Genomic DNA, 115,343 nt, shown 5'->3' with positions numbered 1-115,343 from the left:
GCGGCCGCCGGGCACTGAACGGCGTGATCGTCGCGCTTTCGATCGACGTGCTTTCAGAGGGCGACGAAGCCATCAAGGCGCATGGCCGCAAGATCCGTCGTCGCCTGGCAGAACTCAACGACCGGCTGGAAATCCGCCTTCCGGTCTATCTGATGCTGACCAAGGCCGATCTGATCAAGGGTTTCGAGGCTTTCTTCGGCGGCCTGTCGACGGCCTCGCGCGAGCAGGTGTGGGGCACGACTTTCGCGCTGGATGCGCGTGTCGACGCAAAGACCATAGAACGGGAAATCGCCACCCTTGCGACGCAACTCGAGCGGCGGCTGGTGCCGCGCCTGGAGGACGAGGACAAACTCGCCGCCCGCGCCGAGATCTTCAGGTTTCCCGCCCAGCTCACGAGCCTGTCCGAGCCGATCCAGGTGCTGGTCGAGGCGATGTTCGGCGAAAGCCGCTACGAGGAAGCCGCCTGGCTGCGCGGCCTCTATCTGACGTCGGCGACCCAGGAAGGGGCGCCCATCGACCGGCTGACCGCGGCGCTGTCGTCATCCTTCGGTCTTCCGCCGCGGCGGGCGATGCCGGCGCCGCGTGTTGAAAAACGCAGCTTTTTCCTGAAGAACCTGCTGACCGAGGTCATTTTTAGGGAAGCAGGCCTGGGGACGTTCGATCCGCTGGCGCAGCGCCGCCGCGCCTGGATCTGGCGTGGCGCCGCGGCCGCCTGTGCCGCCGCCGCCCTGTTGGCCGGTGCGATGTTCACCTGGTCCTACTATGACAACCGCAATGCGATCGCAGCGCAGGCGGGCCAGTTCGAAGCGCTGCAGGCGCCGCTGACCGCTGCAGCCGCGAGCCCGGCATCGGTGGAGCAGCCCGCCATCGACAGCGCGCTCTATGCGATGGCCGAGGTCGCAAACGCCCGTACCGCACCGCCGAGCAGCGCCCAGGACCTGCTCGGGCCGTCGGCGTCGGCAGAGCTGCTGCGGGCGCAGGCCGACACTTACGAGCACGCTTTGCGCAACGTCCTCGAGCCGCACATGGTCGCCCTGCTCGAGGCGACCATGTGGCGGCAGATCCGCGATCCGGATTTCATGCTGGGGGCGCTAAAAACCTATCGCATGATGACCGGCCTGTCGCAGATGGACGCCGACTACGTCCAGAGCTGGTGGGTCAACGACTTGCCGGAATTCGCACCGGCGGCGCCGTTTCCGACCGCCGACGCGGAAGAGCACCAGCTTGCCGCGATCCGTCGCATGACGGTCGACGACAGCTACATATCAGCGGATCAGGCGTTGGTCGCCGAGGCGCTGAAGACGGTTTGCACGATTTCGCTGCCGGCGCGTGCCTACAGGCAGTTGCTGGCCGACCCGGCGGTGGCCGGCCTAAAGGAATGGATCCCGGCGAATTTCGCCGGCCCCAACGGCGCCAAGGTTTTTGCACGGCGTTCCGACAAGACGCTGCGCGTCGGCATATCGGGCGCGTTCACCTATGCCGGCTTCCACGATGCCATTCTCGACCGGGTCGAGGACGTCGCCGCCCAGGCCGCACTCGATCGGGCGGTGTTTGCCGGAGGCTGCTCGGAAAATTCCGAAACCTCGGTCTCGGCGCTGTCCGAGGATATCCTGAAACTCTATTACGAAGACTACATCGCGCAATGGGACAGCATCCTGCGCGATATCAGGCTGGCGCCATTGGCCGATCTGAATATCGCCAGCGAGAACCTAAAAGACCTTTCGAGCGCCGATTCCGCGCTGAAGCGCCTGCTTACGGCGGTGGTTCAGGAGACCGAGCTGACCCGGTCCGATGAAGCGCCGGCCGACAACAAGGCGGCAGCCAAGGGCACCTCGAAACTGCTCGGCAAGCTGGGGAAGCTTGGAAAGATCGTGAAGACAGGTGCAAAACTGCTGCCACGCGCGGGTTCCGCCGACGAGGTGGATCTTACCGGCACTCTGGTGGCCGAACATTTCAAGCCGCTCAAGGGGGCGATCGCCGAGGTCGACGGCCAGCCTCCGGCACTCGACGCCGCGGTGGTGGCGCTGACCGCACTTTCGAACGTGCTGCAGACGGTCACGGCCAATCCCGACCCGCAGGACGCCATCAAGAAGCAGGGTGGGCTGGCCGAACTGACGGGAGCGGTCGCCAGGCAAGCCCAGATCCTGCCCGATCCGGTCGACGATTGGCTCGGCGGCATTGCCGGCGACACCAGCGGCCTGACACAGAAGGCGGTCACCTCGGAGCTCAACGCCATCTGGCGCGCCGACATCCTGCCGTTCTGCCAGGCGGCGCTGAACGACCGCTATCCGTTCAGCCCCGAAAGCGCGGTCGACGTCAATGTCCGCGATTTCGCCCGCCTGTTCGGGCCGGCCGGGATGATCGACACCTTCATCAACGACCATTTGATCAGCTATGTCGACACCGCCAGCCAGCCATGGAAATGGCGCGCCGATTTCGGCCTCGACGCGGCGGCCCTGGCGGCGTTCGAACAGGCCAGGCGGATCCGCGACGATCTGTTTCCAGGCGGTACCGGGCCGGTGATGAGTTTTACGCTGCAACCGAAGGACCTGTCGCCCAACGTCACGCGCGTGACACTCAATCTCGATGGCCAGAACCTCGTCTATTACAACAACGCGACGCGGCCGCAGCCGATGACCTGGCCCGGCAAGGACGGCACCGGCGTCATCTCGCTCGCCTTCCAGCCGATCGACGGCTCGCCCGAAGTCATGTTGAACGAAACCGGCAGCTGGGCCTGGCTGAGGCTGCTGCGCAGCGGCCGCTTCACCGGCACCTCGCTGTCCGACGTCTACAGCCTGCGACTGGGCACGCAAGGCATGTACGCCGATTTCGAGCTCAAGGCGGCAAGCGTCGAGAATCCCTACAATTTGCAAATGTTCAAGAAATTCTCATGTCCGCCGCAGATATGATCCTGCCCGGCTTTTACGGCAAAATGCCCGCCACCGGCGATTTCGTCACGCGGCGGCTGCCGGGAGATTTTGCGCGCATCTGGGACCGGTGGCTGGCGCAGCACATCGTCCCGCTGATCGGCTCGGAAACCTGGCCGCGCACCACCGCGCTGCGCTTTCTGGCCGGCTCGGCTTTTTTCGGCGCATCGGCAGGCATTATTCTGCAGAGCGCCGACAGGGTCGGCCGGCAGTTCCCCTTGAGCGTGGTCGCGCAGCTTCCTGACGCTTCCATTCAACTGGCTCGCGCCGATGCGTGGTTTGCCGGGATTGAAGAGGCTGCCTTTGCCGCCCAGCGCGGCGAGTTGACGCCCGACGAACTGGGTACCGCTTTGGCCGCACTGCCGGTGCCGCCTGTCGAGCCGGCCGAAGAGGTCATCAGCGATATGGTGATGTGGACGGCGCACTCCGACATTTTCGATATTGATCCGCAAGCTCCGCAACCGACGCTGGAGCAGATCTTTGCGGCAAGCTGGGAGACCAGTTGATGCAGATCTGGAACCAGATGGGGTATCCTCACCAATTCACCATGGGCATGGACAAAGCCGGCCATGAGTGGCTCGTCGTGGTGGTGAAAGGCACGTTCGACTTCCCGGACAACCCCGGCGGACTGGTGCGCAAATCTGCCGAGCATGTGCCACTCGTCTTTGCCGACACCCAGACGGGCGAGCCCGGCTATTCGGCAACGCTTTGGGAAACCGATTTCGCCTTCCGCAAGCCACGCTGCGACGTTATCGCCAATGGCTGTGCTTACGCACCAAACGGCAGACCAGCCGAGCGCGTGCCGGTCGGTATCAAGGTGGGCAATTGGTCGAAACTGTTCGAGGTCGTCGGCCACCGCGAGTGGCGCGCCATCGGGCCGGTGTTCACTTCCACCCCGCCGCAGCCCTTCCTGAAACTGCCCATCTCCTATGATGTTGCCTGGGGTGGTGTCGACAGGCTGGACCCGGAGGACAAGCTCCCCGCCAGCTATAAATACAATCCAGTTGGAACCGGCTGGTCGCGAACCAGGAACCAGCGCCTCATTCCCGGCCTGCGTCTACCGAACACGCAAGCTGTCGGCGAGGATATCCGCACCCCGTTTGGCGATTACAAACCGATGAGTTTCGGCCCGATGGGCCGCGGCTGGCCGGGCCGCATCGAATATGGCGGCACCTATGATCAGAACTGGATCGATAACGTGTTCCCGTTCCTGCCGTCGGATTTCGACGAGCGCTACTTCCAGATGGCGCCCCCGGACCAGCAGATCGACATGCCGAAAGGTGGCGAGGAGGTGCAGCTGGTGAACCTGACGCCGCAGGGCCGGGAGAGTTTCCGGCTACCATCAACGGCGTTGCCGATCACGCTGTTCAAGGGCAGGCAGAAGGCCTTCGAGGCTGACATCTATCCCGACACCGTTCTCCTCGACTCCGAGAAGCGCCGCTTCTCGCTGGTCTGGCGTGTCTCGCGGCCGATTCGCCGCACTGTCCTCGACTTTGCTGAATGCTGGATTGGCCCCCCAACGCCCGGCATGTTGCACGCAAGGAAGACTGGGAAGCGTTACATACGCAAGTTTGATTTGCCGCCGACCGATTACAATGAGGAAGCCGCGTGAGCGCGACTCTCGACGTTATCTCTGTAGGTATGGTGACGGCCGTCGGTCTCGATGCACCTTCCAGCTGTGCAGCTATGCGAGCGAAGCTCGACGGCTTTCAGGAGACCAAATTTCATCGAGTCGGTGACGAGTTCGTTATGGGTGCGCCAGTGCCGTTGCCGCGGGAGTGGATTGGGGAGAAGAGGATGGCGCACCTCGCTGCTGCCGCCCTGACGGAGGCTATAGGAGATCACAAATGGCTTCCCGATAAGACCGCCGTTCTGCTTTGCATTGCGGAGGAAAATCGTCCCGGCAGGCCAATCCGGGATGTGCCCTCGTTCCTCTCTCAGGTTTCTAGAATAACCGGGCATGACATTAGTCGGGGCTGTATAGTAGTTGCTCATGGCCGACCTTCCGGACATGTTGCCTTCGACAAGGCACGGAAAATATTTAAAGAAGGGAATGCGTCGAACATCCTTATAATAGGAGTCGATAGTTACCTCACACCGGCAACAATCACCCATTACATCGCCAAGTGGAGGATTTTAACCTCGGACAATCCGAACGGATTCATCCCTGGTGAGGCCGCCGCGGCAATATTGTGCAGCAACGTGGAGCGAGGGCAATTGCAATTGGCAGGGGTTGGATTGGCCCGTGAGCGGGCCTCCATCTACAACAACGACGATATTCCGCTTCGCGGCGACGGAATGACCTCGGCATACAACATTGCCCTGACGGAAGCTGGCATCCAAATGAATGATATCGGGTACCGGATTTCCGACCTGATCGGGGAAAAATACTGGTTCAAACAGACCGCTCTTGCAAATCTGAGACTCTCGAGGGGCCCGCGTGACTTCATCGACCTGTGGTCGCCTGGCGAATTCTTGGGTAATATCGGTGCGGCCGCGGTGCCAGCCATGATTGCGATGGCGCGGACGGCGGCCTGCAAAGGCTACGGCTATGGCAAATCCGTTCTGGTGGAAGCTTCAAACGATGCCGGCGCATGCGGTGCCGCAGTCTTGACGTCGCGTGTTTCATAAATGGCCAATGTTTTTGCCAACAGTTTGGAAATTTCCGGCAAGGCGACCGATGGTAAGACCATCGCTGCGTTTCCAGACGTTTGTTTCACGCCGCCGGAAAATCCCGCAACCCCGCCTGGTGTGCCAATACCGTATCCGAGCTTCGGATTCGCAAGTGATACCGAGAATGGGACAGGTACTGTAAAAATCTCCGGAAAAACCGTTAACATTAAGAACCAGTCCGATCTGTCTAAGACAAGCGGTACTGAAGCAGGCTGCGCGGCTAAAAAAGGAGTTATAACTTCCAAGAATACAGGAAAGGAGTACTATAGATCGTGGTCAAATAACGTCAAATTTGATGGCGAGCCTGTTATCCGCTTTACGGATATGGCGACGAATAACCACGCATCCGACGTGGCCAACACGCCCCCTTGGATACACGTTCTTTCGCCAGCTCCTCCTGGGCTGAATTGCGCGAAGGTCTTGGCCGAATGCGGTCTTCAGCTTCACGCACACAAGGACAGCCCCTGTGTGTCCCCGGATCAGTCGGAACACATGATGCAGAACGCGTTATTTCAAAACACGCGAGGCGGATCGGCCGGTTCAATTGCGGAGTTTCCGAAGTATTCCGCCAATGAAGCACCGTGTATTTGTATGAAGGGGCCCGGTAATATAAACGCAGCCTCGCCTCACGGCGCCAAGACGACTGCACAGCACTCATTCGCGAGGGGCTGCGGCACGGCGCGGCCAACAGTCGAGGCCGCCATCAAAAACGAGTTGAAGAGCATCAAAGAGCACCATCCCAAGATCAATGCCAACGCCACGCACAAAAGCCCCCAGGACCAGCCGATAGCAGACGAAGAAACGCGCAAACTCGCGCTTGAATGTCTAGAGGCGGTCATTCGAGCCTATCTCGAACATTGTTCCGGAAAGAAGGGGGACGACCTTAATCAGACGAAGTGCCGCGTGCCTTGGGGCGACAAGGTGCCCGGCGCAAGTGTTTCGCCGCCTTCAAGCCTATAGGAGGTGTAGATGGACAGGAAGTTTATTCGTGAATGCATAACGGTCATAGCCCATGAAGGTAGTGCCGCCAGCGTTCTGGTTGTGTCGACCGATGAGGATCGTCAGAGCTTCAACAGCGAAGTGTTTCGTTTTTCCGATATAGAAGTTCCGCCCACTCAGATCTTTCAGGTCGATGACTGGATATCATCTATGTGGGCATCGTCGGTTGGCACATATTTTCTCGCAGGCGTCCTCGGTGACTGCTTCACCAATCTATCCGGGAGCTTCGCGCGACAGCAGGCCACGACCAATCGCCTTTTTCGAATCTGGGGGCTGCACGACCATGCGGTCTATGCCGTTGGTGCCGACGGTACATGCGTTCGCTTTGACGGTGCCAGGTGGCTTCCGATGAGTGAAGGCCTTTCAGGCCACCTCTATGCGATATCGGGTAGGCAGGAGGATAATTTGGTATGTGCCGGAGACGGGGGCTTTGTCGCGAGATACGACGGAGCACGATGGCAGCCCATAGAGCTGCCAACCAACGCCGCCTTCCGTGCCGTTCATGTGATTAACCGAGAAGACTTGTATCTTTGCGGGCTCGACGGTGCTTGTTATCTCCTTCGTGGAGGTGAACTCACTTCCATCGATGCCGGAGGTCACGATTTGTATGCAATTGAGGATTTTCAAGGTGAGACCTACTTCGCGTCGGCCGCATCGGGCGTGTTCAAGATTAAGGGTGATCACCTCGTCTTGGTAAAGGACAAGGCAAGAGGTTATAGTTTATCTGCGACGGATAGGTTCCTTTGGTCATGCGGCTTGGAACAAACCGCAAGATTCGACGGAGAAAACTGGAGGAAAGTAGATTTTAACTGATTATTATTATGCTGTATGGAAGTATAATTTTGTCATAGCTTCCCGGCGGGCCCGATTGTCGATCGCGCTCGTGCCAATGTGTCGAGCAAATATGCTCGCGTCCTCACTGGATCGAGTTCATGTAGATTGGGTGGATTGTCGGTCGACAGCATCCGCACGACGAAGAGTTCGCCGCTTTCGGGAAACTCCTGGTATCGCTCCAAAGCGATCCGCTTGCCGTCTTCCTCGGCTACCCGAAGCCCATCCAGGTGCGCCTCCAGCCTAGCGAGCAGCCGCGCCACACGGAGTTCGTCCATGTCCGGGTTTTCGTCCGGATACAGCAGATGACGGTCATAAACCGTCCACAGGAAGGCTGCCATCTCGGCGTGCTGACGCACGATCTCCGGCAGGATGGGCGCGCGAGACATCAGTTCAGATTCACCGAGCCGCCGCGGATGCGATTGGTTGCGCTGGCGTGGCTGGTGACATAGGTGCCGCGGATGGTGATGTGTCCGTCCTTCTCCATGATGATCGATGCCTTACCGCAGCGAAGCTCGATCCGCTCGTCACCGGTGATCCGCACCCGCTCCCCATCGCGGACGACTTGCGCCCGGCGTGTCGGCTCGATGATTCGCCCGACGATAAGTGGCCGGCTAGGATCGCCATCCTGAAACAGCAGCGCCACTTCGGCGCCTATCATGTCCGAAGTGAGTTCAGCAAGGCTTCGGGCTGAGACAGCAGTTTCCTGCGGATTGCCTGGAAAGACCACAAGGGGTGAATTCTCTCCGAAGCCCAAGAAAATGCCTATAACAACTCCTTCAATCCGCTCTCTTGTGGTCGTCATCACACGCCCCTCAGTTCTGCTTGATCTGCGAACCCTTCATGGTGATTTCGCTCGATGCCTTCACGTTGATCTTGCCCGAGCCGTTGACGGCGATGTCCTTGCCCTCGATGTTAATGGTGCCGTCCTTCTTCATTGAGATTGCCGCCGAGCCGCATTTAATCACGATTGAGTCACCTGCCTCGATGATTAAATCCTTGCCGATCTTGATCAGTCCGTCCTCGCCTACCTCGACCGCGCTGCCCTTGGCTATCTTGAGCGCCCGGGAGCCTCCGACATCTGTCGCGTCATCCTTGGCAATCTTGGTAGAGCGCCCAGCCCCGATATCAGTCCCTTGATCCTTTGCAATCTTGAACGTCTGGCCGCCGCCGATCTGCACGCTCTGGTCGGAAGCGATCTGCCAGCTGTCCTTTGCGCCGATGCTGTGGCTCTGCCCTGCACCAACTGTCACCGAGCGCGAGGCGCCGATGGTGTTGGTCTGCACCGCACCCACGGTCCTGGTTTCGGCGGCGCCAACGCTATCGACGCGCGCGGCGCCAACCGTGATCGTCTGCACCAGCGCCACCGTTTGCGTGTGATTGGCGCCAATCGTCTCCGTCGAGTTCGCCCCAATGCCGATCGTCTCGTTCGAGCCCACGGTCAGCGAGCGATTGACCCCCACCGTCTCGGTGTCGTTGTTGCCGATATCCGTGGTCTGGTCGACGCCGACCTTGACCGTCTTGTTGTTGCCGACGTCCTCGTCGAGGTTGTGGCCGACGGAGTGCTTGGCGTCATGGTCGATGCGGTCGGATTGGTCGTGTTGCACCAGCTTGGTGCGGTCGTTCTTGATCAGAAGGTTGTGGTCCTTCTGTGCCTGGAAATTGACCAGTTCGGAGCCGGCCTTGTCCTCGAACATCAGCTCGTTGTAACCGCCGCCGCCTTTCGAGGAGTCGGATTTCCAGCCGGATTGCGTGGCGCTGCCCGGCAGCCCGTAGGGCGGCATCTGCGAGGCGTTGTAGACCCTGCCGGTGATGATCGGCAGATCCGGATCGCCTTCGATGAAATCGACGATCACCTCCTGGCCGATGCGCGGGATCTGGATGAAACCCCAGCCGCTGCCGGCCCAGGTCTGCGACACGCGCACGAAGCAGGAACTGTTCTGGTCCTTCTTGCCGAGACGGTCCCAGTGGAACTGCACCTTCACCCGGGCATATTTGTCGGTAAAAATTTCCTCGCCGGACGGGCCGACCACCGTCGCCGTCTGCGGGCCGCGCATGATCGGCCGAGTCGTGACCCGCGGCGGGCGATAGGCCAGGGCGGTCGGCGCCACGCCGAGGATCACCTTGAAGTTCTCGCTTTCGACGTCGGCAAGGGCTCTGTAGCCCGGATCGAACAGCCTGTATTCGGCGCTGACCACCAGATATTCCTGGTTCTGGTCTTCTCTTGGGAAGCCATCCAGCTTGAACGTGCAGCCCGAATACAGGCCGCGCACGGTTCCGACCGCGGCGATGCGCTGGTGCACCGCCTGGATTTCCTCGCGCCGTATCGCGGCAAGGCTGTCGCCGCGGCCGACGTCGAGATGCGCGCCGGGCTGGCGGTAATTCTCGCCCGCCGCCAGCTTGTGACTGAACGGCTGGGCCGATTTGGCCATCAGGTCGGCGCCCGGCTTCTCGAAATCATAGTCGGTATGGACATAGGCGCCCGGCCGCACCGAGCTGCCCGGAATCCATTCGGTGATGTATTCGACATCGCGCCGGGAGCCCTGCCCTTCAAAGTGATAGGGCACCTTCTCATAGCCCGGCGCCGGCTTGAGCTTGCTCATGGCATCGGCGAGCACAAGCGTGTGCTTGCCCTCATCGTGCTCGAAGAAATACAGGATGCCTTCGTGCTCGAGCAGCCGCTGCACGAAATCGAGGTCGCTCTCGTCGTACTGGACGCAGTACTCTCGCGGCGGATAAGACCCTTGCAGGCGCTTCTCGAACTTTGCCGTGCTGTATTTCGAGAAAACCTCCTCGACGATTTCGATGACGCTCATGTTCTGGAAAATGCGGCAGTCGGTGGTATTGCCGAGAAACCAGAGCCATGGCCTGACGACGGCTTCGTAGTAAGCCAGACGGTCCTCGATCCGGGTCAGCCGAAACTCGGAGACAAGGCCGCTGAACCAGCGTTTGGGATCGGATTCACCTTCGACCGAAACCGCGCCGCCCAGCATCTTCAGCGGATCGATTTCGGGGCTGCTGCTTACGAACCCGACCGTATAGGCCAGACAGCGACTGATCTCATCGCGCCCGACAAGATGCGTGAAGGTCAACAGGTCAGCGCCAACCGGTGTCTGCACAACCGTGGCACGTTCGTTCGGCATGGGTCGTGCCCCCTCCCGCCGCTCGTTTCTGCCTGAGCCTAGCACATGTCTTGCACCGACCAAAGGGGACCCTTGGTGACTGCAGCCTGGTCGCCTTGTGGAATCATCGACTTGGACGCTTCTGTGCCGCAGTGTTCAGAAATTGCTGGTATAATGGGGTGTCCTGGGTGAGTTTCCCGACAGGATCGACGGCGATTTTGAATGTACATCAGTCTGCAGATCAACAATGTCGTCTCGCTGCCAGCCGGTATGTCGACCGGCTACTCCGCTCGTGATCGCAGCTTTGAAATCGGCCGCGAGGCCTGCGACTGGACCTTGCCCGATCCCGACAAGTTCATCTCAGCCCGACACTGCGAAGTGCGTTACCAGGCAGGCGCGTTCTGGCTGCACGACATCTCGCGCAACGGCACGTTCATCAACGGATCGACCCAGCGCATGGCCGGCCCTCACCGGCTCGGTCAAGGCGACCGGTTGCTGATCGGCCGCTATGTCGTCCTGGTTTCGATTGATGACGAGCGACCCGCGACAGGGCATCCTCAAAGCAGCCACGGTTCGACGCAGCGACAAATGCCTGTCGCAACCGGCCGGCCGCAGGATTTCGGAGACCAGCCTTTCTTCGAGCCGGTGGAGCAACGGCCCGGGCAGAGAGCACCGGTGTCGACGTCGACGCCGCCCGCGGCTCCCCCTTCGACGAAAGACGAGGTGCTGCGGGACATCGCGATAGCAGCCGGCATCGCGCCGGAATTGCTTCAATCACGTGACCCGCATGAAGTGGCCGCCGAAATCGGCGCAGTGCTGCGGACGGTTGTCGAGGAACTGGCCCTGCTGCTGAAGGCACGTGCGGCTGCGAAAATACTGGCCAAGAGCACACATCGGACGATGATCAGCGCTGCCGACAACAATCCCCTAAAGTTCGTCCCGGGAACCGACGACATCCTCGAAATCATGTTTGCGCGGCGCAGATCCGGCTACCTTGATGCCAGGCACAGTGTCGAAGACGCGTTCCGCGATCTCAAGACGCACGAATTTGCCACCTATGCAGCCATGCAAGCTGCGCTCTCCCGGCTGCTTGACGATTTGTCGCCTGAGGCGATCAGCAAAAAACTCCCACCCACGTCGTTCACATCGAAGAAGGGCCTGGCCTGGGACGCCTTCGTCGCCAAATGGCGAACCATGGAGGAAGCACACGAAAACGGAATGCTGGACATATTCCTGGCCTATTTCAGCGAAGCCTATGCCAAGGCCGACAAGCAAAAGTAGACCAGGAGAACTGAACCTGGCAGGTGCCCCGAAAATCGGATCGGTTGCTGCGCTTAGCTTCGGCTGCGGAGCGGATCACGCACCAGGTGGAATGTATCCTCGGCGAGTCCAAAGATACGGCGCTGTCGTTGGCGAAGAAAAATCCTTTCGCAGCGCTGCATCTGGTTCCAATCGACCGCTTCTAAGCTTACGATCATTTTCGACAGTTCGCCAGCGGGTAAGGCTGATTGACCTGGGGGTCTGCGGCACATGTCATGTTACGGCGGGTTAGAAAGATATAGCCGACCTTCCTCCAGACACTGCCCTCGTCAGCAGCGCCGGCAGTTCCTGCGTCTGCAGTCCCTGCGCCCGGCCGGGGACCGTCTTGCCCTGATGTGGCGCACACGCGGCACCCCCGCGTGGACGGACGTTTGGTGATGAGCTCGAAGGGCGATCCTTTCGGCCCAGCGGGCAAGACCGTTTTTCGCGCACCGCGCCGCGCTGAGAAATCAGCGCCCGATCCCCAGGAGCCCGTTCCCGACGGCGGGCGCCCCGGTCCCTCGCCGGTCAAGGATTCAACGGTTTTCGATCCCGGTCAGCATGCACCGCCGGGCTGGACATCCGGAACCGTGATTTATCAGGCTGCAGAGCCCGGCGCAGCGGCGGCAACCGGCTCCTTTGTGGCGGCGCCGGGCATTCAGCAGGACATCCTGCTGCATGCCACGGACAGCGTCAGATATTCCGCAGCCAATCAGATCCTCGCCGCGGCCGCTCCTTTGCTGATGCTGTTTGGCCAGCTCAGGCTCATGGCTGTCGAAAGACAGGCGGAGCAGCTGGCGGAACATGTCGCCGAGGCGATCGAAAAATTCGACCGGACAATGGGTAAAGCCGGTGTTCCCGAAGAAGATGCACGGATCGCAAAATTTGCTCTCTGCGAGACCGCTGACGACCTCATCGGCAATCTGCCCTGGCCCAGGACAGACGCCTGGGCGCAGCACAGCATGCTGTCACAGTTCTTTCACGTCGTGCCCACCGGCTCGGGCTTCTACCAAGCGCTAAACAAGATACTGGCCGCGCCTGAGGCACACTACGATTTGCTTGAACTGATGCATGCCTGCCTGTCGCTGGGGTTCGAAGGCCAGTATCGAGGCCTTGCGCGCGAGGACAACAATCTCGAACGCGTTCGCCGCGACGTCTACGAGACGCTTCGTTACTTCAGGGCGCGCGCCGACGACGACATCTCGCCGCGCTGGCAAAGCCTGGCGGTGTCCAGCCCACAGTCGTCGGCCCGGTTGCCGCTCTGGGTGATTGCGGCGGCTGCCTCGGCGCTGCTGACGGCGGCATTCTTCGCATTGCGGGTCTTCATTACCGACGAGGGCGATGCCCTTGCCGGCAGGTTGCTGGCGCTCGAGCCGTCGACGCCGATCGCCATCGAACGCGCCAGTGTGGCGCCATCGGCTGCACCGGTGAAAGTCGCTCCGCCTGTCGCCGCCCCTACCCGTTCCCAGATCGATCGCATCCATGCGGCACTGGCCAAGACTATCGCGCGCGGCGGGCTGACCGTCGGCACGCAGGGCAGCTTCATCATCGTGGAGATCAACAATGTCCTGCTGTTCCCGTCCGGCAGGGCCGAGATAAAACCGGAGTTTGGACCAATCGCCGCGGACATCGCCGCCGCGCTGGAACCGGAGCCTGGACCGATCATGATCGTCGGCCACACAGACAATGTGAAGCCGCGGAAATCGAGCGAGTTCAAATCCAACTTCGACCTTTCCATCGCCCGGGCGAAGGCCGTCGCAGCTGTCATGGCGCCACGGTTCAGCAAGCCTTCCCGGGTCACCGTCGACGGCAAGGGTGAAGACGAACCGATCGCCGACAATGCGACGCCGGAAGGCCGCGCCCAGAATCGCCGTGTCGACTTGATGATCCCCAAGGAGGAAACACTGTGAGCACGGCCATTTGGAAGCGCCCATGACGCGCTGGCTGCTGCGGATATTCAGCGCGATCGCGTTGGCCGGTTTCGCGGCAGCCGTCTGGTTTGCCGGACCATTGATCCGCTTTGCCGACACGCGTCCGCTGGCGCCCGTCTGGCTGCGCGTGACGATCATCGGCGTGATCGTTGCGATCGCGACGCTGTTTTATGGAGTGCGTTTCTGGCAAAAGCGAAAGGCGCAAAAGGCGCTCGAGACGATAGTCGCCCGCAACGACGACAGGGACGACGACTCGCAGGTGCTCGAGACTCGGATGAACGAAGCCATCGCTGCGCTCAAGCGGTCGAGCGGCAAGCGCAATTTCCTCTACGAGGTTCCCTGGTACGTCGTCATCGGCCCGCCTGGTGTGGGCAAGACAACGGCATTGGTCAATTCCGGCCTGAATTTTCCGCTTGCCGGTTCGGGACATGCCCAGCCAGTGGCCGGCGTTGGCGGCACACGGTCCTGCGACTGGTGGTTCACCGATCAGGCGGTGCTGATCGACACCGCCGGGCGCTACACCACGCAGGATTCCAATGCGCAGAGCGACAAGAAGAGCTGGCTCGCCTTCTTGTCGCTGCTCAAGCGATACCGCACAAGGCAACCGATAAACGGGGTTATCCTGGCCATCAGCCTTGCCGATCTCATCAGCCTCGATGATCGGCAGCTTGACGTCCATGTCGTCGAAATACGCAGCCGTCTGCGCGAAATTCACGAAACACTGAAAATCCAGTTCCCGGTGTACCTGCTCTTCACCAAGGCCGACCTTGTCTCCGGTTTCATGGATTATTTTGGCGGTTTCGACGAGCAGCGCCGCCGCAAAGTGTGGGGCGCGACATTCCAGACCGCCGATCGCAGCAAGAACATGGCCGGTGAGGCACCTGCCGAGTTCGACGCATTGGCAAAGCGCCTGGCGGAGGAGATGGCCGACCGCCTGCAGGAAGAGGCCGATCCGGTCGCGCGCATAGCCATCTTTGGCTTTCCAGCTCAATTTGACGCGCTAAAAAGCCGTATTGCCGGTTTCGTCGCCAGCATATTCGATCCGGCCCGCAGCCAGGTGAATGTCAGCCTGCGTGGTTTCTATTTTTCGTCAGGCACGCAGGAGGGCACGCCGATCGACCAGGTGCTGGGCGCAATCGGTCGCAGTTTCGGCAGCGCTTCTCGCGCCCATCTTTCCGGCACCGGCAAAAGCTTCTTCTTGCATGATCTTCTGACCGGCGTCATTTTCGCGGAATCCGGCTGGGTCTCATACGACAAATCGGCTGAAAGGCGTGCAGCGATCGCCAGGTATGGCGGCCTTGGCGCAATAGCATTGATGGCTGCCGCGGCTCTGGGCACCCTGGCCCTGAGCTTTTCAGCCAACAGGTCGCTGATCGCTTCTACCACCCAAGCTGCAAGCCAGTATCGCGAGACGGCAGACCCGCTCCTCAAAAGCACTGAAGTCACCGATGTCGACCTTGAAAACGTCATCGGCCCGCTCGACCAATTGCGCGAGCTGCCGGCCGGCTTCGACACCGGTGACTTGCCGACCCCGATCCAGGAGACGTTCGGCCTCAGTCAGCGGGAAAGACTTCTTTCGGCATCAAAGACAGCTTACCGGCAGGCGCTGGAGCGCATGTTCCGCTCGCGCCTGCTGCTTCAGGCCGAACGGACGATCCAGGCCAGGATGGCTGATCCCACCGCGCTCTACCAACCGCTGAAGATCTACATGATGCTTGGCGGCAAGGCGCCCAAGGTCGACGACGAGTTGATCGTGTCGTGGATGAGGCAGGACTGGGAGCAGAACCGGTATCCGGGTGAAAACAACCGCGAGGGACGGGCGCAACTCGAAAAGCATCTGCGGGCCATGCTGGCGTTGGACGACGCCTATGATCCGGTTTTCGAACTCAACCAGCCACTTGTCGAAGCCGCTCAACGCTCGCTCGGACGCATGAGCCTTGCCGATCGTGCCTCTGCCCTGGTGAAGTCGGCGGTATACGCCGCAGCGCTGGACGATTTTTCCGTCTCCGTCAAAGGCGGCCCGGAAGCGCAGCTGTTGTTCGAGCGTGTCGATGGTGGCGATCTGTCGGGCCTGCGCGTTCCCGGTATCTACACCTATAGCGGCTTCAACACCTTCTATCTCGCACAACTCTCGCGCATTGCGCAGATGCTTGTCGATGACCAGTGGGTTCTCGGCGGCGGCGCCGAGCAAGGCGGCATCGACCAGGAATTGCCAAAACTCGGTCCCGAACTTGTCGAGCGCTATGGCAGGGAGTTCGCCGCTGCGTGGAACGGCGTTCTCGAAAAGCTGAAGTTCAAGCCAATGCTGGAGGACAAGCCGGACTATATCGCGCTCTCCGCCGCCGCGTCACCAAGCTCGCCAATCGACCAGCTTTTTACGGCAATAGCCGACGAAACAGCGCTGACGCGAGACGCTGGTTCCAGTGAAGAGTCAGGCTCCGGGGCCGAAGCCGGCATGCTTCAAAACCAGCCGCAAAACGCTGCAGATATCGCCAGCGGATTGGCCCGCATCGGCATTCAAATCGCGGGCGGCAAATCGCAAAGCCGGGCCGGCACGGGGTCCGCTCGCGCGCAAAACCAGAACCCCGGGGCGAACATCGAAGCGCAATTCAGATCATTTCAGGCTTTGGTGAACGGTCCCACTGGGCGCCGCCCGATCGATGCACTGACCCAGAATTTCCGCGACATCCATCAAAGCCTGCAATTGGCGGCCGATGTCCCTTCGCAAACCGAACGCGCCAACATGAATCTGCAGCTGCAGATATCCACGCTTCGCGCCAATGTCTCGCGGCTGCCCAAGCAACTCGCCCGAATGGTTACTGCGACCGCCGACGAGCTTGACGGCAACGTCGCAGAAACCTCGCTGACGAATTTGAACCAGATGCTGGACCAGACGGTGACGCGCGCCTGCGAGGAGATGGTCGAGGGCCGTTATCCCTTCGCCAGCGATGGCCCGGAGGATATTGCGATGGCGGATTTCGCGAAACTGTTCGCTCCAGGCGGACTGATGGACCGGTTCTTCGCACAGAATCTGGCATCGCTGATCGACATGACCGGCCAGGACTGGAACTGGAAGCAGGATGCGCGTTTCGGGCGCGACCTGTCGAAGTCGACCTTGAGAAACTTCCAGCTGGCGGCGGAAATCCGCAACGCCTTCTTTCCTTCAGGTGGTTCGGTGCCGTCGGTCAGTGTCACCTTTACGCCGTTTTCACTGCATGGCGATGCCGATACGGCGATACTCGACGTCGATGGCCAGATCGTCCAAAGCAACCAGGCCGGCAACGCGCCAAGCACGGTGACCTGGCCGAGCGGTATGGCCTCCGCGTCGGCGAGCCTGAGCCTTATGCCGGAGATGCCGGGCCGTGAGTCCGCGATCAAGTTCGACGGCCCGTGGGCACTGAAGCGCCTGCTGGACAAGGCCGATATCACCGGCACCGGCGGCAACACGCAAGCCCGCTTCGTGATCGGCGGACGCGATGTCGCCTATACGGTCCAGGCCAGTTCGGACCAAATCCCTCTCTTGCTTCCTGCGCTTTCCGGGTTCAGCTGTCCAAAGGCGTTTTGAGATGACCTTTGAATTTTCCAATACGGTGCGGCTGTCCATCGGCAACAGATGGGCGGACGTTGATTTCGATACTCTAACGTTCGAGCCTGTGGCAAACTGGCGCGAGCGGGCGCCTGACGGTGCGCCGCAGAGGACGCTTGAGAAGCGCTTGGTGGCAAAGTGAACAATGTCGCCCTTCCCTTTGAAAGCTTCGGCGTCAGCCACAGAGGCTGTGTCCGTGAGCTCAACGAAGACAGCTATCTGGTCGAGCCGGACACCGGCCTGTGGGTGGTGGCCGATGGAATGGGTGGACATGATGCCGGGGAAGTCGCTTCGGCCAGCATTGTCGATCATCTGGCGACGATCGGCATTGCAAGCTCTGCACCGGATCTTCGCGCGCGCTTCGAGGACCGGCTGAGCCGGGCCAATGCCGAAATCCGCAGGATATCGCAATCCCGCGGAGTAACCATTGGCTCCACTGTCGCCGCCCTGCTGGCGATGGATGGGCGGTTTGCCTGCCTGTGGGCAGGCGACAGTCGCGTCTACCTGATCCGCAACGGCTCGATCTCGCAGATTTCGAAGGACCATACCGAAGTCCAGGAACTTCTCGACAAGGGCATGATCAGCGCAGCCGAAGCGCTCGCCTGGCCGCGCCGCAACGTCATCACGCATGCGGTCGGTGTCAGCGACGAGATCGTCATCGATTTCCAGCAAGGCGAAATCATGCCGGGCGACATATTCGTGCTGAGCACCGACGGGCTGACAGCGCATGTCACAGACGCCGAGATCGAGGCGGCGGCGGTGTCGGCGACGCCTCAGGCGGCATGCGAAAACCTGCTGCAGATGGTGCTGGCGCGCGGGGGAACGGACAATGTCACGATCGTGCTCGTCAAGATCGGAGACGGGCGCAATGGGGCCTATCCCGGTCCTTCCAGAGCGGAAGGCTGAGGCTGATGAGCGCCGACGACAAGACGCGGATATCGCCTGACGTGGCCAGCACAGCCGTAGGCACGCAACTCAGCGGCATCTATGAACTGGACGAGCGGATCGCATTCGGTGGCATGGGCGAAGTCTACCGTGGCCACAACATCCAGACCGGCGACCATGTCGCCATCAAGATCGTATTGCCCGAGTTCGCCCGTGACCAGACGATCCTGTCGCTGTTCCGCAAGGAAGCGTCGATCCTCAATCATTTGTCGCACGACGCGGTCGTGCGATATCACGTCTTCACGATCGACCCCGGTATCGGTCGCCCCTACCTTGCCATGGAGTTCGTCGACGGCCAGTCGCTGTTCGATATCATGCGACGTGGCCCGATGCCGACGGAAGACGTGCGCAAGCTCTGCCATCGTCTGGCTTCCGGCTTGAGCGCCGTGCACCAGGCGGGAGCGATACACCGCGACCTCTCCCCGGATAACATCATCCTGCCAGGAGGCCGGGTCGATCGCGCAAAGATCATCGATTTTGGCATCGCGCGATCGGCGACCGTCGGCGGCGAGACGCTGATCGGCGGAAAGTTCGCGGGAAAGTACAACTACGTTTCTCCAGAGCAGCTCGGGCTGTACAGCGGCGATGTCAGCGAGCAATCCGACATCTACAGCCTGGGCCTGGTGCTGGCCGCTGCTCTGCGCGGGAAACCGATCGACATGAGCGGCTCCCAGTTCGAGATCGTGGAAAAACGCCGAACCGTTCCGGACCTGTCCGACATCGACGCCGATTTTCGTGGAATTGTTGAGGCCATGCTGCAGCCGGATCCACAAGACCGGCCGATCAGCATGGCGGATATCGCCAGGGCGACACGTGACGACACGGACGAGGAGACAAGGCCGCCAACGTCGATCACACCGCGCGACCGGACGCCGCGAACGGGGGGAACCGCCGCGCCTGGCCCCAAGCTTCCCGGCCCCAGGCTTCCCGGCCCCAAGATGGCAAGTCAGCCTCCGGCGGCTGCCGGTGAGCAGCGCTTCGTTCCGCATGTCCGGCCGGCGCTTCTGTCCGAGCCAAGGCCTTCGCCAGTTGCCGGTCCTGCTCGGGCGGTTTTGCCAAAGGTCCCGGCAAAGTCCACCAAGACCCGATCGATCGCAATCGCTGCCTTGGCGATATTGGCTGTCGCGTCGGGTGCAGGCGTTTACCTGGGCGGCGTGATGACGCCTTCCACGCCGACCGCCGGCGATACATCGTTTTTGTCGCCAAAAGCATCCAAACCGGCCCCGACGGACAGCGCTGCAAATTCGCCGGGCGATGAGCCGGCAAAGGCAGTTCCACCCGATCAGTCACAAACAGAAGCCAGTGCGCCGCCAGCCGAAAGTCAGGCAGGCGCCGCGGCGGATCAAAAGCTGGAGCCGGCACGGCCCGCCGAAGTCCTCTCACCATCCGAGGACACCTCGGAGCCGGCGGCAGCCGAAGCGCAGCCGCCAGCTGAAAATCGGCCAGATGCCGCGGCGGATCAAAGGCTGGAGCCGACGCGGCCCGCCGAAGTCCTCTCGCCAACCGAGGAAACCCCGGAGCCGGCGGCATCCGAGGACATTTCAGAGCCGGCGGCAGCCGAGGCGCCATCGCCAGCTGAAAATCGGGCAGATGCCGCGGCGGATCAAAGCTTGGAGCCGACACGGCCCGCCGAAGTCCTTTCGCCAACCGAGGAAGCCCCGGTTCCGCCGCCCATCCAGGTCGCGCCAATGCCCCCGGCCGACAGGGCCTCGCCGCCCGCAGCGATCCAGCCCGAAATGATGGAGAGCCGGAAGCCCGATCAGCCGGCCAGCCAGCACGCGCGGGCCGAAAACCAGACGGATGATGCGAACGCAAAACGGCAGCAGGACGAGCCGGCGGCAGGCAAGCAGCCGGGCGAAGCCACCGTTGCCTTGAACGTGCCGAAACCGGACCTAAAACTGCCGCCGAAAAATGCCCTCGACTCCGCTGCGCAACGGGTCTCCTGGGTGCGGGACTTCAACGGCGGCGACTGTTTCTATGCGACGTTGACGTCGGCAACCGAGGCCGCCGTCGCCATCGAAGGATTGGGCACGGAGATCCAGCCGTTCGAACGAATGCTGTCCGATTTCCAGGCAAGATTCCGTGTCGAACCGGACATCAGCGTCCGCCTCATTGAGCCGGCTCAATGCGAAGTCACCAACTTTCTGCGCTTTCTGGACCAGATGCCGGCTGACAAGCCGCAGCTTGTTCTCGATCGAACGACGGTGCCGAGCGGCTCGCCGATCGGCGGCTCGCTGGTGACGCATCGCGGCCTTATTTCCAGCGTGCTGCTGATCGACCACAGGGGCATGGCATTCAGCCTCGACGATCTTATCCTGGCGCAGGCGGACAAGGCGACCTTCAACATTCCGATCGATCTTGGCGCCGCCGACAAGGCGGCCGGCAAGGTCGTGCCGCAGATCATAATGGTGATCACGGGTCCACAGGATATTCACGCTGCGGCGTTCTCCGAGCCGACACCAGCCGCGCTGCTGTTGCCCAGGATTCTCGACGAGATCGACGCCAACCGAGCTGAGTTCTCCGCCACGGCAAAGTACTTCCGGCTCGGCGGGTAGCATGGACGCCGATGGACCTCCGCAGCTCGCGTTTTTCCTTCCTGACCGCTGTCCCGCCCAACAATCAGCGTGACTGGCTTCGCGGCCTGCTTGCCCTGACAGGCCGTGTCAGACTTACGGTGATATTGGGCGCGACATTGCTGGCTCTCCTGTCGTCCCACGAAGCGCGCGCCGAATTCACCGTCTGCAATCAGACGCTCGACGTCGTCAATCTCGCTGTCGGCCAAAAGGTCGACAATGCGGACCAGACCGATGGCTGGTGGACCATCGGCGCAAATCAGTGCGTGAACGTCATCCGCGAGGAACTCACCAACCGCTACATCTACATCTATGCGACCGACGTTTTTGGCCATGCGACCCTGACCGGGTCGACCGAAATGTGCATCGACCGGCGGCGTTTCTCGATACGCGGCATCGATGAATGCTGGCAGCGCGGCCATATCGCCGCACGATTTCTCGAAGTCGATACGCTTGAACAGGTGCGGTGGACCTTTTTTCTGACCGGAAGCAATCCGTGACGCACAGTATCGACACAAGCTTCAGGTTGAAAAAGCAGGCGCGCGCCGCCCTGCGCAGACGCAGGCTCTGGCGCAGGCTGCTTGCCGGTTTCGCCGTGGCTGTCCTGTTGTCGATCGCTGCCGGCTTCTATCTCACCGCGGATTATTGGTCGTTTGGCGACGAAGATGAGGAGTTGCACGCCGTCGAGGGAACCGACGATGTGCCGGCCGACGCATCTGTCTATGTGCCTGCCATCATCGATCTCGCAGGCGACCCGATGTGGATCACCCTTGCGCCCGACACCGGCGGCGCAACGAAAAGCCAAGTGATCCCGCGGCCGGCAGAACTCGACCAGGTCGGCGTTTCTCCGCAGATCGAAATTCTGTCCGACGTGATGCTTAGCGCCAGCGAAAAGTTCATGACAACGATACCGTCGACGCAAGAAGATTTCGCGTTCTTCCAGGCGCAGCGACAGACCGCGCCGGCGCCATCCAACGAGCTGCAAAACGACGTTCAGCCACCGCCCGTTGTAAACAAGGCTCCGGTTGCTTCGGACACGCAGGGGGATACCGATGATGCCGAAGCAGGTTGGGGCGAAACAATCGATTCAGGCGAGGCAGCCCTTCCCGCGTTCCAGAAAACCCAGATCGAAAACAACACAAGCGTTGCAAATGTCATCAGTGAACATCAACGATACGAGGCTACCGAGGACATTTTCGTAAAGATCCTCAACGACCGCAGCCTGGACAGTGTTGCCCTGGATGCGCATTTCTCCGCCGAGGATGCCAGGCTGGCAGGCGAAGCGCTGAAGGCGCTTTTCAATCGGGAGAGCCTTGAGCCAGGTCATGTCGTCGCCATGCGCGGTTTCAGACCGACGCGCGAGACGACAACCATGTCCCTCATGCAGGTCTCGATCTACGCCAGGAACGTATTTGTCGGCACGCTGACGCGCAATGCCGCCGGTGTGTTTGTGTCTGGTGTCGACCCGTGGGTCCGCGAAGATTTATTCAACTACTCGGGCGCACAGGCGCAAGGCACGCACAAAAGGCAATACCGGCTGCTCGACGCGATCTACTCGACAGCAGCACGCAACAAAGTTCCGACCGGGGTGATCGGAGAAGCGATCATGTATCTTTCGCGAGGACAGGATCTGGATGCCTTCGCCAGCGAAGACCAGCGTCTGATCCTGATCTATTCGCAAAGGCCGCGTGGCAAGGAAGAGACCGCCGGACGGGTGCTGTATGTTGGCGTCCAGGGTAGCGAAAAAAGCCTCGACTGTTTCGTGTTCCAGCAGACCGACGGCCAGTTTGCATGCGTCAGCGGCGACGATCAGGTTCGCTCGCTGACAGTGGCCAACGGCATGGTCACCCCGGTCAACGGGGTCATGACCTCGACTTTCGGCCCACGCAAGCACCCAATCCTCGGAACCGTTCGTATCCACAAGGGCGTCGATTGGGCGGCGCCGCTGGGCACGCCGATAGCCGCCGCCTTCGACGGCGAAATCGTCTTTCAGGGCGATGGAAGTGGTTACGGCAATCTGGTGAAGATTTCGCACGGGGACGGCAGCGAGACGCGCTATGCGCATATGCAAAAATTCGCTGATAAGGCCGGTGTCGGCGCGAAGGTGAAGGCAGGCGATATCATTGGCTATATCGGCACCACCGGTCTTTCGACCGGGCCGCACCTGCATTTCGAACTCTATCGCAATGGGCAGGCGATCGATCCGCTGGGCACGGTTACGGCAGTCGCGACGGATGCTTCCGCTGTCGAAACGCTGACCGAGCGTATCGTTCAAGTCGAAAGTGGCGGCAAGGCCCGCGCCAAGAACCCACTTTCTTCGGCGACCGGCGCCGGTCAGTTCATAACCAAGACGTGGATCAGGATGATGAACACCTACCGCCCGGAACTGGCGCGGACACTGTCAACCGCCGACCTGCTCGCTCTGCGTTTTGACGCCACCATCTCGCGCGAGATGGTCAGCAATCTGGCGCGCGAAGGCGAAGCCTATCTTCGGGCACGCGGCCACCAGATCACAGCCGGCCGGCTTTATCTGTGTCATTTCCTGGGAATGGAAGGCGCCCATCAAGTGTTGTCGTCGCCGGGCTCGGCGCAATTGAGCGCCGTGCTCGGATCGGCCGTCATTCAGGCCAACCCGTTTCTCACCGGCAAGTCCGCCAGCTATGTCGTGAGCTGGGCCGAAAGGAAAATGGGGCGGAAGCTGAGCCCGGCGATGGTTGAAGTGAGCCAACAGACAACGACAACGACGGAAGTCCGGCAGACATCGCCCGAGTTCGAAAAATACAAGCAGGCGATCACGGCTCTCATAGGCTCGATGCAGAATACCCTTTGAACCTGCTTCTCGAGGCGTGCGAGTTTGCCGTTAGTCCATTGGTGTTCCTGCTGCCAAGTGCTACTATAGCCAACTTTTTTGGGCCTTTGTGAACCAAAACTGTTGTCGAGATCACATACGCCCAGGAGCCATTTTGGCATGCGCAGACATCGATAGTGCGCCCCGGCGGGGCGGAGGGCTGGACCATGAAAGCATTTGCCGTCTTTCTGAGCGGGTTTGTCCTGTTTGTCATCACGTCGCTTGGAGCCGAGGCTGCCGCGCCTGATGCCAAACGCGTGGCACTGGTCATCGGCAACAGTAAATATGTCCATGCCGTTGCCTTGCCCAATCCCGCCAACGATGCGCACCTCATCGCATCCACGCTACGCAATGCCGGCTTCCAGGTGATCGAGGGGCTCGATCAAGACAATGCAGGCATGCACAGCCTCATCAGTCGGTTTACCGAGCAATCCTACGATGCCGAGCTCGCCGTCATTTTCTATGCCGGCCACGGCATGCAGGTCGACGGCAAGAATTTCTTGATTCCGATAGACGCCGAACTGACATCGCCCGCTCATCTCAAGACCCGCACCGTTCAGATCGACGACTTCATGGCGGCGTTACCAGCCGAGCCGGCGATCGGCGTCATCATCCTCGATGCCTGCCGCGACAATCCATTGGCCAGGACGCTGGCCGCCTCGATGCCGAAGAGCCGTTCCGCCTCGTTTGGCTCCGGACTGGCGCCGATTGAAGCAAGATCGGACGGCGTTGGAACCGGCGGAGTCTTGATTGCGTATGCAACCGACCCCGGCGCCATCGCTTTCGACGGCAACGGCGTAAACAGTCCCTACTCCGCGGCGCTCGCCAGACACCTGACTGAACCTGGCGTTGAAATCCAGAGCGCGCTGACGCGTGTGCGCGGCCAGGTGACCGAAACGACACAAGGTCGCCAAAGACCTTGGCACAACGCATCACTGGGACGCGAGGTCTTCCTGGGACAGTCCAAAGCGGAAGCGGCGCCTGCCACAAAACCGATCGCTGGAGCGTTCGGCGCGATGACACCGGCGCCTGCCCCGGTGACCAACGAGCCTCCTTCCTGGGAGGTTGAGCAGCGTCTGTGGGACGAAGCTTCCAAGCGCAATTCCATTCCGTTCTACGAAGCCTATCTTGAACAGTTTCCGAGCGGCCGCTTCGCCACGGTGGCACGGCTGAACATCGACCAGTTGAACGAACCGAAGGCCGAAGATCGGCAGGTCGCGGCAGTCGATGAGGACCAGGCCAACGCAATTTCCGGCTCAGCCGTTCGCACCTCGGTTGGAGTTTCGGACGAGGTGAAGCAGGCCCCGGGCACCGAGTTGACGGAAAGCGCGATCGGTCTCGATCGCCAGGGCCGTATCGATCTGCAGTTGCGCATCGAAGCCTTGGGCAACGAGCTTGGCCGTATCGACGGAAACATAGGCCCAAAAACCCGCCAGGCGATCGGCATCTGGCAAGCGAAAAACGGCCTGCCGCAGACGACCTTTTTGACACGCGAGCAACTGACGTTCCTGGAGATCCAGACGGATCCAATGATGGAATCGGTGCGCGCCAGCTACGCTGCCGATCTGGCTCGAGCACAGCCGAAGAAACAGGTGCAGCAGGCCCGCACAAAGAAGCCGGTGGCACAGAAGGCCCGCACACAAAAGCCGGTGGTGGCACAGAAGCCCCGCAGGCAGCAGGTCGTGGTTCGACGGGATGTTCCGCCGCCGGACAACAACGACTTCCTGACCAAGGCGCTGATTTTCGGCACCGGTGTGGCCGTGGGTGGCGTGCTCAACAACAACTGACGAGCCAGTTTCAGGCGTGTCGACGCGGGCCGTGCCTCGGTGGTCGGAGCGGCCCTACTCGGTCCTTATCCGCATTTCCACCCGGCGGTTTACCGGATCGAATGGATTGGGGTTGCGCGGGCTCGCTTCGCCCAGGCCTGTCGCTTTGATGCGGGCAGGATCGATGCCGTTGGAGGTGAGGAAGGTTGTTACCGATCTGGCCCTGCGTTCCGACAGCCCCTCGTTGTAGCGCTCCGAGCCGGTTGCATCTGTGTGACCCTCGACAACGAAGTTCAAAGTGCTCAGTCGGCTGTCCTTCAGTGCCTTGGCGAACTCGTCCAGTTCAGCGCGCGCAGTCGCATCGAGCTCCGCAGAATCAAGGCCGAAATTGATCAGCATGTCGAGGCTGGTTTTTTCGGCAGGCGCTGCCTTGTTCTTGCTGTTGCACTCTTCCTCGGTGCCGACGCAAATTCCACGCGGCGGGCCGAGCTCGCTCGCCGCGTCAAAAAACTTCACGATGTCTTCTGATTTCTGAAGTGGATCAGCAAAAGCGTGGGTCGAATAAAACGCGACCGTAAACACGAAGGCTAAACTGCCCAACCGCATAACGGTTACTCCTGTCTTGAGCATCGATTTCATCGACTGCGGACAATACCAAATTGCGAAGCGGTTGTCTGTCAATAAACGTCAAGCATACGAGTGATGGAGGGCAGTCGCATCTTGCCAGGGACTGGAGACTTGACCCGCCCCGCCCAGGGCTTCAGTGTCGATTGTTCCCTGGGGAAAGCGTGGCGCCATGGCCAATGAGCTTCGATTCAAAACGGCACGGGACCTTTTCATGGCCTGCCCCGCTGTTTCCAGGGACATGGTGGCACTTCCGACCGAACAGCCTTCAATCGAATTTTGCCGCGCCCTGCTGGCCGGGCGGGTGCCCGAGGAGGCGATTACGTTCTGTGCCTATCTGCTTCCCGAGCGGGCTGCGGTGTGGTGGGCCCATGAATGCCTGAGCCACCTCACCGTTCTGCTCGACAGCAGGGATCAGGAATTGCTCGCGGTTGTTCGTGACTGGGTCAGCGAACCGGATAGCCCTCACCATCGCCCGGAAGTGAGCGAGGCTGCGGCAATGCCGCCGACAACGCCAGCCGCCTGGATTGCCCTGGCTGCAGGACGGCATGGCAACGGTTCAGCTATGGAGGCGCCAGCGCTATCGGCCTTGCCGCCAGCCGCCCGCGCTGTGAGTGCGGGCGTACTGGCCGGACTGGCACGCGTTGCACTGGAAGACCGCTTTTCAGTTCTTTCCGCGTTTGTCGAAATGGGCATCCAGATGGCAGAGATCGAGGCGCTGCGCCAGTCAGCGGATGCGAATTAGACCGTCGCCCGGATCCGCGAGCGGGATACGTTCAAATTGAACGACAATCCGGCTCTATCTGCTTGATTCAGCCGCATTTCTGCGACGCCAAGTGATGCCACTTGGCTGCAGAATGCTCTAGTTGTTTGGCTTACTTGCAGCAGCCATTCAACGCTATCCTCCCCAGCCACCTCCTCCTCCTCCTCCTCCTCCTCCGCTGTTCCCCCCACTTCCGCCACTCCCGCCACCTCCCGAAGAAGGAATGATTATGGGAGGTGCGGCAGCAGGCTCGTCCGCGACCGGATTAACCACTCTCCTGGCGGCCACCGGTTTGGGAGCGGGGTTGACGACCTTCCGCGGCGCCGCGGCTCTGCGAACGACCTTCGGCGCCGGTGCCGGCGTCGCCACCAGCGGCGTCGGTTGCAGGGGTGGCCAGGATGTGCAGCCCGTGACCCCCGCCAAGGCTATGGACAGAGTTATCCCGATTGTTGCCTGCTTCAGATTTCTGCCCACCATTGCCTCCTTGTTGATCAGAACAAATCCCGACGCGGATTGGCTTGTTCCCAGACCGCCCTCGCCACTTTGACCAGTTGCTTGTCGACAGAACCGCTCAACGGAATCTTCGACTTGAGTTCCCCACGCAGTTGCTTCAACGCCGCCGCTTTCGGCTTGGCCCCGAATTTCGCCAACGTCGCCCGGGCGTCAGGCAACTCATTGCGGAGATCTAGCGCAACCGTGAATGCCAGGAAACGCACGGCGACGGCCTGGTCGGCGTTGTCGCCCTTTTGCATCTCGAGAGCCGCGCGATCATAGGCGCCGGACTGGTCGCCGCGCGAGGTTGCCAGTTCAAACAGACGTTGGGCTTCATCAAGGTTCTGCTCCACGCCAACGCCATCACGGTACATGCGCGCAAGACTGGCCGGCGCATAGGGCTGGCCGAGGTCGATGGCCTTCTGAAAAAGCGCCAGCGCAGCCTTCGGATCCTTCTCGACGCCCTGGCCGCTGAGGTAATTGCGACCGAGCAAGTTCATCGAATACATGTCCTGGCGCTCGACGCCGGCCTTCAGGAAGGCAACGGCACGGGCCTGATCGGCGGGCACGCCGTTGCGGCCTTCGGTGAAGATCGCCGCGAGATCGTTCATGGCATAGGTATGCCCCATCGATGCCGCCTTGAGCAGCAGATCCAATCCTTTGCCGGTGTCGCGCTCGACGCCGTAGCCATGGAACAAGGCACGGCCCCACGATGTCATGCCGTAGGGATCGCCCTTGTCGGCCGCAGCGGCGTAGAAGGTGTTGGCCTGCTTGCGGTCGACAGCCAGGCCCGTTCCCGTCGCGTAGAGGTAGCCGAGCTCGAACACTGCGCGCACATGCCCCCTGTCGGCGGCCTGTTGTATGGCTTTCCTGGCCTGGTCGACCTTGCCGGCTGCAAGCAGCGCGCGGCCCAGTTCATAACGGAAGCGGGCGACATCGGGATACGCCTTCACCGCAGCCTCGCACAGCTTGACCGCGTCGGCGCCGATTTCATTCGGCAGCAGGCCGGGGACCATGCCTTGAAGGTCGAGAGGTTCGCCAGCAGCCAGGTCGCACGGATCGACGCTCGGCGACAGTTTCATCTTGGCGGGTTTGGCTGCTCCGCTGTCCGCCCGAATTTCGAAGGCGATCTCGACCGGTGCGCTGGCGCCGATCTGGGGTTCATAGCGCAGCCCCTCGACTTCGCCGACCGTCAAGCTCGATTCGGGCGACAGGGTCCGATCCGGCAGGGAGAGTGTCCCCGTTGCCGGATAGTTTGTGACTTTCAGGCTGACCGCCGCATCATCTGTCGGGACATCCAGGTTCAGAGCAACGGCGCCGACGCCGACCGGAACGTCGACGTCCCGGTTCTCGATCGCCTCGGCCGCACCGGTGACATGAATGCCGCGCTGCAGCACCTGCTGCTTCTGCTCGGCTTCGAGCGCGGCCATCACCTGTTCGCCCTCGGCTCCTTCGCCGCTCTTGACCCGGAACACCAGCATGCCCCTGGCTTCGCCGCCCCAACTGTCGCGTGCGGCGTAGGCCAGCATATCCATCTCTTCCGGCTGGCCGGTTCCCTTGGGGACATCCAACTGCAAACGCGGCAGGTCCTTGCCCTGGATCAGTTCTCCGGCCTCGACGACCTTGCCGTCCAGCATCAGGCGTCCCAAGGCGGGCGGTCTTTCGATGCTGACGGTTATCGTCCCGCCGTCGACCTGGACCGGTTCCGGAAGGTCCAGATCGACGGGGCCGGCCCCTGACAGCACGACCTTCTCCAATACCGGCGGCAGCGATGGGCGGCTGATGCGGCGCATCAGAACGACTTCGTCGATCAGCGACGAGTTCTCCCAGGGAACCTGCAAGCCCTTGGTCGCCTCAACCACATCCCGGCGGACGGCCGACATGACCGTGCGGATCTCCTGGTTCGGGGCGAGCGCGCGACGAGAAAACGCCGATGAGAAAGGACTGAGGTCGCCGGCGCCGTCATAGGCGACCGCGCCGGGTTCGGTGGCGAAAGCAATCAGTGTGTTCAGTGAGCTTCTTACTTGCGCAAGGCCGGTGCCGCTGGCGGTAAGAAGCTGGTCCCTGAGCCAATAGTCCTTGCGAGGGAATGGATTGTTGCGGCAGGCATCGAGGATGATCACCTGGATCTTCGATTTCGAACGCATCTGCTGCAGCACATCGTTCAGCTTGATTGCCTGGACCTCGACGTCCGCCGCATCTTTCAACGAGGCATCGACAGGGATCAGGAAATTTTCGCCGCCGATCTGAAAGCCGTGGCCGGAATAGTAGACGACAGCGACATCGGCGCCGTCCACGGCGGCAAGATAGTTGCGGAACTGATCTTCAAATTGCAGCTTTGTAAGATTGCTGGCGACGAAAACATCAAAACCAGCCGCTCGAAACGTGTTGGACACGTCCACCACATCCTTGGCCGGGTTCTTGAGGGCCGAGATTTCCTGGTAATCGGAGTTGCCGATTACAAAGGCGACCCTTCGTTCGACTGCAGAAGCGTCGAAAGTCGCGACGCTTGCGAGCATCAAGGCCGCAACGAATCCGCAACGTCGGAGCATGGCAAATCCCTTAACCGTCGTTACCTGGCGACCACAAGAACACAGCTTGCAGTGCCAAAAGTCCGTTAGAGAGCATGCTATCTGCCGAGACAGAAAAGAGAGAAAAGCCGTCGCGACAGCGAAATATTCCTCACTTGATCGATCCCTAAATTACATCAGAGGCCGAGTGTCCGCAATGATCGTCAATCGGATTCTCGACCTGGCTATTTTCCGTGGTCGATACGGTCCCCTCGGGCCGCGCGCGGCCGGCATAGCCTTGACTTGCGCATGCATCACGCGTCAGGGCGCCTGAGGTTTTCCACTGCTAATGTCGGCCTGCCCCTGATTTTTCCTAGCCACCATTTCCGCGACTCAATTAGCGTCTGCTTATGGAGCATCGGCACGCCATTCGACGGAACAAGGAAGGGCTTTGGGAGGTCTACGATATAGACGACGATAGGGTGGTCTTCGCAGAAGGGGTGGCTCTGACAGATTTGCTGGATGAGGAGGCGCTCGACGCCCTGGAGTTGCTAAAAGGTGGATTCCTGGTCCCGAGCAGCGCTCCCAAGGCCAGTTGACAGTTCCCCAAGGGATACGCCGAGGCCCTGCGGGCACTGAAGGCGGATCGCCGACACGCAAAGGCGCCGCTGCCTGGCGGGCTCCTGGATGCGATCGCTCGTCGAGATCTGCCACCTATTTTCGGCAGTCTCGCAGCCGCGATGCAGACGGTGTGGATCAATTCGCAATGCTCAGCGCGCCGCAGCGTGTCAAAACGAAAAATTCTCCTTCGTTTGGTTGATGCCGGAACAGTGCTTCGTCCGTAAGTTCGTGCTATAGATTAGCAGGAGCTGTTATGAGGTTTTTGCCCGTTCAGGAACCGACCAACACATGGGCCGTGTTCGATACGACCGTGGATGTGCCGGCGTACTTCGCTGGTATTTGCCTTATCGGCTTGCCGCGGGAGCGGGCGGAGTGGCTCGCAGCAAGGGCCAACCAAGATGCGTTGGCAAGAAGCAGCAGGATCGGCCGGCTCTCGTCTCCGGAGACTGAGCACGCCGTGCTGCCGATACGCAAATGCCAGAAATCGCTTACATCAGCAGGAGGGGTTTCAACGACGGGGGAAGAGGCCGCGGCGTTGGCAGCCGGGTACCAGCAGCCACCGTAAGTCCGATATCACCAGCGATACAGCCATTGGTTCTGGGCAAGACCATCCAGCTTGCCCGGTTCCTGCCCGAAAGATCGCGGTTATTGCTGATCCGGCATCTCGGTATTCTCTTGGGGGTTCTTTTCGATGCCCGCGGCAGGCGAGGTGTCGGCCGGGGCCTTCCCACCCTGGTTTTGCTCCTGGGCTCTTTCGAGTGGCGAGGTGCGCCAGCCCATATCGGCATACAAAAAGCCGATGAGAAAGCCGACGATGATGATCGCTGCTATCACCAGCGAAAGTATGGCGTTACGTCGCTCCATGTCCGGCTCCTTCCTGCGAGCCGAACAGCCAGTATCGAAAATGGTTCCCATCCAGCGGCAGGTCGTGGAACTTCGCACCGTGCCGGCGGTTGACACGCAGGGCTGCGAGCGGTGAACGAAGCCTCCGTTGTTTCCGTCGCAGCAGGAAGGAGACACCATGGCCAACAATGAAACCACATCGAAACCGGCAATCCGGCAGGCAAATGCCGCTGGCTTGCGACGTCCAAGGCGGGATGCTGACGATACGGATGCCGGAGCCAGGCCACCGACGCCGAAAAGCGCGAGAGCCTCGAAGCCCTCGACCGCTCCGCTGGACAATCCGGTGGCCAACCGCAATGCCGGCCGGCCGCGCCAGCAAGGCGCCACGCCGCGGCCGACCGAAAAGCCGCTGGACTGAAGGGCAAACGAGCTAGGACGTCGGGACCAATTCCGCCAAGGCTCTGAGAATGGCCGCCTGATCTGCCGGCTTGCGAACAAATCTAGCGTTGGCGAACGTGGATGGAACATCGCGCGGCCCAAAGCCGGTCAGGCACGCGAACGGAATATGGCGGGTTTTTAGTTCTTCTGCTATCGCCAGGCTCGTTTCGCCATGCAGTTGAACATCCAGCAGCGCCACGTCGACAGGATTTTCGCCGATAAGACGAAGGGCCGCCGCCACCGAAGGGGCGGGGCCGATCACCTGATGTCCCGAATCGCGCAGACAAGCAGCGATGTCCTCGGCGATGAGCCATTCATCCTCGACCACCAGAACGCGCAGCGGGTCGGTCACGGCGTCTCCTTGCGCAGCATCGGGAATGTGATCTGGACCTCAAGACCGTCACGGTTGAAGGTGGTCTCGACGTTTCCGCCAAGCCGGTAGCCGATCTCACCCTGCAGCAGGGAAAGTCCGAAGCCGCTAACTTCAGGTTTTCTGACCGGCGGCCCGTGTCTCTCGCGCCAGGCGAGCGTGAAAATATCGCCCTCGCCAGACCATTTCAGCACGACCCTGCCCTCGGGCTTCGACAGCGCGCCATATTTGGCGGCGTTGGTCGCCAGTTCATGAATGGCCATGCTGAGGGAAAGACCCTGTTGCGGGCTAAGCTTCACTTCAGCGCCGTCAAGTTCGAACCGGTCAATGCTGAAAGCTTCGAGTTCCTGATGCAGCAGTTCGTTGATCGAAGCTTCTTTCCAGCGTTCCTTCGACAGCAGACCGTAGGCCCGCGACATGGCGTGCAGGCGACCGATCAGCGCTTCGGCGAACTCTTCCTTCGATTCCGAACTTTCCCGGGTGCGGTTGGCAATGCTGGCGACCACCGCCAGCATGTTCTTGACGCGGTGGTTCAGCTCCGAAATGAGCACCTGTTGATGCTCTTCCGCCTCGGCCAGGGTGGTGACGTCGATCAGTGTGACCACGACGCCCTGGATCCTGTTGTCCTTGTCGCGATACGGATTGATGCGGACCATGTGAAACCGGCCCCGATTGTCGCGTGCCAGATGATGGTTCAGGGTCTCTCCGGTTTCGAAGACAGCATCGATGTGCTGTTTCAGCTCGGGATAGTCGAGCTGGCTCGAAAGCTCGGTCAGCGGCCGGCCGACGTCGGAGGGACGCAGGCTGAAGAAGGACGAGGCCGGCGGAGTAAAGGTCCGCACCACCAGATTGCGATCGAGGAAAATGGTTGCGATCTTCGTGCTCTCGAACAGATTCCGCAAATCGCTGTTGGCGCGGTCGAGCTCCTCTATCTTGTTGGTCAGTTCCGAATTGATGGTGTTGAGCTCCTCGTTGAGCGACTGCATCTCCTCCTTCGAGGCCTCAAGCTCCTCATTGGTCGACTGCGCCTCCTCGTTGACGGAGACCAGTTCCTCGTTCGAGGATTTCGCTTCTTCCAGTGCGGTTTCGTACTCCTCGATCGTCGATTGCAGTCGCTCCCGGGTTTCGCGCAGCTCCCGCTCGAGATCGGCAGTGCCTTCGCTGCTACGGTTTTCGGGCCCAACATCGGACCGCGCCTGCACCGGCCCCGTCGGTTCGAACAGGACGAGATAAAGCCGTTCGCCCTTGCCGCGTTCCGCCAGGGGCTCGACAGTGAGTTTGATCGACAGGGCCTGTTCGTCGTCCTCGTCAACGACGACATTTTCCCGCACGACGGTGCGGCGCGTCGTGGCGGCTTCCCGCAATGCCGCGCGCAGGTCGAGCCTTAGCCCGGAGCGGGCCAAAGTCAGCACCTGCCGGCTCGGAATGCCTTGCGGCGCTTCGAGATATCGGCCGGTCCGCGCCGAATAGTAGACGACGTCACCGTCGCCATTCACCACGACATGCGGCGGCGCGAAACGCTCCAGCACTTGTGCCTCGACCGCCTGTCGAAGCGGATAGCTGGCGGTTCGCTTGTTCGGCCCCGTTCCTTCAGGCAGGAAGGCGCCTGAACGGCCATCGCCGATCAGCATCGGCAGCCTAATGTGTGGCGAGGCATGTTCCCGCGCCTGAAAAATGCGCTGCTTCTTGTCGACGGCGGCGAAGAGGTTGTCGTGCTGGCCGACGCTTTCGGACGTGCCGAGGAAAAGATAACCGCCCGGCTTCAGCGCGTAGTGGAAGATCGGAATCACCCGGTTCTGGATGTCCGAGCCGAAATAGATCAGCAGGTTGCGGCATGAAACCATGTCCATGCGTGAAAACGGCGGGTCGCGGACGACGCTGTGAGGGGAAAAGACGCACAGCTCCCGGACCTCGTTGGCAAGCACGTGGCTCTCGCCGTCGCTGCTGAAAAAACGCTGCCTGCGCTCGGGCGAGACGCCCTGCAGCAATGCCGCCGGGTAACGCGCCGCGCGCGCCACCGCAAGCGCGGGCTCATCGATGTCGGTCGCAAATATCTGGACGCGTGGCACAACCGAAAGCGTCTCCTTGTGTTCGCGCAACAGCATGCCGATCGAGAACACCTCCTCGCCGGTGGCGCAGCCAGGCACCCAGATCCTGACGGCGTCGCTGGCGGTCTTGCCCTCGAACAGTTGCGGTACGACCTTCTCCTCGAGCAGCTTGAACGCGTCGGGATCACGGAAAAAATCGGTGACGTTGATCAAAAGGTCACGAAAAAGGTTCGCCACCTCGCGAGGGTCCTTCTTCAGCCATTCAACATACTCTTCAATGGAATCAAGCTGTCCGATTTGCATGCGCCGCTTGATGCGCCGCAGGAATGTCTTGGTCTTATAGCCTGAGAAATCGTGGCCGGATTGGCCCTGCAGAATGCCGTAGATCTCGTCGCGGAGCCGACCCAGTTCTGCCGTCTCGTGCTCGCCGCCTCCGGCAACCCCGTTCAGCATGTCGAAGCTGCGGGCGAACCCCTCGAGCTTCGCGCCGATCTCCTCCGCCGGCGCCGCAATGTCGATCAGCCCGCTGGAGATCGCACTTTTCGGCATGTCCGGGTTGCGCGGACCGTAGCCGTCGGGAGCCTGGGCGACCGTCAGTCCGCCACGCTCCTTGATCGCCTTGGCGCCAAGCGTGCCATCGGAATCGCCGCCCGACAAAATGACGCCAACCGCATATTCGCCCTGATCCTCCGCCAACGCGCTAAAAAAGATATCGATCGGCTTGCGCTCGCGGCTGAGCACGTTGGATGGCCGCAGGTGCAGCACTCCCCGCTCGATCGTGAGAACGACGTTTTGCGGCATCACATAGACGTGGTCGGACAGGACAGTGGTGCCGTCCTCGACGACAACAACCGGGAGTTGCGTGTAACGTCCGACGACCTCATGAAGCAGGCTTTCGCGCTCGGGGCTGAGATGGGTGACGATGACGAACGCCATGCCGGGCTGGCCGGTGATGCCTTTGAACAGGCCCTCCATTGCAGGAATGCCGCCGGCCGACGCGCCGACGCCCACAATTGGAAATCTCTTCACCTGAGATGTCACCGCAAGCCCTCGGTTGAACAGCCTAGACGACAAGGCCGCCAAATCGACCCAAAGCCCACGACCGGGCTGAACGCAACGCCCAGCATATAACGTGCGCGAGGGCCGGAACAAGTCCGTGCAGAGGGCGTTAAAGTCGGGATTATTGTGGAACTCCAATGTCAAAGCGCACACCTGAGCTGAAGCTGACGAGACGAGCGTCGTTGCGCTTCGAGGATCTGCTGAGTTTGCCGGGAAACGAATCCATTCCGCCGCGCATGCTTGTTTTGGCGAAGCGATTGCAGGCAGCCTTGCAGGAACATTCCGAACAGGCCCGTGCGGACACTTGCAAATCCCGCTCGAAGAAAGGGCGATGAGGTGCGCGATCTCCGAGGAGTGCGCATCCTGATTGTCGAAGACGATTGGGTATTGGCCGGCGATCTTGCACGATATTTCGGCAATATGGGCGCGGTCGTCCTTGGCCCTGCGGCGACGGTCGAACACGCCTCCATGCATACCGAGGTGGCTGAGGCCGCGATCCTCGACGTCAATCTCAACGGTCGGCGGGTGTTTCCGATCGCCGACGAACTGATGCGCCGCGGCGTTCCCTTCGTCTTTTTCAGCGGTGACGAGGACATCGTCATTCCCGAACGTCTCCGCCACGCCAGCAAACTTCGAAAATCGTCGGACAGCTACGCCATCTTCGACGCCTTGTTCCCTCCGGAAAAATCCGCCCTTGCCGGTCGCCCTGCCGTGAACTTGTCGGACAATGTGTTTTCACTTCTGCCGAAGCTCAGGCTCGCGGCGCGTCTGCTTCTGGGCGACGTCGGTGCTTCCGATCGGCTGGTCGAACGAACGCTGGAGCGCGCCATCGGCGAGATCGACGGGAGGCGGGCCGGCGTGTCGACCGAAGACTGGCTGAACGGCATCATGCGAAACATTGCCAGATCGGGCGGAACGAGCCTGTTGCACTGAGGCTTGCTTTTCAACAGTCCGAAAAGTATGCAAAAACAGCGTTCTATAGTGACATTCTCTGTCAGAACGCGAGGTGCGCCTTAGAACTCCCCCCGACAGCGCTGACACGGCAACTCCTCAGCCGTTCTTGCGGTCGATGAATTTGTTGAACCGGCTGTTTTTGCCGCCGCCGGTTTCGTCCTGGTAAAGGAATCTCAGATCGTTGTCGTCGAAAATCCGGAAGAACTCATCCCATTCAATGGGTTCGAGCTCCTCCTCGGGCTCGCCAAAATCGATCCGCAGGATGCCGCCCTCGCCCTTGGTTCGTACAACCGCAGGCCGGCCACCACGATCTTCGGCCCATTGACGGATCTCGTCATGATTGGTGGTTGTTTTCGATTCAGACATTGAAATCTCCCTTTGATCCAAGCTTGAGCGTGTGAGCCTCGCGCCCACGGACCGAATGAGCGCCCTAACCCCAAAGAAGCTGCAATGTTCCAGCGCATGGCCCAAGGCTCGTTCGCTGTGCGTTCACCTCAGGTTGCAGCCTCGCCAAAACCATCTTTGTTGAAGCAGAGGGAACAAACCTTTTGCCAAACAGTTCGGGGCGCCAAGGCCAACTGCGTAAGGAGTTGTCGTGAAACGCATACTGGTTACAGGAGGGTGCGGTTTCATCGGCCGCAACGTCGTCCAGGAACTCGTTGAACATGGTTATGCCGTCTGCATTCTCGATGCGCTGCTGGAACAGGTGCACGGCAGCGAGGCGATCAGCCTGCCGGCAGGAGCCGAACTGATCAAAGGCGACGTTCGCGATGGCGCCGCCGTCGCCGAGGCGCTGCAGGGCATCGACGCCACCGTCCATCTCGCCGCCGAGGTCGGCGTCGGCCAGTCCATGTACGAGATCGCCCGCTATGTCGGCGCCAACGACCTCGGCACAGCCACCCTGCTCGAGGCACTGATCAAGCATCCGGTCGAGAGGATCGTCGTCGCTTCGTCGATGAGCGTCTACGGCGAGGGTCTCTATGCCACGCCAGGCGGCCGGCGCGTCGACAATGCACGGCGGCAGGCCAGCGACGTCAAGAGCGGCCAATGGAATCCGCTGTCGGCGGCGGATGAAAGCCTGTCGCCGCTGCCGACAGACGAGGAAAAGCCGGTCGACCTCGCCTCGATCTATGCGCTGACGAAATATGCCCAGGAGCGCGCCGTGCTGATCTTCGGCGATGCCTATGGCGTCGATGCGGTGGCGCTGCGCCTGTTCAACGTGTTCGGCGCCGGACAGGCGCTGTCAAATCCTTACACCGGCGTTCTGGCGAATTTCGCTTCACGCCTCGCCAACGGCCAGCGGCCGATGATTTTCGAAGATGGCGAGCAGAAACGCGATTTCGTGCATGTGCGCGACGTCGCCCGCGCGTTCCGCCTGGCGCTGGAACAACGCCAGGCGCGCGGCCACGTCATCAACATCGGCAGCGGACGGGCCTATGCGATCAGCGAGGTCGCCCGGCTGCTCGCCGACGCCATGGGTGTGCCGGACCATCGGCCTGAAATTCTCGGCAAGGCGCGCGCCGGCGATATCCGCAATTGCTTCGCCGACATCTCGAAGGCGCGCGAACTGCTCGGTTTCGAGCCGCAGCACCGGCTGGAGGATTCACTCGACGAGTTCGTCGCATGGGTGCGCAACACGGTCGCCATCGACCGCGGCGCCGACATGAAACGGGAACTCGAAGAGCGGGGACTGGTATCATGAGGCCGGACGGTTTTCGTGAAGCGCCGGTTGCCATCCTCGGCGGCAGCGGCTTCATCGGCTCGAACCTCGCCGACAGCCTGTTGTCGGATGGGGTGCCGGTGCTGGTCATCGACAATCTCAGCCGCCCGGGCGTCGACCAGAACCTGGCTTGGCTGGCGCAGAAGCACGGCAATCAACTTGCCGTGGAAACCGCTGATGTCCGGGACGAAGACGTGCTGGCGCCGCTTTTGGCGCATGCCAGGGCGATATTCCATCTCGCCGCGCAAACAGCCGTCACCACGAGCCTGGCCCAGCCAAGCGAAGATTTCGACATCAATCTGCGCGGAACCTTCAACGTCCTGGAAGCGGCTCGCCTTAGCGGCAGACGCATTCCCGTGATCTTCGCCAGCACCAACAAGGTCTATGGCGGCCTGCCCGACGTCACCGTGCGCGAAGAGGACGATCGGTGCGTGCCCTGCGATGCCGGCATCCGCGCCAACGGCATAGACGAGGCCTGCGGCCTGGATTTCTGCACCCCCTATGGCTGCTCCAAAGGCGCGGCCGACCAATATGTGCTCGATTATGCCAAGTCGTACAATCTGCCGACCGCGGTCCTGCGCATGAGCTGCATCTACGGGCCGCGCCAGTTCGGCACGGAGGACCAGGGCTGGGTCGCCCATTTTCTGCTCAGCGCGCTTTCCGGCCGGCCGATCACGATCTACGGCAACGGAAAGCAGGTGCGCGATATCCTTCATGTCAGCGACGCCGTTGCGGCCTATCGCGGGGTACTTGCCCGGATCGACGACATCAAGGGCCAGGCATTCAATCTCGGTGGCGGACCGGGCAACGCCGTCAGCCTGCGCATGCTGATCGAGGAGATCGGCAAGTTGACCGCGCGGAACCTCGCGATCCGCTACGACCGGGAACGCACCGGCGACCAACCTTTCTTTGTCGCCGATACCCGCAAGTTAGAAGCAACGCTCGACTGGAAAGCGCATGTCTCCTGGCGCGACGGCGTCCGCGATCTCGCCGACTGGCTCCGGCGTCATCGCCTCGAGCCTGAACCAGCGAGGTACGTGGCATGAAAGTCGCCCTGGTCAATCCGTTCTGGACCTACGAGGACAGCATCTATTTCGGCTGCCGCCAGCCACATCTGCCGCTGGAATTGGGCTACTCGAAAGCCTCGCTGGAGGCCGACGGCCATCAGGTGCTGATGCTGGACGGGCAAATCCAGAAGCTCGACAACGCGGCACTTGCCGATCGCGTCGCCGCTTTCGCACCGGCCATGACCGTCGTCAGCACGGCGCCGACCTATTTGTTTTGGCGCTGCGCGCCGCCCGAGCTGCGCGTACCAGCCGACTTCCTCAACCGCCTCGCCCGGCGGGGCGGCCGCACAGTGGCTGTCGGGCCGCACGGCTCGGCGACGCCGGCGCCGACGCTGCGCAAGCTGGGCGTCGATGTCGTCGTGCGCGGCGAATGCGAAGAGGTCGTCGCAGAACTCGCCCGCCGTCACGATTGGAGCGCCGTGCCACACACCGCCCACCTCGACGAGGGAAAACTTGTCGGCAATGGCGGCGTCCACACCAGTTCGTTTGTCGATCATCCGCCGCTCAGCTGGCCGTCCGATTGGATAGCCGCGCATTCGCACCATCACCACCGATTCGATGACAATCAGCTGGGTTTCGGCGCGGAGGTCGAGGCATCTCGCGGCTGCCCCTACAATTGCAGCTTCTGCGCCAAGATGGATTTCCGCGACGCCTACCGCCGCAGGAGCCACGATGCGATCATCGCTGAAATCGATCGGCTGATCTGGCAAGGCGTCGGCTACATCTATTTTATCGACGAGATATTCCTGCCGCAGAAGGCGCTGCTGGAGGCACTGGTCGATCGCGACGTCAAATTCGGCGTGCAGACCCGCATCGATCTTTGGAAGCCGGAGCTCCTGGAATTGCTTGGTGCGGCCGGCTGCGTTTCCATCGAAGCCGGCCTTGAAAGCCTGACGGTGGAAGGCCGGGCCATGCTGGCAAAGCGTTGCCGGCTGGGCACCGAGGAACTGGCCGCTTTGCTGGTCGATGCACGACGTCACGTTCCGTTCGTCCAAGCCAATCTGATCGGCGTCGTCGAGGACGATCCGGCTCTGGTCGACCACTGGCGCAAGCACCTCATTGACCGCGGCGTGTGGGCCAACGAGCCGGTGCCGCTCTATCCCTATCCCAGTTCGCCCAGCTATCGCGAGCTTTGGGGCGAGCCCGACGATCTCGCCTGGGAGCGCGCCCACGAGCATTATCTGGCCTCGTTCCGGACGTTCAGCGATATCCAGGAGAAGCGCCCCCGCGCGCTGGCCGAGTTGGAGGCGACATGTTGCAGTCACTGATCCGCCGCCCGCGGCGAATCCTGATGACCGTCGATGCCGTCGGCGGCGTCTGGCGCTACGCGCTTGATCTGGCGCGGGAGTTGGCTCATGGCGGCGACAGCATCGTGCTCGCCGGGCTGGGCCCGGAACCGTCGGAGGAGCAGGCGAAGGAGGCACAGGCTTTCGCCGGCCTGGCGTGGCTCAAGACACCGCCGGACTGGATGACCCGCAATGAGGACGATCTGGAAATGTTGCCGCAGGAACTGCGCGCGCTCGTTGGCGATTACGCGATCGACCTCGTCCATCTCAACGCGCCGACGCAGGCCGTGGGACTTGATCTGCCCTGCCCGGTCGTGGCGGTCTCGCACTCATGCGTCGTGACCTGGCTCCACGCCGTCAGGGGGCGGGCTGCGGACGGCGAATGGGCCTGGCAGAAGGACCGCAACAGACGCGGCTTCGATTGGGCCAATGCGGTAGTCGCACCCAGCCGCAGCCATGCCGACATGCTCGAGGCCTGCTACGGGCCGATCGCCCGCCTGAGCGTTGTCAGCAACGGCACACGGCCGGGTCCAAAGCCAGAGCGACGCGAACCGGTGGTTCTCGCCGCCGCGCGCTGGTGGGACGAAGGAAAGAACGCAGCTACGCTGGACCAGGCAGCAGCGCTGACGAAATGGCCAGTCTTCGCTGCCGGGCCGATCGAGGGCGGCGATGGCCAACGCGTCAGTTTCAGCAATGTCGTTGCTCTGGGCTCGGTCTGCCACGACGAGGTGCGTCGCTTGATGGCGCGGGCCGGCATCTTCGTATCGCCCTCCATTTATGAACCATTTGGCCTTGCCGCACTGGAGGCAGCGACGTCGGCGACACCTTTGGTGCTTGCCGACATCCCGAACTATCGCGAATTGTGGAATGGCGCGGCTTTGTTCTACGACGTCCACGATCCAGGCGATCTCGCCAGGTGCGTCGATTGTCTCTCTGACGATGCCCAACACAGGCGCCGGCTCGGCGAAGCCGCCGCACGCCGAGCCCGCAGGTTTTCACCAGCAAGGCAGGCGGCGGCCATGCACGACATCTACGATCGGGCCGCCCTGGCCGTTGCGGAACGCTGACAATGCGGTTCCTGTTCTATACCCATTCGGTCGTTTCCGACTGGAACCACGGCAACGCACATTTCCTGCGCGGCATCATGCGGGAGCTTGTTGCACGCGGGCACCAGGCGATCGCGCTGGAGCCAGCAGACGGCTGGAGCCGTTCGAACCTGCTGGCAGAGAAAGGGCCCTACGCGGTCGAGCGCTTCAGAAAGGATTTTCCGGAGCTGATGTCGGTGACCTACGATGCCTCCTTCGACCATGAAGGCTGGATTGCCGGCGCCGATGTGGTGATCGTCCACGAATGGACTGACCCGGAGGTTGTCGAGCGCATCGGCGGGGCCAAGGCGAATGGAGGCGGTTTCACGCTTCTGTTCCATGACACCCACCATCGCGCCGTGTCGGCGACGCAGGCGATCTCGGCCCTGCGGCTGGAGCATTATGACGGCGTGCTCGCCTTCGGCGAGGCGTTGCGGGAAAGCTATCTTCGCGCCGGCTGGGGCAAACGTGCCTTCACCTGGCACGAGGCGGCGGATGAGCGCCTGTTCAAGCCTCACCCGGAGATCGACCCGACTGCCGATCTGATCTGGATCGGCAACTGGGGCGATGACGAGCGCAGTGCCGAAATCAAGGAATTCCTGATCGATCCGGTGGAAGAACTTCGCCTGCGTGGCACTGTTCATGGCGTGCGCTATCCACGCGAAGCGCTCGCCGATCTTGCTGCCGCCGGCCTGGAATACGAAGGCTGGATTGCCAATGCCGACGTGCCCAAGGCATTCGCGGCCCACCGCGTTACCGTCCACATCCCGCGGCGCCCGTATCGGGAGAACCTGCCCGGCATCCCGACGATCCGCATGTTCGAGGCGCTCGCCTGTGGCATCCCGCTCGTGTCGGCGCCTTGGGCCGATGTCGAACAACTCTTCAGGCCAGGTATCGACTTTCTTTTCGCGCGCGACGGTTCCGAGATGTGCCGCCATCTTCGCGACGTGCTGGACGATGCTGACCTGGCCGCCTCTCTGGTGAGATCCGGCCTCGAAACCATCGGGAGGCGACACACTTGCCGCCACCGGGCGGACGAGCTGTTCGACGTGCTCGCCGAATGCGGCAACCGCCAGGCCATCGATCGCATCGCCAAAGAGGAGACAGTCGCATGAAGATTGCATTTTATGGATCGAGCCTGCTGTCGTCCTATTGGAACGGCGCGGCGACTTATTACCGTGGATTGCTGAAGGCTCTTTCTCAACTTGGCTACGAGATCACGTTCTATGAACCGGACGTCTACGACCGGCAGAAGAACCGCGATATCGAGGCACCGGACTGGTGCAACGTCGTCATCTACGAGGCGACCCCGCATGCGCTGATGCAGGTGGCAGCAAGCGCAGGCGAAGCTGATATCGTCGTCAAGGCCAGCGGAGTCGGCTTCGAAGACGAGGCGCTGCTGCGCGCAGTACTCGACCACGCCCGGACGGATGCGCTGACAGTGTTCTGGGATGTCGACGCACCGGCCACTCTGGGCCAATTGCGCGACGAGCCGGATCACCCCCTGCACCGCGCGTTGCGGGAGATCGACCTTGTCCTCACCTATGGCGGCGGCGATCCGGTCGTCTGGGCCTATCGTGCGCTGGGGGCTGCCGAATGCGTGCCGATCTACAACGCGCTCGATCCCGAAACGCACCATCCGGTCGCGAAGGACAAGCGTTTCGCCTGCGACCTCGCCTTTCTCGGCAACCGCCTGCCGGACCGTGAAGCACGCGTCGAAGCCTTCTTCCTCGATCCGGCCAACCGTTCGGGCGATCAGCGTTTCCTGCTCGGCGGATCTGGTTGGGGTGACAAGCAGCTGCCGGCAAATGTCGCATGGCTCGGCCACGTCGGGACGCGGGACCACAATGCGTTCAACGTCACCCCCAAGGCGGTGCTGAACATCAGCCGCGACAGCATGGCCGCCAACGGCTTTTCGCCTGCCACGCGCGTCTTCGAGGCTGCCGGTGCCGGCGCATGCCTCATCACCGATGCCTGGCTCGGCGTCGAATTGTTCCTGGCCCCCGGGGAAGAGATCCTGGTGGCGCGCGATGGCAATGATGTCACTGAGATCTTGCGCACCCTCACCCCCCAGCGGGCAAGGGCGATCGGCGCATCTGCGCTTCGGCGTGTTCTCGCCGAGCATACCTATGCGTTAAGGGCCGCTGTCGCCGACGCTGTCTTCAGGCGTCAGTTCGAGCGCCCCACCGTGGAGGCAGCGGAATGACCCAGCGGCTCGACATCGTCTTTCTTGGCCTGTCGTTGTCCTCTTCATGGGGAAACGGCCATGCCACGACCTTTAGGGGGTTGCTGAAGGGCCTGCACGAACTCGGCCATCGCGTCACTTTCCTGGAGCGCGACGTGCCGTGGTATGCGAACCATCGCGATCTGCGCGACCCGGATTTCTGCACGTTGCGCTACTACGAAACGACGAACGATCTTCGTCGGACCTATGCCGGCTGTCTGCAACAGGCCGATGTCGTAGTGGTCGGGTCGTTCGTTCCGGAGGGGCGAGCCGTCATCGACATCGTCGCGTCCCTGTACACGGGCCAGTTCTGCTTCTACGACATCGACACGCCGGTCACGCTGGCCAAGTTCGCCGCGGATGATTGCGACTACCTATGCCGGCGGCAGATCCCGTATTTCGACGTCTATTTCTCGTTCACCGGCGGGCCAACACTCGCCCGATTGGCGGCGGACTTCGGTGCACGGTGCGCCGAGCCGCTCTACTGCTCCGTCGACCCGGAGCGGCATCGCCGAACGGCCGACCCGATCTGCTGGGACCTTGGCTATCTCGGCACTTACAGCTCGGACCGGCAGGCGACGCTGGATGCTCTCCTGCTCGAACCGGCAAGACGCATGCCGGACCGTCGCTTCGTCGTGGCCGGCTCGCAATTCCCGTCCGAGACCGTCTGGCCAAGCAATGTCGATCGCATCGAGCACCTGCCGCCGGCGGACCACGCCTCGTTCTACAGCCGCCAGCGCTATACGTTGAACGTCACGCGCAGCTCCATGATAGCGGCTGGGTGGTCTCCCAGCGTACGCCTCTTCGAGGCGGCTGCCTGTGGCACAGCGATCATCAGCGATCGCTGGACCGGTCTGGACAGCTTCTTTCCGACAGCCACGATCAACACGGCGGGCCAAGCCGAAGACGTGATCGATATCCTGTCCAGCCAATCCGACCGCGTCAGGCTTGCTTTGGCCAAGCGAGCGCGTGCAACGATCCTGGCGGCACATACAAGCGCCGCGAGAGCCCGCGAATTCGTTTCGTTGCTGGCGCGGCCAAGATCGGCACGTCCAGCGCTCGATCTGAACATCGAAAGTGCAGCATGACTGGCAGACAGGAGAAAATAGAGATGCGGCAATCAAGAAGGACACAACGGACCAGAACGGCGCTTGTCGCCGGCGGCGCGGGTTTCCTCGGTTCGCATCTTTGCGAGACACTGCTTCAGGCCGGGTGCAGTGTGATCTGTGTCGACAATTTTCTTACCGGTCGGATGGAAAACATCGTCTCGATGCTGGACAGTCCTCGTTTCCGGCTGATCGAGCAGGATATTTGCCGACCATTGGACCTTGCTGAGCCGGTCGACCGCATTTTCAACCTGGCGTGCGCCGCATCGCCGCCGCGCTACCAGGCTGACCCGATTCACACCACGCGGACCTGCGTGATCGGAACCCTCAATCTACTTGAGCTTGCCGCCCGAAACAATGCGCGCCTCCTGCAGGCATCGACAAGCGAAGTGTATGGCGATCCGGAACAGCACCCGCAAACGGAAGACTATGTGGGTCACGTGAACTGCACCGGTCCTCGTGCCTGCTATGACGAGGGCAAGCGAACCGCCGAAACCTTGTGCTTCGACTATTTGAGAACCGAAACGGCCGACATCCGGGTCGCGCGCATCTTCAACACCTATGGTCCGCGGATGGATCCTGCCGACGGCCGGATCGTCTCGAACCTGGTGATGCAGGCGCTCGAGAAGAGACCGCTGACGATTTTCGGCGACGGGCTGCAGACCAGGTCGTTCTGCTACGTCTCCGATCTGGTCGAGGGTCTGGTCCGCCTCATGGATGTCGATCCCAATCCGAGCCAACCGGTCAATTTGGGCAATCCCGGGGAATTCACCGTTCTTCAACTGGCCGGATTGGTGAGAGATATGACCCACAGCAACTCGGCCTTCAAATTCCTGCCACTACCGCAAGACGATCCTCGCCGGAGGCAACCGGACATTTCCCGTGCAAAAGCCCTTCTCGACTGGTCGCCAAAGGTGCCACTCAAGCAAGGCCTGATGCAGACGATCAGCTATTTCATGGAGCTCGAGGCCAGCCGTAACGAGGATCGAATCTCCCCAATTGCGACAAGCGTGAGGTCCGTTTCAGGCCGACTGCAAAACCTGCCGGCCTGAAGTTCGGGGAGAGCTATGCCCTCGGGCATGGTGAGACTCCCGACAGGCGTCTTCACTTTTTCTCGTTGTGGGAACATCCGGTCTAGCTCGCCGTTGGGCGAATATCGGCAGGGAGAACGGACCCGTGCATCGAAAACGATCCACCAGGGACATCGAGCAAATGGCAGAACGGGAAGCGGCTGCCTTTCTGAGACGCGCCTCGATCACCTACCTCGAATGCTGTGTGAGCCTGATGATGACGCATCTTGAGCGCGAGGAAGTGGCCACCATCCTGGAAAAAGAAGCGGATATGCTGCGAACGCTCGATTGAGGCTCGCGTCGCTCAGGCTTCGATCGGCCCAGGCAACGCAAAATACAGGGCGCAGCTTTGATCCGAATAGAGGTTGGTGATTTTTCCAGGTCGCAAGGAACATTCCTGGCAGCTGACAGTTCGGCGCGAGGAACTTACCTTCAACAGCGATGGCGGCGGTTTCGTGGGATCGAAAAAGGTACGGATTGGAATAGCCGGCGTCGGCAATTGCGCGTCTTCCCTTGTCCAGGGCCTCTCATACTATCGGGACGCCAGCGGCAATGAGCCGATACCGGGCCTGATGCATGCTGATCTCGGTGGCTATCATGTCGGTGACATCGAGGTGGTTTGTGCTTTCGACGTCGCCAAGGGCAAAGTCGGGCGCGATGTGGCGGAAGCCATTTACAATGCGCCCAACAATACCTTCCGCTTTGCCGATGTTGCGGCAACCGGCGTTCGCGTCGAGCGCGGACCGACACTTGACGGCATCGGCAAATATCTGCGCGATGAGATCGAGGAGGCAGAAGAACCGGTCGCGAATGTCAGCGCGCTGCTTCGGGAAAGCGGCGCCGACGTACTGGTCTCATATCTGCCGGTCGGCTCGGAAGAAGCCACGCGTTTTTATGCAGAGTGCGCGCTCGAGGCCGGCTGCGCCTTCGTCAACTGCATACCGGTCTTTATCGCATCGCGGCCGGAATGGCGCCGGCGCTTTGAGCAGCGCGGTCTGCCGCTGGTCGGCGACGATATCAAAAGCCAGGTCGGCGCGACGATCGTGCACCGGTTGCTCGCCAATCTGTTCCGCGAGCGCGGCGTCCGCATCGACCGCACCTACCAGCTGAATTTCGGCGGCAACACCGATTTCCTCAACATGCTGGAACGCGAGCGGCTGGAATCGAAGAAAATCTCCAAGACACAATCCGTAGCCAGCCAGTTCGACGTCCCTCTGGAGGCCGGCAACATCCATGTCGGCCCCAGCGACCATGTGCCCTGGCTCACCGATCGAAAATGGGCCTACATCCGCGTTGAAGGCACGACGTTCGGCGGCGTGCCGCTGAATGCAGAGCTCAAACTGGAAGTATGGGATTCGCCCAACTCGGCCGGAGTCGTTATCGACGCTGTCCGCTGCGCCAAACTGGCGCTAGACCGCGGCATCGCGGGGGCGCTGACCGGCCCTTGCAGCTATTTCATGAAGTCGCCGCCCGAGCAGTTCACCGATGCCGAGGCACGCCTGCGCACGCTGTCTTTCATCGCCGGGAGGGACGAGCCGATGCTTGATGCCGCGGAATGACGACGACGTTCTTCTTGATCCGCCATGCGGCGCACGACAATGTCGGCGACTATCTTGCCGGACGCATGGCTGGAGTTTGCCTCGGCGAAACCGGCAGGGCACAAGCCTCGCGCCTTGCCAGCCACATGGCGCCGCGGCCGCTGGCGGCCATCTGTTGCAGCCCGCGCGAACGAACACTGGAAACCGCAAAACCGATCGCAATCGCCTGCAATCGCGAGAAGATTACAATCCGCCAGGAACTCGATGAGATCGACTTCGGCGCGTGGTCGGGCAAGACCTTCGAAGAGTTGAGCCAGGACGCCGACTGGCTGACGTGGAACAGTCAACGCCAGCAGGCGAGGACGCCCGGCGGCGAGACAATGCTGGACGTCCAACAACGTGTCGTCTCGCTGATGCAGCAGCTTCGCAAACGCTACCCGAACCAGTCCGTGGCACTGGTCAGCCATGCCGACGTGATCAAAGCCGCCGTCTGCAAGGTGCTCGGCTTGCCGCTGGGAGACTGTTTTCGCTTCGATATCGACCCAGCTTCGATCACCACGGTCGTGTCCGGTGACTGGGGCTCCAAGCTGATCCGACTGAACGAAGCCGCCTGACGAGGACTGCCGGATGCGTATGGTCATTTTCGGTCTCACCGTCACCTCCTCGTGGGGAAACGGACACGCGACGCTGTGGCGCGGGCTGATCCGTGCGCTCGGTCGCCTGGGCTGGTCGGTCAGCTTTTTCGAACGCAATACCCCGTACTATGCCGGCGCACGCGATCTTGACCATCTCGATGGCGGCAATGTCGTTCTCTATCCGGAGTGGGAGGACATTCGCCATGTCGCGGAACAGGCTATCGGGGAATCCGACGTCGTCATCGTCACGTCCTATTGCCCCGACGCCGTGGAGGCATCGCGCCTGGCGCAGCAGGCCTGTCGCGGGCTGAAGGTTTTCTACGATCTCGACACCCCCGTCACGCTCGCCCGGATAGAACAAGGTCTACGACCGGCCTATTACGGGCCCGATGGCCTTCACGATTTCGACCTCGCCCTCAGTTATACGGGGGGAACCGCAATCGATGCGCTGAAAACGCTGCTGGGCGCCCGCCGAGTCTTGCCTCTCTACGGCCATGTCGATCCCGACCGACACCGGCCGGCCCAGCCCCGGGCTGAATTCGCCGGGGATTTGTCCTATCTCGGAACGTATGCGGCCGATCGCCAGGCCGGCGTCGAAAAGCTGCTGGTCCGCACGGCAGCGCGTCTGCCGGACCGCCGTTTCGTCATCGGCGGCGCCCAATATCCGCATGAATTTCCGTGGGGCGAAAACATCTTCTTTGTCAGGCACCTTCCGCCTGCGGATCATCCGGCCTTCTTCTGCTCATCGCGCCTGACGCTGAACGTGACGCGCGAGGCGATGGCCAAGAGGGGCTGGTGTCCTTCGGGCAGGCTGTTCGAGGCGGCAGCCTGCGGCGCGGCGATCGTGAGCGACACCTGGCCCGGGCTGAGCAGTTTTTTCCAGCCCGGCAGCGAGATCATCCTGGCCGACAGCACCGACGACGTGGTCGCGGCAGTCGGCTTGCCTGACAGCGAAGTCGACGCCATCCGGCGCCGGGCGCGCGAGCGGGTGTTGGACGAACACACCTCTGCGCAGCGCGCCAGGGAACTGGACCGCCTCCTGTCCGATTCATTGCCGGGCTTGGGACAGGGCTTGGCGGCGGGCGAGCCGTTGAAGGAAGCAATCTGATGTTGGGCATCGTGCCCGCCGCCGGCCGCGGCAGCCGCATTCAACCGCTCGGCTTCTCAAAGGAGCTCCTGCCGGTCGGCAGCCGCATCGACGGCCAGACCGAACGTCCTTGCGCGGTGAGCGAGTATCTGGTGCGTCGCATGGTGCGCAACGGCGTCGACAAGATCTGCTTCGTCATCGGATCGGGAAAATCAGACATTCTCGAATACTACGCCGCCGGCTACGGCGACGCCGCCGCATTGTTTGTCGTGCAGCCCGACCCCGTCGGTCTTTGCGACGCGATCTTCCGCGCCGCGCCGCTGGTCGCGCCGGACGAGACGGTTCTGGTCGGCCTGCCCGACACGATCTGGTTTCCGGAAGATGGCTTTTGCCGCCTGCCGGACGACCGGCTGTCGTTTTTGCTCTTCCCGGTGGATCACCCGGAACTCTTCGATGCCGTCGTTCTCGACGGGGATGACCGGGTGAAGGAGATCCAGGTCAAGCAACAAGGCGCTGCATCGAACTGGATCTGGGGGGCGTTCAAGATGCCGGGCCGCATACTTCACCAGCTTGCCGCGCTTTGGCGCGAGCGGGATCAAAGCGACGAATATGTCGGCACCCTTATCAACGCCTATCTGGCGGCCGGCGGTGAGGCTTGCGGCGTCAAGGCAGGCACCGCCTATGTCGACGTCGGCACGTTCAACGGCTACCGCACCGCACTTCGGCTGCTCGAGAACAACGACACTACGTTGCAGGACACGAAAAACCTCATGTTCGTGCTGCCGGGGCAAGCGCAGATACCAAGCCATCCAGGCGAAGGAGGCTAGCCATGCTGCATTCGAACGCCGAAATCCGCCGCCGCATCGATGCCCTTGGCCCGTGGTTCCACAACATGGAGCTGGCGGGCGTCGAAACTGCTCCCGACCATTTCCTCGGCAACTACCCGCTGATCAAATGGCGCAAGTTCGCCGACGCCATTCCTGCCGATCTGTCCGGCAAGGCCGTGCTCGACATAGGCTGCAACGCCGGCTTCTACTCGATCGAAATGAAGCGACGCGGCGCCGGCCGCGTCCTCGGCATCGACTTCGATGAAGCCTATCTGGCGCAGGCGCGCTTCGCCGCCGAAATCGCTGACTGCGACATCGAATTCCAGCAGCTTTCGGTCTACGACGTTGGCGCCCTGCGGGAGAAATTCGACATCGTCCTGTTCATGGGCGTGCTTTATCACCTGCGCCACCCGCTACTCGCTCTCGATCTGATCCGGGAGCACGTTGCCGGCGACCTGATGATCTTCCAGTCCATGCAGCGCGGCAGCATCGAACTGCCTGCACTCGATGAGAATTATCCTTTCTGGACCCACGATCTGTTCGACCGGCCGGAGTTTCCGAAGCTGCATTTCGTCGAGCATCGCTATGCCGACGACCCGACCAACTGGTGGATTCCCAATCGCGCCTGCACAGAGGCGATGCTGCGCAGCGCCGGCTTCGAGATCGTGCTGCACCCGGAGCAAGAGGTTTATTTCTGCCGCGCCGCCGGTGAGCCGGCCGGCGGCGGCGCCGTCTACCCGTCGAAAGGACAACTTCATGATTGAAGCCGCGATGATCTGGAACGAGCCGAACAACAAATCCCATTGGGATCCCGAACTCGACCCCGACTGGAGCCGCTTCGCCAACATGGCAATACTGGCCGCCGATGCGATCGCATCGGCAAACCCGGCCGTGACCAGGATACTGGGGGGCATTTCGCCGATCGATGCCGATTTCATGGCGCTCATGAAGCAATACGGGGTGCTCGATCATGTCGATGCCGTCGGTGTGCATGGCTTCCCACTCGACTGGAATCTCTGGCAGATTCAGGAATGGCCCCAGAAGATCGGCGAGATTTCGACCGTCACCGATCTTCCCGTGTGGGTCAGCGAAGTTGGTGTGTCGAGCTTCGGGGCGGAGGAGGTCCAGCTCTGGGGTTTGCGTCGGAGCGCCGAACTCCTGCTCGGCAATGCCTCGCGCGTGCAATGGTACAGTCTGTACGACCTTCCGCGCGAATGGGGGGCAACGACGCGTCATCGCGAGGCCGAAGGCTCGTCTTACTATCGCCACTTCTACATGGGCCTGCTCCGCGAAGATGGCACGCCCAAACCCGCGCTCGAGGAATTCCTGCGTTACGCACCCGGGATGGGGCTGGTGCAATGGTTCCACTTTGAAGATCCCCGGCTGGACGACGCCGTCGCCTGGATGAAACGGCTGGGCGTCACCAATCTGCGCACCGGGCTTTCGTGGGCCGACAGTTTCAGGCCGAATGCGCTGGATTGGTACGACCGGCAGATGGAAGCACTTGCCGAGTTCGACGTGACCATCACCTTCTGCTTCACGCCAGAGCACCGCGGAGTGATGCCTCATCACACCAGTCCGCCGCTGGTACCGGAGGAATTTGCGGAGTTTTGCGCGACGATGACCCGCCGCTACGCTCCCGCCATGGCTGCCTCGCCGGTCAGAGCGGTGCGGGCTACGGCAGCATGAGTGTGTCATGCAACACGCAGCTGACAGGTCCGGACCGCTTGCCGAATTCGCGGCCTTGTTGCTAGGTGCTGCTCCGCGCGGCTCTGACGGTGCTGAAATCATGATCGTTGTCGCGCATCCGGACGACGAGACCATCGGCATCGGCGGGCATCTTGCCGGCTTGCGCGGATCTCACATCGTTCATGTCACCGATGGCGCGCCGCGAGACCTTGAAGATGCGCGAGCATACGGCTTCGAGACGTGGCAGGACTATGCCGGGGCCCGCCATCGGGAGTTGGAGGCGGCGCTGGCGGCAGCGGGATTGCCGTCGACGGCCCTGATCAGCCTCGGTTATCCCGACAAGCAGGCCGCCGGAAATCTTGGCTCGCTCGCACGGGAACTGACCGGCCTTTTGGCCGAGCGCGATGTCAGCTTCGTCTGCACGCATCCTTATGAAGGTGGTCACCCCGATCATGACGCGACCGCCTTTGCCGTCCATGCGGCCTGCCATTTGCTGCGCCGCGACGGACGCCAGGCACCGGCCATCGTCGAAATGGCGTTCTATTCGGCCGGGCCTGAGGGTGCGGTCCTTCAGGATTTCAACAGTCATTCCGGCAGTGAGCGCATCGAATTGCACCTTACGGAAGCGGCTTTCGAACGGAAGCAGTGCATGCTGGCCTGCCACCGGACACAGCAACGGACGCTGGCGCCGTTCACGGCGCGCATCGAACGTTTCCGGGTGGCGCCTGCCTATGATTTCCTGGCGCTGCCGAACAGCGGCAGGCTTTATTACGAGGCGCTGCCGCTCGGCTTCGAGCCGGCGGTTTGGCTTCACGCCGCGGCCGCTGCGCATGAGGAGCTTGGGCTCGACCGGCCATGACCCTCACCGTCCTGAACGTCGCCTACCCTCTCGCGCCAGTCGGCCCGGATGCGGTTGGCGGTGCCGAGCAGGTGCTGTCGATGCTCGACCAGGCACTTGTGCGCGCGGGACACGCTTCCATCGTGATCGGTTGCCAGGGCTCGAAAGCGGCGGGCGTGCTCATCGAGACGCCTGCTGAACCAGGTGTGCTCGACGATGCGGCGAAGAAACGGGCACAGCGCTCTCACCGCACCGCGATAGAAGTCGCACGCGCCCGTTGGCCGATTGACGTGGTTCATCTGCACGGCATCGATTTTGATGCCTATCTGCCTGATGATGGCCCGACCCTGGTAAGCCTGCACCTGCCGCTCGACTGGTATGCCGCCGATGCCTTGCGCACGGTCCGCGACGATCTATGGCTTCACGCCGTCTCAATGGCCCAACAGAGGACCGCGCCGCCGGGTGCCAGGCTGCTGGCACCCATTCCAAACGGCGTGGATATCGATGCGCTGAGCGGTCGGCAGTTCAAGCGCAACTTCGCGCTGGTGCTCAGCCGCATTTGCCCGGAAAAGGGCATCCACCTGGCACTGGACGCGGCCAAACAGGCTGGCGTGCGGCTGATCATCGGCGGCAAGGTCTACCCTTACGAAACGCACACGCTGTACTTTCGTGACGAAGTCCAGCCGCGCCTCGACCAGCGCCGCCGCTTCCTCGGTCCGCTCGGCTTCGTCGCGAAGCGGCACTTTCTCAACGCCGCCCGCTGCCTGGTCATTCCCAGCCTTGCCGCGGAAACCAGCTCGCTTGTCGCGATGGAGGCTCTCGCCTGCGGCACGCCGGTCGTCGCCTTTCCAAACGGTGCGCTGCCGGATGTGGTCGAACACGGCAAGACGGGCTTTCTGGTCAACGACATCCATGAGATGGCGGAGGCCATCGTCGCAGCCTCCGGCCTGAATGCCGAGACATGCCGGGCCGAGGCGCGGCGGCGCTTTTCGCTCGACCAAATGATTTCGTCTTACATGGACGCCTACCAGGCGCTGGCAGGGCTTGGTGCCGGCCGCAGGCGCCTGGCGACGGTGCAGTGAGCGGCTTTCATGCTCCGCTCCGAGATCATCGACGATCCGGCCGCCTTTGAGGCGCTGGCGCCGCGCTGGCGGGAGCTGTGGGCGCACAGCCGGACAGCGACGCCGTTCCAAAGTCCCGCCTGGCTGGTGCCGTGGTGGCGCGCATTCGCGCCCGGAGAGCTGGCGACGATCGCCGTCTGGCGAGGCGACGATCTGGTGGGATTGGCACCGCTTTACCTGGAACACGCAACTTGTGGGTCGAGACTGCTTCCGGTTGGGATTTCGTTGAGCGACTACCTGGATGTCCTGTGTTGCCCCGGCATCGAAGCGGCTGTCGCCGCCGTCATCGCCGACCGGGTTCTGGCGATCAATTGGTCGCAATGGATCTTACCGGACCTGCCGGCCGGTGCTGCCGGTCTCACTATCGCGCACCCTGCGCTGGAGGCGGATCAACCCGTCGACCACGCCGCTTGTCCCGTGCTGCCGATCGCTGGCGACGATGCGCTCGCGGTCTGCATTCCGGCGCGGCGAAGACGCCAGTTGCGCCGCGCGCACAATGCCGCACGCCGGCGCGGCTGCGTCTCCATCATACCGGCGCAGGCCGATCTCAAAGCGTTTTTCGATCACCTGATCCGCCTTCACGGCGCGCGTTGGGCCGGGCGCGGCGACGGCGTCCTGGCCGATCCGGCTGCAGAAGAATTCCATCGGCAGGCGCTTCCCATGCTTGCCGCACAGGGTCTTGTCAGATGCTGGCTTGTTGCCATCGACCATGCGGTCGTCGGCGCCTATTACGGATTTCATCATCGCCACCGCGCCTATGCCTACCTTGGCGGTTTTGATCCGGCCTATGCCGAGGAAAGTCCCGGCGCAATCCTGATCGGTCACGCGATTGCCGAAGCGGCTCGTGAAGGGGCGCGGGAGTTCGATTTTCTGCGCGGCCAGGAGAGCTACAAGTATGGCTGGGGGGCCGTCGACCAATGGACAATGCGAAAGGTCTGGACGCGGAGCATGGCTCGATGAGCGCCACCGGACGAAAGCCATCGCCCCAGGCGGCATCGACCGCAAAAATGCTGATCGAGGAGTGCATGGCCGACGGCGCCTGCGTCGACGCCATCATTGCCAGACTGGCGCTGCGCTTCGAGACCGGGGTCGATGCCGCAGAATTGGCCGATGTGGCGCTGGAGATGCGTTCAGCCGACCTGCGAAAACGCGACAGACTGGAGCGGATCGCCGATCTGCTTCGTCACAGGCCTGACATCTTCACCACGCTGCGCCAAACAGGTGCCGCCGTCCGCCACGAACGCGATGAGTGGGAAACTGACGCCGCGGTCGTCAGGCGGCTGGCCGCCGGCTTTGATGCGGCGGCGACGATTTCCCAGGCGGCGAGCGTTCAACTGTCTTCGCTGGGAGACGAGGAGAAACTCACCGCCGCCACCGACGAGATCGTCGCATGGTTGCAGCGGCAAGGCTTCACCGGCCCCGACCAGGACATACTGGACATTGGTTGTGGCATCGGCCGCTTCGAAAGCGCGCTCTCGGATGCCGCGCACCGGATCGTCGGCATCGACATATCCCTGGAGATGATTTCGGTCGCTCGTCGGCGATGTGCCGGGCTGCGCAATGTGGATCTGCGGCCGACCTTTGGTCTCGATCTCGCCGATTTTACCAACGCAAGCTTTGATTGCGTGCTGGCTGTCGACAGCTTCCCCTACCTGGTGCTGGCTGGCCTGGCGGAGCGGTATTTCGAGGAAATTGCGCGTGTTCTGAAACCGTCAGGCGTGGCAGCACTTCTGAATTACTCCTATCGCGGATCGACGGCGCTGGATCGTGCCGATGTTCACCGCCTCGCCGAGGCCCATGGCATGCAGGTCGTGGCTGACGGCGCGAAGCCGTTCCGGCTGTGGGACGGCAATGCCTTTCTTCTTGTGGCATCCGAGGGAACATTACGGCGCAATGATTGTTCGGGCGTCAAAGAGACGAGGGCGTCAAAGAGACAGGCGCACCAAACAGACAGGGCACCTGTGAGTGCCGACAATCCGAAGGAGGACTAGAAGGCATCCGGCGGCAAGATAGACATCACCTCTGCCGTCAAGATAAAGGCTCCGGCGGCCGGCGCGATGACCGATTTGGCCAGGACAAGGTCAAGGAAACGCGGCTTTGCTTTGTCCAGCAGAGCCTGGGAAGCAGCACACCGAGCAACGCCGGCTCGATGGCAATCGGATCAACTCCGATCAGCATCGCGCCGCAGATCGTCTCTCCCAAGACTGACTGCTGCAACCGCAAACGCCAATCATGACCAGTGGCCAGTCGAGGTCACGAGAGTCGAAATGTCGAGCGCACCCGGCAACAGCGCCGGGAGGACCCGAGGGGGAAAGCATAGGCTTCCCCGACGAGACCAGCAGCTTCGATACACAATGCTTTGCAAGGGACGGGCTGTGCAAGGGACGGCGCTGACTGTGAGGCCGCGCGAATCCTTGCAAACTCTGATTGCCGTCACCACACTGGTGAAGGGACTGATTCGTTAAGAGAACACTATGTCTCGCTCGAGCGACGATAGCATCAGCCCGAAACTCCGGCTGGCAATAGACCGGAAGATTGCATCTCTGCTGACTGCTATCGAGCAGGAAAAGGTCCCCGACCAACTGACCGACCTTGCGGTTCAATTGCAGAATGCGCTTGTCGAGAAGCGTCGATGCAAAGCAAAGAAACAGGACTAGCTATCGGCGCCTGTCGACTGCGAAGTTTCCCTGTGCTGCTGACAGGTGATTGCGTCGTTCCACCAATGTCTGCAAGGAACTTTCGCCGAGGTATTCCAGCACGCTGGCACGCGCTCGGTTAAGGCGGCTTTTTACCGTTCCAACCGCGCAACCGCATATTTCGGCAGTTTCTTCATAGCTGACGCCAAGGACCCCGATCAGCATCAGGACCTCGCGCTGATGCTCCGGCAACCTCTGGACCGCGTTGGAGACTTCCTTGCTCTGAACGGACCACTCCTGCGTCGCTTCCGTAATCGGGATTGCGGAGGCGCAGTCAAGCAGGCCCGGCTTTTCCCTGTCGGCGGCCTTGATCCGCGTATAATAGGTATTGCGCATGATGGTGAAGAGCCATGACTTCATACGCGTTCCAGGCTCAAATTTGTCGATGTTGGCGAGCCCTTTGGTCAATGTCTCCTGGACCAGGTCGTCGGCATCGTCGGGAACCCGGCAGAAGGTGCGGGCGAAGGCTCGCAAGGCAGGTATCAGGTCAACGATGGAAACGTCATCCGTTTCCTGGTTGGCCAAGGGGTAGCCCCTGGAGGACAATGGTCCAGCTCCCAGCAAAGAAAGAGTTGATGAACGCAGACCTAGCTAAATGCATGAAGGTTTGGATCGTTCCTGATATCGAAGCAAGGTACTGGAATATCCCGGATGGGGCGACCACCCTGCTTGCGCAGCTGAGCTCCTGTTGCGGCGACTATGACCGGTCGTTGTTCTTGGCCGCCTCTTCCCGCTGCTTTTTCAGGACTTCGTCAGTCCCGACCAGCTTTTTCGCCCCGCCGGATATCGCTGTCGACACCACCGCCGGCGGGTCGCTCGCGGGAAAAGAATCCTCAAGCCCGGCCTGCAACTGGTCTTCCAGGGTCTTCGGCTCTTCCGACCGACCAGGCGTCCTTCGGGCTTCTGCTCCCTCCAGCGGCTGTTTCATGTCAGGCGAACTACTGACCTCGCGAACGCAGGCGTAAAGCTGTTCGATGGCAAATTCCTTCATTGTCTCGAAATCGGCCCTCTCATCGCGCATTGCCTCGATCTGATCGACCATAGTCTTCTCGAACCGGTCAAGGCTATCGCGTCCGCAAGCCTGGCAAAGACGCAACAATGCTTCGCGGAGCACTTTCGGACCAAAATAAGCAGACGCCTCGAGCTTGAGCCGCTGCAGATGCTCTGGAGTCACCGCCTGAAGTTTTGACATATGCAGCCCCTTTCGCCTGCCGAGCATATCAACGGCGTTGGTCGGCAGATGTTCCAATCACCCGCGACCGGGCTCGCTAAACGGGTCGCTCCGCCACTCACCGCCATGCCGAACGCCAACGCCAACGATAGCGGGCTCTCTCACCTGACATCTGCGCAATGTCTTTGAACCCATTGGTCTTCTTGAAGATTCCGGTTCAAGCTAATTCAAGCCTCGCAATGGCCAGTCGGCCACGCCGGTTCAAGAATCCCGGACGGCAAGGCACTAGCTGCATCTTGCGAGCGGAGCCTGGCGATCTTTGCCTGGGCTCCGCAAGCCTGTTACAACCAGGAATCAGGCGGCGGCTTGGAGGGCACGTTGGTTGACACCACCCTCGCCCAACCCGGTCAGCGCTTCGTCTGTCGCGACCTCTTCCTTGAGCGTTGCCTTGAGAAGGGCGGCGACATCGGCCTTTCCCATCTGTTCCGCCCAGGCGACGAGAGTGCCGTACCGGGCGATCTCGTAATGTTCGACGGCTTGCGCCGCTGCGACCAGTCCGGCATCGAGCGCAGGAGCACCGTCATAGTCTTCGAGGATCTCGGAGCCTTCTTCAATGATGCCGTCGATCGCCGGGCAGGTCTTGCCGCGTGCCGCCTTGCCAAGTTTCTCGAACACCTCCTCGAGCCGGTCGACGTGAACTTCCGTCTCCATGCGATGTTTTTCGAAGGCAGCAGTCACTTTTTCCGACTCCGCGCTTTTGGCCATTTTCGGCAGCGCCCTCAGTATTTTCTTTTCGGCGTAGTAGAGATCTTTCAGCCCGTCGAGGAACAGGTCCTCAAGGCCCTTGGTTGTCGCTTTCGCAGCTTTCTTCGCAGTTGCCATGGTCGTCTCCCGCTGAGGTTTGGAGCTAGCCTCCCTAACTGGGAAGGCGACCGATAACCCCACCGGCCGGCAACAAGTTCCCTGATGATTCGAGCCGCTGGAAATTTTTCGCCTCAGGCCGCGCAGGTGCTGCAAGGCTTACGCTGGCGAGACGGCGGTGCGAGCAAATGGCTTCGCCAGCAATCGGCTCAATCGATCCGCTTGATACGGCCCTTGTCCAGACGGAACACTCCGTCCTGGCCGCCCTGCCTCTCAAAATCGGTAAGCAGATCGTCCCAGGTCCCGAGGAATTCGCCACAGTCGTCGCAAAAGATCCGGTCGGCAGGACCGGCGTCGGCCGGAATCCTCAGCCTTATCGTCAAGCAATAAGGGCATTCCAACTGGTGGTTAAGATACTGTGTGGTCATCGACGACAGCAAGAATGCACTGGAAACGTGGCCCCTGCAACCTGCTCGCGCCGGGGCAAGACGCTTGCATTCATTATATGCCGTCTTTGGTCGGAGGCCAGCCAGACTGGGCAGTCGGCGGAATGTTGTCGGAAGTCACCTCACCCCGCTTGAGTTTTCGAATGGCCTCATTGGCTTCGAGTTCATCGAGGCCGGAAAGCGGCATGCCGTCAACCACGACGGCTTCCTCGCTCTCGTTGTCATAGACTTCCCACAGGCCGTCCGAATTCTGTCGTTTGTTGTAGATGGTTGGCATGGCCGCTCCCCCATCGATACCGCTATTGAACGCGTGCTACCCACTCCAGAGCCTGGGTCTTTTCGTCCGCCGGGAACACCCGCGCCTCGATCTGCGGGAACAGTGCGCCCGTCATTTCGGTAGCTGCCTTGATCCACTGTTTTTCGGACACCACTGCGGCACGCTGGAAGCGGTGGAGTTCGCCAAGTTTGCTCAAGCCGTACTGCAGATCGCGGCGCAACGCGTCGCCCGTCATGTCCTCCAGATCGGTAAGGTCGGCCAGGATGCCGATCTCTTCATGTTCGCTCAGTTTCTCTTCGATGGTCGGGATGATTTTGTCGTAGTCCTCCGCGGTCACGGTACCGGCAACGCGAAATGCGGCGACATTCTCAGGAGCAGAAATAACCTCGATCACTTTTTCCTCCTTCGGATTGGTTTTCGGGATCATGCCGAACAACTCAAGCCGCCGACGGATGTTCCCTGGTCCTAAGCGTTTTTAGACACTAACCCACCGCTTTCCTTGGCGGCTCCCGGGTCGCATGCGTGACGACGGTATAGCGCGTGATCGGACCCTCATCGGGGTCTTCTCCCTGAAAGTGAACGTCGGCGTTGTCAGGCAACCGGCTGGTATTGCCGAACGTCTTGACCGCGGACGCACGCACCAGTTGGATGTCCGGGTCCTGCTTCATGATCTTTATTGCCGCAAGCTCGGCCGTGCTGCTGCCGCCAATGCGCCAGCTGGCCTCGAGCACACCGGATCGCCAGATACCCGACGAATCGACACCCTGGCCGATATCGTAGTTGCGCCGCGAGGCGAAAAATCCAGGATACTCAGCCATCGCCGCGTCATAGGCTCTCGCCTGCGCAATTGCCGAAGCCAGTGCGCGGGAAAGCCTTAGGTCTTTGAGAGCTTCCCATCCGCCGCGCACGACAATGAGGTCCGACCCGCCATAAACGGATTGTCCCGCATTATCGGTCGTCGTCGTTTGAGTGCCGTAGTAGGCGACCATGATTTCGTCGATCTCGGTTCTGCCAACACTCACAGTGACGACGTCACGAAGGTCGGCTTCGAGCACCAGACCGTACTCGTCCAAGTCGGGGGAGCGGTATCGCTCGAGCAGTCTCTCGACGTCAGCGACCGTGCGAACGATGTGCTGGTCCTGGCCTCGCGAGGCAAGCGGTGGCTTGAGCCGGGCCAGCCCATGCCTCAGCAGGCGTTGCGCTGCTCGCAGCGCATCGTGCCGCGAAAACACGGTGTAGCCAGGCAATACTGCGGCGGCGACAGTTCTGCCGAAGCCGGTTGACCATTCCTTCGGTCGCTCGGCCAGGTCGTCGACCAGTTCGTGGGTTATCGCCTTGGTGGTCGCGAATCGCCAAGGCACCACGCCGCCGAAGAGGTCTTGCGGCCCGTTGATACCCAGCCGTGCCGCATCGCTGGCAAGCAAGCTGTCGTCCGGCACGAAGTACAAGCGCCCGCCATTGCCGCTGCTGCGGCCTAGACCCTGCCGGAAGGCAAACCCCTTGAGGGTGGCAATGGTGCGGGCGACGGCAGCTATGGCTTCCCGCTCGTGAGCGTAGAGAGGCTCGCAGCCCGGCGCGGAGAATGCGATCACGGTGCCTTTTGGCTGGCTCGGCTGAGTGCCTCTGTGCTCGGTCATCTCGCTCGTTCCGGTGCTTCCTCGTTATGGCCATTGGGCGCCGATGTTGCGGTCGCTACGCGCCCTGCCCCGGGAGAACGCATCAGATGGCAGAAACGTTCAGCCCGGCTTGGCAGGCTCGCCGCCTGCTGCGTCTTTTCGAACGCGCTGCTGCGGTGCAGAACTTTGATCGCCGAGGGACAGAGGGGGGCGCGAAGGATCGCTACGGAGCGCTTTTATTCTGAGCCGCTGCATTCTTGGGCTGACGTCACGGAATGGATCCCAGGGGCTGCGCGCGGCGCTTCGCTCCTTGCTCCGCCTAGGATGACGAAGTGGAGGGGTGCCGGCGTCGGCTTGCAAGGATGGCGGAAAGGGTGACCGGGCGAAAATCACAGCTGTCGACGCCGGCGTCGTACTGGCGCGTGACCGGGCTCAGCCTGCCGTGGGAATGGCCATGCAGATTGATCGATTTCTTGCCGATCTGATTCCAGGTGCGGAAAGGATAGTGGCAAAGGATCAGCAACCTGCCGTCTATCGTCAGTTCCTTGTAATGCTGTGTGCTGGCCCAACCCGCAGCCTCTATGGTCGCCGCGCCATCGTTGTTGCCGATAATCAGATGCTTCTCGCCATGAAGAGACGACAGCAGCGATGCAACGAATTCGGTCGATCCCCTGGCAAAGTCGCCGAGATGCCAGAGCTCGTCATCAGGGCCGACGGTTTCGTTCCAGAGCGAAATCAGCGCTCGATCGTGTTCGGCCAGCGAGCCGAACGGGCGGCGATCGATGCGCAGAATGCGGGGATCGCTGAAATGTGTGTCGGCCGTGAAATAGATCATGGTCGTTCACAGCCTTTGCGGACGTTGTCCGAACCTCGCCTTCCCGCAATTAACATTTGAGGTGGCCAACAAGATCAGACGCGGCTAACATACTCCTCGCTTTGGAGAGTGTCGTGCGCACGAGACGTTTCAGAAAGCCAATTGTCGTTCAACCCGGTCGGATCGATCGTGACAGGGTTGTCTTGTCTGTCTCCGATGCGGCTGAAGTTCTGCTGAAGGACTGGCCGACGCCAGCGTCCAAGACGCGACTGGCTGCAATCGCAGCCTGCCTTGCTGTTATCCGCGGCGAAAAGCCGCCAAGGGTCGCACGCCAGGCGTTCATCGTCGCGGCCAAGGACGCGAGGATCCTGCTCGGCGAACAAATCTGATTCGTCAAGACCCTGCGAACCCTTCCGTTACCTCAGAGCGTCACGACGATGCAGAACGTTTGACGGCAGAGCGAGGCGCCCCCCTCTGTCCTGCCGGACATCTCCCCCACTTGGGGGGAGATCGGCTGTCATCTTTGATTTCGCCAATCGCCAACCTCGAAAAAGAGGCGCTGTCGGCGGAACTGCCAATCTCCCCCCTTGTGGGGGAGATGTCCGGCAGGACAGAGGGGGGCGCGAAGGATCACTGCGTATCAGTACTATCCGGAGCCGCCGCGAGTTGCTTAGACAATCGCTCGATCCCAACCGCCATAGTGCTGGTCGCTGCGCGTGCCGCGCGGCAGGCTGAGCACGATCAGCGCCAGACCGATCGCAACGTCCGCCACCATCGCCGGGGTTTCACCGCCGGCAAGCACGAAGGGGGACACCGCGATCCATGCGCCAAGCACGACATTGAGGAAGCGCAGCGGCCGGACCACTTCGGCCATGGCCGTGACTGCGACCATGATAATGAGACAGCCGACGACGTGATCGCTGAAGTAAAGCGGTGGCTGCGTGCCGAAGATCAATGGCGTGGTCATCAGCAAGGCGCCAAGCAGCGTGCTTGCTGCCAGCGTCCACGGGAAGCTGACGCCGCCGGTGACAAAGTCCTTCAGCACCTCGAAAACCGGACGGTCGAGATCGGCGCCAGGCGTCTGATTCTCCGACAGCGCCGGTCCGCCCATCCAGAAGGTACGCCAGAACGGCTCGCCTGCCCTCGTCGCGCCCCAGAGATACTGGATGGTCGCCAGCACCTCGTCGATGGAGTAAGGGATCAGCACCACCGTGACGGCGGCCTGGAGAATGCAGAGCGTGCACAGCGCGCCAATCAGCGGTGGCTGGATGATGATGAAGGACACACTGACCACGCCAAGCGGAACGATCAGCAAGCCGAAGAGGAGCACCATCCACGGCATGGTGCGCCAGCGCCGTCGGTCGCCGATCGCGCCGGCGAGGATATCGAGGCAATAGGCGAAGGCGCCGAGCCCGGCATCGGCGATTGGAAAGCCCTTCGAGACCCATGACGTCACCACCGCCTCGCTGCCGTTGCGCACCGGCGCGCCGCCGGGGCCGAAGAACGGATCCCACAGCCCATCCGCGTGGCCCATCTGGAAGGCGGCGAGATAGCGCGAGACGAACAGGCCGACGAAGGCCAGCGCCACGATCGGAATCCGCTGCGTGAAGGTCGATGGCGAATAGGTCCAGCCCAGCGGAATGTCGTCGTCGGCCGCCAGCGCGCGGCGGCTGATGCCAGGGGTCGGCGGGATCATCACCGCAAAGGCGACGATCAGCATGCCGACGAGCGTGTCGATGGCATAGGCGGCGGCGCTGGTCGTCCAGAACAGCAACGGCGCCAGCATCACCCAAACTCCGAGCGACGCCGTGATCCACTGCACCCAGCGCCAGCGCCGGGACATGCCCATCAACGCAAAGGCCGTCACCAGCAGGCCGGAAACGATCTCGCTGACGCCGAGGCCTGCGTTGCGCAATTGCGGCTCCGCGACAGCGTGCCCCAGAGCGGGCGGCATTGCGGCTGTGACGGGATCGAACAGGCCAGTTGTCATTGGCGAGGTGACCAGCCACAGCCCAAGCGCAGCGTTGGTCATCGGCGCCCAGAGCGTCCTCGACCGATGCCGTTCTATCGCCGCTTCGACGTCTTCCTTGCTTCGCTCGAGCGGTCCCTTGAGGCGCCTTTCGGCCTGCTCGATCTCGGGGTCCGAAGCCGCGACAACGGGCGGATCGAGCTTGTTGACCGCGTACCAGTCCGTGGGGTCCTGCTTCAGCCGGCGGATCATCTCCGGCAGAGTGTCCAGCAGATTGTGTCTGGGCGCCCAGCCCAGCAGGGTTTTGGCCCGCGAAATGTCGATCTCGTAATGATCGTCCGAGTTCTCGATCATCCACGGTTTGATGTCGGTGTCCTGGTCGAGCACCTCCGTCTGCACCCACGCGCCGAGCTTCGTCAGTTGCTTCGGCAGCGCCAGGGTACGCCAGTCCTCGCCATGGATGAGCCGGCCGATGCGCTTCTGCATCTCCTCGTATGACGGTGTGTCTTCTTCGCCGATCAGAAGCACGGTCTCGGCCGGAAGTTCGGCGCGCCGGTCGACGGTGCGCACCACCGCATCGACGAGATCGTCCTTGTGAAGATAGGGCTGGCCGGCGGTGATATCGCCGGCGAACAGATAAGCGGTCGGCAAGCGCTCGAAGATGCGGGCGATCTGCTGGGCAATAAAGGCCGCCCGGCAGTCTTCGTCATAGACGCCGGCGAGCCGCAGGATCACCGTCTTGATCTGGCCGCGCTCCCGCGAAATCAGCGCCTCGGTTTCGGCTTTCGATCTTGGGTAGGCCCAGGCCGGGTCAAGCGGCGAGTCCTCATTGATTTTCGCGCCCTTCTCCGGGCTTGGCGCATGGACGAGAAGCGTGCTGGAGAACACGAACTGTTCGCTCTCGACCGCCGTCAGCGCCTTCAGGAGCCGGCGCGTGCCCTGCACGGTGACGGCGTCATATCTGGGGTTGTCCTCGCCGGTCGTGTCATAATAGGCGGCAAGATGGACGACCGAAGCGATGCGGCCGCCGCTGCGCTCCCGTGCCGCCTGCACAGCCCTGCTCACGCCCTCATCGGAGGTGAGATCGATCTCGATCGTCTCCATGCCGGCGGGGGCATGCTTCGGTTTTGCGACATCGAGGCCGATGACGCGATAGCGATCGATCAAGCCTCGCGCGATCGCCTGCCCCAGGAAGCCGCTGCTGCCGGTGACAAGAACCGTCGGAAGAGTGGTGCCGTGATTTGCCATGGTCAGGCCCGACCCCGTTGGAAGAGCGGCCCGATGGCGCGATGCGCTTTGGCCTTGCTCGGCTCGCCCGGCAACTTGGAACTGGATTCATTTCGTTTTGACCTGCCCAGGATCATTGCCTCGGCCTTTGCGGGGGCGCGAGATGATCGAGGAACCATCGCGTGGCGTGCCTGACCACTTCGTCCAATGTGCCCGGCTCCTCGAAGAGGTGGCCGGCACCGTCGATAATGATCAGCTGTTTCTCGCCCTTCAGCGCGGCAAGGGCACGCTGGTTCATCCCGATCACCGGCCCGTCCAGGCTGCCGACCAGAAGCAGTGTCGGGGCACGCACGGCCGGCAGCGCATCCATCGCCAGATCGGGCCGGCCGCCGCGCGAGACGACAGCCGCGATAGCTGCATCCGGGCGTGCCGCGGCCACCAGCGCGGCTGCGGCGCCAGTGCTTGCCCCGAAATAGAGCGGAACAAGCCTTCTGGTACGGGCTTCGGCAGCCGCCCAATGCGTGGCCAGCGCGAGCCGCGATGCGAGCAGGTCAATGTCGAAGACGTTTCGCCTGTCGCCTTCCTCGATCGACGTCAACAGGTCGACGAGAAGGGTCGCCAGTCCGGCCTGCCGAAGTGCAGCGGCCACGTGATTGTTGCGCGGACTGAGCCGTCCACTTCCGCTGCCATGAGCGAAGATGACGATGCCTTGCGCACCGTGCGGCACGCCCAGCAGCCCGACGAGCCCGCCGGGCTCGATCCTGACCTCCTCGACCTCTGTCATGGCGGTTGCCGGCATCGTTACACTCCAAAGGGAGGATCGCCGCAGAGGAACTGCGCCTCGCACCCACTCAGTGCGTTAAACACTGGCATGGCGGAAATGTTTCCGGGGAAGGTCAGAAAAAATATGGCCTCCATCCGGAGCGACGCGGCGCAGACCCTGGGATGCATGCCGTTACCTCAGCCGAGGAATGCAGCTGACCAGAAGAAAAGCGCTCTGTAGCGATCCTTCGCGCCCCCCTCTGTCCTGCCCTCTTTGCCCAAGACTCGGCATCTCCCCCACGAGGGGGGAGATCGGCAGCTTCGCGGGCAGCGTCCTTTTTGCAAGGTTGGTGGTTGGCGAAATCATTGATGAAGGACGATCTCCCCCCAAGTGGGGGAGATGTCCGGCAGGACAGAGGGGGGCGCCTCGCTCTGCCATCAAAGGTTCTGCACCGTCGTGACGCTCCGAGGTACTTCGCTCTTGCTTCGCCCTGGGATGACGAAGGCATGGTGGCCCGGTGCCGCAGGCCGGGCGGCAGCCCCCGTCAGGAACTGGCGCCGCTGGTGGATGGCTTGTCGGCATTCCATTCCGCCTTGCGTGCCCGCGCTTCCTCGAAGATCAGCTTGAACTCCCGCATCATCGCGCTCTCAATGGCGAATGCACGGCTTGGCACGGCGCCGGGGTCTTCCTGATTGTTCTGGAATTGAAAGCGGGCTTCCAGTTCGGCCCATATTCGCTCTGACTTGTCGGGGCCGGCAAGCAGCGCGACGACCAGCGCCAGAGTCTCTCGCTGGGCATTGAGCCGACCCTCGATCTCTTCATTCGTCAACTCGGACATGTGGGATAGCTTCCGGTTTCAGGCGAAACGGCAAAATCGCATCCTTGTTCCGGAATTCAGCTCGTCGGCTCTCAGAGAGAGCCTACTGCTCCCTGAAAGCTCGCTGGATCTGATCCGCCAAAGGTTTCACGAGATAGGACAGCATGGTGCGGTTGCCGGTCGAAAAGAACACCTCGACAGGCATGCCTGGCGCCAGGGCCACGCCCTTGAGCCGGCTAAGCTCTGTGCGCGGTAAAGCAACATGCACGGTGTAAAAGCCGGTGCCTGTTTTCTCATCGACATTGAGGTCGGCGGAAATCTTGCTGACCGCACCATTCAGTTCCGGCGTCGTTTGCTGATTGAATGCCGACAGCCGCAGGGTCGCGCCTTGCCCTGGCGTCAACTGATCGATGTCTTGCGGAGCCACGCGCGCCTCGACGGTCAGGTCGTCCGTCACCGGGACAATCAGCATGATGAGCTCGCCTGGAGATATAACGCCACCGACCGTGTGCACGCCGAGCTGATGAACGACACCGTTCTGCGGACTGCGTATGTCGATGCGTTTGAGCTGATCTTCGGCCGAAACCTTGCGCTCGACGGACTCGGAGATCTTTGCCTGGACGTCTCGCAGTTCGCTTGCCACTTCGCTGCGCAAATCCTGGTCGATCTGGATGATCTGCAAACGGATTTCGGAGGTACGACCCTTCGATTGCGCTATGGCCGCAGTCAGTTGCCCGTGCTCGCCTTTGAGCCGCACGGCATCGCGTTCAAGCGCAGTTATGCGATCGATCGAAACCAGCTTGCGTTGCCAAAGTCTGCGCATGCCTTCGAGCTCAAAGCCGATCAACTTGATTTCCTGGCTCTTGGCATCTCTTTGCTCGGTCAGGCCGGAAACCTCTTCGGCAAGCTGCGCAATGCGCTCCTGCAACTGAGCCTTCTGACCGGCGCGTGCCTGTCGGCGAAATTCGAACAGAGATTGCTCGCCGGCCATCGCCCGACCAATCTCGGGGACATCCTGGCGTGACACAAGCGAAGCTGGAAAGACGATGCTTGCCTTGCCGTCGCGCTCGGCCTCAAGGCGAGCCAGCCGCGCCTCGAATTCATCCAGGCTCTTCGAGACGATCGCCAAATTGGCCCGGGTAATGGTCTCATCGAGGCGGATCAAGACCTTGCCCGATTGCACGGCATCGCCTTCCCGGACGAAGATTTGACCGACAACGCCACCCGTCGGATGCTGCACCTTCTTGACGCTGGAATCGACAACCAGCTTTCCCGAAGCGATGACGGCCCCGGAAATCTCGGTGACGGCAGCCAAACTCCCCGCCCCGCCAACCAGCAGGATGCAGGTTGCGACACCGCCAAGCAGATAGCGTCGAATGGTGCGATCGGCCGCGAATATCATGCGTTGCGCCATCAGGATGCCGTCTCTTCTAGTCCGGAAACGACTTTCAAGGGGACGCCCGCTGGGCGGGTTATCTTGTTCAAGATCTCATTTTTTGGACCAAAGGCCTGAATACGGCCGTTCGCCATCACAAGAACCTGATCCAGGCTGGCAAGCGCGCTCGGACGATGTGCGACCACGACGGCTATACCGCCTCGCGCGCGAACAGCTTGGATCGCCACCGTCAACGCCGCCTCGCCTTCCGCATCGAGGTTGGAGTTAGGCTCGTCGAGAATAACCAGAAACGGGTCACCGTAGAGAGCCCGGGCAAGCGCCACCCGCTGCCTCTGGCCAGCCGAAAGCGCCGAACCGGCCTCGCCGATGCGCGTCTCGTAGCCTTCCGGCAGGTGGATGACGAGATCATGAACGCCGGCCGCGCGCGCAGCCGCCAGTATCTTGTCCGAGGGCGCTTGCGGTTCGAAGCGCGCGATGTTCTCGGCAATGGTGCCGTCGAACAGTTGCACATCCTGAGGCAGATAGCCGACATGCTTGCCCAGTTCTTCCGGCGACCACTGGTCGAGCGTTGCGCCGTCCAGCCTGACGGTGCCGCGGATTGGCAGCCATATGCCGGCAATTGCCCGAACGAGCGATGACTTGCCCGAAGCGCTTGGCCCGACGATGCCGAGGCCGACGCCCTGTTCCAATGCAAAGGTGGCGTCCTGCACGACCATCCGGCGCTCACCCGGCGGTGTGACACTGATACTTTCGACCGAAAGAGCAGATCTCGGAGCAGGCAGCGAGACACTTGTCGCAGTTTCGGGAAGCAGGACCAAAAGCTGGGTCAGCCGAGCCCAGGCTTGGCGGGCGGTGACGAAGCCCTTCCAGTGGGCGATAGCCAGTTCGATCGGTGCGAGCGCCCGGCTCATCATGATCGAACTGGCGATCATGATGCCGCCGGTCGCTTCCTGATGGATGACCAGATAGGCGCCGATTGCCAGGATGCCCGATTGCAGCATCATGCGCAGGATCTTCGCGATCGTTGCGAGCGTCCCGGCAAGGTCGCTGGCCGTTGCATTGGTGTCGAGATAGCCGGCATTGATCCCTGACCAGCGCTCGGCGATGCGCGAGCCAAAGCCCATGGCCTGCAGAACCTCGGCATTGCGACGTGTCGCTTCGGCAAGTGTATTGCGCGCTGCCGCTTGACTGTTTGCCTTTCTGGCGGGCTCTCGCGTGCGTATTTCGGCAAGCAATGCCAGGCTGAACAGAATGACCACGCCGGCCAGCGCCGTCATGCCGATCCAGAAATGGAACAGGAAGCAGATCAAGAGGTAGAGCGGCATCCACGGCAGGTCGAAAAGCGCGGTCGGACCGGCGCTCGACATGAACGATCGCACCTGGTCAAGATCGCGCAAGGATTGAAGGCCGTCGCCTGCGAGCTTGGTTCGCAGCGGCAGACGCATGAGGGCGGCATAGACCTGTCCGCTCAAGCGCGCGTCCAGCGCCATCCCGATGCGCACCAGCAAACGCGACCGGATGAGTTCGAGAACGCCCTGAAAAACGAAAAGTGTGCCGGCAAACACGGCGAGCCCGACGAGCGTCGGCACGCTGCGGCCGGGTATGACACGATCATAGACCTGCAGCATGAAGAATGAGCCGGTCAGCGCCAGGACATTGACGACGCCGCTCATCAACGCAATTCCGGCCAACGCTCGCCGGAAGGAAGCCAAAACCGCCGCGAGTGTCGTTCGCGGCGGCTCGGGTGGAATGGGATGCGACGTCGGCTTCACGTCAGTTCCAGTTCGGTTTCAGGCGGCAATGGCTGCGCCCGAAATCAGGCCTGATGACGAACGTGTCGGTGCCGAGCCCATCTGTCAAATGTTAGATAACCCAGTCTTGCAACGCATAGGCATGGATGTAGTCGATCTGCATTTCCGCAGGCGTCGCAAGCTCGTCGGCGGGCTCTCCTGCTTGGCCACCAATCCCCATATTCACCAGCATATACATCGGGTCGTGCATGTCGGCAGGCGTTGCGGCACGAGCGACTTCGACGTCGTCGAAATACCAGACGAGTTCGTCTTCTGTCCAAAGCACGCCATATGTGTGGAACCCTTCGGTATCCGCGGCATAGGCCGTCGTGCCTACTGTTGTATGAGTTCCCGTCGCGTTCGAGTGGCCTGTCAGGATGAGCTTGTTTGGATCTTTACCGAACATCTCGATGACGTCCAGTTCCGGTGGCCAGGAGCCGTCCGCCGGGAGAAGCCAGAAGGCCGGCCATGCCCCTTGTGTTTCGGGCATGTCGGCGCGAATTTCAAAATAGCCGTAGGTCTGCGCGAAGGATTCGTAGGTCGTCAGCAACCCTGACGTGTATTCGTAGTTATTTATGTAGGGACGAATCGCCTCAGGAGCCCGGGCGGCGGTAATGGTGAGAACACCGTCCTCAATGCTGAACGGATTGACGGAGCGGGTCGGGGCGTAGTCGGTATCGATGTACCATTGAAGATCATTGTTGCTCGTGAGCGTGCTGCCGTTCGCGGCCCCCCACCAGTAATTCGAATCCCAGGTGCCGCTCGAGCCGTTCCACAGGTCCAACGTATCGAACTCGTCCGAAAAGGTGAGTTCCAGGGCCGACCTGTCCACGGCCAGCTTGAACTGGCTTTCAGTGAAATCGCCGATGGTCTTGTTGTTGAAGACGAGAAACTCGCCGTCGGACAGATTTAGCCGGACGTTGGCTCCCGACTGCACCATGTTGGCGCGCACCTCTTCGAAGGAGGTGAAGCCGTAGCTCCCGACGCGAACCGTATCCGTCGCGCCAAGGTCCAGGATTAGGTCACTGCCGTTGCCGGGGTTGACGACGAAAATGTCCGCCCCGGATCCGCCCTTGAGCACGTCATCGCCCTGCAAGCCGTCGAGCGTCTGTTGGCCGGAGCCGCCGGTAACGATGTTGTTCAGCTCGTTTCCGAAAGCATAGCGCTTGTCGCCGGTGACCGTCAGGTTCTCGAAATTCGCCGGGAGCTTGTAGCTCATCCAGGTCGAGATGGTGTCCACCCCTTCGCCGGACAGCTCGACCGCCTTGTTTTTCGCGGCATACAGATAATAGATGTCGTCGCCTTTGCCGCCACGCATTGTGACGGTGACGGCAGCGTCGCCATACATCGAGTCGTTGTATGTGCTGCCATAAAGGGTCGGGCCGGAATTCGTCGCCGAATACCACCTTGCGGAGGAGCCGCTGTAGGCAAGTGGAACGCCCTTGGCGTTCAGAACCGTGGCCATCCCGGTGTTTTCTCCTTTGTCTCGCTCGATAGCAGCCCTAACATCTATCGACGGCAAAAGTAGCCAGTACTTTTTCACTTTCCAGTTCGGAAGGTTACCAAATGGTTATCACGTAGTGGGAGCACTTGCCGGGGAGCTTCACTGCCTCGAGTGCATAAGGTTGGGCCACTGCAACATGATCGAAGATGTGGTGAGGCAGATCGAGACCGACTCTCACCGCATTTTGCATCTCGAATAGCATTAACGCTGACCGGTGATGAAGAACTGCTAGTAGACCTTGAAAGCGCCCGCATCGGCTCGTGCATCGACATCGGTGATCAGCATGTGCCCCGGCGATACCGTGATCGAGGTCGCCAGCTCGGCACGAGCAAGCGCATCCTGTGCGGTGATGCTGCTGGCCCAGAATACAGCGACCTCCCCGTCCATGATTTTAACCGCATCGCCCCAGTCGGGAGCCATCAAGTCGGCTATTCCGATGACCGTGGGATCTCCGACATGGATGGGAGAGCCGTGGGCATGCGGGAAGCGTGCGGTGACGGCGCGAACCCTGTCGACATCGCAACGGCTTATCGGACGCATCGAGACGACCATTTCGCCACCAAACGGTCCGACGCGGCACGTCTGAATCCTGGTTCGAAACTTGGGCGAGGCCTTGCCGCAGCCGATGCGGCTCAGTTTCTTTTCGGCAAGTGCAGCTTCGACGGTCAGCGAACTGCCGAGCGCGAAAGCGGCAAAATCATCCTGCCACAGGTCGATGATGTCCGTCCTCCGACGGGTCAGCTCGCCGAAATGATAGATGTTGTACTGGGGGGCATCGGTGCGGATGTCGATGTCGCCCAGCGCTGGGATCAATGGGCTGCCGGAGCGATTGACGCCGACCAATGGACAGGGTTTCGGGTTGCGGATGCAGAACTGGTGGAAATCGCTGGCAAAGCTGCGCGGCACAATCACAACATTGGCCTGGAGCTTGCCATGCGCCAGCCCCCCTGTATGCCCCTCATAGGCGCCCATTCTGACAAGCCTGCGTAGCCTGTCCGCATCGACCAGTCGCAGGTCCTCGAAGATCGGTGAAGTGGTCAGGCGAGCCATGGCTTCCGGTTCAGAGACAAGTCGGGAGGGCGTAAGATCGTTGGCGGCTCGGCTGCTTGTCAAATTGTCAGAATCTTTCCTCAACGATAAATTGTATTTATTGGCCGGCCAACGATTGCTTCATCTTACGACGGACGCTTGCGCAAACCTTCCTGGTGTCGCAAACTTTCCTGTTCTCGCAAATCTTCCTGCTGTCATTGACAGCTGCGGCAGCCGATCGCTTCTATCTGTCGGCCTGCCTCGCGCAGGAAGCCAAGGTCCCGCTCCATGTAGAAGAGCAGGAAAGCAGAATAGAGGACAAAGACGAGGCTAAACACCAGCGTCTTCACGATCAGCGAAAGCGCAAAAACGTTGAGGTGCGGCGAGGCGCGCGCCAAAAAGGCCAGCACAAGGTCGGACAACAGCATGCTGATGATGAGCGGGAAAACCAGGGTCAATGCCATCATCAGAATGCGGTTCAAGAGATCGAGGAAGATGCCGGCTGCATCCTTGCTGAACACCGGCAGAAGCTGGTCGATCGGCCACAGGCCATAGCTGTCGTAGAGGCTGGTCAGGGAAAGTTCGAGGCCGCCGGCGGCCAGGTAGACCGTGACCATGATGACGGCGAGCAAGGTGCCGGTGGCGCTCGTCTCATGGGTCATCATCGGATCGATCAGCGTGCCCATCGTCGAGCCGCGCTGCAGGTCCAGGATATCGCCGGCAGCCTCGGCCGCCCAGAACGGAATGCCCATCGCCAGCCCGAGCGTTACCCCGACGACGACCTCCTTGAGCATGTAGGCGACGATCATCGTCGTCGCGATGTCGGTGTTTGTCAGTCTGTCGACGATCATCGGAAAGACCGGAACCGCCAGCGCCAGGGCAACGCCGTTGCGCAGAAGGCCCGACAGCGGCACGCGCGAAAAGAGCGGCATCAGCAGCATGAACCCGGTCATGCGGGCGAGCGCGAAAGCTCCCGCCAAAAGAAACAACTGTAGCTCCTTGACCGACGCGAAGAAGGGTTCGACCGGCATCCGCGCGCCTCAACGCGTGACGACGGGGAATTCGTCCAGCGCCGTCGAGGCCTGCTCGGCGATCTGCTGGCCAAGCAGCGGGCCGAAGACGATGATGACCAGCAGGATCACGACAAGCTTGATCGTCTGCGGCAGCGACTGGTCCTGAATTTGCGTCAGCGCCTGAGCCAGCCCGACCAGGATGCCGACCGCCAGCGCCGCGACGATCGCCGGACCTGACGCGAACAGCACCGTCAGGAGCGCGCCCTGGACCTTCGCCAGGATGAAGTCATTGCTCATGCAAACCTCCCAGCGGCGTCAGACGTAACTCAGGATCAGGCCGTGCATCAGCCGCGACCAGCCATCTATGGCGACGAAAAGGAACAGCTTTAGCGGCACCGAAATGAGGACCGGCGAGACCATGATCATGCCGAGCGTCATCAGGATGTTGGCAACGACGATGTCGATGATGAGGAACGGAAGATAAAGCAGAAAGCCGATTTCAAACGCCCGCGTAAGCTCGGACGCGACAAAGGCAGGAACGAGTATCGAAAGATCGTCGTCCTTCAGATCTTGTCGTGCCTGTTCCGGCCACAGGCGGTTCGTTCCGTCGAGAAAGAACTGCCGCTCTTCCGGCTGGGTGAACTTGATCAGGTGCTGCTGCAATGGTTCCCTCACCAACTGCGTCGCCCTGGCGAGGTCGTCGGTCGTCTGGAACTGAACCTGCCCTTCCTGAAGCCGTCCCGACATCTCGCTCAGCAACGGCGTCGTGACATAGACCGTGAGCACGAGCGCTATGCCGTAGAGCACCAGATTGGGCGGCATCTGCTGGACGCCGAGCGCGTTGCGGATGAGGAACAGCACGACCGAGATTTTCAGGAATCCGGTCATGGTGACGACTGCCAGCGGCAGCAGACCGACAAAGCCGACGGCAATCAGGATCCCAAGCAGGTTGGGCGAATTATCAAGCATTGTCGAACATGCGGGCGATCCGCACGCCCAGGCTCTCCCCAATCCGGACGATCTCGCCACGGCCGACGCGTTTGCCGTTGGCGATGATGTCGACCGTCTCCTTCGTCACATTGGCGAGCGGAACGATGGCGCCGGGCGCAAGCTGCCTTACCTCGCCGAGAGGCATCGCCGTGCGGCCGAGTTCGAAGGCAAGCGCAACCGGCAGCTCGTCCAGAGTTGCCTCCTCCAATGCCTGATCGGCGCGCGGCGGCGTGTCTTGGTTCATGGTCCACTCCCATTTCGATCCAGCGATTGCAGTCGGCGCGGCAAGCAGTTGCGGCCCGCTGGCAGTCAGCACCGCCGGGGCATAAAGCCGCTCGGCAATGACCAATGCCGCGTCTTCCTCTTCGTCATCGAAGAGCACCACATCACCAGGTTGCAGGCTTTCAAGATCACCGTGACTGATTGTAAGCGCGTTGCGCCAGAGGCAGACCGGCAACGGGAATTCGGCAGGAACCGGAGGTCTTGCTTTGCCGATCGCGTCGAGAAAGCCCCCGGCCCTCTCCGCCAGACCGACGCTGTCGGTGCGCAAGGCGCAACCGATGGTTTCGTCCTTGCCGGTCAGGACGAAAGCCAACGCGGTTTGGTCCAGAACGCTGTCTTCTTGTTCGATCGACGTAATAGCGATCGTCTCGCCCAGCTTGCTCTCGATCCATTCGAGATCCTTTTCGAATTCGGACTCCAGCAGCAGTGCGGCGTGAGCGGGCGCCAGCCGTTTCACGTCGATCAGCTCGTCAGCCTTGGCAAGACCTCGTTCGACAACAGATAACGGCAGGCGCAACTTGCCCGCCATGTCTCCGAGAGTGAACGCAATCGTGCATATTGGCTGGTCCACAGGGTTTGGCGCCGGCCAGACGGCGGCGATCGCCATGGTTTTCCCGGCAATCGTGATCTGCGCGGCAGCACGGCGGCGGTAGAAGGCGTTCAATGCCTCAACCTCCCCAGCCGCAACAGATTCCAATGCCAGCGGCTCGCCAACGCTCGAGCGTGTGCGTCTCGCCGGCTCTGCGCGCGTTTTCTTTTTTGCCGACGCCAAGGCCTGAGGCATCACACTTCCATATTCACGATCACGGATTGGACTATCGTTCTGCGGGCAAGCGCAGTGGACCGCGCTCGTCTTCCTCGGAAAGCTCGGCAAGCGCCAAGCTGCGGCGCGCAGTGCGTTTGGTCAGATGCTGCAACAGCCCGTCCAGCTTCGTCACCGCCTTCATGCTGGCGCGATGATCGTTGCGGGCGGCCGATAACTCGGTTTTGCGTCGTTGCTCGGTGACGCCGGCCATTTTCTCGTTTTCCCGAAGTTTTTCGGTTTGCCTGGCGGCGTTCTCGAACTGTCCCTGAAGCCGGTAAAGGCTGGCGGCCTTCACCGGTTGCCCGACAAGCGAAGCGAATGCTGCATCCTCAGCCTCGGCTGTGTGCTGCAGGTGTTCGCTGACCGCGGCGGCCGCCTCCCGAACCGCCCCGGCGGCCCGCTGCGCAGCGGCGTATCGCCTTATGACCAATTCGTTTGCGCGCTGTTCACCGTGGCGCCTGAGGTCGCGCAATCGTGCGATCGTGTCACGATCTTTCATTGACGATCCCCCGCATGCGTTCGCGTGTCTGCTCGATTGTCTCGTGGGTGGCGGACGGCTGTCGCAGGAAGGCGTTGATGGCGTCGATCTTCGCCACCGCCTCGTCCGCCAGCGCATCGCTGCCCTTTTCGTATTCGCCGACGCGCAGCAGCAATTCGACGTCGGCGTAGCGGGCGAGCAGCTCCCGCAAGCGGCCGGCGTCCGACCGATGCTCGGCCGGCACCACCGTGTCCATGAGGCGACTGCGGCTGCGCAGCACGTCGATGGCCGGGAAATGATTGCGCTGTGCAAGTTCGTTCGACAGAAAGACGTGACCATCGAGAAGCGCCTGGATTTCTTCGGCAACCGGATCCAGCGTGCCATCGCCCTCCAGAAGAACGCTGTAGAGGCTTGTAATCGAGCCGACGCGGCCAGGCCCTGAGCGCTCGAGCAATCGGGGCAGAACTGCAAAAAGCGAAGACGGAAAACCGCGACGCGTCGGCGGCTCGCCTGAAGCGAGGCCAATCTCGCGCTGCGCACGGGCAAACCGCGTGATGTTGTCCATTGCCAGCAGCACATGCTTGCCTTGGTCGCGAAAATATTCGGCAATGCTGGTTGCCACATAAGCGGCCTTGACGCGCTCGATCGCCGGCCGGTCGGACGTCGCGACGACGATGACCGCCCGCGCCAGCCCTTCCGGCCCAAGCTGATGCTCGATGAATTCGCGCACTTCACGTCCGCGTTCGCCGACAAGCGCAACCACGGCAACATCTGCGTCGGTGCCGCTGACGATATCCGAAAGCAGGATCGACTTGCCGACGCCAGGCTCGCCGAAGATGCCGACGCGCTGCCCACGCGCGCAGGTGAGAAGCCCATCGAGGGCGCGGATTCCGAGCTGGATAGGCTCGGAAATCAAACTGCGCTCCAGCGGCGACGGCGGATAGGCGTTGACCGGATAGCTGCCGGTAATGCCATCCGGCGCAAGCGGCTTGCCATCCAATGGCTCGCCGAACGCGCTGATCACCCGACCAAGCAGGCCGGGCCCGACAGGCACCGTCTGGGTCTTTCCGGTCGCAATGACCTCGGTGAGGCTTGAAAGGCCGGTGAGATCGCCAAGCGGCACAAGGATCGCCATCTCGTCCATGAGCCCGACGACTTCCGCCTTGGTCGCCGTGCCGGTCCTGGGATCGACGAGTTCGCAGATCTCGCCGATCCGAACCTCCTCCACCGTCGCGTGAATGACCGTGCCGGTGACCCGCCGTACACGCCCTTTCCTGGGCCGGCTGGCATCTTCACGCAGGCCGGAACGCAGGTTCGGAACGATCGATGCGAGGCGGCTCTCGAGCTTGGTGGCGGGACTTGTCATGCCGCCGCCTCGGCCTTTGATGAAATCGCAGCGGCAATGGCGTCGAGCTGTGCCTCGATGCTGGCGTCGATGACGGCAATGTCGGTCGAGAGGATGCAGGCGCCCGTCGCCAGCGTATCGTCGGCGTCGATCTCGACCGTCATGCCCAGGTCACTCTCGCGCAGGACTGCGTTCAGTTCGTCGCGAACCCTGTTAACGGAAGCAGGATGAAGTCGGACTTTTAGATATTTGGCGCGGCGAATGTCAGTGACTGCCTGCGCGGCCGCCTTGGCGACCAGCATGCTCGCGTCGAATTCTCCCAGCACGCGCCTGACCACATCGAGGGCCAGATTGATGATTTCGGCTTCCAGCCCACCGAGATAGCGATCGACCTTGACCGCGGTCTCGCTGACCAGACGCGCGGCATCCGCGTCGCCTCGCGCCTTGCCATCTTCATAACCCTGCGCATATTCGGCCGCATAGGCTCGCCGCGCGGCGTCACGCAACTGCTGCGCATCACGCCTGGCTTCGTCGAGAAAAGCGTGCCCATCCTGCCAGGCGCATGCCTCGGCAGCGCGCAGGATGCGGGCGACGGGGCGCCTCGGCACGGCAGTGGTCACTTTGTCCGGTTCGACCATATCGCCTAACCCATCGCCCGTCGAACGATCGCCGGACCAGCTTCGGCAAATGGTTCGGCTGTCGGCTGGTCAACAAGCGCATGCGGCATCAGCTTGAGACGGACCCGCATGCTCGTTTCGCCCGGCATCGCCTGACACCAGGCGCCAAGGCAACGCAGGCCGTCGGCATGGACACGACCATAAATGTCTTCCAGGGGCTCCAACGGCTGCATTGGACCGGCCAGATCGCGGTTGGCGACTGCGAAAGCGCAGATTTCCGCGCCGAGCGCTGCCTGCAACGCGGCAGCCTGGCGTCCATCAATGACGGCGGCCAGACTGCCGGCCCAGTAGATCGCGCCGGCGCGAAGCGCAAGTTCCTCCAACTCCTCACCCGACGACAAGGCAATCGCCAGGTCTGTCTCATCGGCTGGTTGGTTGGAGACGGCGCCGCTGAGGCCGTAACGGTCGAGCAGAAGCACTGACAATCGCTGATGCAGGCGCTGCGACCGCAACATACGCTCGCAGGCAGCCTCGCCGATCGTGCCGTCAAAGCATTGCGCCAGCCGGGCCGCATCCGCATAGCCTGCAGGATTGGACATGAATGTCTGCCATTCCGGGCTGGCAGTTTGCTTCGAGCCGGCCTGGATCATGTCTTCTTCACCGGCATTGCCGAAGCGTCGAGCGCATAAACGCCGGGTCGTCGATACCACTGGACGTAAGCCAGGCGGGCAGCCAGCGCCGCTATAGCCGCCGTCATGCCGTAAAACAGCCACATCGCGGCGGCGACGCTGTCGCGATGCAGCCAGAGGCCGAGGAACGTTGTGAAACCTGGCTCGCCGGTTGCGTGCTCGGCAACTGCCGCAGTCACCGGAATGAGCGTGACCGATACGTTGTCATAAGTCAGCCCGGCGATGCCTTTGGCCACCAGCATCTTGACCTGCGGGATCAGCTCATTCATCGGAACGGATGCGCGATGCCGGATGAAAACGGAGGCGGACGATGGCACCAGCCGCTGTCTCAGCGGATCGTTTTCGGGCAGGACGAGATGAACGCGCGCGGAAAGCACGCCGTCGATGTCCGAAATCGTCTGCGACAGTTCCTGGCTCAGGCCATAAATCATCGTCGCACGCTCTTCGACCGGCGAGGATACAAGCCCGTCTCGCTTGAACACGTCGCCGAGCGTCTGGAATTCCTGTTTGGGCAACCCGCTTTCGTCGAGAATAGCCATGGCTTCGGCGAAACGGTCCTTCTGTACGGAAACCGTCATTTTGCCGTCCTTGTCCGCCTCGCGCTGGGCCGGGATGCCGTGACGCATCAGCGTGGCCACGATCTCGTTGGCCTGCCGCTGGTTGAGGTCGGAATACAGCTCGACCGAGCACGCCTGGAGCACAAGCATGCTCACCACGACGAGCGCGACGCGGCACCGAACGCCGCATCGATTCAATAGTGTCGACCGCCGCGGCAAGGTTATCGTGTGCACGAACACTCCGTAGGCTTACTGTTGCTTGATCAGCGTGCTGGTGGACGACGTAACGGCCGTTACGCTGCTCGTGACCACTTCGAGATTGGCGGCTGCCCACATCACCGAAATGGATCGTTCGAGCAATTGCTCGGCATTTTTTGCGGTGGCGTTTTCGTCTTCCTTGCCTGACGGGGTCTTGCCTGACGGGGCGGTCTTGCCAGCGCCATCCTGCATGGTGGCCGTTTCAGCATTTGCCTGGGGGGCATTTACCTGGCCAAGGGCCTTCTGGACCTGCTGCATGGTCCCTTCCAGCGACTGAACCGCAGAACCGAACAATGCAGACGGATCCGTGAGCGCCCCGCCCCCAGCCTTCTCCACCTCGGCCAGATAGTCGAACAGCTTGTGTTCGGCGATCGGCTCGGTCTTTTCCAGTTTGGACGATTGTCCGGCCATCGCCGGATTGGCTCCCGAAGACGCCTGCGCCACCTGCTGGCCTGCCCGCGCGGCGACGTCGCCGCGTTCAGGCATACTGACCTTCGCGGCATCATGTTTTTCCTGATTGGCACCCACCATCCGGTTACCCGGCTGCGCTGTCGTGCCGGCGGTGATCTGCTGCTGCGAAGCCATGCTGGTGGTCAAGTTTGCCAGTGTGGCTTCCAGGGCTCCAATCGGCGCGATTTGCATGAACCTGCCCTCCTGCTTGCCTAGTTCGGTTTGCCGGAGGGAACATTCTGCGCCTCCGCCTGCCTGCCGCGGAAAACGCGGACCGGAACGACTTTGCCAGCCTCCTGCTTCGCGCTCGGCGCCGCAGGAACTCCCAGTGTTTTCCTGACAAGTTCGACATAGGACGGCGGCCCCGATACCGAGACAACATCGTCCTGCCTGGACACCTTGATCGGAAACTTCGGGTCGACGACCCCCAGCCGCGAAAGCCGATCTTCCGCGCCGGCAGCCGTGTTGGCATCAAGCGCGATCATTTCCGTCCGGACCTCGGCTTCGGTCGCGACGTTCATGACGATGCCATCGAAATGCCAGACCAAGCCGTATCGATCGCAGATCTCCTGCAGGAACTCGCGGGCCGTTCCAACCGGCATGCCGGCGCTTAAACGTCCCTTTACGAGTTTGCTGACACGCATCGGCACCCGCATGTTGCGGCCCAGCTCGACCAGCGCATCGGCCACTGACTGATCGACGGTGATGTATTTGTACGGGCCGGCAGGCCAGCGCGGTTCGGCAGCGTTGGCCGGCGACGAGGCAAGGCCGAACGCCAGGATCATCGCTAGGCCGCAGGCGGCGAAAGCAGCCTTGGCTCCCAACCGATCCGCATGGCAGGTGTCGCGTCCCGTCAACATTGGTCCTATCGCAAAGGGACGCACGAGCGATGGCCCGCGTCGCTGGTTGAATGGTTTACCCGCCGATTCACTCTATCGTGCACATTGCTGAATTGGAAGTCCAATTGGAATGCGCACGAGCATTTGGTGCCAAACGTTGCGAACCGCTTGCAAAGCGATATGGTGCGCGCTGGAATCAGGTGATCGCCAGCTGGACGCCTGGATGCAGAAGAGAGATCGGTCTTGGCGGCAATCATGATTCTGCTTGCGAACTTGCCTGTTCCCGTCAAGGTTGCGGGACGCAAAGTCCGAGTCACCCGGCGCCTTAACCAGAGATTGCGTGCATTTCTGATCGCTGTCCTATCGATTGCCGCGATGGCGCCGGCGCAGGCCCAATCGAATGGCGGTTATGACCCACGCAGCTGGACTTACGATCCGGCAAGAAATGTGCTGGTCTCCCCTTCCGCTCCCGACCAGCCTTCCGATGCAGAAACCCGGCGCGAGTGGTCGACAATCCCGAGGGAGATCGTGCATTTCAGCGAGGCTCAACCGAAGGGATCGATCGTTATCGACACCACGCAGCGGCGGCTTTACTACATTTTGGGCAACGGCAGGGCGCTGCGATACGCGGTGGGCGTTGGAAAGGAGGGATTGGAATGGTCCGGCCGCGACACGATTCCGGCCAAGAAGACCTGGCCGGATTGGCGGCCGCCGGCCGAAATGCGATCCAGGGAAGCGTCAAATGGCCGCTTCCTGCCCGTGCATGTCGAGGGAGGACCGAACAATCCACTGGGCGCGCGCGCATTGTATATCGGCAACACGCTTTATCGCGTCCACGGCACCAACCAGCCATGGACCGTCGGGCAGGCCAACTCCTCCGGTTGCATTCGCATGACCAATGACGACGTCATCGATCTTCATGACCGCGTGAAGATCGGCAGCCAGATCATTGTGCGGCATTGATGGCCGTTCCCGAAAGCCGCAAATGAGTGATTCCCAGTCGTGATACCTTTCAACATCAAGCAGCTCGAAACCTTTCTCCTGGTGGCGACCTTCGGAAGCTTTCGCAGGGCGGCGGAACGCCTGAATACCACACAGCCGGCGGTGTCCACCCGAATTGCCGGGCTGGAGGAAGCGCTTGGCGCCAAGCTGTTCGAGCGTCAGAGCAGCACGGTCAGGCTGACCGCCGAGGGACAACGGCTGCTGCCGCCTGCCCAACGGGTCCTGCGCGTCGCCGAGCGGCTGCAACTGATGGCCAGTTCTCTGTCAGAGACTTCAGAGACGACCAGGGTGCTGAGGCTTGGGGTCGCCGAAACGATCGTGCACACCTGGCTGCCGGATTTCCTCACGGCACTGAAGGCAAACTTTCCGCTTGTCGATACCGACATCGTCGTCGATGCGACGACGACCCTTCGCAACGAACTCATGTCACACCGGCTCGATCTTGCGGTGCTGATGGGCCCTGTCCTGGAGTACAGCATCGAGAATATCGAGATGCCGTCCTTCCCGCTTGTCTGGGTCTGCTCGCCGCAATTGGAATTGCCCAACCGGCGCAAGGTGACGCTGAACGACCTGATGCAGTTTCCGATCATCAGCTACGCCCGCACCACGCGACCCTACAGCGAACTCTACCGCAAGCTCACCGGCGAATTCGAAGAGACGCCGCGCATCTTTCCGGCCAATTCGCTGGCCGCTTCCATCACGATGACACTCAACGGGATCGGCATAGCCTCGCTGCCCGAGGGCGTCGTCCAGGACTATCTCGCAAGCGGAAAACTGCGCATCGTCGAATGCGAATGGCACCCGTCAGACCTGCAGTTTACCGCCTCCTACTCTTCCGAACCCTCCAATCCGATTGCGGAGCGGGCGGCAAAGCTGGCCGGCTGCGTCGCGCATGCCTACGCTGCGAGAACCGACAAGCTTAGGCCCGCGGTTTCTCAGCCGACCAAGGTGGCCGGCAGGTAGATGCGGTCGCCCGAGAAGATCACATCCGGGCTCAGTATATGATCCATGTTGAGCACCACCGTCTCGGCCACATCAGCGGAATGGGTCCTGGCGATCAGGCGAATGCTGTCGCCGTTCTTGACCTCGACCCACTGGTAGCCGTCTTGCTCCAGCGTTGGATTGGTGCGGCCCGCAGGATTGCTGCTGCCGTCGGCATGCGCCTCGACATGGTCGCCGGAAACCCAGCCGCTATGCATTTCGCCGTCCGGCCCGAAACCTTCGACCGGTATCCAGGCCTCGCCTGACTGATCGGTCGAAGGCTTCGCGGTCTGCTCGACGAATGTCCCGGGTTGCAGAACCGTCACCACAGTCGACTCCTCGTCAGGCTGGGTCCGCAAGTTCAGGCCGTCATCGGCCAGCACGACAAGTTGTGGGAAATCTTCCGGTGGGATCTGCGGCGCGTCTGGCACATCCGAAGGATCATCGGGTTGCTGGGACGAGGCATCGCCATCCGGTTTTTTCGGATCGGCTGGAGGGGTCGGCTTCGCGGCCTCCCAAGGCTCCGCGAGCAGGGCGTCAAGCGAGAAGAGAAGCATTCCAACGCCGAAGGTGACGCCCAGAGTCCACCGATCCCATGCAGCCCATTTTTTGTCGGACTTTTCCGCCGCTGCGATATCAGCATCGGTTCGCGGCACTGAACGGCTATTGATCCGGTCCGTCCTTCTGGCCGACGCGTAGAATTCCGCGCAGCCGAACGTGAACATGGTGCCGGCGACAGTGGCGATCGGCGCCGGCCAGGACTGCACCGTATAGAAGGCGCAGCCAAGCACATAGCCGGGTCCAGCCAGATATTCGGCCAGGTTTCGGATCACCGGCCTGCCGGTGAACGTCTGCAGCATCGACTTCGTGCCATAGACGATGTTGCCGACCGTGAACGTGCTGTTGACGACAAGATCCTTACCCTGGATCATCCCGGTCGCGGCGCCTGGCGCTGCGGCAATGAATGTGGCTCCGCCGAGCGCGTTGAGGAACCGCCCAAACGGCTTGTGACTTGCGGTTGCGTTGGGGAAGAGCGCCTGCGCACCGAAAACGACGCCTCGCACGCCAAATGCCACCGCTCCGGCGGTGGCGGTCCAGGTTGGCGGCAGCGAGCTCCACAGCATGTAGGACGTGCCCGCCATGGTGCCGAAGGTGTCCAGCGCAGCCTGATATTCATTGGTCCGCGAATAAACCAGCGCGCCTTCCACAAGCGTCCGCTGATCCGGCGTCATCGAGTTTTTGTGGGTCGCCCGAAATATCGTCAGCTGCAGCACCGAGAGCGCATTGGTCTGGTCCACGCTCATCCACTCGAACTGCTCAAGCGTGAACTTGCGGAACTGGCCGGGGCTCATTTCCCCGTACTGTTTTGGTGTCACCGCTTCGATCTGCGGCTGGGTCAGGGCTTCGGTGTGGTGGATCGTGAAGGCACCCCATTGATCGCGGGTCAGCACCGGAATCTGCTTCTCGGTCAGCCACGGCACCTGCTTGGGATCGAGCTTGGCCACGTCCACGGAATCGATCACGGTTTCGGAGATCGCCGGAACCTGGCGCTCTGTGAGGGTCTTCAGCAATCCGGCCTCGCCCAGATCCTTGAATTGCTGTGACGTGAACTTCGCGACCTGGCTGGGCTTGAACCATGGACCCTGACGCGCTTCCAACTTCGACATGTTGACCAGCTCGACCATGTCTCCTTTTATCGCCTGCAACTGTGGTTTCGTCAGGTGAGGCGTCAAACCGGTCTTGCCGAAATCCCGGAACTGCTGGTCCGTCACATTCCGGATGTGGCCCTCGGTCAGCCAAGGAATCTGTTTCCCGTCGAGGCCAGCAATATTGACCTGGCCTATCTTTGCCTTCGGGATACCGCGCAATTGGCTTTTGGTCAGATAGGGCAGCAAGCCGGCCTGATCCATGTCGCGGAACTGCTGTTCCGTCAGCTCGGCCACCTGCTCGCGCTTGAGCCATGGAATCTGGGTCGGCTGGAAATCGCCCATGGCGAGATCTGGCACCTGGTCAAGCGGGGTCGCTCTGACGCCGTTACGGGTGAGCGGTCCATTGTTCGGAGCGGGTTGGCCCTTGTTTGCTGGTGCGGCAGCGCGCGGTTCACCCACGACGTGCGATGCGTTGGATGCAACATCGCCTTCGTGGCCCGGCGCGACATTCGCTGCCTGATATGCCGCGTCCGCGAAATGTCCGTAGTAGTCTGCGTAAGTGCCGCCGTCCGCAATGCTCGGCTCCATACTCCCGTAGAGCGCCGCCATCTCGTGGACAGCCTGGGTGCGGTCGATCTCGCCGGCGGTGAAGCGGTCATAGATATCGGCCTGCGCCTGGTCGGCTCGCAGCGCGAGATTCGGCTTGCCGCCGTTCGCAGCAAGCTCATCGGCTACGATGTATTGAACCAGCGCCGCTTCGCCCTCCGACTTCAAGCGGGCGTCTACGTTTGCGTCCCGATGGGCTTGGCGGTTTGCGAAATCCTGGGGCAGCACGTCCATCGGGGCGTCGGTCACATGCGACAGTTCATGGCTAAGCGCATCGACGAATCCGGCAACGACCGCGTCCTTGCCCGCGGCCGGCGTGCGGAACATATCGGCATCCACGGAAATCACGTCGAGCGCTCGGTCCAACCCTGATCCGGTTGCAGTCAGATCCTGTTGCAAGCTCGGATCGAAAATCCGCAGATCGCGCCGCGCCGGGTTGACGATGCGCACGCCTTTCGCGTGGGCATTCCGCAAGAGTTCCATCATCTCGGGCGACCGGCTGACCTGATCGGCAAGATCGGCTCTCATATCGGTCATCTCGGGCATGCCAAGATCCTGCTGGATCATATCGTCCAGCATGCTCGATGCTTCCTGGCGGTTGGCCGCAATCTCAGCTTGTGTCAGCGGTTTTGCCGTCGACGATCCCCACGACCCTTCAGCCGCCGGGCCCTGTTCCCGTCGCGGCGCCGGACTCCTGGGCACAATCGGGCCGTCGCCCGCCGGGGCCGGTGCGATGTCCGGGGGCGGCGAATTGTGCCGCACATCCTGCTCGAGCAGCCGGTTGAGGTAATGCGCCTGCGTGGGCGTCAGTTCGCTCCGGGCCTGCTGGTCCAGCTGTTGCCGCAACGCTTTCCATGCTGGCCGGCTCATGCCGTCTGGCCGTCCGCCGGCGAGTTGGTCCGGATATGGCGCCGCGCCCAGTTCCGGGAACACATCCAACGCGCGCTGACCAGCGAACTTTAAATCGCCGTGCGGCGATGCCGCAACCTCGGCGAGATAGGCGTCGAGATGCTGCAGAACGTCCGGCGTCAGTCGCCCCCCCGAAGTGTCCAACGCGGAGAAGACCTTTTGCGCGCCTTCGGAGGATCCGGGATGCGCGCGGGCGGTACGGGCATGCGGGACGACATCCTTCCTCACCGAGCCGAGTTCCACCGTCGTTAGCGGCAATGGCCCATAGTTCACGGCGAGACCGGCGCCGTGGTCCGTGCGGTCCAGGCGGTTGAGCGGCCCGGCGCCCGTCTCGCGCGGAACGCCCTCGAAGGCGGGGCTGCCGCGCCAGGGTTCCTTGCCGCCTCCCAAGGGCGCAATGAGGTTGTAGTTGCGGAAGAGCAGACGATCCTCGAAACCAGGCACCTTGCCTTCGGAGCTATAGTGGCTGGCGCCACCTCTCGCCGCCTCCTCCCAGAAAGAGGCTGCTCGTTGGCTGAGCGGGCCAGGCTCCCTCTGGGTATATCCCGGCCGGCCGCCTTCGCCGCCGAGATAGCGCAGCGTGCGATTGACGTAGGTCCCACTCACAGAGAAGCCAGCGATGGATAGTGAAATGCCAGTGGCTTTTTCGCTCTGGAACGTGTTCTTCGACAGCATCGGCGCCGATGCGACCCACTGGGCGGAGGGAGCCGCCGCCTCGTCATAAGCGAAATTCGGCCGGTATCCATTGGCGAAAAGTTTCTGGCCGTTCGCGTCGTTGGGGTGGACCGGGAGCAGGAAACCGGTGCCGTCCGGGCCATTGTTCTTCAGGCTGAGCTCGCCATAGACCTGCCGGCTGGGCAGCGGCACTTTGAGGCCGATGCCGAGTATCGATCCGCCGAGAGTGATCGTGCGGCCGTCGGGGCCGAGGATCCACCCGGCAGCCAGGAGGGCGCCGTTGGTCGCCACGTCATTCAGCACGGGGCCGCCCAGGACATTGGCTTCGTGTTCCTGCAGGAACCAGGAAACAGTGGCGCGGTCGGACCGCCAGACCCCTTGCGCATCGGTGAAGAATGTCGGGGCACGCCACGAACTCGCCTTGTCGGCGTCCAGCAACCGTTCCAGCAGGACGGGCACCTCGCTGTTGATCTCGGTCCCGGCCTTGGGCTTGCTTACGGGCAGCGCGTTCTCCAGTGCGCTCGCGAGCGACTGCACCGCGGGGTCCGCGGATTTCTGCTGGTTGGCGGCGTAGCCGCGCATCTCTCGCCAAAGATATGGCGTCCAGGTGTCGTGGCCGGACAGAACCTTTTTATTGTAGCCGCCCTCCGGCGAAAGGTCGCCGGCGGGTTTGAACGAAGAGCCCGGCTGGAGCTTCGGACCGTAGACCCACGTGCTGCCACTGTCGGCTTGCAGAACCTGCATGAGCGCATCCTGCTGCGCGGCGGTCACCGCCTTGCCGGGCTTGGTGGCGCGCCCCTTGAAAAACGGCGAGGCGGCATTTGCCGCGGCGGCAAGGTTCGGATCGGTGGAGCGTGACGCCGCCTTGAGGTAATCGCCGACGATGCCACGGCCGGCATCGGTCCAGCCGGCTTCTCCCGGCAGCGCCCCGGCGGTAAGGAACTGCTCGCCGCCGGGCAGCCTGGCGTCGGACGACAGGCCGAGTTGGTCGATCACTTCTCCCGGCGACAGATGCGGCAGCTTGCCCTGCGCGCTGAACACCTGGAGGGTCGTCAGGCCGTTCTTCGAAAGCTGGCCGACCGGCTTGGAGCCGGTGAACAGGCTGTTGCGGTCGGCGTTGAGCATTTCGCCAAGCGCATGATGCTGAGCCGGCGTCATCTCCGTGCCGGACTGAGGCAGGCTCCTGCCGCCGAGTTGCACCCTGGTCATGGTCACCGCATCGCGGACGACAGGATCGCTGGAACGTTCGAGGGAATTGAGGTAGTCGCCGACGAGCTCCAGCTGCTCGGGCGTCCATGTCGGCGCGGGCGTCGCCGCATCGTCGGGAAGCGCCGGCAAGGTCGTGGCCAGGGTTTCGCCGAGCGCCGAGCGACGGCTGACTTCCGGATTGTCGGCAGGTTTGAACGTATGGACTTCCCGTGCCGGGGTGTTGACCCTGAGCTGGCCGTTCGGCGTGGTTATCGAACCGCGCTTGGCGCGCTCGACGGTCTTGCCGGAACCCAAATAGCCGGCCTCCGTGGCATGCTCGCCCAATGGGACGATTTCGGGGACGATGTCGCGGGTCATGCTCGCCTGCGGGCCGGCGACGACGACCTTGGCCGGCAGGTATTTGCCGCCGGCCTCGACATAAATGTCCTGTCCGGCGGTGACGCCGTCCTGCGCAACCGGCCGGTGATAGATGCTGTCGACCAGTTCGCCGAGCTTCGGATAGTCATAGCGGGGTTCGGTATTCAGGTAACGCGTGCCGATGCGCCGCAGGCCGGCTTTGACTGCGGCGATCGTCTGGCCGAAGCTGTAGGGGTTTGACGAGCGATTGTTGATGACCGGCGTCCCGTCGGGGCGAACCGGGCTGGGATGACCGGTGTCCGTCACGGCCGGTGGCTCGGTGCGGGAGTTCGGATCGGCTGTCCAGCGGCCATCGGCGCCGAGATAAAGCACCGGCAAGGAAGGGTCGAGCTCGACTGGAGCCGGCACCGGCTCCGGCGCGGCCGTGATCGCCTTGGGTTCGGGTATGGCGACAACCCGCTGCCCTTCCGGCAGGTTGAAATCGACGAGCATCTCGCCGGTATGGCGGTTGCCGACAGTGTAGCGCATCAACGGCCGGGTGCCTTCGGCACCACCTTCCGACGGCTTCGCTCCGGAAGGGCTCGGCGTGCCGGTGAACGTCTTGGTCGCCGGGTCCCAGACGAGCCGCATGCCGGTGTCGGCCGGGCGCGTCGTTGCGTCGCCGCGGGCCGGCGGAACCACAATCGGATCGCCGTCGGCGGGGACATTCTGCTCACGCGCTGCCTGGGCGTCTCGGTTGCCGGGATTCTGGGGATCGCCGCGCTCGCCCGGGGCACTCGGCGCTTCGTCGTGGACGTTGACAACCGTCCCCTCGATAACGGGATGGCTGGGATCGTGGAAGACCAGCTTGTCGGTCGGGCGATGGACGCCGTCGGCGCCTTGCTCATGCACGACCATCGGCCGCGACGATTGTCCGTCGCCTGATGGATCACCCTTGCCGCCCGCAGGTGGCGGCGGGTTCGGCCCGTCGGACTCACCGGCCGGCAGCGCCCGCGGACCGGTTGGCCGGTTAGCTCCGTGCGTGCTGTCAAAACCGTCCCGGGCGCCGAAACCGGCTCCCTGCTGGCCGGATGTTTCGCCGGCCACATCGCCGTCTATGATGATCTCGTTCGGATCCGGCATGACCTGCTCGCCGGTGGGCGTGTAGACACCGTCAGGGCCCATTTCGTAGACGGCCCGCGGTTGCGGCCCCGATTCCGGTCCGCCAGGAAAACTGGCCGACGCATGAGGTCCACCGCGAGTTCCGCCTGCTCCTCCTGGCATGTTGTACAACAGCGAGCGGCCGCCCAGGCCTGTGCCGACAGTGCCGACGCCTATGCCCACGATTGCGTTGGCGAGCTCGAGCACATTCATATCGCCCTCATGCACCAGCGCCGCCAGATCTTGCAGCGATTTGCCGAGCAGCGGAACACCGGTAGCCACGGCGGCGGCATCGAGGTCCCATGCTGCGGCGGGCAGCTTGCTGCCGCTTTGCATGAACGCCGAGACCTCATCGGCATACTTGGCCTTGTCTACCTTCACCTGGAATTTGCCGATGCCCCAGCTGACCTCCTTCATGTGGGTCATCCCGAAGCCGCCCGCGAAAGCCTGGCGCCCGGACAGGCCGGTCTTTGCCAGGCCGTACGTGCGCAGGGCGCCGGCGCCCACGGGCAGGAATGCGGTTACGCCGGTCGCGACATTCCAGGCCGACTGGCTGTCGAAGTCGCCGCCCTGCAGGAGGTGATCACCCTCTTTGATCAGAGCCTTGCCGCCAAGGATTGAACCGGCGCCGACGGCGATGGGAATGGCCCATTGGCCGCCCGGCACGAACGAGACAATGGTTGCGGCGCCCGCCAGAAGGCCCAAGCCTATGTCGCTGGCCTTGTCCCAGAAATCCACTTTGCGTGCGTCGGCCACTTCGAGTTCGTCGAGCGAAAAGCCATCCTTGCCGAGCGACATGTCGCCGCCCTTGGCCATGACCAGGTTGCCTTTGTCGCTGAACAGGCGATTCTCGTGCTGGAATTCGTCGAAGCTGCTGTAGTATTTACCAGCACTGTCGACATAGCCGGCCTCGTTGCCTCCGCTCTTGATCGCGAACAGGGCAGTCGATGATTCCACCCCGCCATCAAGCGAGAAGATCGGCACGATCTTGACCTCGGCGTCGTCGCCGGCGCGGTCGGCGATTTCGTCGACGACCTTCTCGACTCCCTCGCTCGATGGATCGAGGCCAAGGGTCTGCGCAACCGTACCGCTGAGTTCGCCGGGCGCATAGGGCTTGTATTCACCGGTGAGTCCGGATTCATAAAGGTTCTCGAACCGCACCCGATAGCCAGCCATCGCCTGATCCTGGCGTTCTTCAAAATACTGGTTTTTGAGTTTCGCCTCGTGCTCCTCCGAACCATATTCGAGAAGCTTGGGTTGGCTTGCCGAGAAAGCGTACCAGTCGCGCCCCGCCACCATCGCCGGCCGCACGTTTTGTTCCCAGTCCTCCAATCGGTCCTTTTGGGTTTCCGCCTGATCGCGATTGATTTCCGCGGCGGCGACTTCGGGGGACACCCACAGCTTCTGGCCGTCCATCTCGATCTGGATCGACTTGCCGCTTTCGCCGATAGCGCCCGGCCCCTGCGCTTCGTAGTCCGCGGCAACCTCCGGCGCGACCCACATGTCGCGGCCGCCCACCGTGACCTTCACCGCCGTCTCGCCCGGCTTTAGCGTGCCAGCGGGCGCCTCGACGGTCCCCGGCCCGTGGTCGGTGATCGCCTGGTCGCGCGCCGCCGCCGCGTCGACGAGCGCCGTCCTCGCGTCTTTCAGTGCGGCATCAAAATTGTTGACCTGGACGTCGACAATCTTCGACCTGGCCGCGTCCAGCGCCGATTGCGATCCGTTTGCATTGGGTGTGCATACCGGCGCCGACGACGTGTCCGTCGAGGCCAGCATCTCCTGCCACTGCTTGTTGAGCGGATCGTCGCGGAAATCCTGCCTGATGCCGTCGTCGTTGAGGTCGTATGTCAGGGCGGATTTATGGACGTTCGTGTCGTCGCCATTCTCGTCGGTGAACGTGGCGTTCTCATAGACGGTCACGACAAAGAGCTGGCCGTTGTCCTCGACAATGTCCTGCGACAGGATCTTGCCGGTAAACTCGCCACGGCCATTGGTAAAGCCTTTCCAGTCGAAATGGTGCGGGTTTCGTTCCCGCGCCTGCGCAAGCAGTTGCTGCTTGAGAGGCTCCATGGTCACGGCAAGATCCGCCGCCGCTTTCTGCGCAATCCCATACTGCTGATATGCCTCGGCCAAGGTCACCTGATTGGCCGCGCCCCCCTGGAGCGCCTGCAGACCTGCAAGCCGCTCTTCGATGGCCGTGTATTCGGCGGTTCCGGGCTTGGCATCGGTCAGCTTCAGCTCGAGCTCGGTCGAGGCGACCAGCTGGTCGACGGTGGCCTTGTTGCCATTGGCGGTGTGCAGCGCCGAATCGATAAGCAGCTGGGCGACCCCGGCATGCTCGGCCCTGGCGTCCTGGTTTGCTTCCTCCGGGCTGGGACTACCCGGGCTACTGACGGAATCCTGGTTGGGATCGCTGATCGCCGGCAGGTCGACCTGTTCGTCGATGGCGTCGAGAAGGCTCTGCTGACCCGCCGCGTACTCGTCTGTGGCCGTGGCGGCAGCTTCGAGCGCGCTGTTGGCGAGGCTCAGCCGTTCCTGCGCTTCGGCCAGCGTACCCTTGGGTTCGGTCGGCTTCAACTCCAGTCCATAAGGCGCCAATGTGTCGTCGAGCGTCGCTTCGGCGGCTTCCATGGCCTCCTTGTAGGCGGGGTCCAGGGCGTAGACGTCGAGCTGCGCCTGGCTTTGCACGGAATTTGCCTGCGCCTCGCCGTGGCGCGACACAGCGACGTTCTCGGCCGCAATCGCCTTGGCCACCTCCGGATCGAACCACTGCCAGGTGCCGTCCACTATCAGCGGCACCCAATTGCCGCCTGAAGGCGCGGTTGCTGACGGCGGTTCGCCGAACGGGCCGACCGAGATCGGCGTGCCCTCGAGCTGCGGCGTGGCGGGGACCGGCTTGCCATAGGCTTCCATCGCAGCGACCACGGCCTGCTGTTTTTCAAGCGCGTCTGTGGTCAGCTCCGGCGTCGCCCCGCCGAACATGCCATCCAGCGCCGTCTTGACTATCTGGTCTTCCTTGGCCTGCTGCGGGTCACTGCTGTTCGGGTTGATGTCCAGCAGCAGCTCGGCCAGCGCCTGTTGCGCGGTGCCGGCGGCGATATCGGTGACGGCGCCGGTCGCAGCGTTGGTCAGCGTGATCTTGCCGTCCGGCGACGTGGTCATCGTGTAGCCGTTAAACGTCACATTGACGGTGGTCCTTGTGGCGCCGTCGATCACCACCGTCTCGCCTGGACGAATAAGGTCGGGGTCGCGCGGCGTGGTGAACAGTTCCGGATTGCTTTTGGCGAGATCGTCCAGCGTCACGCCGTTGGCCTCGGCGATGTCGCTCAGATTGTCGCCCGGCTTGACGTCGTAGTCGATCGGCTCGGCGTCGTTCAGCGTCTCGACGACGGTCTCGGTGCGTCGGCCATCCTTGTCCACGACGATCGTCGTCTCAGTGTTTTTGCCGGGGTCGACGATGGTGGTGGTCTCCTCGCCGGTTTCGGTGTTGCGCTCGGTCTGGGTAGTCACGCCGTTGCCGTCGACCATGTTGGTCGTCTTGGTGCTTCCCTCGGTGGTCGTCGCCGAGCGCGAACCATGGTGGTAGTCGTTGTTGTAGGTGGCGGTCCTTCCGGTATTCGGATCCGTGACGACGATCTGCAGGGTCTCGCCAGGGTCACCGCCCTGCGTCACCTCGAGGCCGGCGGCGTTCATTTCGGCGATCACCTGCTCCGGCGTGAGATTGCTCGCCTCGGCGATCTCGTCAATGCTTTTGCCGGCGGCAAGCTGTTCCTCGATCGCCGGCACGCCCGAGCCGTCCGCCGTCTGCGATTGCGCCAGGGTGGTCACCTCGCCGTCCGGAGCCGTAACCGTGGTTACCGGCAATGCGGGGCCGCCGGCGGGCGTCACCGTCTGCACGGTCGACCCATTCGGCAGGTTGCTGGTGACGGTGACGGCGCCGTCACCACTGGTTTCGGTGGTTGTGGTTTCACGGGTCTGGGGATTGGTCGTGCGTTCGGTGACCGCGCCGTTGCCGAGATCGTCCACCAGCGTGGTCGTGATCGCGCCGGTCTGCGCGTCGACGCTGGTGGTTTCCTTGCGGCCGAGATCGTCACGAATCGGCGATGACGTCGCCTGCATGTCGGGGCCGGTCTCCTGGGTGTAGTAGCCGCCGTGCTGATAATCCTGGTTTTCGGTGATCGTGCGGTCTCCGGCGGTGATCACCACCGTGCGGGTGTCGCCGTTGGCATGCTCGGTCGCTACCGCTGTCATGCCGCCGGCATTCAGAGCCGCCACCACATCCTCGGGAGCCACGCCCTGCTCGGCGGCGATGTTGTCGATGCTTTTGCCACCATCGATCGCCTTGAGGATGTCGTTTGCCTTGACTTCTGACGCCTTGACGTCCGGCGCGTTGACTTCCAGCGCCTTGACTTCCGGCGGAGCGACGTTGCCGCCGAGATCCTGCACGCTGAAAAGCGCCGGCGCGGCTGTGATGCCGCCATTGCCGGTGACCGCGGCAGGCAGCTCCGGGGGAGTCGGCTGCGGCGCCGGAGCAGCCGGCTGCGCCGTCGTCAGCTCCGCATTGACCTGCGTCAGTCGCTGGCGGGCGCCCGCGGCCGCGTCGACCTCGCCCATCCTGTTGGCGAGCCGGATTTCATTTTGCAATTTCGTGGCTTCCGCCCGCAGCCGCGTAGTCTGCTCGGCCTGGGCCTTTGGATCGACCCTGGGCGGCGGTGGCGGCTTGACGGTGTTAATCGGGCGGATCATCAAACAACCTCCGGAGCCGGTCCAGTCCTGGTTCAGGCAGTCTGCCTGCCGTCAACGCCCCCGCGCCCGACATTGGAAGGCCCGGAAGCTTACCGGGGCGGCTTCCAATAGATGCCGAAAGCAGCGAGTTGCTCTTCCGACTGTCTTACTCGTTCTGCAGCATTCACTTCAGACTGCGCAGCCGTCAGCGCCGCCAGTAACTCGACGGCGGCGAACGCCGGCGCCATGCTGCGAAAGAACGACTGCGAGTTTGCCGTAACGATGATGGTCTCGCGCGCGATGCGGGCCAGCGGCGACACGCTGCTATCGGTGATTGCCACCACGCCGACACCCTGCCTGGCCGACTGGCGCGCCACGTCGATCGTCATGCGTTCATAAGGCGACATGCCCACAGCAAGGAGCACATCGCCGCGTCCGGCGCCCTGCAAGGCATCCAGACCATGTCCGCCGATCTCGCCGACAAGCGTCACCTTGCGGTCGCCGCCAGCCAGAAACGACATGATGTGAACGAAGTGGCTGGCGACCGGATAACCGGAGCCCGAGCCGAGACCAAACAGATTGCGTGACCGTGCAAGGAGGTCGGCGACGGCAATGAATTGCGAGGCATTGCCGTACTCACCCAGACTTGAGACCTGCGCCGCGAGCGTGTCGGCGACGACCCCTGCAGTCGAATATCCGGGAACGCCACCCTGGTCGGCACCGTGTCGCGCCGGCTCACCGGCGCCTGTCTCACGCAGCGCGCGCGCATAAAGGCTGCGCATATCCTCGTAGCCTTCAAGGCCAAGCCATCGCGCCAACCGCATCATCGTGCTGTGCGAAACGCCGGCCTGGTGCGCCTGCTCGCGCATCGACATCAGTGCGACATCCTTAGGATGATCCAGCACGAAACGCGCCGCGACCCGCAGTTGCGGCGGCATATTCTCGAAGCGTTCGACCAACAGCTCCGCCAAAGGACCTTGTTCCATTCTGCCATACCCCATTTCCCCCGATGGAAGGTTACTCCTCCTATGGTGGCAATGCAACAGTTGGAACTGAACTGGTTCATATATTCCAAGTGGACTTTCAATTTCGATCATGCTGCCTTAAGCTGGTTTTGCAACCTGCCGGCGTCGACGTGATTCCGGAGTTTGAAACTTGAATGATCCCTCAAGGAGACAATTGATGGCTGCTACCCCTCCCATTACGTCCGGCTCTGCCGGGTCACCGGAACAGAACCTGGACAAGATGATCAAGCATCAGGAGCGCATGTTTGGCCTCGAGATCACAAAAGAGATCGCGAAGTCCCAACATGACATGCTGATGAGCACCGCCAAGACGCTCGGCCAGTCGGCCGAAAAGGCCTAAGGCGGGATTCTCGAACCATGCGCCGCCGCAAGCATCCGGCGGCGCACGTGCACGGCACGAACGTTTCGATGCCGTTGTCAGGCTGCGTCTGAATTGTCATCAGCGGGAGATGAAGTGGCATGACCGCTCATTCTAGCGGCAAAGATTGGGCTAACGGCAAAGATTGGGCTAACGGCCGCACCCCGGCATCGCGTCATTCCGTTGCGCTCAGCGTAACGCAGGGATTTCACGCGGGCGCCCAACTCAGCCTGGTCGAGCCTCTGTATACGGTCGGCTCAAGCACGGAGTCAGAAATAGTCCTCAGGGACGCCGGCATCGCGCCGGTCCACGCAAGGTTGCGGCGCAAGGGCAGTCAGATTGAAATCGAAGCCGTCGGCGGCGATGTCACGCTCGCCACCGGCGAGACCATCCGTGAAGGCCAGGGCCGCCGCTGCAAGCTGCCGCTGTCGATAAGCATCGGCGATGCCCATATCCGGCTGGTCAACCCGGAACGCCCGCCGAATCGCTGGTCTGTCTCCAATCGCCCCCTGCTGGTTGCGGGCAGCGTTCTCTTTGCTGTCTTCGCTGTTTCCGTCGCCGCCAATGGGTTCTCCTTCGCCGAGCCGGACATTGGCAAAAAGCCATCCGCTCAGGTCGATAAACCGATCACAGTGGCATTCGCTGGCGAGGCCGGGCAGAGTGTTCTGGACGATTCATCGCCGACACCCAGCGCCGCCGACGCGGAACGCCAGCTCAAGCTGCGCCTCGAGCAATCTGGCATCAGCACATTGACCGTTCAGCAATCACCTGGACGGCTCGTGGTCTCGGGCATGATCGCCAATGACAAGAATGCTGCCTGGACGGAAACGCAATCCTGGTTCGACCAGGCGTTCGGCGCGCACATCACCCTCGCCTCCAATGTCATGGTCGGCAACGCCGAGCAGGCTCCGCGCCTGAGGCTGCAGGCGATCTGGTATGGCGAGCGGCCCTATGTCATCGCCACCGACGGCGCACGCTATCATGAAGGCGCATTCACCAATGACGGCTGGACCGTCAAGCGCATTGGCGAGACGGAACTTCTCCTGACGAAGGGCGGCGCCACGGTCGCGCTGAAATATCCGTGAACCGCCGGCTTGAAGGGCCGCGATTCGATACGGCAAGGATGGACACAACCGGCCGCGAGGTGCGGCAGGCGGAAGGCGTGCGCGGTCAGGCAATCAACCGTCGGCGGATGAATGGCGTCGACAAGGCCGCGAGCCGGGCCCCGGGGACGACATCGGCCGCTGGCACGGAAAAGCCGGGAACCGCGGAATTCCAGTCCTCTCGGGGTACGGCGGGCGAATCGCTCGACGAGGCGCTCATCAATTTCGTCATGCCGAATATTCCCGAGCCTGCAATCCTGCGTCGCTCGGTACCCATTCTCCAGCATTTTGTAACGCATCTGGTTGCCGGCCTTGAGGGAGGCGAGCCACTCAAGACACTTGCCAGAACGCTGATGGAGGATGAAATCGAGCGTCATCGCGATCTGCTTGGCCGGATACAGGAAGGAATCGAAACCTGACTGATCCGGATGACACAGTGCATCTGCTGCATGTCCTGGGCTATCTCTACGGGTGTCACGGGCAGGCAAAGCGGGGCGCGGCATATCTGCTTATCGCGGCGCAGCTGTCTCCGGGAAATGCCGGCGTTCTGCGCACGCTGGCGCATCTGCTCATACTCGATGGCGAAGCGGACAAGGCGCTTGCCACCATTGCCAGGCTGGAGACGCTGGAGGGAATGGACCACCCGACGCTGGCCTTGCTGAAGAGCCGCGCGTTGCTCGTGGCCGGCCGCAAGGCCGAGGCGCACAATGCCTTGCGGAGCTTTCTGTCGCATCGAGCCGCCGAATGACGGTATCGGAGCGCCTTCTGCACTTCCTTGCCAAGCTGTCACGCCGCAGCGATCTGGTCATTGCCATCCTGATGCTCGTTGCAGTGGTGATGATGCTCATTCCATTGCCGACCTTCCTCGTCGACATTCTCATCACCGCCAATATCGCCGTCAGCGTGCTTATCCTGCTGGCTTCGTTTTACGTTTCTCATCCGCTCCAGTTCTCGTCGCTGCCATCGGTCATCCTCATCGCCACCTTGTTCCGGCTGGCGATCACGATCACGACCACGCGACTGATCCTGCTCCAGGCCGACGCAGGCGAGATCGTTTCCGCCTTCGGTAGCTTCGTCGTCGGCGGCAGTATTGCCGTGGGCCTGGTGATCTTTCTGATCATCACCGTTGCGCAGTTCATCGTGGTTGCGCGGGGTGCGGAACGCGTTGCCGAAGTTGCCGCGCGCTTCACGCTCGATGCCCTGCCCGGCAAGCAGATGAGCATCGATGCGGAGTTGCGCAACGGAGACATCGATCAGGCGGAGGCACGCCGGCTGCGCCAGCAGCTTGAGCGTGAGAGCCAGCTGTTCGGCGCGATGGATGGCGCCATGAAATTCGTCAAAGGCGACGTCATCGCCGGCATTGTCATCATTCTGGTCAACCTGATCGGAGGTTTCGCGATCGGAACGCTGCAGCATGATATGTCGCTGGGCGACGCCGCCGTGACCTACTCACTGCTCACGGTGGGTGACGGGCTGATCGCGCAGATACCGGCACTGCTTGTCGCTGTGGCCGCCGGCACGATGGTGACGCGCGTCGGCAGCTCGGACGGCACGAGCGACCTTGGCAAGCAAATTACCAGCCAGCTGCTGCGCGACCCCCGTGCGCTCGCACTCGCCGCGGTGATCATGGTCGGCCTTGCCGTAGTGCCGGGCTTTCCGCCCCTTGTGTTCCTGATCCTTGGTGCCTGCTTCGGCGCGGGCGCCTATGCCATCAACCGCCGCACCGCGCGGGAAGCCGAATTTAGGGATATCGGCCAGACCGCGGTGGCCGAACAAGCTGGAAAACCGGCGTCGCTTTTATCAACGCCCGTCGCAGCACTGCCTTCTTCATCCCGCATCGTCGTGCGCTTCGGAACCGAACTCGGACGCTCGGTCCCGGAACCCGAATTCGCCACGCTCGCTGATGGCGTGCGCCGCGAGCTTTTCGGCGATCTCGGTGTCGACGTTCCGGCTATCGGCCTGCAGGTCGACGAGAAGCTTTCAGCGAGAAGCATGCGCATCGATCTGGAGGGCGCACCCATCCTGGATGCCGAAATCCCCGCCGGCCGCGTTCTTGTCGAAGCGGACCCAACGCATCTCGATCTGCTCGATGTGACTTACGAAAAGGGTTCTCCGATTGCCGGTCACCGCAAATTCATGTGGGTCGACGATCGCCACCTTTCGGCGTTGAAGGAAGCCAGCTTCGTCTTCTCCACGCCGGCGCAAACAGCGGCCAAATGGACCGGAAATGCACTTCGCCTCTATGCCGGCCATTTCGTCGGAATCCAGGAAACGCGCAGGCTGCTGTCGGACATGGAGCCGGACTATGCGGATCTGGTCAGACAGGCGCAGGAGATCGTGCCGCTGCAGAAAATCGCCGAGGTGCTTCGGCGACTTGTCGGCGAAAACGTGCCGATCCGCAACCTGCGCCTGATCCTCGAAGCGCTGATCGAATGGGGTCAACGCGAACAGGACGTCGTTCTGCTTACCGAATATATCCGCACGTCCTTGAAACGCCAGATCAGCTTCCGCTTCGCTGGCCGCAATAACATCATCGCAGCCTATGTTCTGCAGCGCTCGGCCGAGGATATCCTGCGAAACGCGGTGCAAAGCACATCGACCGGCACGTTCCTGAACCTTTCGGATGACGATGCACAGGCATTGATCGCCGAAATCGAACGAGCCTTGTCGCAGAACGCCACCGATGTCTCACCGGTCGTCCTCGCGGCGATGGATGTACGCCGTCATATGCGGAGCCTGCTCACGCACAATGCCATCGAACTTCCGGTCCTGTCCTTCGGGGAACTCGCACAGGAATTCAACGTCCAGCCATTGGCCACGATATCCGGCCGCTCGGGCATGGCACGCAACGTCTCTCGGTCGCTGCCATCGGCTGAGGCGAAAGCCGGACAAGAGGCAGCCTCATGATGCCAGCCGGGCGGATTGGGAAAATTGGGGGAACACCATGCTCAAGAGGGGAACGGCATGACAATTCACGATACCGCAGCAGGCGTTCGATCCGCCACTTTCGCCGGGCGGATGCGCTGGCTCGCTATCGCGACGGTTGGCGTCTTGCTGGCGTTCTTGTTCACACATGCCGACGCGACGGCACAGGATGTGTCGCCATTGCCGAGCCGGCCAACTGTCGACCTGCCGGTCGGGCAAGGACGCCTGCTGCGTTTCAATGAACCCGTCGAATCCGTCCTGATCGCCGACACCACGATCGCCGACCTTCAGGTCGTGTCGCCGGGGATGGTCTATGTCTTCGGCCTGAAGCCCGGCCTGACCAACCTCATTGCAATCACGGCCGATGAGCGGGTCGAGGCAACGGCCCAGTTCCGCGTCACCCCCGATGTCACGCCTGCCAACGAAGCTAAAGACGCGATGCAGCCGAACTCGGCGACAAATCTCTCGATTTTCGGGACCCGCATTGTTGCGACCGGCGAGGCACAAGGCGTCGAGGAGGCAACGGATGTCGACAATATCGCCCGCACGTTCTCGCCGCCGGAACAGCCGCCGCTGAACAACATGACCGTGCAGGGATCGCAGCAGGTCAACATCCGGGTCCGTTTCGCCGAAGTCTCGCGCACTGAGCTGCAGTCGTACGGCGTCGACTGGTCTGTCGGGTACAGGAGCGGCGGTTTTGAATTCAACATGTTCCAGGACAATGGCGTGCCCTCCGGCACCGGCAATCTTGGTTTGAGCATGGACCAGGCGCAGGGCATCAACTTCGACATTCTCATCGAAGCGCTGCAACGCAACGGCGTCGTCAAGATACTGGCCGAACCGAACCTGACAGCGATGACCGGTCAGACCGCGAGCTTTCTTGCCGGCGGCGAAATCCCGGTTCCGATTCCGCAAGGAACGGACGTCGTTACCGTTCAATACAAGTCGTTCGGCGTTTCCCTCGGGTTCACCCCTACGCTGATCGGCCGCGATCGCATTGCGCTCCATGTTCAGCCGGAAGTCAGTTCCTTGTCGGAAGCAGGCTCAGTCAGCGCCAATGGCTTTGCCATGCCGAGTTTCGTCGTGCGCAGGGCTGACACCACGGTCGAAGTGGCGAGCGGCCAGACCTTTGCGATCGCCGGTCTTTTCCAGCAGCGGACCTCGCGTAATCTGGAAAAGTTTCCGGTTCTCGGCGATGTGCCGGTGCTTGGCCCGCTTTTTCAGTCACAGCGCTTCCAGCGCGAAGAGACGGAACTGGTGATCCTGATCACGCCCTATCTGGTCGAGCCGGTGCGCGACAGCCTCGCCACGCCGCTCGATCGTCCGGCGGCCAAGCGCCACAGGAGGCGCGCCAATGACGCATCGGCGATGGGCCTGATCATCAAGTAGCGGGGAACCGGACATGACATTTCGCATCGCTTTGTGCTCGGTTGTTCCAGTGCTGCTTGTGGTCGGCTGCGCCAACATCCGGCAACAGCCGCAGGACTATTCTCCCGGCTACAGCTATGTCTCGACCGACACCGGCGGTTCCGAGAAGGGCGTCGGCGGCTCCGTGCTTGCTCCCAACGCATGTCTGAACGAACCGGCCGATGACGACCGTTCTGCCGCTGCGACCGATCTGACGATCGTCCGCGGCGTCGGCTCCCACCTGCCGCCCGGCTGCGCCAACGCCTACAATCTTCAACGCATGGCCGAAAGCCAGCGCGACCTCGTCGAGGGCCGGCGCATGGGGGCGGCGGCGGCCGCGCCGACGGCAAACGCCGCCCGGCGCTACCTCAATGGCGAAGAGGCGCCGATCGGTGGAGCCAACAGCGGGCCGCCGACGCCGCAAACAACTCTCCCGGTCGAGTGAGCCGATGCGGCCCTGCCCGCGGTGCGCTACTTCATCGGGTTGTTGCGTCGGGCTCGACCCAAATTGGCTTCACGCGTTCCGGTCCGCTGCGCTAGAGCGGTTCATCGTTTCACGGAAACGCCGAACCGCTCTATCTCCTTGTTTTTGCGCAATTCCGCAGGGAAAGCGCTATGCGCTTTTCCCGGGAAAGTCGTTTCACACTTTTCCTGGAATTGCTCTAGCCGAGGATAGAGCCGAGCGCTTTCGCCCTTGCCTGTGTGCTGCCCTTCGACCGGATGGTTCTGGCACGCGCAAGCAAGGTATTCACCTCCTTGGTCGCCAGGCCGATCGGCGGCGAGGCCCTGACCTGATCGGCCTGGCCAAGAAGTCCGTAGACCACCACGACGTTGCGCTTGTGATGCAACTGCGCATTGGGTGCGGCAGAGATCTTCTGGACCAGCGGCAGTGCTGTGGCGGAATTGCCTTCGAGCGCCGCGGCCAACGCCATGTTGCTCTCGACGTCGAGATCCCCCGGCGCAAGTTTCAACGCCTGAGCAAAAGTGGTCTGCGCCTCCGCCGTCTGGCCGGCGAATGTCTGCGCCACGCCCAGCCTGATATAGGCGCTGCTGGTGTTGACCAGCGGCGCGGCCTGCGCGAGCGCGCGCATGCCGGCATCGATATCGCCCGTTTCCATCATCGCCGAGCCAAGCCCGAGCATTGCCCCTCCGTCATTGGGCGCTTTTGCCAGCGCGGCCTGATAGGCTCTAGCCGCCTCGGCGGGATAGCCCGCTCGCATATAGGCCTCGCCCGCCTTGACGAAGGCGCTCGGCTTGGCATCCGGCATCGCTGCCGCGCGCTGGTAGAGCGCGATTGCGGTGCCACTGTCTCCCTGCGCATGGATATCGTCCGCAAGCTTGATCAGACGCTCCGATTGCGACGACGGGCCCTGTGCCTTTGCCTGCTCGGTGTCGGTTTTGGTCGTCTGACAACCGGTCACCGCCAGCATGGCGACGACGGGCAAGAACACGACGTGCAGCCGCATATCCACCTCTCCGTATTCAAGCCCGCCGCACCTTACACACGGCCCTGGCCGACTGGAACCACAACAGTGCGATAAGATTGCAACATGGCCGAAGAAGCTGAGGAAAAGAAACTACCGGCGTCCGACAAGAAGCTTCGCGACGCTCGCCGCAAAGGCCAGGTTTCGCAGAGCCGCGACCTGGCCTCCGGCTTCACGCTTTTCGCAGCGCTTGGCTATCTTTATTTCGCCTGGCCGATGCTGTTCGGGCACCTTTCGGAACTCGTGCAGACCGTGACCACCCCCGGCGATTCGTTCGTTGAAGTCAGCCTGCAGGCTATCCGCCATTCGTTGTCATTGCTGATGCTTGCCACCTTGCCGCTGGTCGGAATCGTTGTCGTTCTCGCCGTGGTCTTCGGCATGCTGGGAACGTTCGGGCCGGTCTTCTCGTTTGAGCCGCTCAAGCCGCAATTCGATCACATAAACCCGGCGAAGGGTCTTCAGAAGATCCTGTCGCTGCGCAACGTCGTCGAGTTCACCAAAGGCCTGGCCAAGGTGGTGTTGCTGGCCGGCCTGTTCGCATTCCTTTTGATCGCGTGGCTGCAGCCGCTCTTCGATGCACCGGGATGCGCTCCGTCATGCCTGGAGCCAATTATCAAAGCGGTGCTGACACCGCTTGGAATTGCCGCCGCCCTGGCCTTTGTCGTCATCGGCGTGATCGATGTTCCTATTCAGCGCTGGCTGTTCCTGCGCGACATGCGCATGACGACAACCGAATACAAGCGCGAAAACAAGGACCTCGAAGGCGATCCATTGATTCGACATGAACAGCAGCGACAGCGGCGTGAGGCCGTGATGCAACCGGCGAAGCTGGGCGTGAAAAACGCGGTCATCGTTTTCGTGTCCGGTGACCGCTCAGTGGCATTGCGTTACGTCAGGGGTGAAACGCCGGTGCCGACAGTCGTCGGCAAGGGCCAGGGCCGAGCGGCTGACGAGATGACGGCTCAAGCACGCCAGGCAGGTATTCCGGTGATCGAGGATGCGGCCGTCGCCGGCCCACTCTTCGAAAATACGAACACCGGAGCTTACATCGGCCAGGAGATGTTCCCACCGGTCGTACGCCATCTTGTCCGGCTCGGGCTCACTTGAGCCATGCGCGAACCGACCTTGCCGCAATGCCTGAGCAGCGCGGCAAGGTCAGCAGCGACAGCCGACTACTTGGCTGAACCCAACAGGACGTCGAGATCGACCGCGTCTGCCATTGCCTTGTATCCCGCGTCGTTGGGATGGAGGTTATCGCCGCAGTCGTAGTCGTCGCGCAGATACCCCGGCTTGGCCGGGTCTTCCATCACCTTGTCGAAGTCGACCACGCCATCGAAGCCGCCGCCGGTGCGGATCCATTCGTTCACCGCGACGCGAATCTTTTCTTTCTCGGGCGTGTAGTAACCCTCGGTGGGAAGTCCTTTGAAGGTTTCGGCGAAGGGGGTCAACGTCGCGCCGACAATGCGTATGCCATGGGCGTGCGCGCGATCGATGAGTTGTTTGTATCCGGTGATGATGTCTTGCGCCGTCGGTTCCTTGTCGTCCGGCGTGATTGCATTTTGGCCGGGCCAGCCGATATCGTTGATGCCCATCATAAGGACGACGGTCGAGACTTTGGGATGGCTCAGTATATCAGAATCGAAACGTCCCAAGGCATTGACACCCATACCGTCGGTCAACACGCGATTGCCCGAAAAGGCTTCGTTGACCACCGCGACCTTGCGGTTGGCCTCCTGCAATCGCTTGGCGATATGGTCCGGCCAGCGATTATTGGCGTCAGGGGTCGAGCAATTCCCATCCGTGATGGAATCCCCGAAAAACACGATCGCCTCGGATTCCGGCACGGCGTCAACCCATATGTCGCTCAGAAACAGGCGCGATTTGAGTGTGCTGTCAGCCTTGAACGCAGCCTCGTTTGTGAAATTGCCCGGGCCGGAGATGTAGGCGGTTTGCACGCCATCCCAATGCACCGACGACAGCGCCGTCTTCTTCGGCAGGAAAATGCTGACCGAGATTTCGGAAAGCGCTTCTGCCGAGAGAGCGATGGGGTCGCTGAGGATCGGAGCTCCCGGCGGAACCACCACAGAACTATTGCCGCCCCAGGTCAGAGGCTTCAGGGTCGCCTGATCGACGTTGCCGTCCTTGCCTGCTATTGCGACGCTGCCGGCGCCAATGGTCAGCGGCTTGGCGCCGAAAGCATTCGACAGCACGACCCGCACGCTCTTGCCGCCAACGCTGATGCGGGCGACCTGGCGGACGGTCTGGTTCTCCAATACCTCCGGCACTCCGAAAGGCGCAGGAAGATCATCCGACCAGCGCGGAGCAGGTGTGGCAGCCCAAGTGGTGATCCAGTCTGCCTTTTCAGCGCCTTGTGCCGAAAAACCTGCGATGGCGGAACCGGCCGCCGCAGCTGCACATATCAGGATGATCTGACGTCGACGCCGTTTCCTCCCTGCGGCGGTAGAAAGCTCCGATGAAACCTTATCCGTGAAAACCAAAGGCCTGTTGAGCCGCATTTTTATCTCCTCCTCGAGACATGCTGGTAATGCCGCCGCCGGCCTTATTATGACGGCCTGCCTGGGGAATGAAATTCGACTTCCGTGGCAATTTTGGACCAGCGTCAGGAGCAAGGATTTGCGAGCGTGGAAACTAGTGCAGCCTTATAGTCAACTCGCGTGCTGAACGTCCGCAGCGCCCTCGCCGGATTCACTGGCGGACATCGATCCTGGGCCCCAATGTCTGGGTCATGACCCGCCGCACGACCTTGCCATCTGCGACATCGAGGCAGACGGTATCGACCAGGTATCGATACGCCACGATGTCGCGAGGCTCCAGCGCCTCAAAAGCGCGGTGCAGGAACGGCATGGAATAATGATGGTGTGGATAGAAGTTATAACCGACCGCAACAGCCGAGTTCGCCAGGTTCGCGGCGCGATTGTGCTGGCCAAGAATAAACGGCGCCGGGCGGGCCGCATCGTAGTCAGGCGGCGTGATTGGCCGTTCGACTGGATAGGCGCACTCCTTGGTAAGCTTCATGACCTCATAGTTGGACGAGGCAATTTCCGACGACTTCGGCCCCACCTTCCTGATCCCGATCTGGCCCCAAGCTGAGGTCGGAACGTGGCCGGATTCACGACGATATTCCTGATAGCCGAAGTGACGGGCATAGAGCAGATAGGAAGCGTCGCGGAAAAAGCTCGGTGCGACCCGCACCCAGTCACCTTCTTTCGTCAGCGCCTCGAAATGTGCTTGCCGGATTTGCCTTGAATCATACCAGCCGAGCCGCGCGTTATAAAAGACCGCGTCGCCGAATATGGTGACAACAATCCCGGCTACGATGGCAGTCGTGGAAAACGAATTTTCCTTCATTCTCGTCAGAGCCGCGACGATCAGACTGTTCAAGATGATCCAGTGCAGAAAAAGGGCGCCGCTCAGAAGGAAGATCCCGATATGCATGATATCGAATAATGCGGTCAGTCCGATGAGCCACCGCCGGCGCAAAAAAGCGAGAAAGCATAGAAGCTGCGCAGCAAGGATAACGACATTCATCGGAATCTGGACCGCCCTGACTGCTTCATAGGCATGAGCGAGCAGCGATTCGGAAAAGCCCAACGGGGCCGCGCCTAAGCCGTACCCGGCCAGCATGATGGAACTGGTCGGGTTCTCGAGGATCCAGCTCAACGGCCCTCCGTCAAGCGTGACCTTGGCCATCCCGGACATGAAGTAGTTGCCAAAATGGGCGCCGATCCCGGCCAGCAGCAGTATTCCAGCAGCCTGGGCAGCGAAATTCCTGGTTCCGAGTTCGTCAAGGCTGGGCAGGTTCCTGGTGAAGGGCTTCAGCCGGCTCAAGCTCTGCAGCAGGCCAAGGCCCAACAGGCCACAGGCCAGGAAGAGACCGACCTCAATCAACGGCGCATAGTCGTTGCGGCCTAGTTCCGCAGCATCGGAAACTGCCCGCGTGACATTCTTGTGGAAGCCGAAATAGACCGTCGGGAAAATGGCGAAGGATGGCCGCAGGATCGAAAGAAGCGCCGCCGCAAGCGCGATCAGGCGACCATATGTGAGTGCATTGCCCAACGCGTCGGCGCGAGCTGCGTCGGCAATGCCGAGTTCGTCTCCAAGCCCGAAGCTGAAGAGGCCCAGCGTTATCGCCAGGCCGACCACGATGATGCGCGCAGCCCGCGCCTCGGCGGGATAGCGCACGAATGCAAAAAGGCAGCAAAGCAGAGCCAACCCGATAGCGCTGACCGTGGCGAGGGCAGGATCGTGCCACGCCACGCGGGACGCCGCCTTCTCGTACAACAGGATCGGAACGACCCCGCACAGGAACGGGAAAAAAAGAAGGGCTGCAAGGACATAACGCTCAACGGGTGAACGCTCGATGCCGACTGACGGCCAACGCCGGGCGCTGCCCGCTCCGATGCTCATCCCATGCTTCTCCCGTCTTCCGGACGTTTCGCCTCACCTGTTCGGTTTTCGGTGCTCACCTTCCGGGGACGGGATGAGCCCTCACGCAGCCGCACGTTGCCGCCGGATATTGCTGCACTGCAACAGGATGCGTACTACAACCTAAACGCACAGGCAACGACGAAAGTTCAAGATACACCCTGGCTCAATGCGCGCACGCAGTTTGCGCCAATTATCGATAAATGCCCGCGTTAGATTGCCGACCTGTCGCAATTTGGTACAACAACAGCAACAGCGATCGCCGCCCGCGTCACCGTGCCCGGTGTCGAGCCAGGGTATTGCAGGCTCAAAAAAATGTTGCCAATCTACCCAAAGTAGTGGCAAATATTATGTTGCAGTGCCTAAGAGTGCGGTGCAACATTGAATTTGTCTCGCTGACCTGCAGAAAACCGATCGCATCGGCGTCAGGTGCAGGGTCAGTGGCTGAAGAGGCCATGGACAATGGTACTCGACACCCGGGCCAAACAGGTCGCCGACGAGCACCATGGTATCGTCGTAATCGGCGCTGGCTTCGATTCAGCCTTTTTACTGCACCAGTTCGTCGGACGGAGAAAAGCTCGTGTTCCCTTCGGATTGTGGCGCCACAGCACGCGTGATTGGCAACTCGAACGCGGCGCAAACAGCAATATCCGGGACGAGGATACCTACTCCAGCAGACCGTGGAATTACACGATCGGCCTGGCAGGCGGAACCAACTGCTGGTCCGGGCAGACGCCGCGGTTGCTTGCTTACGAGTTCAGGCTGAAAGGCCTCTACGGCATCGGTCTCGACTGGCCGATCAGCTATGACGATCTCGAGCCTTTCTGCTGCGGCCCAGGCGGTCATGCCGGTGAGCAGCTTTGCCAGGGGGAGAAAATACTATGACGGTGTTCTATGATAGCAGCCGTCCAGACGCTTTCATCGGCGGTGCCGGTTCGGACGCAGTCAATTACGGCGCTTCGTCCCGTGGAGTCGTCGCCGATTTGGCTTCCGGCCATGCTTACAAGTTGCTGTCGATACTGCCGCTGGGCGATTCCATTACCTATGGAGTGATCGCGAGCTCTTCCGATACCGAAAGCGGCGGCTATCGGAAGTTCATGCTGGAACAGTTGGCGGCACTCAATGTGAAGATCGACTTCGTCGGTTCCTCGTCCAACGGACCCGCCAGCATGGTCGATCGGGATCACGAGGGTCACCGCAACTGGACGCTCAATCAACTGAACGGCATCGACAACGATGTTGTGGCAGCTACGAAACCCGACGCCGTGCTGCTGATCGCCGGAACAAATGACAGCTCGACCGATAGCGTGCCAACGATGCTGCAGGATTTGCGCAGCCTTTTGCTCAGCCTGACCTCCAGCGATCCCGCCTTGACCGTCTTTGTCGGATCCTTGCCTCCCGTTCGCGTCGGCCAACAGTCGCAAGCGCGTGCAGACCGTGTCGATGCGTATAACGATGCCATGCCCGGCCTGATCTCTGAACTGGCCGCCCAGGGGCACAAGATCGCCTTTGTCGACATGCGCGATCTGACACCGGATGACATCACCGCGCCGCCACTTGACAGCGGGCTGCATCCGACTGCCGGCGGCTATGCAAAAATCGCCTCACACTGGATGGCCGCCCTGGAACACCATCTCGGCCTGGACGGGACCGGTATCGGAAGCGACCGCGATACCTTCACCAGCATCGAAAATCTTACAGGATCTTCGTTTGCCGACCAACTCGGCGGAAACGAGGGAGCCAATGTGCTGGATGGGCTGGCTGGCGATGATTTGCTGGAGGGCCGCGGCGGCTCCGACCAACTCATCGGCGGGGTTGGCGCCGACACGCTTGTCGGCGGCACGGGTAATGACGTCTACTATGTCGACAATGCCGGCGACAAAACCATCGAGGCGACCAATGGCGGCGTCGACGAGACGCATGCTTATACAAACTGGACCCTGGCCGACAACGTCGAAAACCTCTTCCTGAGGTCGGCTGCCAATCTGGCGGCAAAAGGCAACGGGCTCGCCAACACCATGGTCGGCAACGGCGCAGCGAACACGCTCGAAGGCCTCGGCGGCGACGATCGGCTGGATGGCCGGGGCGGGTCGGACCGGCTCGTCGCTGGTCTTGGCGCCGATATCCTCACCGGTGGAACGGGAAACGACAGCTTCGTCTTCGCCGCCGGCCATGGCCACGACACCGTCACCGACTTCGACCTTTCCGGCGATGATCTCCTGGAGATTTCAGGCTACCAAAGATATAGCGAACTCCGGCAGGTCGGGACGGACACGCTGGTCGTCCTCTCCGACAGCGACACTGTTCTCCTCAAAGGCGTGACCAGCGCCTCCTTGAGCAGTTCGGATTTCGTCTGGATCGATCCACTCGACGAGCCGCCGCCGGGGTCAATCGTAGGCGACGACGGCAACAATACGCTTACCGGCGGTCCCGGTGCGGACGTCATTTATGGAATGGGCGGCAGCGATATCTTGAACGGAAAAGCGGGCGCCGACACGCTTGTCGGCGGCGCGGGTGATGACGTCTTCCATGTCGACAATGCCGGTGACAAAACCATCGAAGAGAACAATGGCGGCTTCGACGAGACGCACGCTTATGTAAACTGGACCCTGGCCGACAACGTCGAAAACCTCTTCCTGAGGTCGGCTGCCAATCTGGCGGGAAAAGGCAACGAGCTCGCCAACACCATGATCGGCAACGGCGCAGCGAACACGCTCGAAGGCCTTGGCGGCGCAGATCGGCTGGACGGCCGAGGCGGGTCGGACCGGCTCGTCGGTGGTCTTGGCACCGATATCCTCACCGGCGGAACGGGAAACGACAGCTTCGTCTTCGCCGCCGGCCATGGCCACGACACCATCACCGACTTCGACCTTTCCGGCGATGATCTCCTGGAGATTTCAGGATACCAAAGATATAGCGAACTCCGGCAGGTCGGGAGCGACACGCTGGTCGTCTTCTCCGACAGTGACACGCTTTCGCTAAACGGTGTCCTCGTCGCAAGCATCTCGAACAGCGATTTTCTCTTCGTGTAGAGCGGCATCTGCCTACGCTATATCAAAGACAGTCGCTGACATGCGGTCTCTTCGCGCAAATTGCCCTTCGTCGTTGGCTAAAGCGCGTCGCGTTTGGCCGGGCCTCATGCGACGCGCTTTAGGTTGTTGTTTTTATGCATGTCGTTATCGCAAAACCGCTGCACACTTTTGCGCGACATGCATTAGACCTCTTTTGCTTTATTCGCCCGTTTCGGTCTCGATCAAGACAAGGCGGTCGGTACCGGACTCCGCGCCCCATACCTCGCCGGAGCGCCCGTTGAGCTGGCGCACGTTGGCGTTGTCGCGGTCGGACGGGAAGCTCGCGATGGTCTGCGTTGCCGGGTCGAAGCGGACGATGGCGTTCGCGCTGAAATCGGTGAGCCAGACCTTGTCGCGTTCATCGACATAGACGGCATAGGCCTGGGGCTCGTCTCCGGGCAGCTTCCAGCTGCGCCAGTCATTTGCGGCCGGATCGAAGACGCTAACCTGGCCGGCGTTCCATTCGCTGACCCAGATGCGGCCTTTGGAATCCGACCAGACGCGGCGGGCGCCCTGATCCACGGTCGGCGGGTCGATCGGGGAAGCCTCGCCGGTCGAAACATCGATCCTGGCGATATGGTTGCCGGCGAGCGAGGCGTAGTAGACTTCACCGGACGGCGTGGTTGTGATCCCATAGGCGCCGCGACCGCGCGGCGCGTTCCAAACGTCGACCTTGCCGCTCGCCGGATCGAGCCTGCCGTAGATGCCCTCCTGCCCGGTGAACCAGAGCCTCCCGTGTTTGTCGAAGGAAGCGGTGTTGAGGTTCGCGTAGCGGTGCCCCTCGGGGAGCGGAAAGGCCTTCACCGCTTCCGTTTCGGCATCAACGCGCACGATGGCGCTGAGGCCGCCGTCGGTCACCCAAGCGGCGCCGTCGGGACCGACGATCACGCCGTGCGGCGCCGAACCGTCGCCAAGGGTGATGTGCCTGACGGCGCCTGTATCAGGATCGAGCCGCCCAAGCGCGCCCTGTGCCTGGGCGGTGTACCATACGGAGCCATCCGGCGCCGGAGCGACATCGTGCGGGCCGGCGCCCTCCGGAACGGGATAGTAGCGGACCTCCTCCGAGGCGGCACGCGCGGCCACCGAGCAGAGCAGCGCGGCGAACAGCGCCGACGCAATCGTACGAAACATGGCGAACTCCTCACATCGCGCGTTTCAATTTGCACAGCGAGCGATCCACGTATCCTTTTCGCGCCACTGCGGAGATGGCGGGCTCGCCGTGCCGCTTGCTGATCAAAGTCAGGAGCTAGTGCAGCCCCTGCCCTCGCCTAGGCCTGCAAGCCCAGAATCGTCGATAGGCGGTAGCATCATGGGAAACCTGCGTTACGACGACGCAACCGCGGCCCGCAATTGGACTTGGCGTGCCGAAGGCGTCAGCTTTGCCGCAAAAGTTCCCGCGCCAACTCTTGCCATTCCTCATCAAGCGTCAAAGTCGACGGCGCGGCGTCGCAGCGACGATACCAATACTCCGCATTGGATTGATCGCCTTCCTTGCGATGGAGGTAGGCATGCACGCGCATACAAGCCGTATCGTCGCGCAGCTGTGCACGCTCGTGCGCCTTATCCCAATCGCCCTTTGCATCCCACCACAGCGCCTCCAGGGCCGGACTCAGGCCGGCGGGCGGCTGTGATTTCGCAATCGAACCTCTGAAGGCTTGCAGATCCATTTTTTCCACCGACGTGATGTACATGGGCGGAGCCGATAATAATCCCGGATTCCCCAACAGCAAAGTCGCATCGCGCACAGCAAAAGAATGGCGGTGCTCTCTGCGTGGCCAATCTTGGGCGGCACAAAAAAGCGCCGGCGATTGCCGGTCGCTTGCGGCAGCTGGCTGGGCGGCTCCTGACGCCGAGCCACAATTCTTTCCCGACGCGTTCCAGCAGCAAGCTGACCGCTTGGGCAAACAGTCGACCCTCAGCTGCCTCATTTCGCAAGCTGCCGAGCCGCATCTGGGCCAGGAGGTTGCGCCGGCCGGTCTGGCGACGCACCAATTCCACCGGGAGCCGAGGGCCCGTGGGGACGCACGGGGCTGCGCGAGTGCGTTGCCATCTCGCCGGCAGTGTCCAGTGCGGCGACCTACGACGCCGACGTAAAGGACTTTACCGAACGATCCGAGCTTCCCGGAGGATGGCGTGGAGATCCCGAGCACACGGGCAAGGCATCATTGAACGATCAAACGCGAGTAGCCAAGAGCAACAGACTCTAATGCGGTGCGATTGAGAATCGTCAGCGAGCCGCGGTCGTATTGGGTCACATACCGCCGTTCCCATTCTCTCAGGCAACGATTCACTTTCGCTCGAGACGCCGGGATCATTGCCGCGAGGTCGGTCTGCGAAATGTGGATTCTCTGAGCTCCATTCACGGTAGCCGTGCTGTGCGGGGTCTCAATCAATCGCAAGACCGTGCTCGCCAATCGAATGGATAGGGCATTCGACGCACTGTGGATCACTCGCTCTTGCGCGTCGTGCGTTGCTTGGCATAAATACGGGATCACTTTCAGTGCGAGGTCCGGGTGCTTGTCGAAGACACTAGCCATGAAAGCTGCTTCGATTTGGAGCAAGTCGCTGTCCACGACTGACGCAGCGTTCATGTTACTGTGTCGCGCGATGAACAATCTAGTCAAATCGAAAGTGTCACCAGGACCAAGATCGGAAAAGATGAATTCTCGGCCGTCTGAGAGGGGGACACTAAGACGAACTTTTCCGCGAATTATATAGTAAATATAACGCGGTATATCCCCAAGGTGAGTTAAGACTTTATTCTTAGGAACCCTCCGTAGGATGGCTGCTTTCGCCATTTCACTAAGAGTATCTTGTCCAAATTGCCGAAATAAGCGTATGTTGTTCAGCTGTTTGACTCGAACCTCAGCGCCATTCTCTGTCATGGCTCCCTCTCCCTGATAGGGTAAGCGCCCCAGCCCCCTAAAGCATTGCCTTGACCACCTCTTAGAACGAGTCCGACCTCCAGTCCGTTCTCACGCGAACGGGTTACGGCAGAAAATATTAACACATTAGAATACGATAAAATAGCGACTCGTCTGTGCCCGGGGTAACAGCGACATGTCTCTGAGACATTTAAATCAAATCTAACCGACTGGAAGCCGTTGGGATAACCCCCTCCTTCCTTATGGGATGGCGTGTGCCATGACCCATAGAGGAGAAGGGATGCAACAGGATTCGGGGGGTCGTCTTATGCGGCATGCACCTACCGAGGCGTCGCGTGCGCTCTGGAAGCGGAGCGTAGAGCCGCTACGGCTCCCCGTGGGAGCAGTTTGCGTGTTTCTCGCAACTGCTGATTTCCTCCTTGGACAGACAATACTTCTTGCGTCAATTGAGCTCTATCATAGGGCCTTCGAGGTGAGGCCGCCGGATGTCTGGGATTCGATCTGCCTAAGTGTTACCGCCGGCCTGTTGCTGGTCGCATTCATGACCGCCAGGGGCGCCTACACGGTTAGTGGCATCCTGGACGATCACTGCAGGATCAAAACACTCTTTAGCGGCTGGCTGTTTGTTTTCTTTTCAATTCTCTGGCTCGCCTTTCTCACGAAGACGACGTCGACGTTCTCGCGCGGCTCCTTGACGCTGGCGTTTGCGGTCGGATTCCCAATCCTGCTGCCTGGCCACGCGGTTCTAGCGCGTGGGCTGAAACGGCTTCTGGCGGCTGAGAAACTCGTGTTGCGCACAGTTTATCTGTTTTACTCTGGCGTTCCGGGAAAGGAACAGGGGATAATCAACAAGCTTGGGCAACAGGGCATCGCGGTTTGTGGTGTTTCGAACATCGAGAACCATGATGACACGATCGCAGCACGATCGGTGCATGCCGCCGTCGCGGCTGCACAGGCTGCGTTCCGTAGTGGCTCGTATGGGGCAGTTTATCTCTTTTGCTCTTGGGACCAGCGGAAGTTGATCGAACGCATCCTGGAGGAAATGTCCCGCCTCCCGCTGCCGATTTATCTTTTCGCCGACGCCTACATAGATAAAATTCTGGCTGGAAGGCCGCTGCACACCGGCTGGCAGCGAGCCTTCGAAGTCCAGCGTGTGCCGTTGAGGCCTGCCGAACGCCTGCTCAAGCGGTTGTTCGATATTGCTGTTGCATCCCTGCTACTGCTGTTCCTTTGTCCGTTGATGGCCTTGGTCGCATGTGCCATAGCGCTCGAGAACGGTCGCCCTGTGGTGTTCCGGCAGATGCGACGAGGTTTTGGTGGTAAGCCGTTCAATATTTACAAATTCCGATCGATGACGGTGCAGGAGAACGGTGCACAAATTCGCCAGGCTCAGCGCAATGATGCGCGGGTTACCCGACTTGGCCGAATATTGCGCCGGTCAAACATCGACGAACTGCCGCAATTATTAAACGTGCTTCGGGGGGAGATGTCCCTGGTTGGGCCCCGACCGCACGCCGTCGCTCATGACGACACCTATACTTTGACCATTGCGAGCTATGCTTATCGCCATCATGTAAAACCCGGTCTAACAGGGTGGGCTCAGATCAATGGCTTTCGAGGGGAAACGAAGGAACTCTGGAGGATGGAAAAACGCGTTGAGCATGACCTCTGGTATATAAAATCCTGGAGCATGCTTCTCGACATTAAGATAATTTGGAGAACTGCTCTAGTGATGTTTTCGGATCGCAACGCTTATTGATGTATACCATCTTCTCAAGAAGCTGAGTGGATGAATGTAGTCCATCCTCCGACCGATTGAACGGATAGCTTTGATTCTGATACTTCGGGCGATCCCGCCGCCAGCGAGTACATTGAGCCTCACAATCCGGTTCGCGCCGGTTCAGTCGCCGGACAGTGGGGGCATCTCGCAGGCTAGCTCAATGCGAAAATCAACGCGAGGCGGGGAGATGGTCGGAGCAACGCATGACGGAACCTCAGCAAAAAGCCGGGGCAGTCGGATCTTGCCATTCAACGGTTCAGGACGGACCACGGGCCTCATTGCGGCGAACGGAAAGCAGGCTTGCTGGCGGCGCACCGACTTCAACACGAGAAATTGTTCAGTCCTATGAGCTTCCGCTCGACGGCATCCGGCTCTTGATTTCCTCTAGAATGTTGGTTGCGCGTGCGATGCGGCTGTACCTGGACAGAAAGTCTGCCTTCGCCTGCCGACCAATCTGATCCCGAAGCGCCTTGTTTTCGCGCAGGCGCTGAAGAGCTTTGACCCAGTCGGACGGGTTGTCTGGCGACACCAGAATGCTGTTGATTCTATCCCTCAAAACTTCTCGTATAACTGACAGGTCGGAGGACACTATGGGTTTGCCATGCGCCATATATTCGAAGAGCTTGAGCGGCGACATTCCCTCAGCGATATTCCGACCGCCGCCCTGGCCCTCTACATCTCTAAGATAGGGCGCGAGTACAACGTCCATTTCGGCCAAGTAGGCACATGTCGCGGCGTGAGGAACGTAGCCGTGAAACACTATGTTCGGGCATTTGGCCAGCTTCGATGTCCAATACTCTATATCGCCTGGTGTTCCCCCGACGATGTGAAATGTCGCCCAGCCGCATCGAGGCGCAATCGCGCTTATTATCTCCATGCCTTTTCCCTTATAAAGGTGTCCGACATAACCAACCTTGAACGTGCCGCTGAGGCTGCATGGCTCGACATTCGGCGGAACAGGATCCGCGCCATTGGGCGCGATGAGAAATTTTCCCGCATGTTGAGGAAAGAGGCGGATGCTGTCGTCCCGCAGACGTTGCGACGTGACGACCAGCATACGGAATGTCTCTAGGCCTATCAGTTTGGCAAGGCGTTGACGCTGACGTCTGCTCAAACTGCCAATCGGGTCGTGAAGCTCAAAAACGGTCGTGAACCGGAAAAGTCCGGCAGAAACAAGCGCTACAGTAGCCGAGCGTGTAAAGACGACTTGCGGCCGCAGCCAGACCGCAGCAAGCAGCGCCAGCACAGCAAAAAAAAGCTCCCGGCCGGGCACAGGCCAAAAGGGTACAGGGAGAACGCGGAATGGGAACTCGGTAGCGAATCCGTATTCGCGCGCGATCTTTTCATAATGATCCCGTGAATTCATGGAGGCGCGTGGAAGCGCTAGCAGGA

The 115,343-nt window shown here is 61.6% G+C and carries 98 protein-coding genes (2 of these 98 cut by a window edge); 54 read left to right on the top strand and 44 right to left on the bottom strand.

Annotated elements, in window-relative coordinates:
* The 6 genes in view from tssM (BLT09_RS01715) to BLT09_RS01690 are tightly spaced (at most 9 nt apart) and all read left to right on the top strand, a layout consistent with a single transcriptional unit that may run on beyond the window.
* Positions 1-2,909, top strand: the 3' portion of a protein-coding gene (gene tssM / locus BLT09_RS01715) for a type VI secretion system membrane subunit TssM (protein WP_091590250.1). The gene continues 628 nt to the left of window position 1, outside the view; the window shows 2,909 of its 3,537 coding nt (coding positions 629-3,537); its start codon lies off the left edge, out of view; the stop codon is at positions 2,907-2,909.
* A complete protein-coding gene (gene tagF / locus BLT09_RS01710; RefSeq protein ID WP_091590249.1) occupies positions 2,906-3,433 on the top strand; it encodes a type VI secretion system-associated protein TagF in 528 nt (175 codons plus the stop codon). Before tssM (BLT09_RS01715) ends, tagF begins: the two co-directional genes overlap by 4 nt.
* Positions 3,433-4,539 carry a DUF2169 family type VI secretion system accessory protein gene (locus BLT09_RS01705; protein ID WP_091590247.1) on the top strand — a complete coding sequence of 369 codons (1,107 nt, stop codon included), beginning with the start codon at positions 3,433-3,435 and terminating at the stop codon, positions 4,537-4,539. The genes tagF and BLT09_RS01705 overlap by 1 nt, the downstream gene beginning before the upstream one ends.
* Positions 4,536-5,558 (top strand): 3-oxoacyl-ACP synthase, encoded by a 1,023-nt coding sequence (locus BLT09_RS01700; protein ID WP_091590246.1) that lies wholly within the window; start codon positions 4,536-4,538, stop codon positions 5,556-5,558. Before BLT09_RS01705 ends, BLT09_RS01700 begins: the two co-directional genes overlap by 4 nt.
* Positions 5,559-6,560, top strand: a complete 1,002-nt coding sequence (locus BLT09_RS01695; protein ID WP_091590244.1) for a DUF4150 domain-containing protein — start codon at positions 5,559-5,561, stop codon at positions 6,558-6,560. It begins immediately after the preceding gene.
* A gap of 9 nt (positions 6,561-6,569) precedes the next feature.
* Positions 6,570-7,412 carry a beta propeller repeat protein gene (locus BLT09_RS01690; protein ID WP_091590242.1) on the top strand — a complete coding sequence of 281 codons (843 nt, stop codon included), beginning with the start codon at positions 6,570-6,572 and terminating at the stop codon, positions 7,410-7,412.
* A 32-nt stretch (positions 7,413-7,444) separates the two neighbouring features.
* On the opposite strand, the gene BLT09_RS01685 is transcribed toward BLT09_RS01690, so the two are convergent.
* Genes BLT09_RS01685 through BLT09_RS01675 form a run of 3 tightly spaced genes read right to left on the bottom strand, consistent with a single transcriptional unit; the run spans position 7,445 to position 10,573 of the window.
* The gene (locus BLT09_RS01685) at positions 7,445-7,819 is read right to left on the bottom strand and encodes a hypothetical protein (RefSeq protein WP_091590240.1); all 375 of its coding nucleotides are present in this window, start codon (positions 7,817-7,819) and stop codon (positions 7,445-7,447) included.
* Positions 7,819-8,235 carry a DUF6484 domain-containing protein gene (locus BLT09_RS01680; RefSeq protein ID WP_091590239.1) on the bottom strand — a complete coding sequence of 139 codons (417 nt, stop codon included), beginning with the start codon at positions 8,233-8,235 and terminating at the stop codon, positions 7,819-7,821. The genes BLT09_RS01685 and BLT09_RS01680 overlap by 1 nt, the downstream gene beginning before the upstream one ends.
* Before the next feature lie 10 nt (positions 8,236-8,245).
* Complete coding sequence (locus tag BLT09_RS01675) at positions 8,246-10,573, bottom strand: type VI secretion system Vgr family protein (protein ID WP_091590237.1); 2,328 nt, start codon at positions 10,571-10,573, stop codon at positions 8,246-8,248.
* A gap of 201 nt (positions 10,574-10,774) precedes the next feature.
* Here BLT09_RS01675 and tagH point away from each other — a divergent pair, with 201 nt between their 5' ends.
* The 9 genes from tagH (at position 10,775) to BLT09_RS01635 (ending at position 25,521) form a co-directional block, all read left to right on the top strand.
* The gene (tagH, locus tag BLT09_RS01670; protein ID WP_091590236.1) at positions 10,775-11,833 is read left to right on the top strand and encodes a type VI secretion system-associated FHA domain protein TagH; all 1,059 of its coding nucleotides are present in this window, start codon (positions 10,775-10,777) and stop codon (positions 11,831-11,833) included.
* Positions 11,834-12,249: 416 nt separating this feature from the next.
* Positions 12,250-13,761, top strand: a complete 1,512-nt coding sequence (gene tssL / locus BLT09_RS01665) for a type VI secretion system protein TssL, long form (RefSeq protein WP_091590234.1) — start codon at positions 12,250-12,252, stop codon at positions 13,759-13,761.
* 22 nt (positions 13,762-13,783) lie between these two features.
* Positions 13,784-17,347, top strand: a complete 3,564-nt coding sequence (gene tssM, locus BLT09_RS01660; protein ID WP_091590232.1) for a type VI secretion system membrane subunit TssM — start codon at positions 13,784-13,786, stop codon at positions 17,345-17,347.
* A gap of 1 nt (position 17,348) precedes the next feature.
* Positions 17,349-17,510 (top strand): hypothetical protein, encoded by a 162-nt coding sequence (locus BLT09_RS34150; protein WP_167366297.1) that lies wholly within the window; start codon positions 17,349-17,351, stop codon positions 17,508-17,510.
* Positions 17,507-18,274: a PP2C family protein-serine/threonine phosphatase gene (locus tag BLT09_RS01655; RefSeq protein WP_027154129.1), complete on the top strand. Its 768-nt coding sequence runs from the start codon at positions 17,507-17,509 to the stop codon at positions 18,272-18,274. The genes BLT09_RS34150 and BLT09_RS01655 overlap by 4 nt, the downstream gene beginning before the upstream one ends.
* A gap of 5 nt (positions 18,275-18,279) precedes the next feature.
* Entirely contained in the window at positions 18,280-20,868 is a 2,589-nt protein-coding gene (locus BLT09_RS01650; RefSeq protein WP_091590231.1) for a serine/threonine-protein kinase, read from the top strand.
* Between the two features lie 11 nt (positions 20,869-20,879).
* Positions 20,880-21,386 (top strand): DUF1036 domain-containing protein, encoded by a 507-nt coding sequence (locus tag BLT09_RS01645; protein ID WP_167366296.1) that lies wholly within the window; start codon positions 20,880-20,882, stop codon positions 21,384-21,386.
* The gene (locus tag BLT09_RS01640; protein WP_091590229.1) at positions 21,383-23,716 is read left to right on the top strand and encodes a M23 family metallopeptidase; all 2,334 of its coding nucleotides are present in this window, start codon (positions 21,383-21,385) and stop codon (positions 23,714-23,716) included. The genes BLT09_RS01645 and BLT09_RS01640 overlap by 4 nt, the downstream gene beginning before the upstream one ends.
* 185 nt (positions 23,717-23,901) lie before the next feature.
* Positions 23,902-25,521 carry a caspase family protein gene (locus BLT09_RS01635; RefSeq protein WP_091590813.1) on the top strand — a complete coding sequence of 540 codons (1,620 nt, stop codon included), beginning with the start codon at positions 23,902-23,904 and terminating at the stop codon, positions 25,519-25,521.
* Positions 25,522-25,575: 54 nt separating this feature from the next.
* Here the strand turns inward: BLT09_RS01635 and BLT09_RS01630 are convergent, their stop codons facing one another.
* A complete protein-coding gene (locus tag BLT09_RS01630) occupies positions 25,576-26,106 on the bottom strand; it encodes an OmpA family protein (RefSeq protein WP_023801284.1) in 531 nt (176 codons plus the stop codon).
* Positions 26,107-26,296: 190 nt separating this feature from the next.
* Here BLT09_RS01630 and BLT09_RS01625 point away from each other — a divergent pair, with 190 nt between their 5' ends.
* Positions 26,297-26,869, top strand: a complete 573-nt coding sequence (locus BLT09_RS01625) for a DUF6931 family protein (RefSeq protein WP_091590227.1) — start codon at positions 26,297-26,299, stop codon at positions 26,867-26,869.
* 509 nt (positions 26,870-27,378) lie between these two features.
* Here BLT09_RS01625 and BLT09_RS01615 read toward each other — a convergent pair.
* Complete coding sequence (locus tag BLT09_RS01615; protein ID WP_236473265.1) at positions 27,379-29,898, bottom strand: caspase family protein; 2,520 nt, start codon at positions 29,896-29,898, stop codon at positions 27,379-27,381.
* A 1,257-nt stretch (positions 29,899-31,155) separates the two neighbouring features.
* Positions 31,156-31,425 (bottom strand): hypothetical protein, encoded by a 270-nt coding sequence (locus BLT09_RS01600; RefSeq protein WP_236473136.1) that lies wholly within the window; start codon positions 31,423-31,425, stop codon positions 31,156-31,158.
* Positions 31,426-31,531: 106 nt separating this feature from the next.
* On the opposite strand from BLT09_RS01600, the gene BLT09_RS01595 reads away from it, so the two are divergent.
* Positions 31,532-31,771, top strand: coding sequence for a hypothetical protein (locus BLT09_RS01595; protein WP_091590219.1), 240 nt, complete (start codon positions 31,532-31,534; stop codon positions 31,769-31,771).
* A gap of 12 nt (positions 31,772-31,783) precedes the next feature.
* Here BLT09_RS01595 and BLT09_RS01590 read toward each other — a convergent pair whose 3' ends face one another.
* Both BLT09_RS01590 and BLT09_RS01585 read right to left on the bottom strand, forming a co-directional pair.
* Positions 31,784-32,143 carry a response regulator gene (locus BLT09_RS01590; RefSeq protein ID WP_091590218.1) on the bottom strand — a complete coding sequence of 120 codons (360 nt, stop codon included), beginning with the start codon at positions 32,141-32,143 and terminating at the stop codon, positions 31,784-31,786.
* Positions 32,140-35,238 (bottom strand): CheR family methyltransferase, encoded by a 3,099-nt coding sequence (locus BLT09_RS01585; protein WP_413468397.1) that lies wholly within the window; start codon positions 35,236-35,238, stop codon positions 32,140-32,142. Before BLT09_RS01585 ends, BLT09_RS01590 begins: the two co-directional genes overlap by 4 nt.
* Positions 35,239-35,405: 167 nt before the next feature.
* Between BLT09_RS01585 and BLT09_RS34145 the strand changes: the two genes are divergently transcribed.
* Both BLT09_RS34145 and BLT09_RS01580 read left to right on the top strand, forming a co-directional pair.
* Positions 35,406-35,603: a hypothetical protein gene (locus BLT09_RS34145; protein WP_023801270.1), complete on the top strand. Its 198-nt coding sequence runs from the start codon at positions 35,406-35,408 to the stop codon at positions 35,601-35,603.
* Position 35,604: 1 nt separating this feature from the next.
* Positions 35,605-36,201 carry a response regulator gene (locus tag BLT09_RS01580; RefSeq protein WP_167366295.1) on the top strand — a complete coding sequence of 199 codons (597 nt, stop codon included), beginning with the start codon at positions 35,605-35,607 and terminating at the stop codon, positions 36,199-36,201.
* Positions 36,202-36,318: 117 nt separating this feature from the next.
* On the opposite strand, the gene BLT09_RS01575 is transcribed toward BLT09_RS01580, so the two are convergent.
* Positions 36,319-36,588 carry a hypothetical protein gene (locus tag BLT09_RS01575; protein ID WP_091590215.1) on the bottom strand — a complete coding sequence of 90 codons (270 nt, stop codon included), beginning with the start codon at positions 36,586-36,588 and terminating at the stop codon, positions 36,319-36,321.
* 229 nt (positions 36,589-36,817) lie between these two features.
* On the opposite strand from BLT09_RS01575, the gene BLT09_RS01570 reads away from it, so the two are divergent.
* The 20 genes from BLT09_RS01570 to BLT09_RS01475 all read left to right on the top strand — a co-directional run bounded on the left by BLT09_RS01570 (position 36,818) and on the right by BLT09_RS01475 (position 56,172).
* Positions 36,818-37,924 (top strand): NAD-dependent epimerase/dehydratase family protein, encoded by a 1,107-nt coding sequence (locus tag BLT09_RS01570; RefSeq protein WP_091590213.1) that lies wholly within the window; start codon positions 36,818-36,820, stop codon positions 37,922-37,924.
* The gene (locus tag BLT09_RS01565) at positions 37,921-38,988 is read left to right on the top strand and encodes an NAD-dependent epimerase/dehydratase family protein (protein WP_091590211.1); all 1,068 of its coding nucleotides are present in this window, start codon (positions 37,921-37,923) and stop codon (positions 38,986-38,988) included. Before BLT09_RS01570 ends, BLT09_RS01565 begins: the two co-directional genes overlap by 4 nt.
* Positions 38,985-40,277 (top strand): TIGR04295 family B12-binding domain-containing radical SAM protein, encoded by a 1,293-nt coding sequence (locus BLT09_RS01560; protein WP_091590210.1) that lies wholly within the window; start codon positions 38,985-38,987, stop codon positions 40,275-40,277. The genes BLT09_RS01565 and BLT09_RS01560 overlap by 4 nt, the downstream gene beginning before the upstream one ends.
* Positions 40,262-41,362, top strand: coding sequence for a glycosyltransferase family 4 protein (locus tag BLT09_RS01555; RefSeq protein WP_091590208.1), 1,101 nt, complete (start codon positions 40,262-40,264; stop codon positions 41,360-41,362). Before BLT09_RS01560 ends, BLT09_RS01555 begins: the two co-directional genes overlap by 16 nt.
* A gap of 2 nt (positions 41,363-41,364) precedes the next feature.
* Positions 41,365-42,495, top strand: coding sequence for a CgeB family protein (locus BLT09_RS01550; protein WP_091590206.1), 1,131 nt, complete (start codon positions 41,365-41,367; stop codon positions 42,493-42,495).
* Positions 42,492-43,586, top strand: coding sequence for a CgeB family protein (locus BLT09_RS01545; protein ID WP_091590204.1), 1,095 nt, complete (start codon positions 42,492-42,494; stop codon positions 43,584-43,586). The genes BLT09_RS01550 and BLT09_RS01545 overlap by 4 nt, the downstream gene beginning before the upstream one ends.
* Positions 43,583-44,692 (top strand): CgeB family protein, encoded by a 1,110-nt coding sequence (locus tag BLT09_RS01540; protein ID WP_091590203.1) that lies wholly within the window; start codon positions 43,583-43,585, stop codon positions 44,690-44,692. Before BLT09_RS01545 ends, BLT09_RS01540 begins: the two co-directional genes overlap by 4 nt.
* A 23-nt stretch (positions 44,693-44,715) precedes the next feature.
* The gene (locus BLT09_RS01535) at positions 44,716-45,762 is read left to right on the top strand and encodes a UDP-glucuronic acid decarboxylase family protein (protein WP_091590807.1); all 1,047 of its coding nucleotides are present in this window, start codon (positions 44,716-44,718) and stop codon (positions 45,760-45,762) included.
* A gap of 160 nt (positions 45,763-45,922) precedes the next feature.
* Positions 45,923-46,072: a hypothetical protein gene (locus BLT09_RS01530; protein ID WP_084646751.1), complete on the top strand. Its 150-nt coding sequence runs from the start codon at positions 45,923-45,925 to the stop codon at positions 46,070-46,072.
* A 163-nt stretch (positions 46,073-46,235) separates the two neighbouring features.
* Entirely contained in the window at positions 46,236-47,339 is a 1,104-nt protein-coding gene (locus BLT09_RS01525) for an inositol-3-phosphate synthase (protein ID WP_091590805.1), read from the top strand.
* Positions 47,336-47,932 (top strand): histidine phosphatase family protein, encoded by a 597-nt coding sequence (locus tag BLT09_RS01520; RefSeq protein WP_091590199.1) that lies wholly within the window; start codon positions 47,336-47,338, stop codon positions 47,930-47,932. Before BLT09_RS01525 ends, BLT09_RS01520 begins: the two co-directional genes overlap by 4 nt.
* 13 nt (positions 47,933-47,945) lie before the next feature.
* On the top strand, positions 47,946-49,061 hold the full coding sequence (locus BLT09_RS01515) for a CgeB family protein (RefSeq protein WP_091590198.1): 1,116 nt from the start codon (positions 47,946-47,948) through the stop codon (positions 49,059-49,061).
* Complete coding sequence (locus BLT09_RS01510; protein WP_091590196.1) at positions 49,061-49,867, top strand: sugar phosphate nucleotidyltransferase; 807 nt, start codon at positions 49,061-49,063, stop codon at positions 49,865-49,867. The genes BLT09_RS01515 and BLT09_RS01510 overlap by 1 nt, the downstream gene beginning before the upstream one ends.
* A gap of 2 nt (positions 49,868-49,869) precedes the next feature.
* A complete protein-coding gene (locus BLT09_RS01505) occupies positions 49,870-50,631 on the top strand; it encodes a TIGR04290 family methyltransferase (protein WP_091590195.1) in 762 nt (253 codons plus the stop codon).
* Positions 50,624-51,556, top strand: coding sequence for a glycoside hydrolase 5 family protein (locus tag BLT09_RS01500; protein WP_091590193.1), 933 nt, complete (start codon positions 50,624-50,626; stop codon positions 51,554-51,556). The genes BLT09_RS01505 and BLT09_RS01500 overlap by 8 nt, the downstream gene beginning before the upstream one ends.
* 7 nt (positions 51,557-51,563) lie before the next feature.
* Positions 51,564-52,415, top strand: a complete 852-nt coding sequence (locus tag BLT09_RS01495; RefSeq protein ID WP_091590192.1) for a PIG-L deacetylase family protein — start codon at positions 51,564-51,566, stop codon at positions 52,413-52,415.
* On the top strand, positions 52,412-53,476 hold the full coding sequence (locus BLT09_RS01490; protein ID WP_091590190.1) for a glycosyltransferase: 1,065 nt from the start codon (positions 52,412-52,414) through the stop codon (positions 53,474-53,476). The genes BLT09_RS01495 and BLT09_RS01490 overlap by 4 nt, the downstream gene beginning before the upstream one ends.
* 9 nt (positions 53,477-53,485) lie before the next feature.
* On the top strand, positions 53,486-54,475 hold the full coding sequence (locus tag BLT09_RS01485) for a GNAT family N-acetyltransferase (RefSeq protein ID WP_091590188.1): 990 nt from the start codon (positions 53,486-53,488) through the stop codon (positions 54,473-54,475).
* Positions 54,433-55,506, top strand: a complete 1,074-nt coding sequence (locus BLT09_RS01480) for a class I SAM-dependent DNA methyltransferase (RefSeq protein ID WP_236473128.1) — start codon at positions 54,433-54,435, stop codon at positions 55,504-55,506. The genes BLT09_RS01485 and BLT09_RS01480 overlap by 43 nt, the downstream gene beginning before the upstream one ends.
* Positions 55,507-55,989: 483 nt before the next feature.
* Positions 55,990-56,172, top strand: coding sequence for a hypothetical protein (locus tag BLT09_RS01475; protein ID WP_023801247.1), 183 nt, complete (start codon positions 55,990-55,992; stop codon positions 56,170-56,172).
* On the opposite strand, the gene BLT09_RS01470 is transcribed toward BLT09_RS01475, so the two are convergent.
* The 8 genes from BLT09_RS01470 to BLT09_RS01435 form a co-directional block, all read right to left on the bottom strand.
* Positions 56,173-56,736 carry a sigma-70 family RNA polymerase sigma factor gene (locus BLT09_RS01470; RefSeq protein ID WP_091590187.1) on the bottom strand — a complete coding sequence of 188 codons (564 nt, stop codon included), beginning with the start codon at positions 56,734-56,736 and terminating at the stop codon, positions 56,173-56,175. It abuts the gene before it with no gap.
* A 172-nt stretch (positions 56,737-56,908) separates the two neighbouring features.
* Positions 56,909-57,460, bottom strand: a complete 552-nt coding sequence (locus BLT09_RS01465; protein ID WP_236473124.1) for a hypothetical protein — start codon at positions 57,458-57,460, stop codon at positions 56,909-56,911.
* A 276-nt stretch (positions 57,461-57,736) separates the two neighbouring features.
* The gene (locus BLT09_RS01460) at positions 57,737-58,264 is read right to left on the bottom strand and encodes a YciE/YciF ferroxidase family protein (RefSeq protein WP_091590185.1); all 528 of its coding nucleotides are present in this window, start codon (positions 58,262-58,264) and stop codon (positions 57,737-57,739) included.
* A 188-nt stretch (positions 58,265-58,452) separates the two neighbouring features.
* On the bottom strand, positions 58,453-58,626 hold the full coding sequence (locus tag BLT09_RS01455; RefSeq protein WP_167366265.1) for a hypothetical protein: 174 nt from the start codon (positions 58,624-58,626) through the stop codon (positions 58,453-58,455).
* Between the two features lie 118 nt (positions 58,627-58,744).
* Positions 58,745-58,966: a hypothetical protein gene (locus BLT09_RS01450; protein WP_091590181.1), complete on the bottom strand. Its 222-nt coding sequence runs from the start codon at positions 58,964-58,966 to the stop codon at positions 58,745-58,747.
* 22 nt (positions 58,967-58,988) lie between these two features.
* Positions 58,989-59,393, bottom strand: a complete 405-nt coding sequence (locus BLT09_RS01445; RefSeq protein ID WP_139172476.1) for a SpoIIAA family protein — start codon at positions 59,391-59,393, stop codon at positions 58,989-58,991.
* 55 nt (positions 59,394-59,448) lie between these two features.
* Positions 59,449-60,603, bottom strand: coding sequence for a DUF3182 family protein (locus tag BLT09_RS01440; protein ID WP_091590178.1), 1,155 nt, complete (start codon positions 60,601-60,603; stop codon positions 59,449-59,451).
* A 298-nt stretch (positions 60,604-60,901) separates the two neighbouring features.
* Entirely contained in the window at positions 60,902-61,417 is a 516-nt protein-coding gene (locus BLT09_RS01435; protein ID WP_091590176.1) for a metallophosphoesterase family protein, read from the bottom strand.
* A 113-nt stretch (positions 61,418-61,530) separates the two neighbouring features.
* Here BLT09_RS01435 and BLT09_RS01430 point away from each other — a divergent pair, with 113 nt between their 5' ends.
* Entirely contained in the window at positions 61,531-61,785 is a 255-nt protein-coding gene (locus tag BLT09_RS01430) for a DUF982 domain-containing protein (RefSeq protein ID WP_091590175.1), read from the top strand.
* Positions 61,786-62,066: 281 nt separating this feature from the next.
* Here BLT09_RS01430 and BLT09_RS01425 read toward each other — a convergent pair whose 3' ends face one another.
* From BLT09_RS01425 to BLT09_RS01340, 18 genes are all read right to left on the bottom strand, one after another.
* Entirely contained in the window at positions 62,067-64,613 is a 2,547-nt protein-coding gene (locus BLT09_RS01425) for an NAD-dependent epimerase/dehydratase family protein (RefSeq protein ID WP_091590173.1), read from the bottom strand.
* Positions 64,614-64,725: 112 nt separating this feature from the next.
* Positions 64,726-65,391, bottom strand: coding sequence for a dienelactone hydrolase family protein (locus tag BLT09_RS01420; protein ID WP_091590172.1), 666 nt, complete (start codon positions 65,389-65,391; stop codon positions 64,726-64,728).
* 508 nt (positions 65,392-65,899) lie between these two features.
* Positions 65,900-66,193: a hypothetical protein gene (locus BLT09_RS01415; RefSeq protein ID WP_208602466.1), complete on the bottom strand. Its 294-nt coding sequence runs from the start codon at positions 66,191-66,193 to the stop codon at positions 65,900-65,902.
* An 82-nt stretch (positions 66,194-66,275) separates the two neighbouring features.
* On the bottom strand, positions 66,276-67,586 hold the full coding sequence (locus BLT09_RS01410) for an HlyD family type I secretion periplasmic adaptor subunit (RefSeq protein WP_091590170.1): 1,311 nt from the start codon (positions 67,584-67,586) through the stop codon (positions 66,276-66,278).
* Positions 67,586-69,340, bottom strand: a complete 1,755-nt coding sequence (locus tag BLT09_RS01405) for a type I secretion system permease/ATPase (protein WP_280141122.1) — start codon at positions 69,338-69,340, stop codon at positions 67,586-67,588. The genes BLT09_RS01410 and BLT09_RS01405 overlap by 1 nt, the downstream gene beginning before the upstream one ends.
* 91 nt (positions 69,341-69,431) lie before the next feature.
* Complete coding sequence (eglC, locus tag BLT09_RS01400; protein ID WP_091590169.1) at positions 69,432-70,823, bottom strand: endo-1,3-1,4-beta-glycanase EglC; 1,392 nt, start codon at positions 70,821-70,823, stop codon at positions 69,432-69,434.
* Positions 70,824-71,090: 267 nt separating this feature from the next.
* Positions 71,091-71,912 (bottom strand): D-glutamate cyclase family protein, encoded by an 822-nt coding sequence (locus BLT09_RS01395; RefSeq protein WP_091590167.1) that lies wholly within the window; start codon positions 71,910-71,912, stop codon positions 71,091-71,093.
* 194 nt (positions 71,913-72,106) lie between these two features.
* Positions 72,107-72,922, bottom strand: a complete 816-nt coding sequence (sctT, locus tag BLT09_RS01390) for a type III secretion system export apparatus subunit SctT (RefSeq protein ID WP_091590165.1) — start codon at positions 72,920-72,922, stop codon at positions 72,107-72,109.
* Between the two features lie 9 nt (positions 72,923-72,931).
* Positions 72,932-73,201 (bottom strand): EscS/YscS/HrcS family type III secretion system export apparatus protein, encoded by a 270-nt coding sequence (locus tag BLT09_RS01385; RefSeq protein ID WP_023799503.1) that lies wholly within the window; start codon positions 73,199-73,201, stop codon positions 72,932-72,934.
* 18 nt (positions 73,202-73,219) lie between these two features.
* Positions 73,220-73,873 (bottom strand): type III secretion system export apparatus subunit SctR, encoded by a 654-nt coding sequence (gene sctR, locus BLT09_RS01380; RefSeq protein ID WP_023799504.1) that lies wholly within the window; start codon positions 73,871-73,873, stop codon positions 73,220-73,222.
* Complete coding sequence (gene sctQ, locus BLT09_RS01375) at positions 73,866-74,840, bottom strand: type III secretion system cytoplasmic ring protein SctQ (RefSeq protein ID WP_167366294.1); 975 nt, start codon at positions 74,838-74,840, stop codon at positions 73,866-73,868. The genes sctR and sctQ overlap by 8 nt, the downstream gene beginning before the upstream one ends.
* 151 nt (positions 74,841-74,991) lie before the next feature.
* On the bottom strand, positions 74,992-75,480 hold the full coding sequence (locus tag BLT09_RS01370) for a hypothetical protein (protein WP_091590162.1): 489 nt from the start codon (positions 75,478-75,480) through the stop codon (positions 74,992-74,994).
* A complete protein-coding gene (locus BLT09_RS01365) occupies positions 75,467-76,825 on the bottom strand; it encodes a FliI/YscN family ATPase (protein ID WP_091590161.1) in 1,359 nt (452 codons plus the stop codon). The genes BLT09_RS01370 and BLT09_RS01365 overlap by 14 nt, the downstream gene beginning before the upstream one ends.
* On the bottom strand, positions 76,822-77,442 hold the full coding sequence (gene sctL, locus BLT09_RS01360; RefSeq protein WP_091590159.1) for a type III secretion system stator protein SctL: 621 nt from the start codon (positions 77,440-77,442) through the stop codon (positions 76,822-76,824). Before sctL ends, BLT09_RS01365 begins: the two co-directional genes overlap by 4 nt.
* A 5-nt stretch (positions 77,443-77,447) precedes the next feature.
* Entirely contained in the window at positions 77,448-78,020 is a 573-nt protein-coding gene (locus BLT09_RS01355) for a SctK family type III secretion system sorting platform protein (protein ID WP_167366293.1), read from the bottom strand.
* A 47-nt stretch (positions 78,021-78,067) separates the two neighbouring features.
* The gene (sctJ, locus tag BLT09_RS01350; protein ID WP_280141121.1) at positions 78,068-78,901 is read right to left on the bottom strand and encodes a type III secretion system inner membrane ring lipoprotein SctJ; all 834 of its coding nucleotides are present in this window, start codon (positions 78,899-78,901) and stop codon (positions 78,068-78,070) included.
* Between the two features lie 15 nt (positions 78,902-78,916).
* Positions 78,917-79,567, bottom strand: a complete 651-nt coding sequence (locus BLT09_RS01345; RefSeq protein WP_091590155.1) for a hypothetical protein — start codon at positions 79,565-79,567, stop codon at positions 78,917-78,919.
* A 20-nt stretch (positions 79,568-79,587) separates the two neighbouring features.
* A complete protein-coding gene (locus tag BLT09_RS01340; RefSeq protein WP_236473117.1) occupies positions 79,588-80,235 on the bottom strand; it encodes a type III secretion protein in 648 nt (215 codons plus the stop codon).
* A gap of 354 nt (positions 80,236-80,589) precedes the next feature.
* Between BLT09_RS01340 and BLT09_RS01335 the strand changes: the two genes are divergently transcribed.
* Positions 80,590-81,177 (top strand): L,D-transpeptidase, encoded by a 588-nt coding sequence (locus tag BLT09_RS01335; RefSeq protein ID WP_091590153.1) that lies wholly within the window; start codon positions 80,590-80,592, stop codon positions 81,175-81,177.
* A gap of 39 nt (positions 81,178-81,216) precedes the next feature.
* Positions 81,217-82,179: a LysR family transcriptional regulator gene (locus BLT09_RS01330; protein ID WP_091590151.1), complete on the top strand. Its 963-nt coding sequence runs from the start codon at positions 81,217-81,219 to the stop codon at positions 82,177-82,179.
* Here BLT09_RS01330 and BLT09_RS01325 read toward each other — a convergent pair.
* Both BLT09_RS01325 and BLT09_RS01320 read right to left on the bottom strand, forming a co-directional pair.
* Entirely contained in the window at positions 82,152-93,488 is an 11,337-nt protein-coding gene (locus BLT09_RS01325) for a LysM peptidoglycan-binding domain-containing protein (protein WP_091590149.1), read from the bottom strand. The genes BLT09_RS01330 and BLT09_RS01325 overlap by 28 nt on opposite strands.
* Before the next feature lie 89 nt (positions 93,489-93,577).
* On the bottom strand, positions 93,578-94,564 hold the full coding sequence (locus tag BLT09_RS01320; protein ID WP_236473108.1) for a MurR/RpiR family transcriptional regulator: 987 nt from the start codon (positions 94,562-94,564) through the stop codon (positions 93,578-93,580).
* 85 nt (positions 94,565-94,649) lie between these two features.
* Between BLT09_RS01320 and BLT09_RS33400 the strand changes: the two genes are divergently transcribed.
* The 7 genes from BLT09_RS33400 (at position 94,650) to BLT09_RS01290 (ending at position 100,730) form a co-directional block, all read left to right on the top strand.
* Entirely contained in the window at positions 94,650-94,832 is a 183-nt protein-coding gene (locus BLT09_RS33400) for a hypothetical protein (RefSeq protein WP_135901656.1), read from the top strand.
* Positions 94,833-94,951: 119 nt separating this feature from the next.
* The gene (locus tag BLT09_RS01315) at positions 94,952-95,935 is read left to right on the top strand and encodes a SctD/MshK family protein (RefSeq protein ID WP_091590147.1); all 984 of its coding nucleotides are present in this window, start codon (positions 94,952-94,954) and stop codon (positions 95,933-95,935) included.
* 59 nt (positions 95,936-95,994) lie between these two features.
* Complete coding sequence (locus tag BLT09_RS01310) at positions 95,995-96,372, top strand: hypothetical protein (protein ID WP_236473106.1); 378 nt, start codon at positions 95,995-95,997, stop codon at positions 96,370-96,372.
* Positions 96,373-96,389: 17 nt separating this feature from the next.
* Positions 96,390-96,701, top strand: a complete 312-nt coding sequence (locus BLT09_RS01305; protein ID WP_023799520.1) for a tetratricopeptide repeat protein — start codon at positions 96,390-96,392, stop codon at positions 96,699-96,701.
* A complete protein-coding gene (gene sctV / locus BLT09_RS01300) occupies positions 96,698-98,860 on the top strand; it encodes a type III secretion system export apparatus subunit SctV (protein WP_091590144.1) in 2,163 nt (720 codons plus the stop codon). Before BLT09_RS01305 ends, sctV begins: the two co-directional genes overlap by 4 nt.
* A gap of 57 nt (positions 98,861-98,917) precedes the next feature.
* Entirely contained in the window at positions 98,918-100,267 is a 1,350-nt protein-coding gene (locus BLT09_RS01295; RefSeq protein ID WP_091590142.1) for a type II and III secretion system protein family protein, read from the top strand.
* A gap of 13 nt (positions 100,268-100,280) precedes the next feature.
* Complete coding sequence (locus tag BLT09_RS01290) at positions 100,281-100,730, top strand: hypothetical protein (RefSeq protein ID WP_091590140.1); 450 nt, start codon at positions 100,281-100,283, stop codon at positions 100,728-100,730.
* Between the two features lie 217 nt (positions 100,731-100,947).
* On the opposite strand, the gene BLT09_RS01285 is transcribed toward BLT09_RS01290, so the two are convergent.
* A complete protein-coding gene (locus tag BLT09_RS01285) occupies positions 100,948-101,751 on the bottom strand; it encodes a tetratricopeptide repeat protein (protein WP_091590139.1) in 804 nt (267 codons plus the stop codon).
* Positions 101,752-101,835: 84 nt separating this feature from the next.
* On the opposite strand from BLT09_RS01285, the gene BLT09_RS01280 reads away from it, so the two are divergent.
* Entirely contained in the window at positions 101,836-102,876 is a 1,041-nt protein-coding gene (locus BLT09_RS01280; RefSeq protein WP_091590137.1) for an EscU/YscU/HrcU family type III secretion system export apparatus switch protein, read from the top strand.
* A 65-nt stretch (positions 102,877-102,941) separates the two neighbouring features.
* On the opposite strand, the gene BLT09_RS01275 is transcribed toward BLT09_RS01280, so the two are convergent.
* Positions 102,942-104,399 (bottom strand): SGNH/GDSL hydrolase family protein, encoded by a 1,458-nt coding sequence (locus tag BLT09_RS01275; protein WP_236473104.1) that lies wholly within the window; start codon positions 104,397-104,399, stop codon positions 102,942-102,944.
* A gap of 76 nt (positions 104,400-104,475) precedes the next feature.
* On the bottom strand, positions 104,476-105,678 hold the full coding sequence (locus BLT09_RS01270) for a hypothetical protein (RefSeq protein ID WP_167366291.1): 1,203 nt from the start codon (positions 105,676-105,678) through the stop codon (positions 104,476-104,478).
* 60 nt (positions 105,679-105,738) lie between these two features.
* Here BLT09_RS01270 and BLT09_RS33395 point away from each other — a divergent pair, with 60 nt between their 5' ends.
* From BLT09_RS33395 to BLT09_RS01260, 3 genes are all read left to right on the top strand, one after another.
* Positions 105,739-106,143 carry a hypothetical protein gene (locus BLT09_RS33395; protein WP_139172474.1) on the top strand — a complete coding sequence of 135 codons (405 nt, stop codon included), beginning with the start codon at positions 105,739-105,741 and terminating at the stop codon, positions 106,141-106,143.
* A 534-nt stretch (positions 106,144-106,677) separates the two neighbouring features.
* Positions 106,678-107,100, top strand: coding sequence for a hypothetical protein (locus BLT09_RS01265; protein ID WP_091590132.1), 423 nt, complete (start codon positions 106,678-106,680; stop codon positions 107,098-107,100).
* Complete coding sequence (locus tag BLT09_RS01260) at positions 107,097-109,247, top strand: GDSL-type esterase/lipase family protein (RefSeq protein WP_091590130.1); 2,151 nt, start codon at positions 107,097-107,099, stop codon at positions 109,245-109,247. Before BLT09_RS01265 ends, BLT09_RS01260 begins: the two co-directional genes overlap by 4 nt.
* A gap of 198 nt (positions 109,248-109,445) precedes the next feature.
* Here BLT09_RS01260 and BLT09_RS01255 read toward each other — a convergent pair whose 3' ends face one another.
* The 3 genes from BLT09_RS01255 to BLT09_RS01245 form a co-directional block, all read right to left on the bottom strand.
* Positions 109,446-110,417 carry a Vgb family protein gene (locus tag BLT09_RS01255; RefSeq protein WP_091590128.1) on the bottom strand — a complete coding sequence of 324 codons (972 nt, stop codon included), beginning with the start codon at positions 110,415-110,417 and terminating at the stop codon, positions 109,446-109,448.
* Positions 110,418-110,659: 242 nt separating this feature from the next.
* Positions 110,660-110,953: a hypothetical protein gene (locus tag BLT09_RS01250; protein ID WP_167366323.1), complete on the bottom strand. Its 294-nt coding sequence runs from the start codon at positions 110,951-110,953 to the stop codon at positions 110,660-110,662.
* Positions 110,954-111,448: 495 nt separating this feature from the next.
* Positions 111,449-112,171 (bottom strand): Crp/Fnr family transcriptional regulator, encoded by a 723-nt coding sequence (locus BLT09_RS01245; protein WP_091590126.1) that lies wholly within the window; start codon positions 112,169-112,171, stop codon positions 111,449-111,451.
* Positions 112,172-112,562: 391 nt separating this feature from the next.
* Between BLT09_RS01245 and BLT09_RS01240 the strand changes: the two genes are divergently transcribed.
* Positions 112,563-113,930, top strand: coding sequence for an exopolysaccharide biosynthesis polyprenyl glycosylphosphotransferase (locus BLT09_RS01240; protein ID WP_167366290.1), 1,368 nt, complete (start codon positions 112,563-112,565; stop codon positions 113,928-113,930).
* Between the two features lie 364 nt (positions 113,931-114,294).
* Here the strand turns inward: BLT09_RS01240 and BLT09_RS01235 are convergent, their stop codons facing one another.
* Positions 114,295-115,343: the 3' portion of a glycosyltransferase gene (locus tag BLT09_RS01235; RefSeq protein ID WP_091590122.1), read on the bottom strand. It continues 103 nt past the right edge of the window; 1,049 of the gene's 1,152 nt are visible here — the last part of the coding sequence; the start codon falls outside the window, past its right edge; it ends in the stop codon at positions 114,295-114,297.

This window comes from Mesorhizobium muleiense (assembly GCF_900099905.1).
GTDB classification, from domain to species: Bacteria; Pseudomonadota; Alphaproteobacteria; order Rhizobiales; family Rhizobiaceae; genus Mesorhizobium; species Mesorhizobium muleiense.
This window is presented reverse-complemented; position numbering and strand designations above follow the sequence as displayed.

Coding starts and splice junctions, on each gene's coding strand:
- sctR (WP_023799504.1), bottom strand. CDS start 73,873: ATGCTTGATAATTCGCCCAACCTGCTTGGGATCCTGATTGCCGTCGGC.
- BLT09_RS01555 (WP_091590208.1), top strand. CDS start 40,262: ATGTTGCAGTCACTGATCCGCCGCCCGCGGCGAATCCTGATGACCGTC.
- BLT09_RS01675 (WP_091590237.1), bottom strand. CDS start 10,573: ATGCCGAACGAACGTGCCACGGTTGTGCAGACACCGGTTGGCGCTGAC.
- BLT09_RS01290 (WP_091590140.1), top strand. CDS start 100,281: ATGACATTTCGCATCGCTTTGTGCTCGGTTGTTCCAGTGCTGCTTGTG.
- BLT09_RS01575 (WP_091590215.1), bottom strand. CDS start 36,588: ATGTCTGAATCGAAAACAACCACCAATCATGACGAGATCCGTCAATGG.
- BLT09_RS01265 (WP_091590132.1), top strand. CDS start 106,678: ATGGTACTCGACACCCGGGCCAAACAGGTCGCCGACGAGCACCATGGT.
- BLT09_RS01460 (WP_091590185.1), bottom strand. CDS start 58,264: ATGGCAACTGCGAAGAAAGCTGCGAAAGCGACAACCAAGGGCCTTGAG.
- BLT09_RS01445 (WP_139172476.1), bottom strand. CDS start 59,393: ATGATCCCGAAAACCAATCCGAAGGAGGAAAAAGTGATCGAGGTTATT.
- sctT (WP_091590165.1), bottom strand. CDS start 72,922: ATGCCGGTCGAACCCTTCTTCGCGTCGGTCAAGGAGCTACAGTTGTTT.
- sctV (WP_091590144.1), top strand. CDS start 96,698: ATGACGGTATCGGAGCGCCTTCTGCACTTCCTTGCCAAGCTGTCACGC.
- BLT09_RS01415 (WP_208602466.1), bottom strand. CDS start 66,193: ATGTCCGAGTTGACGAATGAAGAGATCGAGGGTCGGCTCAATGCCCAG.
- BLT09_RS01520 (WP_091590199.1), top strand. CDS start 47,336: ATGACGACGACGTTCTTCTTGATCCGCCATGCGGCGCACGACAATGTC.
- BLT09_RS01565 (WP_091590211.1), top strand. CDS start 37,921: ATGAGGCCGGACGGTTTTCGTGAAGCGCCGGTTGCCATCCTCGGCGGC.
- BLT09_RS01615 (WP_236473265.1), bottom strand. CDS start 29,898: ATGCTCGCAAGCGTCGCGACTTTCGACGCTTCTGCAGTCGAACGAAGG.
- BLT09_RS01515 (WP_091590198.1), top strand. CDS start 47,946: ATGCGTATGGTCATTTTCGGTCTCACCGTCACCTCCTCGTGGGGAAAC.
- BLT09_RS01495 (WP_091590192.1), top strand. CDS start 51,564: ATGCAACACGCAGCTGACAGGTCCGGACCGCTTGCCGAATTCGCGGCC.
- BLT09_RS01600 (WP_236473136.1), bottom strand. CDS start 31,425: ATGGGAACCATTTTCGATACTGGCTGTTCGGCTCGCAGGAAGGAGCCG.
- BLT09_RS01295 (WP_091590142.1), top strand. CDS start 98,918: ATGACAATTCACGATACCGCAGCAGGCGTTCGATCCGCCACTTTCGCC.
- eglC (WP_091590169.1), bottom strand. CDS start 70,823: ATGGCCACGGTTCTGAACGCCAAGGGCGTTCCACTTGCCTACAGCGGC.
- BLT09_RS01535 (WP_091590807.1), top strand. CDS start 44,716: ATGCGGCAATCAAGAAGGACACAACGGACCAGAACGGCGCTTGTCGCC.
- BLT09_RS01690 (WP_091590242.1), top strand. CDS start 6,570: ATGGACAGGAAGTTTATTCGTGAATGCATAACGGTCATAGCCCATGAA.
- BLT09_RS01320 (WP_236473108.1), bottom strand. CDS start 94,564: ATGATCGAAATTGAAAGTCCACTTGGAATATATGAACCAGTTCAGTTC.
- BLT09_RS01490 (WP_091590190.1), top strand. CDS start 52,412: ATGACCCTCACCGTCCTGAACGTCGCCTACCCTCTCGCGCCAGTCGGC.
- BLT09_RS33400 (WP_135901656.1), top strand. CDS start 94,650: ATGGCTGCTACCCCTCCCATTACGTCCGGCTCTGCCGGGTCACCGGAA.
- tagF (WP_091590249.1), top strand. CDS start 2,906: ATGATCCTGCCCGGCTTTTACGGCAAAATGCCCGCCACCGGCGATTTC.
- tssL (WP_091590234.1), top strand. CDS start 12,250: ATGAGCTCGAAGGGCGATCCTTTCGGCCCAGCGGGCAAGACCGTTTTT.
- BLT09_RS01410 (WP_091590170.1), bottom strand. CDS start 67,586: ATGGCGCAACGCATGATATTCGCGGCCGATCGCACCATTCGACGCTAT.
- BLT09_RS01385 (WP_023799503.1), bottom strand. CDS start 73,201: ATGAGCAATGACTTCATCCTGGCGAAGGTCCAGGGCGCGCTCCTGACG.
- BLT09_RS01345 (WP_091590155.1), bottom strand. CDS start 79,567: ATGCAAATCGCGCCGATTGGAGCCCTGGAAGCCACACTGGCAAACTTG.
- BLT09_RS01500 (WP_091590193.1), top strand. CDS start 50,624: ATGATTGAAGCCGCGATGATCTGGAACGAGCCGAACAACAAATCCCAT.
- BLT09_RS01440 (WP_091590178.1), bottom strand. CDS start 60,603: ATGACCGAGCACAGAGGCACTCAGCCGAGCCAGCCAAAAGGCACCGTG.
- tagH (WP_091590236.1), top strand. CDS start 10,775: ATGTACATCAGTCTGCAGATCAACAATGTCGTCTCGCTGCCAGCCGGT.
- BLT09_RS01635 (WP_091590813.1), top strand. CDS start 23,902: ATGAAAGCATTTGCCGTCTTTCTGAGCGGGTTTGTCCTGTTTGTCATC.
- BLT09_RS01705 (WP_091590247.1), top strand. CDS start 3,433: ATGCAGATCTGGAACCAGATGGGGTATCCTCACCAATTCACCATGGGC.
- BLT09_RS01475 (WP_023801247.1), top strand. CDS start 55,990: ATGTCTCGCTCGAGCGACGATAGCATCAGCCCGAAACTCCGGCTGGCA.
- BLT09_RS01420 (WP_091590172.1), bottom strand. CDS start 65,391: ATGCCGGCAACCGCCATGACAGAGGTCGAGGAGGTCAGGATCGAGCCC.
- BLT09_RS01560 (WP_091590210.1), top strand. CDS start 38,985: ATGAAAGTCGCCCTGGTCAATCCGTTCTGGACCTACGAGGACAGCATC.
- BLT09_RS01435 (WP_091590176.1), bottom strand. CDS start 61,417: ATGATCTATTTCACGGCCGACACACATTTCAGCGATCCCCGCATTCTG.
- BLT09_RS01595 (WP_091590219.1), top strand. CDS start 31,532: ATGGCCAACAATGAAACCACATCGAAACCGGCAATCCGGCAGGCAAAT.
- BLT09_RS01285 (WP_091590139.1), bottom strand. CDS start 101,751: ATGCGGCTGCACGTCGTGTTCTTGCCCGTCGTCGCCATGCTGGCGGTG.
- BLT09_RS34145 (WP_023801270.1), top strand. CDS start 35,406: ATGTCAAAGCGCACACCTGAGCTGAAGCTGACGAGACGAGCGTCGTTG.
- sctL (WP_091590159.1), bottom strand. CDS start 77,442: ATGGTCGAACCGGACAAAGTGACCACTGCCGTGCCGAGGCGCCCCGTC.
- BLT09_RS01250 (WP_167366323.1), bottom strand. CDS start 110,953: ATGGATCTGCAAGCCTTCAGAGGTTCGATTGCGAAATCACAGCCGCCC.
- BLT09_RS01550 (WP_091590206.1), top strand. CDS start 41,365: ATGCGGTTCCTGTTCTATACCCATTCGGTCGTTTCCGACTGGAACCAC.
- BLT09_RS01530 (WP_084646751.1), top strand. CDS start 45,923: ATGGCAGAACGGGAAGCGGCTGCCTTTCTGAGACGCGCCTCGATCACC.
- BLT09_RS01370 (WP_091590162.1), bottom strand. CDS start 75,480: ATGAAAGATCGTGACACGATCGCACGATTGCGCGACCTCAGGCGCCAC.
- BLT09_RS01365 (WP_091590161.1), bottom strand. CDS start 76,825: ATGACAAGTCCCGCCACCAAGCTCGAGAGCCGCCTCGCATCGATCGTT.
- BLT09_RS01540 (WP_091590203.1), top strand. CDS start 43,583: ATGACCCAGCGGCTCGACATCGTCTTTCTTGGCCTGTCGTTGTCCTCT.
- BLT09_RS01425 (WP_091590173.1), bottom strand. CDS start 64,613: ATGGCAAATCACGGCACCACTCTTCCGACGGTTCTTGTCACCGGCAGC.
- BLT09_RS01545 (WP_091590204.1), top strand. CDS start 42,492: ATGAAGATTGCATTTTATGGATCGAGCCTGCTGTCGTCCTATTGGAAC.
- BLT09_RS01695 (WP_091590244.1), top strand. CDS start 5,559: ATGGCCAATGTTTTTGCCAACAGTTTGGAAATTTCCGGCAAGGCGACC.
- BLT09_RS01480 (WP_236473128.1), top strand. CDS start 54,433: ATGGACAATGCGAAAGGTCTGGACGCGGAGCATGGCTCGATGAGCGCC.
- BLT09_RS01650 (WP_091590231.1), top strand. CDS start 18,280: ATGAGCGCCGACGACAAGACGCGGATATCGCCTGACGTGGCCAGCACA.
- BLT09_RS01245 (WP_091590126.1), bottom strand. CDS start 112,171: ATGACAGAGAATGGCGCTGAGGTTCGAGTCAAACAGCTGAACAACATA.
- BLT09_RS01630 (WP_023801284.1), bottom strand. CDS start 26,106: ATGCGGTTGGGCAGTTTAGCCTTCGTGTTTACGGTCGCGTTTTATTCG.
- BLT09_RS01505 (WP_091590195.1), top strand. CDS start 49,870: ATGCTGCATTCGAACGCCGAAATCCGCCGCCGCATCGATGCCCTTGGC.
- BLT09_RS01645 (WP_167366296.1), top strand. CDS start 20,880: ATGGACCTCCGCAGCTCGCGTTTTTCCTTCCTGACCGCTGTCCCGCCC.
- BLT09_RS01255 (WP_091590128.1), bottom strand. CDS start 110,417: ATGTTTCGTACGATTGCGTCGGCGCTGTTCGCCGCGCTGCTCTGCTCG.
- BLT09_RS34150 (WP_167366297.1), top strand. CDS start 17,349: ATGACCTTTGAATTTTCCAATACGGTGCGGCTGTCCATCGGCAACAGA.
- BLT09_RS01680 (WP_091590239.1), bottom strand. CDS start 8,235: ATGACGACCACAAGAGAGCGGATTGAAGGAGTTGTTATAGGCATTTTC.
- tssM (WP_091590232.1), top strand. CDS start 13,784: ATGACGCGCTGGCTGCTGCGGATATTCAGCGCGATCGCGTTGGCCGGT.
- BLT09_RS01625 (WP_091590227.1), top strand. CDS start 26,297: ATGGCCAATGAGCTTCGATTCAAAACGGCACGGGACCTTTTCATGGCC.
- BLT09_RS01395 (WP_091590167.1), bottom strand. CDS start 71,912: ATGGCTCGCCTGACCACTTCACCGATCTTCGAGGACCTGCGACTGGTC.
- BLT09_RS01280 (WP_091590137.1), top strand. CDS start 101,836: ATGGCCGAAGAAGCTGAGGAAAAGAAACTACCGGCGTCCGACAAGAAG.
- BLT09_RS01260 (WP_091590130.1), top strand. CDS start 107,097: ATGACGGTGTTCTATGATAGCAGCCGTCCAGACGCTTTCATCGGCGGT.
- BLT09_RS01485 (WP_091590188.1), top strand. CDS start 53,486: ATGCTCCGCTCCGAGATCATCGACGATCCGGCCGCCTTTGAGGCGCTG.
- BLT09_RS01510 (WP_091590196.1), top strand. CDS start 49,061: ATGTTGGGCATCGTGCCCGCCGCCGGCCGCGGCAGCCGCATTCAACCG.
- BLT09_RS01355 (WP_167366293.1), bottom strand. CDS start 78,020: ATGTCCAATCCTGCAGGCTATGCGGATGCGGCCCGGCTGGCGCAATGC.
- BLT09_RS01450 (WP_091590181.1), bottom strand. CDS start 58,966: ATGCCAACCATCTACAACAAACGACAGAATTCGGACGGCCTGTGGGAA.
- BLT09_RS01335 (WP_091590153.1), top strand. CDS start 80,590: ATGGCGCCGGCGCAGGCCCAATCGAATGGCGGTTATGACCCACGCAGC.
- BLT09_RS01685 (WP_091590240.1), bottom strand. CDS start 7,819: ATGTCTCGCGCGCCCATCCTGCCGGAGATCGTGCGTCAGCACGCCGAG.
- BLT09_RS01315 (WP_091590147.1), top strand. CDS start 94,952: ATGACCGCTCATTCTAGCGGCAAAGATTGGGCTAACGGCAAAGATTGG.
- BLT09_RS01325 (WP_091590149.1), bottom strand. CDS start 93,488: ATGATCCGCCCGATTAACACCGTCAAGCCGCCACCGCCGCCCAGGGTC.
- BLT09_RS01340 (WP_236473117.1), bottom strand. CDS start 80,235: ATGTTGACGGGACGCGACACCTGCCATGCGGATCGGTTGGGAGCCAAG.